This is a genomic window from Pantoea sp. SGAir0418 (genome assembly GCF_043529865.1).
On the sequence record NZ_CP027911.1, the window covers coordinates 2,914,730 to 3,027,769 of the forward strand.

Genomic DNA, 113,040 nt, shown 5'->3' on the forward strand with positions numbered 1-113,040 from the left:
ACGCGCCAGCAGGTGTCGATCCTGGTTCACGGCCACACCCATCGCCCGGCGATTCATCAGTTCGAGCTCGCCGGCACGCCAGCGCAACGCGCGGTGCTGGGCGCGTGGCATGAGCGCGGATCGATGATTCAGCTGGACGCACAGGGCGTGCAGTTGATCGAATTTCCTTTCTGATTGTTTGCGGCGGAAATGCCGGTTTTCCGCCCACGCAACCGTTTTCCTTGCCGCTGTCTCGTGCTATTCTCTGTGCCCTTCTTTACCTGCCCGCCCGGCCAGGTTCGTTTGATTATTCACAGGAGTTGACCGCATGTCATCCAACGCCGCCCCGGCCCGTATCGCCATCGTCATGGGTTCCAAAAGTGACTGGGCTACCATGCAGTTCGCCGAGGAAATCCTTAACAGCCTGGATGTCCCGTTCCACGTTGAAGTGGTCTCTGCGCACCGTACGCCAGATAAGCTGTTCAGCTTTGCAGAGCGCGCAGCCGACAACGGTTTTCAGGTGATCATCGCCGGTGCCGGCGGTGCGGCGCACCTGCCAGGCATGCTGGCGGCGAAAACCCTGCTGCCGGTGCTGGGCGTACCGGTACAGAGCGCAGCGCTGAGCGGCGTGGACAGCCTCTACTCCATCGTACAAATGCCGCGCGGGATTCCAGTCGGTACGCTGGCCATCGGTAAAGCCGGTGCCGCCAACGCCGCACTGCTGGCGGCGCAGATCCTGGCGATTCACGATCGCGATCTGGCTGCACGCCTGGCCGCCTGGCGTCAGAGCCAGACCGATGAGGTGCTGAATAATCCGGATCCGCGGGAGGACGCATGAAGCCAGTTTGCGTACTCGGCAACGGTCAGCTGGGCCGCATGCTGCGCCAGGCCGGCGAGCCGCTGGGCATCGCCGTGTATCCGGTCGGGCTGGACGCGGAGCCGTCGGCACTGCCGATCGCGCAAAGCGTAATCACCGCAGAAATCGAGCGCTGGCCGGAAACCGCGCTGACGCGCGAGCTGGCTAACCATCCGGCGTTCGTCAACCGCGATATTTTTCCGCGCCTCGCCGATCGCCTGACGCAAAAGCAGCTGCTCGACCAGCTCAACCTGGCAACCGCGCCGTGGCAGTTACTGGCTGATAAAAGCGAGTGGTCGGCGGTATTTAGCACGCTGGGCGAGCTGGCGATCGTCAAGCGCCGCACCGGCGGCTACGACGGCCGCGGCCAGTGGCGCCTGCGCGCCGACGAAACCGCAACGCTGCCGGATGAGTGCTACGGCGAGTGCATCGTTGAGCAGGGTATTAACTTCAGCGGTGAAGTCTCGCTGGTGGGCGCGCGCGGGCACGATGGCCGCACGGTTTTTTATCCGCTGACGCACAACCTGCATCAGGACGGCATTCTGCGTACCAGCGTTGCCTTCCCGCAGGCTGATGCCGCGCAACAGCAGCAGGCAGAAGCGATGCTGAGCGCGATCATGCATGAGCTGAAGTACGTGGGCGTGATGGCGATGGAGTGTTTCGTCACACCGCAGGGCTTGCTGATCAATGAGCTGGCACCGCGCGTGCACAACAGCGGCCACTGGACGCAGAATGGCGCCTCAATCAGCCAGTTTGAACTGCACCTGCGTGCGGTGCTCGGTCTGCCGCTGCCGCAGCCGGTGGTGTTTGCGCCGTCGGTGATGGTCAACCTGATTGGCACCGACCTCAATACCGACTGGCTGCAGCAGCCGCTGGTGCATCTGCACTGGTACGACAAAGAAGTCCGCGCCGGACGCAAGGTCGGGCACCTGAATCTGACCGACAGCGATCCGGCACGCCTCATCGCCGCACTCAATGCGCTGGTACCGCTGCTGCCTGATGCCTATGCGAGCGGCATCGCGTGGGCCGTGGCGAAGCTGTAGTTCCGCGGTGTTCCCCTCACCCTTGCCCTCTCCCACAGGGAGAGGGGATTATACGGTGCGATTTTTAAGTTTGACGCTCACCTTAACATCCTAAAGTTACAGGCTCGATCGGCTCCCTCTCCCGTGGGAGTGTACAGTCCGGGGACATCGTGAACACTTGTTCGGGGACATGGTAGACACTTACAACTAAGGCATAAGAACCCGTTTATGGAGTCGCTTATGCCCTGGGATGCGAGAGATACCATGTCATTACGTACTGAGTTTGTTCTGTTCGCCTCGCAAGACGGGGCGAACATCCGCGAGCTGTGCCGCCGCTACGGCATATCTCCCGCCACCGGCTACAAGTGGCTTCGCCGCTGGGAGGAGGAAGGACCGTCCGGCCTTCAGGACCGCTCCCGCGCGCCCCGTCACTCACCCAGCCGCTCATCTGACGACATCACTGACCTTCTGCGTATGGCGCACGAGCTTCATCAGCACTGGGGGGCCCGCAAGATTAAGCGCTGGCTCGAAGACCGCGGGCACGGCATGCCGGCCTTCAGCACCGTCCACAACCTGATGGCCCGCCACGGCCTGCTGCCGGGCGCAGCGCCGGGCGTCCCGGCCACCGGCCGGTTTGAGCATGCGGCCCCGAACCGGCTCTGGCAGATGGATTTTAAGGGCCACTTTCCCTTTGGCGGCGGCCGCTGCCACCCGCTTACCCTGCTGGACGACCACTCCCGGTTCTCGCTGTGCCTGGTGCACTGCGCTGACGAACGGCGTGAGACGGTACAGGAGCAGCTGGTCAGCGTCTTTGAGCGCTACGGCCTGCCGGACCGGATGACGATGGACAACGGCTCGCCGTGGGGCGACACCACCGGCACCTGGACGGCAGTGGAGCTGTGGCTGATGCGCCACGGCATCCGGGTGGGGCACTCGCGGCCGTATCATCCGCAGACGCAGGGGAAGCTGGAGCGCTTTCACCGCAGCCTGAAGGCGGAAGTGCTGCAGGGGAAGTGGTTCGCGGACAGCGGTGAGCTGCAGCGCGCCTTCGACCACTGGCGGACGGTCTACAATCTCGAGCGCCCGCATGAGGCGCTGGAGATGGCGGTGCCGGCGTCGCGCTATCAGCCCTCATCGCGGCAGTACAGCGTCCGCGTAGCGCCACCGGAATACGACGAGGGCGTGATGGTCAGGAAGGTGGATATCAGCGGGAAGCTGAGCGTAAAAGGACTCAGCCTGAAGGCGGGAAAGGCGTTCAGGGGAGAGCGTGTCGGGCTGAAGGAGACGGGGGAAGACGGTTATTACGAGGTGTGGTGGTACAGCACAAAAGTGGGGGTGATCGACCTGAAGAAAAAGTCGATCACCATGGGTAAAGGATGTTAAAAAGTGTTCACTATGTCCCCGAACACCTGTCTGCCATGTCCCCGGACTGTACAGGGAGAGGGCCGGGGTGAGGGCATCAGGCAGCATCAAACCGCCTGAACAGCGCTTTCCCCTTCAGTAAGCGGACACCCAGCCAGCCGCCGCACAGCGACAGCAATGCCGCGCCACACAGCGGCAGCGCCAGCCACAGCGTCCAGTCCGGCTGCCACGGGAAATCAAAAATCTTACGCTGAAGTCCCCACAGTGCCGCTTCCGCCCCCAGCGCCGCCGCGATTCCGGCGACCACGCCAAGCAGCGCAAACTCACACCACAGCGTGCCGCGCAGCAGGCGCTGGCTGGCACCGAGCGTGCGATACACCACCAGCTCCTGCCGGCGCTGGCGCATGCCGACCTGGATCTGCGCCAGCAGCAGCAATACACCGCAAACCGTCACCAGGATCACCATGATCTCCAGCGCCTGGCTCACCTGCGCCAGCACCTGTCCAATCTGCTTCAGCATGCTGCCGACATCCAGCAGGCTCAGCGTCGGGAACGCGCGGTTGAGCTGCGCCAGCAGCGCGGGATCGTTCGCCATACGGAAGCTGGTCAGCCAGGTTTGTGGCTGCTGATCGAGCGCGCCCGGCGGGAAGATAAAGAAGAAGTTTGGCCGCAGGCTCTCCCAGTCGACTTTGCGCAGACTGGTGATGGTCGCGCTGAACTGCTGCGTATCGCCGCTAAAGGTCAGCCTGTCGCCCAGTTTTACGCCCAGACGATCGGCCAGCTCGACCTCCATCGAGACTTCACCGGCTTTCGGCGGCCAGCTGCCGGCCACCAGCGGATTGTGATCCGGACGCTCAGCCTGCCACGTCAGATTCAGCTCACGATTCAGCGCATTATCCAGGTTAGGATCGGCCGGCTTGCCGTTCAGTTCCGTGAGTCGCGCCCGTACGATCGGATAGAACGTGCCAGCGTTGACCTGATGCTGATGCAGGAAATCGCGCACCTGCGGCACCTGCTGCTGGCTCAGATTGAGCAGAAAATAGTTAGGCGCATCCGCCGGCAACTGCTGCTGCCAGCGATCGAGCAGATCGCCGCGCATCACCAGCAATAACGCCAGCAGCATAAAGGAGAGCGAAAACGCCGCCAGCTGGCTGAGCGTCATGGCTGGCTGACGCAGCAGACGGTTGATCGCCAGGCGCAGCGCCAGATTACGCACCACCAGTCTGCGCAGCAGCAGGAGCGTGCCCCAGCCGAGCAGCGCCAGCAGCAGTGCCAGCATCACCACACCAGCCAGCAGCGCCCACAGCATTTTGCTGCCGCCCATCAGCAGCGCAAGGAGTGCCACTACCACCAGCGCCATCACCGGCAGATAAATGCGCAGCGGCCACAGCGTGGCTATCGCGTCACGACGCAGCACGCGCAGCGGCTGTGTGGCCATCAGCAGACGGTATGGACGCAACCCGACCAGCAGCGAGATTACCACCAGCGCGCCAATCGCCCACAGCCACGGCCAGACGCTGGCAGCCGGTAAAGCGGCGGGCAGCACCGGTTTGAGCATTATCAGCAGCGCGACTTCAATGCCCTGCCCCAGCGCACTGCCGGCGATGGCCGCCAGCAGCAGCACGGCCAGCCACTGACCGATAATCAGCCGCTGCAGCGATTTACGCGTGGCACCCAGCGTTTTCAGCACCGCCACCAGATCGTAACGGCTGCGGCAGTAATGACTCATGGCGACGGCCACTGCGGCAATCGCCAGCAGCAGGGTTAACAGCGCCGAGAGCAACAGAAACTGCTGCGCACGCTGCATTGAGCGGCCCAGCGCATCCTCGGAATTTTCCACGCTGATCCAGCGCTCGCCGGCCTGCAATTGCGGCTGAATCCAGCGATCATAGCGCGCCAGCGGTGCCGCCTCGCCGGAAAACTTATAGCGCCAGCTCAGCCGGCTACCGGGCTGGATGGCGCCGGTTTTCTCCACGTCAGCAAGGTTCATCAGCAAACGCGGCGCCGTCTGAAACGGATTAAATCCGCCGTCCGGCTCCTGAATCACTTCGCCGGCAATGCGCAGAGTGGTATCGCCCACGTCAATGCGGTCACCGACCTTCAGGTTAAGCAGCGCCAGCAGACGCGGCGCGGCCAGCACCGTTCCGGCCTCCGGACGCAGGCCGGGCGGATCCGTCTGCAGGGTGCCGAACATCGGGTAGGCATCATCGACCGCTTTGACATCGGCCAGCTGCGGTGTCTCCTGCGCAAAGGTCATGGTCATAAAGCTGAGCTGCCGGCTGACCGCCAGCCCCTCTTCGCGCGCTTTGTCCAGCCACGCATCCGGTGCCGGTTTACTGCTGCGCAGCGTGCGGTCGCCGGCCATAAAGTCACGGCTCTGCTGGCTCAGCCCTTTCTCCATGCGATCGCTGATGGAGCCCAGAGCCAGCACGCAGGCCACCGCCAGCGTCAGCGCCAGCCAGACAATCAGCAGCGAGGGCGAACGCCACTCGCGCCAGAACCAGCGCCAGATCATGCTTCCTCCCACAGCTTGCCGTCGCGCAGCCGCAGGCGACGATCGCAGCGTGCCGCCAGCTGCTCATCGTGCGTCACCAGAATCAGCGTGGTGGCGAAATCGCGGTTGAGCGAAAACAGCAGATCGGCGATGCGTTCGCCGGTTTTGCGATCGAGGTTACCGGTCGGCTCATCGGCAAACAGCAGGCCGGGACGGCTGCTGAAGGCGCGCGCCAGCGCCACGCGCTGCTGTTCGCCGCCGGAGAGCTGGGCCGGCAGATGGTGCAGACGATCTTTTAGTCCGAGCTGCGTCAGTAATTCAGTGGCCTGCGCGCGACTGTCGCGATCGCTGTCTCCGCGCAGCAGTGCCGGAAGCTGGACGTTCTCCAGCGCGTTGAGCGTGGGCACCAGCATAAAGGACTGAAACACAAAACCGACCTCACGCGCACGTAACGCGGCGCGCTGCTCTTCGTTCATCTGGTGCAGCGGCTGGCCCAGCAGATGCACTTCGCCGCTGCTGCCATCATCCAGTCCGGCGAGAATCCCCAGCAGGGTGGATTTCCCGGATCCCGACTCGCCGATCAGCGCCAGCGTCTCGGCTGGTTTGACAACCAGCTCAACTCCGGTAAGGATGGTCAGCTGATGCTCTCCCTGACCGACGGACTTAGTAAGATGATGAACTGCAACAATGTTTTCCGCTGGCATTATTCCTTCCTGTTGTTATTGCTGCTGCTGGTGTCGCGCATCGCCGCCGCCGATACCCTGCTGATTCTCGGCGATAGCCTGAGTGCCGGCTATCGCATGTCCGCCACCGCCGCCTGGCCGAGCCTGCTCGACAAAACCTGGCAACAGCAGCCCAAAGTGGTTAACGCCAGCATCAGCGGTGATACCGCCGGTCAGGGGCTGGTGCGGTTGCCGGGCCTATTAAAACAGCATCAGCCGCAGTGGGTGTTAATCGAATTGGGCGGTAACGATGGGCTGCGCGGCTTCCCGCCGCAAAACATCGCGCAGGATCTGAGTAAAATTATCGATCAGGTCAAAGCCGCTAACGCCCAGCCGCTGCTGATGCAAATTCGTCTGCCGGCTAATTATGGCCGACGCTACACCGACGCGTTCAGCGCGCTCTATCCGCGCCTCGCGCAGCAGTATCATATTCCGCTGGTACCGTTCTTTATGGAGCAGGTTTATCTGAAGCCGGAGTGGATGCAGCAGGACGGTATTCACCCCAATCCGGATGCGCAGCCGTTCATCGCCACCCTGATGGCTGAGCAACTGGCTCCGCTAGTTAAGCATGATTAACGCCGCGACGTGCCCAATGACAGGTAAAGATATGCAAAAGTCCGTATTAATTACCGGCTGCTCCAGCGGCATCGGTCTGGTGGCGGCCAACGATCTGCTGGCGCGCGGCTATCGCGTGCTAGCCGCCTGTCGCCGTGCTGACGATGTGGCGCGCATGGATGAGCTCGGCTTCACCGGCATCCTGCTGGATCTTGACGATCCGGCCAGCGTGGATGCCGCCGCCGATCGCGTGCTGGCCCTCACCGACCACTGCCTGCACGGGCTGTTCAATAACGGCGGCTTCGGCCAGTACGGTCCGCTGACCAGCGTGTCGCGTCAGCAGCTGGAGCAGCAATTCTCCACCAACTTTTTTGGCACCCACCAGCTGACGCTGCGCCTGTTGCCGGCGCTGCAAAATAGCGGTGACGGGCGGATTATCAACACCAGCTCGGTGCTCGGCCTGATTTCGACGCCGGGCCGCGGCGCTTATGCCGCCAGTAAATGGGCGCTGGAGGCGTGGAGCGATGCGCTGCGCATGGAAGTGCGCCACAGCGGCGTGCGCGTCAGCCTGATTGAGCCAGGCCCGATTACCACCCGGTTTACCGAAAACGTGCAGCAGGGCGAACGCGACAAGCCCGTGCGCAACCCCGGTATCGCCGCGCGCTTTAGCCTGCCGCCGGAGGCGATTCTGCCGAAACTGCGGCATGCGCTGGAGAGTAAACATCCGCGCCTGCGCTATCCGGTGACGCTGGTCGCCTGGGCGATGAGTCTGCTCAAGCGACTGCTGCCGGGCTGGATGCTGGATCGCATTTTACGCAGTAACTAAACTGCAAGCCGGAATTGAACTTGAAGCCGGGGCGTTTGCCCCCATATCCTCAACACACTTTCTGCCAAGAGACGTATTCATGTCACACGCTTTGATTATCGACATCAACGAATCCAACCTGCAGCAGACGCTGGAGCAATCGATGCAGCTGCCGGTACTGTTCTACTTCTGGTCGGAGCGCAGCCAGCACTGCCAGCAGCTGACGCCGGTGCTGGAGCGTCTGGCACAGGAGTACGCCGGCCAGTTTATTCTGGCGAAGCTGGATTGCGATAAAGAGCAGCTGGTGGCATCGCAGTTTGGTCTGCGCTCTCTGCCGACCGTCTACCTGTTCCAGAACGGCCAGCCGGTCGACGGCTTCCAGGGCCCGCAGCCGGAAGAGGCGATTCGCGCGCTGCTGGAGAAAGTCCTGCCGCGTGAAGAGGAGTTAAAGGCGCAGCAGGCGATGCAGCTAATGCAGGAAGGCAAGCCGCTGGATGCGCTACCGCTGCTGAAAGACGCCTGGCAGCTGAGCAACCAGAACAGTGAAATCGGTTTTCTGCTGGCAGAAGTCCTGATCACCCTGAACCGCAGCGAAGAAGCCGAAGCGGTGCTGGCTGTGGTGCCGTTGCAGGATCAGGATACGCGTTATCAGAGCCTGATTTCGCAAATCGACCTGCTGAAACAGGCCGCCGACACGCCGGAGATCCAGCAGCTGCAGGAGCAGATGGCAAGCGAACCGGACAACGCCGGTCTGGCTGCTAAACTTGCGTTACAGCTGCATCAGGTGGGCCGCAATGAAGAAGCGCTGGAGCTGTTGTTAGGTTTTCTGAAGCGCGATCTCAGCGCCGGTGACGGCGAAGTGCGCAAAATGTTCCAGGAGATTCTGGCGGCCCTCGGCACCGGCGATGCCCTCGCCTCGCGCTATCGTCGCCAGCTCTACTCGCTGCTGTACTGACCGGTACCGCGCGGTAAACGGGCCGAAGCGACTCGGCCCGACAATCTGACAGCCAGGAGGTTATATGTTAACAGTGATTCCCGTCATCATCGTGCTCGCGCTGGTTACCGTGTGGGCCGGTGTCAAAATTGTGCCACAGGGCTACCAGTGGACGGTGGAGCGCTTTGGCCGCTACACCAAAACCTTACCGCCCGGTCTGAATTTAGTCGTGCCGTTCATGGATCGTATTGGTCGCCGGATCAATATGATGGAGCAGGTCCTCGATATTCCGTCACAGGAGATCATCTCCAAAGATAACGCCAACGTCACCATTGATGCAGTGTGCTTTATTCAGGTGGTGGATTCGGCGCGCGCCGCTTATGAAGTCAGCAATCTTGAGCTGGCCATCATCAACCTCACCATGACCAATATCCGCACCGTGCTCGGCGGCATGGAGCTGGATGAGATGCTGTCACAGCGCGATAACATTAATACCCGCCTGCTGCACATTGTGGATGAAGCGACCAATCCGTGGGGGGTAAAAATCACCCGTATTGAAATCCGCGACGTGCGCCCGCCGCAGGAACTGATAGCGGCCATGAACGCGCAGATGAAGGCTGAGCGTACCAAACGCGCCGATATCCTCGCCGCCGAAGGCGTACGCCAGGCGGCCATCCTGCGCGCCGAGGGCGATAAGCAGTCGCAAATCCTTAAAGCGGAAGGCGAACGTACCTCCGCCTTTTTGCAGGCGGAAGCGCGCGAGCGTCAGGCCGAAGCCGAGGCCAACGCCACGCGGATGGTGTCAGAAGCTATCTCTGCCGGAGATATCCAGGCGATTAATTACTTTGTGGCGCAGAAATACACCGATGCCCTGCAAAAAATTGGCGAAGCGAATAACAGCAAAGTGGTGATGATGCCGCTCGACGCCAGTAGCCTGCTCGGCTCGGTGGCCGGTATCAGCGAGCTGCTGAAAGAGAGCCGTCAGGAGCGCAAACCGTGATGCTGATGGAGCTGATTGCGCATCCGCACTGGTTCTGGCTCACGCTGGGCGGTTTACTGCTGGCTGCGGAGATGCTCGGCACCAGCGGTTACCTGCTGTGGAGCGGCGTGGCGGCGGTGCTGGTCGGGATCATTGAGTGGCTATTTCCGTTCTCGTGGACCAGCCAGGGCATGTTGTTCGCCGCCCTGACGCTGCTGTGCGTGTTTTTCTGGTATCGCTGGATGCGCTTTCGCGAAAGTGCGCAGCAGCCCAATACACTCAATCAGCGCGGCAGCCAATTGATTGGCCAGCACCTGACGTTAGACAGTGCGTTAAAAGACGGCGTCGGTCATGTGCGCATTGGTGACAGCAGCTGGCGCGTGCAGGCGCAGGAAGATTTGCCGGCGGGCACGCCGGTGATCGTGACCGGCGTGTCAGGCATCACGCTGCTGATTCAGCCGCGTTTGCCGCCCTCCTGATGACCGCAGCCCGCCAGGTGATTGATGATGGGACATTCGGCACCGTCATCGCCCGGGCAGGCTGCAGCCAGTTCCAGCAGACGCGCGCGCATCGCGTGCAGCTCTTCAATATGCGCCGCGATCTCATCCGCCTTCTGCAGGGTGCGCGCTTTAACATCGGCACTGTGGCGCGCCGGGTTATTAAACAGCGCGACCAGTTCGCGACACTCCTCGAGCGTGAAGCCCACCTGACGCGCCTGGCGCAGAAAATTGAGCTCATCCAGGTGGTGCGCGCCATAACTGCGATAGCCGTTGTCACTGCGTAACGGCGGCGTAACCACCCCTTTCTGTTCGTAAAAACGAATCGCTTTGCTGGTCAGCCCGGTTTTTTTTGCTACATCGCTGATGTTCATCTCTGCCCCTTGACCTTCCCCTGAATGGAAGGTTTAGGCTTTATAACTAATGCAAACCTTGCAGCGAGTCAAACCTGATAAACGAGGAGTTGATGATGTCACACACACAATTACTGGCTCTGGACGGCTTGTCCTGTGGCCACTGTGTTAAACGCGTTAAAGAGGCGCTGGAACAGCGCAGCGATGTGGAACAGGCCGAGGTAACGCAGCAGGAAGCGCGCGTCACCGGCGCAGCCAGCGCCAGCGATCTGATTGCCACCGTTGAGCAGGCTGGTTATCACGCCACGCTGAAAAATGAGGCGTCCAGCCCAAAGCCTGATCCGTTGCCAGCTCAGGAGCCGCAGCCGGAGGCGCTGACAACGGAGTCGCAGCCGGCAGAAGAGAATCTTGCGGTGCACCATCTGCTGATAGGCGGGATGAGCTGCGCCAGCTGTGTCAGCCGCGTCGAGCAGGCGTTACAGAAAGTGCCCGGCGTGAGCCAGGCGCGCGTCAATCTGGGTGAGCGCAGCGCGCTGGTGCTGGGCGATGCCGTACCCTCAGCGCTGGTCAGCGCCGTAGACGAGGCAGGTTATTCTGCGGAAGTGATCGAAGATGAACAAACCCGGCGCGAGCGCCAGCAGGTCAGCGCACAGCAGGCGATGCGCCGCTTTAGCTGGCAGGCGGCGCTGGCGCTGATCGTCGGCGTGCCGATGATGGTCTGGGGCATGCTCGGTGATCACATGATGCTTAACGACAGCAATCAGACGCTCTGGCGCGTGCTCGGTGCCGTCACGCTGGCGGTGATGGTGCTTGCCGGCGGCCACTTCTATCGCAGCGCGTGGCGCAGCCTGCGTCATGCTACCGCCACCATGGACACGCTGGTGGCGCTCGGTACTGGTGCGGCCTGGATCTACTCGATGAGCGTCGCACTGTGGCCGGCATTTTTCCCGCCGCAGGCGCGCCACCTTTATTTTGAAGCCAGCGTGATGATCATCGGCCTGATTAACCTCGGCCATGCGCTGGAACAGCGCGCACGCCAGCGCGCCTCACAGGCGCTGGAGCGGCTGCTGGATTTAACCCCGGCGCAGGCCTGCGTGATCACCGCCGAAGGGGAAAAGCCGCTGCCGCTCAGTGAAATCACACCGGGCATGACGCTGAAGCTGGTCACCGGCGATCGCGTACCGGTGGACGGCGAAGTCAGCCGCGGCGAAGCCTGGCTTGACGAAGCAATGCTCACCGGCGAAGCGCTGCCGCAGTCGCGCCGTCCTGGCGATAAGATTTATGCCGGGACGCTGGTGCAGGACGGATCGCTACAGTTCACCGCCCGCGCCACCGGCAGCCATACCACGCTGGCCCGTATTATCAATCTGGTGCGTCAGGCGCAGAGCAGCAAGCCGGAAATGGGCCGGCTGGCCGATCGCATCTCGGCGGTGTTTGTGCCGGTGGTGGTGGCGATTGCCCTGCTCAGCGGAGCGGTCTGGTATGTTGTCGGACCGCAGCCGCAGCTGGCCTATACGCTGGTGATTGTCACCACGGTGCTGATTATCGCCTGTCCGTGTGCGCTGGGCTTAGCCACGCCGATGTCGGTGATCGCGGGCGTCGGCCGCGCTGCCGAGCTGGGCGTGCTGGTGCGCGATGCCGATGCGCTGCAGCGGGCCAGTGAAGTCGACACCATTGTTTTTGATAAAACCGGCACCCTGACCCGGGGCACGCCGCAGGTCAGCGAGGTGCTGCTGTACAGCGACTGGGATCGTCAGCAGGTATTGCAGGCCGCCGCCCAGCTGGAGCTGGGATCGGGGCATCCGCTGGCGAAGGCCATCGTCGCCGCCGCACCGACCGTCAGTGACGCCCGCGTTGCGCAATTTCGTACAATACGTGGCAAAGGCGTGAGTGCTACTGTCGCTGACAGAACGCTGCTGCTGGGCAATGCGGCGCTGCTGGAAGAGCAGCACATTGACCTGCGCGCCGCACAGCAGGATATCGCGCGACTTGCTGCGCAGGGCGCCACGCCGGTGCTGCTGGCGGATCAGCAGCAGCTGCTGGGCCTGATCGCCCTGCGTGACCAGCTGCGTCCGGAGAGCCGTGCGGCGCTACAGCGGCTGCATCAACTGGGCTACCGTCTGATCATGCTGACCGGTGACCATCAGACCACTGCCGAAGCCATCGCTGCCGAAGCGGGTATCGATGAGGTGATCGCCGGCGTGCTGCCGGACGGTAAAGCGCAGGCGATTGCGCAGCTGCAACAGCAGGGGCGCAGCGTGGTGATGGTGGGCGACGGCATCAACGACGCCCCGGCGCTGGCGCAGGCGGATGTGGGAATCGCCATGGGCGGCGGCAGCGATGTGGCGGTTGAAACCGCGGCGATGGCGCTAATGCGCAACGATCTGCACTGCGTGGCCGACGCGCTGGCGATGGCCAACGCCACGCTGCGCAATATGCGGCAGAATCTGCTGGGTGCCTTTGTCTATAACAGTCTGGGCATTCCGATTGCTGCCGGCATACTCTATCCGTTTACCGGTGTGCTGCTCAGCCCCATCGTCGCCGGTGCCGCCATGGCGCTGTCGTCGATCACCGTGGTGAGCAATGCTAACCGTTTGCTGCGCTTTAAACCGGCGCAGCGGCAATAGCAACCTCTGCCCTGTCTTTCGCTGAGCGAAATCGCTAGCATGGATTTTTGACTTAAAAAGGACACGGCATGAGACGCAGTGTGTGGCACCGCCTGCAACAGCTGGCCAGCAGCCTGTTCCCCGCCAGCTACAGCTGGCCCGCCATGGATATCAGACTCGGAGACCGCCGTCTGCATCTGGCTGGCAGTATTCATATGGGCACGCGCGATATGCAACCGCTGCCGGCCGGCTTGCTGCGCCAGCTGCAGAAAGCCGATGCGCTGGTGGTGGAAGCGGATATTACCCGCGGCAGTTCACCGTTTAGTGAGGGTGAAGCGTATCCGCCGCTGGCAACGCGGCTGACGCCAGAGACGCTGCAACAGCTGACGGCGCTGTGCGATGAGCTGTCACTGAACATCGCGCTGTTTGATAGCCTGCCGTTCTGGCAAATTGCGCTGATGCTGCAGGCGCAGCAGGCGCAGCGGCTGGGGCTGCGACCGCAGTACGGTATTGACTATCAGCTGCTGCAGGCAGCGCAGGCGGCAGGAAAACGCATCATTGAGCTGGAAGGGCCGGAAACGCAGATCGCGTTGCTGAAATCACTACCGCAGGATGGCCTGGCGCTGCTGCTGGATACGCTGGAACACTGGCACACCAACGCGCGACTGCTGCAAACCATGATCAGCTGGTGGCTGGATGCGCCGCCCGCCAGCCAGCCGGTGGCGCTGCCGACTACGTTCAGCAGTGAACTGAACGATACCCTGATGCGCAACCGTAATCAGCACTGGCGCGAGCTGCTGCTGGCGTTGCCGCGCGGGCGCTATGTGGTGGCGGTCGGTGCACTGCATCTGTACGGCGAAGACAATTTGCCGCAGCTGCTGAAGGCATAAAAAAAGAAGGCCAATATTGCTATCGGCCCGTCAAAGAGGAATTTGTTTATGATTTTGGTTATCGCCAGGGTGACTGGCGCCGGCCAATTTTCGCGCAAAGTTCAGATTTTCGCCAGTACTTTCACGCAAACCGAGATAAGAATTTACGTAGCAAGGATTGAATATGACACCCGCCGTAAAACTGCTGGAAAAACAACAGATCGCTTTTACCCTGCATCCCTACGAGCATGACAGCCATGAAACCCACTTCGGTGACGAGGCGGTGCGCAAGCTCAAGCTGGATGCGCGCCAGGTGTTTAAAACCCTGCTGGTGGCGCTTAACGGTGATGGCAAAGCGCTGGCAGTGGCGGTGACGCCGGTCTCCTCACAGCTGGATTTGAAAAAAGTCGCCAAAGCGCTCGGGGCAAAAAAAGCCGACATGGCCGATCCACAACTGGCGCAGCGCGTCACCGGCTATCTGGTGGGTGGCATCAGTCCGCTGGGGCAGAAAAAACGGCTGCCGACGGTGATCGATCAGCAGGCCAGCGAATTCCCGACCATCTTTATTTCCGGCGGCAAGCGCGGGCTGGATATCGAACTGGCCGCGCAGGATCTGGCACGGCTGCTGGATGCCACGCTGGCTGACGTGGCGCGCCGCGATTAATCAGGCTGCTGCGCGCACAGCTGGTCGATCATCCAGCGCCCGGCCGGGCCCGGCGGATTGCGCCGCGACCAGATAACATCCACCGCGATATGCTGCGGCCAGCCCGGCACCGGCAGCTCGCGCAAGACCTGATGACCAAACTGCTGCACCAGCCAGCGCGGCAGTACGCTCCAGCCAAACCCCTGCTCCGCCATCTCCAGCAACAACAGATAAGTTGGGGCCGACCAGGTGCGGCCCGCCGGCAGCGGCTGGCGGGTTTCCACCCAGGTATTGAGCCGCAGCTGACGCAATTCGCCCAGCTGCGCCTCGCTCACCTGCGAACGGGCTGCCAGCGGGTGATCCTGATGCAGGAAAATCGCCATTTGCGCTTCAACCTGCAGTCGCGCCACCGCCAGATCCGGCGGCAAACGCGGCTGGGCGCGCACCACGCCAAGATGTACGCGCCCGGCCTGCAGTAAATCCAGCACATCCTCATCTTCCGCAATCATGCATTCAAACTCGATATCCGGATAGCGTGCCTCAAAGCGCGTCAGCAGATTTTCATGGTGATCGGCCTGCCAGAAGTCGGAAATGGCCAGGCTGAGGCGCGGCTCAACGCCCTGCGACAGCCGCACCGCCAGTTCATCCAGCCGCTGGCTGGCAGCAAGAATTTGCTGCACCTGCGCCAGTGCGCGCTGCCCCTGAGCGGTCAGTACCGGCTGGCGACCGCTGCGATCAAACAGCGCAAAGCCTAAGTCATCTTCGAGATTGGCCACCGCGCTACTGATGGTGGATTGACTTTTTGCCAGCACACGCGCCGCTGCGGAAAACGAGCCGCTGGCGACGGTCTGGACAAATGCCTCAAGGGATTCTGGTGAGTACTTCATGCTGAACCATCGCTTTTATCGATAGGTAATCATTTTATCTTAGCATTGTGCAGTGAGAAAATGCGTGGCGTTACTCAAAAGGAGGTTTATATGCGTACCCGTTCACTGAAAGAACGTTTTTGTCATGCCGCAGGCTTTGAAGGGTTAGCGATCGTCACGGTTGCGCCGCTGGCCGCCTGGGTCATGGATAAACCGCTGTTTCAGATGGGCGCGCTGGCGATTATGCTGTCGACTGTCGCCATGCTGTGGAACATCATTTATAACAGCGGTTTTGACCGCCTCTGTCCGCCGCAGCGCCAGCGCGGTCTCGGCCTGCGCGCGCTGCATGCGCTCGGCTTTGAGGGCGGCTTTATCCTCATCGGCCTGCCGATTGCCGCGTGGATGTTGCACATTTCGCTGCTGGACGCTTTCCTGCTGGAAGTGGCGTTCTTTCTGTTCTTTCTGCCCTACACCATGGCTTACAACTGGGCATGGGATAAGCTGCGCCAGCGCTGGGTGAGCCAGAAATCCTGCCGCGCCTGAAAAACCACGGGCGGCTGAAGTGCCGCCCGTTTTGTCACTCGTGCGCCGCGCGTGGCCAGATCCACGCCAGGATCATCTGCGGATAGCTGCGCTTCTTTTGCTTCTCCAGCGCTTTGTCGCGCTCCTCAACCTGCTGCGGTGTCAGATGCACAATCTGCGGTGGCGCATAATCGGCGACGCGCAGCGGTGAGTGCTGACTGACATAGTTGCGCAGCACCTCGGCATCACGCAGGCCGCTGTTGCGGAAACCAGCATGGCCATCAATCACCGGGTAGCCGTCGCCGCCGCTGGCGTTAAAGCTGTTGGTGGCCATGCGATAGGTTTTATCCAGCTGCAGCGGCTCGCCATTGATTTTCACTGCGCTGACGCTTTTGCCATCGGCCACCAGGCTGATGTTGCTGAACTGCGCGAAACCGCCGGAATCGGCTTTGATATTCGCCACCATCGCCAGGTAGTTCAGCAGCTCTTTGCCCGTCAGCGTCACGGACACTACCTGATTGCCAAACGGCTGGATCTGCAACAGATCGCGCCAGCTGATCTCTCCTTGCGCCAGCGAGGTGCGAATACCGCCGCCGCTGATAACGGCAAAGTCGGCCTGAGTAGCCGCCATCTGCGCGCGCAGGATCAGCTGAGCCAGTGGCATTTGTTCAAAGCGCACCTTGCTGCGGTCGCCATCAAACACGCTGTCGCTGCGACCCACGTTGACCGCCAGCTGTTTGCCGGCGCGCAGCTGATACGGCGTCAGCAGCTTCATCATTGCGCCGTTCTGCGCTATCGCTTCCTGATACGGCAGCCAGGTTTCGCTGCCATCAAGGTTTTTCACCTTGTGCTTAAGGTTGACCGGAATCAGCTGATAGTTATCCAGCGTCAGCTCACCGTTGCGGAAGGTGAAATCGCCGCGACCGACAAATTTCCCCCACTCTTTTGCCTGCACGATCCACACGCCGTTCTGGCGATCCGGCTGGCACGGCTGTCCGGGCTGATAATCCGCTACGCTGACGTTCTCTTTTGCCATGCACACTGCATCGTGCGAATGGCCGCCGACGATCACGTTAACCGTGCCCGGCGGCAGGCTGCGCGCCAGCTCCACATCGCCCGGTGCGTTGCTGCCATGCTGCCCGTCGTCGTAGTGGCCCATGTGCGTCAGCGCGATAATTACATCCGGCTTGTCGCTGGCGCGCAGTTCCGCCACCGCTTTTTCCGTCTCTTTCACCGGATCGCGAATCTCTATCTGCGCTACGTTCTGCGGATTGGCGATGCGCAGCGTATCAGTGGTGGTCAGGCCGATCACCGCAATTTTCAGCCCCATACGATTGAATATCGCCCACGGCTTAAACAGGCGCTTATCGCTGCCTTTGGCATAAATGTTGGCGGCAAGAAACGGAAACTTCGCCCATTTCTGCTGCTTTTGCAGCACGCTGAGCGGTTTGTCGAATTCGTGGTTACCGAGCGCCATCGCATCATAGCCGATAAGGTTCATGCCACGAATGTCCGGCTCGGCGTTCAGCACATCCGATTCCGGCACGCCGGTGTTAACGTCGCCCGCCGACAGAATCAGCGCACCGCCGCCTTTGGCCTGTACATCATACCGCTGCTGATCCATCAGCGTTTTTTGCGCGGCCAGACCATATTCGCCCTGCGCGTTGGCCCAGAAATGGCCGTGATGATCGTTGGTGTGCAAAATGCTGAAGCGATAGCTGCGGTCCGGCTGCCACGCCTGCGCCAGCAGCGGCAACAGCAGCATAATCAGCGCCAGCCAGCGCCCTCTGTGCGGTGATAACAACAAAGCCGATCTCCTTATTCTGCGTTTTTTACCGGGCGGTGCGCCTGATGTGCTTTTTCGCCCTTCTGTGTCGCACAGTTCGCCCTTTAACTCAAGGCCAAAGGCGAATACAGTCATGCATGACGTAACAATCTGATAACGAAATTCCCACCCCTTCAGGATCTTTATGGCAAGTGAACAGACGTTAACCCCGACGCGGCGCACCGGGCGTACCGCTTTTGGCATTCTTGGTGCCATCAGTCTCGCGCATCTGCTGAACGATATGCTGCAATCGCTATTACTGGCGATCTATCCGCTGCTGCAGAAAGATTTCAGCCTCAGCTTTGTGCAAATTGGTTTGATTACGCTGACATATCAGGTTACGGCCTCATTATTACAACCGCTAATTGGCTATTACACCGACAAATATCCGAAACCCTGGTCACTGCCGGTCGGGATGGGGTTTACCCTGTTCGGTCTGGTGCTGCTGACCTTTGCCAGCACTTATCCGCAGGTGCTGCTGGCCGCAGCGCTGGTTGGCTGCGGCTCATCGGTGTTCCATCCGGAATCGTCGCGCGTGGCGCGTATGGCCTCCGGCGGCCGCCACGGGCTGGCTCAGTCGCTGTTTCAGGTCGGTGGTAATTTTGGCAGCGCGCTCGGGCCGCTGCTGGCCGCCATCATCGTCGCGCCCTATGGCAAAGGCCATCTCAGCTGGTTCATGCTGGCCGCGCTGCTCGGCATCATTGTGCTGCTGCAGGTGAGCCGCTGGTACAGCCACCAGCAGCGCGCCACGCAGGCCAGCGCTGCCAGCAGGCCGCGCAACCCTCTGCCGCGCAATAAAGTGGCGCTGGCCATCGGCATTCTGCTGCTGCTGATTTTCTCTAAGTACTTTTACCTCACCAGCCTGAGCAGTTATTACACCTTCTATCTGATGCACAAATTCGGGCTGTCCGTGCAGGCCTCGCAGTTCCATCTGTTTGCCTTTCTCGGCGCGGTCGCCGCCGGCACCATTATCGGTGGGCCGATAGGCGATAAAATCGGGCGGAAATATGTCATCTGGGGATCGATTCTCGGCGTGGCGCCGTTTACCCTGCTGTTACCGCACGCCAGCCTGATGTGGACCAGCGTGCTGAGCGTAATTATTGGCCTGATCCTGGCCTCGGCGTTTTCCGCCATTCTGGTCTATGCCCAGGAGCTGCTGCCCGGGCGTATCGGCATGGTTTCCGGGCTGTTTTTCGGTTTTGCTTTTGGCATGGGTGGCCTCGGCGCAGCGGTCCTGGGCGTAGTAGCCGACCACACCAGTATCGAGTGGGTGTATCAAATCTGCGCCTGGCTGCCACTTATTGGCCTGTTGACCGCTTTCTTACCTGATCAGCAGCAGCGCTGAGCCCTTTCGGGGGGCAACTATTTTTCTCTGCCCCCCTCCATTCTGCATAAATCCTGCCGATATGCTGAGATAACTGAGGAAAATAGCGCTTCGGCTGCGTTTTTGTCTCATTTTTTCAATTTTTTCGTCTTTCACCGCTCAAATGTTTAAACGCGGCGAACGATTGTGCATTACACTAGGTTGTTACAATCGGATACATTTGCACACAAGGAGACAGGCATGCATCACACTACCCCGTTGATCACCACCATTGTCGGAGGTCTGGTCCTCGCATTTCTCCTTGGTATGCTGGCGAATCGCCTGCGCATCTCGCCGCTGGTCGGCTATCTGCTGGCCGGCGTGCTGGCGGGTCCTTTTACCCCGGGCTTCGTCGCGGATACCAATCTGGCCCCCGAACTGGCTGAACTCGGCGTCATTCTGCTGATGTTCGGCGTCGGTCTGCACTTCTCGCTAAAGGATTTGATGTCGGTAAAGTCGATCGCCATTCCCGGTGCCATCGCGCAGATCGCGGTCGCCACGCTGCTGGGAATGGGTCTGTCATGGGCGATGGGCTGGTCATGGATGACCGGCCTGGTGTTTGGCCTGTGTCTTTCTACCGCCAGTACCGTGGTGCTGCTGCGCGCGCTGGAAGAGCGTCAACTTATTGATAGCCAGCGCGGGCAAATCGCCATCGGCTGGCTGATCGTCGAAGACCTGGTGATGGTGCTGACGCTGGTGCTGCTGCCAGCCATCGCCGGCATGCTGGAGCAGGGAAATGCCAGCCCGACGCTGCTGGCGTGGGACCTGTTACTGACCATCGGCAAAGTCGCTGCCTTTATGGTGCTGATGATGGTGGTCGGCCGCCGCGTAGTGCCGTGGATTCTGGCCAAAAGCGCCGCCACCGGTTCACGCGAGCTGTTTACGCTGTCGGTACTGGCGCTGGCGCTGGGTATCGCGTTCGGCGCGGTGGAATTCTTTGATGTTTCCTTTGCCCTCGGCGCCTTTTTTGCCGGCATGGTGCTGAATGAATCAGAGCTCAGCCACCGGGCGGCACACGACACGCTGCCGCTGCGCGATGCGTTTGCCGTGCTGTTTTTTGTCTCGGTCGGCATGCTGTTCGACCCGATGATCCTGCTGGAGCAGCCGCTGGCGGTGCTGGGTGCGCTGGCCATTATCGTGCTGGGCAAATCGATTGCCGCCTGGCTGCTGGTCACGCTGCTCGGCCACTCACGGCGCACCGCGCTGACCATCTCCGTCAGCCTGGCGCAGATTGGCGAATTCGCTTTTATCCTCGCCGGACTGGGGATTTCGCTCGGTATGCTGAGCGATGAAGGCCGCAACCTGGTGCTGGCGGCGGCGATTCTCTCCATCATGCTTAACCCGATTCTGTTTACCGTGCTGGAGCGTTATCTCGACAAAACCGAGACCATGGAAGAGCAGACGCTGGAAGAGGCAATTGAAGAAGAGAAGCAGATTCCGGTGGATATCTGCAATCATGCGGTGATCGTGGGTTACGGTCGCGTCGGCAGCCTGCTGGGACAGCAGCTGATGGAAGCTGATGTGCCGCTGGTGGTGGTGGAGAATTCGCGCCCACGCGTCGAAGCGCTGCGCGAACAGGGCATCAAAGCCGTGCTGGGCAACGCGGCGCGAGTCGATACCATGGATTTAGCGCGTCTTGACTGCGCGCGCTGGCTGCTGCTGACCATCCCCAACGGCTATGAAGCCGGGGAAATTGTTACCGCCGCGCGCGAAAAGCGGGCGGATATTGAGATTATCGCCCGGGCGCATTATGACGATGAAGTGGCCTATATCATGGAGCGTGGCGCCAATCGCGTGGTGATGGGCGAGCGAGAGATTGCCAACAGTATGTTGCATGTATTGCAGGAAGAGATCGCGCAAAACCCGATTGTGCGCGAGTGCCCGATTTAAGACGTTATTACACCGTAGCGGCGCAATTTATTGCGCATACTAAAGCCATATCACGGCTGAAGAATGCGCAATAAATTGCGCCGCTACGGGTTCGTTATTACCTGTCCCAGTAAGACTCTTCTAAACTGTCTTCCCGCTCCGGCAGCCCGCGCGTCAGACGCGGTGAGTGCTGGTTCAGCACCTGATAACTGACGCGGTTGGCATATTTACACACCTGCGCCAGCGACGAGTAGGTCAGGTATTCGCGGGCGTGTTTGCTGGAGTTCGGTACTTTCTGACGGTGGAAATTGTTGGCGGTAATATCGTGCAGCAGCGCCGCCAGCGCGCCATCACCGGCACCGTTGGTGTTCATGATCTTCTCCGGACCGCCCATGTAAGGCGCAATGTGCGAGAAGATCCGCAGCGGCTGCTGGCAATCCTGATGACGCATGGCGCGGCTGAACTCAAACTGGTTGAACTCGGCAATCGCCCCCGGCAACAGCGGATGATTGGTTTTGCGCTTAAAGGCGTCTTCGGTGAACCCGGCCATATACAGCCCGGTCGGTCCGGCGGTGCACAGCACCAGATCGACCCAGTCCAGCGCCATGTTGGAGGCCAGCAGCGGATCCGCTTCGCCGGTCAGCGCGAACGCTTCCTCTTCATTCATCGCCACAATCGAGACGTGTTCGCGCAGGAAATCGCGCCAGAACTGCGGGTTATCCTGAATCACATATTTGGTACCGAGCGTCAGCACCACCGGTACATTGTGCTTTTTGGCGAACTCAATGGCCCGCAGCGTCGCTTCCGGCATCGGTTCGCCCGGCTGACAGCGCACCAGGTAGGATGTCAGCACCAGCGCCGACGCACCGGCAATCACCTCTTCCGGAATACTGGCGGCCTGCAGCTGGTTCATCAGACCAGGGCTGATAGCAAAGGTGCGCTCGCCCTGCTCGCCGATCAGGGTAAAGCAGCGGCCAATGGCGCCATCGACGCCCTGCAGGAAGTTAAGGTCCATGCGGCTGGAGGTATTGCACAGGTAGCGATAGGCGTAACCGCCAATCTGGATGTTGTTACACATCACGCCGAGCAGCACCGAACGGTCATCAGCGAGCACCGAGTAGTTGTGCAGGGTATTACCGATGGTGCCGCCGGCAAACTGGTGACTGATCAGCTGCTCGCGCATCAGCTCGTTATACAGCGCTTCGGCGGTCGCATCGTCGATCACCAGCGAATGACCGGCGCTCAGACCATAGCGCTGCAGGAAGTCGTCATCGACTTTGGCTTCGATATCCACCAGCGTCTGGTCGATACCCACCACCCAGCTGCCCTCTTCCTGCTCCTGCTGGGAAGCCTGCAGCAGCGGATCGCGCGCGTTGACGGGAAAATAGTGTTTGGATTTGCGTTTGCCGGGAAATTTCATGAAAGCTGCCGTCAGGGAAAATCAGGCAGAGAATGATATCACATTCTCTGCCGCACCCTTAACGGCGCGCTTGTACCAGCTGCACCATCATCTCGATGTGCTCATCATCCGCATTAAGCGCCGGAATGTATTCAAATTTCTCGCCGCCAGCGTGCAGGAAGATTTCGCAGTTTTCGCCGCTGATCTCCTCCAGCGTCTCGAGGCAGTCCGCCGCAAAGCCTGGACTCATCACCTGCACATGTTTGATCCCTTTGGCCGGCAGGCTTTTCATGGTCTCATCCGTGTACGGCATCAGCCACGGCTCGCGGCCAAAGCGCGACTGGAAGGTCATCATGATTTTATGCGGCGCAATGCCGAGCGCGGCGGCCAGGGCATCGGTGGTGTCTTTACAGCGCAGCGGATAATCGTCGCCTTCATTGGCGAAGCGCTGCGGAATGCCGTGGTAAGAGAGCACCAGCAGATCCGGCTCGCCGTGTTGGGCAAACGAGCGCTCTACCGAGGCCTTCAGCGCGGCGATATAGGCCGGATGTTCGGCGTAATCGCGGATAAAAGCCACTTCCGGCAGGGAACGCAGCGGTTTAAAGCTGGCCGCCAGGCCATCCCACACTGCCGCCACCGTGGAGCAGGAGAACTGCGGATAGAGCGGCAGCACGATGAATTTGGTGACACCCTGCGCCAGCAGACGCTCAACCGCACCGTTGAGGCTCGGCTGGCCGTAACTCATGCCCAGCTCTACCGGCATATCGAGCCGCTGCGCCAGCGCGGCACGCTGCCGTTTGCTGAACACCATCAGCGGGGAACCTTCGTCCATCCACACCGATGCGTACAGCTTCGAGACGCGCGGCGAGCGGAACGGCAGAATGATGAAATTGAGAATCGGCCACCACAGCCAGCGCGGCGTATCCACCACGCGCGGATCGCCGAGGAACTGTTTCAGATAGCGTTTCACCGCCGCGGTGGTCGGTGCGTCTGGTGTACCTAAGTTAACCAGTAAAACCCCAGGCTTATCTTGCCTCATTGTATTTCCTTGATGTCGCAGACAATGGTTCTGAATCGGGGGAAATTGTAGCGGAAAAAGCGGAGGGGGAAAGCAATTGCTGCAAAAGGGCCGGACAACCGGCCCTGGTCACCACTTAGCCGAGGATATCGGCCAGCTGTGCACTCACTTCGGTCACCTGGCGGGTGCCGTCGATTTTGTGGTATTCGGTGTTACCGGCTTCGGCTTCTTTGCTGTAGTAAGCAATCAGCGGCGCGGTCAGCTGATGGTATTCCACCAGACGCTTACGCACGGTCTCTTCCTGGTCGTCTTTACGCGTGGTCAGCTCTTCGCCGGTCACGTCATCTTTACCTTCCACTTTTGGCGGATTGTATTTGATGTGGTAAACGCGGCCTGACGGCGCATGCACGCGGCGGCCGACAATGCGATCGACAATCAGTTCGTCCGGAACGGCGAACTCGAGCACGTAATCCACCTTGATGCCCGCCTCTTTCATGGCGTCAGCCTGCGGAATGGTGCGTGGGAAACCATCGAGCAGGAAGCCGTTTTTGCAGTCTTCCTGCGCGATACGCTCTTTAACCAGCGCAATCACCAGCTCGTCAGTTACCAGTTTACCGGCATCCATGATGGCTTTCGCCTGCTGGCCCAATTCGGTGCCGGCTTTGACAGCCGCACGCAACATGTCGCCCGTGGAGATCTGCGGAATACCGTATTTCTCCATGATGAATTGAGCCTGAGTGCCCTTACCTGCGCCCGGTGCCCCGAGCAGAATAATACGCATTGCGTAATTCCCCTTGCGAATCGCATTGATCAATCTGAGAAGGCCAAGAACATACCATTATGACCCGCACACCACAAGGCAACGGGCCCCCGGGCGCTGAAAGGCCTACTTTGACCTGCTTTAGCGCGGTGCGCCAGTAGCAGGCGCGTTTTTAAGAATTTCGGCTGTCTCTGAGCACCTCGCGCAGCCGTTTTTTTAGCGCAGCGGTGACGTTCTGCGGCTTATTGCCGTTGCCGCGTACGCTGACCGGCAAAAACAGGCGATGCGGCGCGGGCAGCAGCTGCATATCCGCGGGCAACGCTGGCAGCGCACTGCCGGGCGGCAAGGGCAGCAGCGCAAACGGCAGGCCGGGCTGGTGAATCGACTGCAGCGTGAACGGCGTATCCAGCGTCAGGCTGTCGACACTGGCAACGTTAAAGGGCTGCCAGTCGTCCTGCGCCATGCACTCCAGCGCGCGTTCCGGCGCGTCACCCAGCGCCAGTCCCTGTTCGAACAGCCGCAGTTCGCTGCGCACCAGCGTACTAAAATCATGGGTACGCAGCGCAATCAGCACCAGATCGTCGCTCAGCATCGCATGCTGATTCAGCTGGGTGACAAACAGTCGTGCCTCGCTGATGAGTCGTTTATGCAACACGCTGGCGAAGGAGCCGGACGCGTGCGTCACGCCCTGGCTCTGGCAGGCGTTCAGATTGCGCACCCGGCCCTGCTGCATATCGACGTGATCGACCAGCGCGATATTGCCCGCCATCATCGGCAGGGCTGGCAGCACGCTGAGTTCGCTGACCGGATATTGCGCGGCGTAGCGCGTCTGATTGCGCGCCTGCTCCTGGCGCAGAAACAGTTGCGAGAGCAGCACGCGCGCGATGTGCAGTGAAGGGGCAAAAAACAGATCGTAATTTTCCAGCCGATAGTGACGGGACAGCAAGCCGCGCAGCCGATCGCGCGCCGCCGCCCTGGCAGTAGCCTGTTGTGAAGTCATCACGTGACATTTCTCTTGGTTATTCTGCTGTGTGAAGCTGGCGCTGGCAGCGGACATCACCGCTGCTGTACACAGCGCAGCCGGTCCGTCAACCCGCCAGATTAAGCAGGAAAGGTTAGGTTAATGCGGCTGGACATTAAAATGATATAAACTGACAATCCCTGTTAGGTTTTTACACAGGGGATGAGTATGACCGCGCTTCCGTCGTTACGTGCACTGCACTATTTTCATCAGGCGGCGCTGCATTGCAGCTTTAGCGTCGCGGCCGAATGTCTCCATGTCACCCACAGCGCCATCAGCCATCAGATTCGCCAGCTGGAGAGCTGGATGGGCAAACCCCTGTTCATCCGCACTAACGGGCGCGTGCGCTTAACCTCTCACGGCGAACGTCTGCTGGTGAGCTGCCAGAAAGCCTTTAGCGAACTCTCTACCACCTGCGTAAGTATTCGCACCGGGATGCGCAATCATCTGAGCGTCGCCTGTACCCCAAGTTTTTTATCCCAGTGGCTGATTCCGCGCATCAGCAGCTTTTACCAGCGCTATCCGGATATTGAAGTGCAATTTCAGCCGCAGGGCGAGATTGCTCAGCTGCGCAGCGAGCACACCGATGTGCTGATCCTCAGTTATGAACAGGCGCCGGACGACGACATTGATGCCTCGCTCATCAGCGATGATTACGTTGGCCCGCTGTGCGCCCCACAGTACGCGGCGCGTTTTCACAGCGAGCAGGATCTGGCGTCGCTGCCGCTTTTGCACGCCGATACCCGCCTGCAGGCCTGGGCCGAATGGGCGAAGATCAGCGGCGTGCGCGGTAATTTTTGGCTGGGCAAACATTTCGATAATCTGACGCTGGCGATTCAGGCCGCGAGAAACGGGCTGGGCGTGATTGTGGCGCCGCGCCTGCTGGTGCGTCAGGAGCTGAACGACGGCACGCTGATTGCGCCGCTGGGGTTTGTGCGCGCCGACCGTGCCACCTGGATGATGACCAAGCGGTCACGCCAGCACGATGCGGAGATTACGTTGTTCCGGGATTGGCTGCGGGATGAAGCGCTGAAGTAAGCAAGGGCGGCATAAATAAAAAAGGTCGTCATTAATGACGACCCTACAGAGAGTGGACAGTTGTCGAATCGGTGACAGGTAACCTGTAGGGTCGGCATTTATGCCGACCGTTTCGATTACCGCACCGCGTTACGCCGTCAGCAACTGATTCATGCGGCGGATAAACTGGTTAGGATCGTCCAGCGTGCCGCGCTCAGCCAGCAGCGCCTGATCCAGCAACAGTTCAACCCACTCCGCAAAGCGCGCTTCATCCTGCGTATCAGCCACGCGTTTCACCAGCGTATGCTCCGGGTTGATCTCAAAGATGTACTTCACTTCCGGCACATCCTGACCGGCTGCAGCGAACAGCTTCGCCATCTGCGTGGTCATTTCGTTGGCGTCGGTGGTGACAATCGCCGGCGTGTCGGTGAGGCGATGGGTCAGGCGCACCTCTTTGACGCGCTCGCCCAGCAGGGTTTTCACGCGATCAACAAACGGCTCCAGCGCTTTTTCCGCTTCCTTCTGTGCTTCCGTCTCTTCGTCCGCCAGCTTGCTCAGCGACTCATCCGCTTTGCTCACCGACTGGAACGCTTTGCCATCGAACTCCGTCAGGTAGCTCATCATCCACTCGTCGATACGATCGGACAGCAGCAGGACCTCGATGCCTTTCTTACGGAACAGCTCCAGATGCGGGCTGCTTTTCGCGGCGGCATAGCTGTCGGCAGTGATGTAGTAAATCTTCTCCTGCCCTTCAACCATGCGGCTGACGTAATCGTCAAGCGAAACGGTCTGCGCCGCGCCTTCGCTCTGGGTGGTGGCGAAACGCAGCAGTTTAGCAATCGCCTCCTGGTTGGCATGATCTTCCGCCGGCCCCTCTTTCAGTACCAGACCGAACTCTTTCCAGAACTGCTGATATTTCTCTGCGTCGTCTTTGGCCAGTTTTTCCAGCATCTGCAGGCTGCGTTTGGTCAGCGCGGCGCGCAGGCTCTGCGTGACGCGGCTGTCCTGCAGGATCTCACGGGAAACGTTGAGCGGCAGATCGCTGGAATCAATCAGGCCACGCACAAAGCGCAGGTAGTTCGGCATGAACTGTTCCGCGTCATCCATGATAAAGACGCGCTGCACGTACAGTTTCAGACCGTGCTTGCTGTCGCGGTTCCACATGTCGAACGGCGCACGCGACGGGATGTACAGCAGGCTGGTGTACTCCTGCTTACCTTCGACGCGGTTGTGGCTCCAGATGGCCGGGTCGCTGAAATCATGGGCGATGTGTTTGTAGAACTCGTTGTACTCTTCGTCGCTGATTTCGCCTTTGTTGCGCGTCCACAGCGCCTGGGCTTTGTTGATCTTCTCCCAGGTGACGGTGTCGTTCTCTTCGTCTTTGGTCTCGATCTCCACCGGCAGCGCGATGTGATCGGAATATTTGCTGATCACGTTGCGCACGCGCCACGCGTCAAGGAAGTCATCTTCGCCTTCACGGAAGTGCAGCGTAATTTCGGTGCCGCGATCGGCTTTCTCAATCTCCGCCAGCGTATACTCGCCTTCGCCAGCGGATTCCCAGAACACGCCTTCGTCGGCTTTGGCGCCCGCGGCACGGGTGCGTACCGTCACTTTGTCAGCGACGATAAACGCCGAGTAGAAACCGACACCGAACTGGCCGATAAGCTGGCTGTCTTTTGCCTGATCGGAACCCATCGATTCCAGAAACGCTTTGGTACCGGATTTCGCGATGGTGCCGAGGTTTTCAATCACCTCATCACGGCGCATACCGATGCCGTTATCGCTCAGCGTCAGCGTGCGTTTTTCCTTGTCGACCGAGATACGCACGCGCAGGTCGCCATCGCCTTCGTACAGATCCGGCGTCGACAGTGCGCGGAAGCGCAGCTTGTCAGCCGCATCGGAGGCGTTGGAGATCAGTTCACGCAGGAAAATCTCTTTGTTTGAATAGAGGGAATGGATCATCAGGTGCAGAAGTTGTTTTACCTCTGACTGGAAGCCACGCGTCTCTTGTCCTTTCATGGTCATTGCTACCTCAACAGAATCGGGGTTGATCAATTGTTGAGAGTGAAATGGGGATGGTGGGAAGAATTTCAAGCCGGTATCGCAGCAGGATACCGGCAAGTGGTCAGAATTTAATCTTGTGCCGTCCGGCAAGCGAGTGCGACAGCGTTGTGCCGTCGACCATTTCCAGTTCACCGCCAACCGGAACCCCGTGCGCAATGCGGCTGGCGTCAACGCCATACTGGCCGCACAGCTCGGCGATATAGTTAGCCGTGGCTTCGCCTTCCACCGTGGGGTTGGTGGCGAGGATCACCTCCTGCAGCGTCTCACGTTCGAGGCGCTGCTCCAGCCGATCCAGGCCAATGTCCTGCGGGCCGATGCCGTCCAGCGGCGACAGATGGCCCATCAGCACAAAGTAACGACCGCCAAACTGGCCGGTCTGCTCGATGGCGTGGATATCCGCCGGGCTCTCCACTACGCAAATCTGGCCGTTTTGCTGACGGCGGGGATTGGCGCAGATGGTGCAGATCTCCTGCTCGGTGAAGGTGCGGCAGTCGGAACAGTGGCCGATTTCTGCCATGGCGCGGGTCAGCGCCTGCGCCAGACGCATGCCACCGCTGCGATCGCGCTGCAACAGATGAAACGCCATGCGCTGCGCCGATTTCGGGCCAACGCCCGGCAAACAGCGCAGCGACTCCATCAAAGCTTCAAGCAGTGGACTGGTTTGCATCAGAACGGCATCTTGAAGCCAGGCGGCAGCTGCATACCGGCAGAGACGGACGCCATCTTCTCTTTCTGCGTTTCATCAATACGGCGCGCCGCATCGTTGAACGCCGCAGCGATCAGATCTTCCAGCATCTCTTTGTCATCTTCCAGCAGGCTGGGATCGACTTCCACGCGGCGGCAGTTGTGCGCACCGTTGATGGTCACTTTGACCAGGCCAGCCCCTGATTCGCCGGTGACTTCCAGTGCGGCGATCTCTTCCTGAACTTTGGCCATTTTATCCTGCATCTGCTGGGCCTGTTTCATCAGGTTGCCCAATCCGCCTTTACCAAACATAGTTTTCTCTCTCTGCTGGGGCTGCGCGCAACGCTGCGCGACAGCGTGATCATACGGGTCGGATACTCTCTTCATCCAGGTCCGCATCAAAGAAGCGACGCAGCGTCTGAATGTGGGTATCGCTTTCGATCGACTGACGCGCCTGCGCCAGTTTCTCTTCATAAATAGCCTGACGCCACTCCAGCGGCGTCAATACCGCCGGATTATCGTCTTCCACGATGGTCAGTTCAACCGGCTGGCCGGCCGCCTGGCTCAGCGCCTCCTGAATCGCCTGGCGCGCCGGGGCAGAGTTGAGATGACGCTGGCTGCTGCGCAAATGCAGCGTCACGCCCTGCTCATTCACCTCTTTCCACGCGTTCAGCGCGACCTGCTGGACCAGCTTCGGCAGCGTCAGCGTGGCGATTTCCGCCGCCCAGGCATCGCGCTGCAGCGCCTCTTCCGCCAGTTTGAGCGCCAGCTCTGGCGTTTTCTCATGCTCCAGCGCAGAACGCAAGGCTTTTGGCGTCGCCACCGGCTCCGGCTTGATCTCCTCCTGCTGCTGAGCTTTCCAGCGATACGCTTCCGGTTTCGCCGGCGCTTTTACCGCCGGTTCAGACGCGCGCTGTTGCACGCGCTCGGTGACGCTTGCCAGACGTTCCAGCGCCGGGTTTGCCGGCCGCGCGGAACGCGCTGCCGGCTCACTCTTTTTTGCTTTGCCGGCTCCCTGACGCAGCAGCTGCGTCCGCGCCTGTAACAGCTGACTGGTGGCGTCGGGCAAGTTATCCGGGGCCGGTGCCATATCGGGATAATCATCGGCCGGCGGCGGCGACTCATCCATCGGCGGTGCCATCTGCGGCTGCGCGGCCACAGCGGGTGCGGCTTTGGTCTGAGGCGCTGGCGCGGCAACGGCCGGTGCGGCCTGCGGCGTCAGCGACGGGCGCGCCACCGGTTCAGCGATGGTGGCCTGCGGATGAAACGCCAGTGCACGCAGCAGCGTCATTTCCACGCCGAGCCGGCGATCCGGCGCCAGCGGCAAATCTTTGCGCCCCATCAGCAGCGTCTGATAATAGAGCTGAACGTCAGCAGGCGGCAGCACGCGCGCCAGTTCGCGCAGGCGCTGCGCCTGGCTGGCATCATCTTCGCCAAGCGAGCTGGGCAGCAGCTGGACCATCGCGATACGGTGCAGCAGACGCAGCATCTCCACCAGCAGCGCCTCCCACTCCACGCCGCGCGATGCGGCCTGATTCAGCAGCGCCATCACCTGTTCGCCGTTGCCTTCCACCAGCGCTTCAATCAGCGCCAGCGGCTGTTCATCATCCAGCGTGCCCAGCATTTGCGCCACGCTGTCGCGCGTGACGCTGCCCTGCCCCATGGCAATCGCCTGATCGGTGAGGCTGAGCGCATCGCGCATACTGCCGTCGGCGGCACGCGCCAGCAGATGCAGCGCGCGCGGCTCGGCGTCAATCTGCTCCTGCTGCAGCACGTGCGCCAGCTGCTGCTGAATTTGTTCGACGTCGAGGGCTTTCAGGTGGAACTGCAGGCAGCGCGACAGAATGGTTACCGGCAGCTTCTGCGGATCGGTGGTCGCCAGCAGGAATTTCACGTGTGACGGCGGCTCTTCCAGCGTTTTCAGCAGCGCATTAAAGCTGTGGCGCGACAGCATGTGCACTTCATCGATCAGATAGACCTTAAAGCGCCCGCGTGCGGGTGCATACTGGACGTTATCCAGCAGGTCGCGCGTGTCTTCCACTTTGGTGCGCGAGGCAGCATCGATTTCAATCAGATCGACAAAGCGCCCCTGTTCAATCTCGCGACAGTTATCGCACTGTCCACAGGGCGTGGCCGTAATACCGGTTTCGCAGTTGAGGCCTTTGGCCAGCAGACGCGCAATCGAGGTTTTCCCCACGCCGCGCGTGCCGGAAAACAGATAGGCATGATGGATGCGTCCCAGTGACAACCCGTTGGCCAGCGCCGTCAGCACATGTTCCTGACCGACTACGTCGGCGAAAGCCTGGGGACGCCATTTTCGCGCAAGTACCTGATAGCTCATGTGGATTCAATCACTGGAGTTGTTTAACCTGGCACAGCAGCACGCTCAGTTGCGCCGATTCTGCCGTGGGACTTAGGGGAAAAATGCGGTGACGCAAACCCTGTTTATTTTGACAGGAGTGTAACAGCCACAGCCGGATATGCCTATACCCGTGATACGTTGCGCGCTGCGCTTCAGGGCGGAATACGCCTGTCAGGGAGTGCGAAGAGAGGCGCCGCCGGGCATCAAGGCTGGCGGCGCGATGGCCTTAGTGGCCGGGGAAGTTGACCAGGCTGTAGCAGTCGATACCCAGCGCGTTCAGGCGCGCTTCGCCGCTTAAATCAAACAGGTTGATCACGAACGCGGCGTCTTTAACTTCACCGCCCGCACGACGAATCAGTTTCACCGTGGCTTCAAGGGTGCCGCCGGTAGCCAGCAGATCGTCCACCACCAGTACCACATCGCCGGGTTTGATGGCGTCTTTGTGCAGTTCCAGCGCGTCTGAACCGTACTCCAGTTCATAGCTTTCGCTGAAAGTTTCACGCGGCAGTTTGCCCGGCTTGCGCACCGGCACAAATCCCACGCCCAGACCCAGCGCAACAGGCGCCCCGAACAGGAAGCCACGCGCTTCGGTGCCCACCACTTTGGTGATGCCTTTATTACGATAACGCTCCACCAGAATGGCGATCGCTGCGGCATACGCCTGCGGATCTTCCATCAGACTGGTGACGTCACGGAACAGGATGCCCGGCTTCGGATAGTCAGGAATGCTTTTGATGCTGTTTTTGATCAGTTCAAGCTGCTGCGCAGTTGCGGTCATAAAGGTTACGCCTGGAAAAATATCTAAAACGCGCAGCTTCCACAGCGCCAATACCCGGAAACCGGGTTAAGCGAAGTCGTTTCTCAAAGGGAAGCCACGCACGAAGATGCCCAAATCTAAGCAAACAGCCGGCTAAATGCAACCCTGATGCTACGGTTCGTGCGGGTTCGCACTTTCTGCTACAACCGGGATGCGCCACAGCATGAGCAGCAGCAGCGCCAGCATCACACCGAGCAGGATGCGCAGCCACAGCAGCTTCACCAGCCAGATTGAAACCGCAAAGGTGATGACAATCAGCAACATGGCGCGGCTTTTGGCACCGGGCGGCATGGCGCGATGCTGCTGCCAGTGGCGCAGATAGCGGCCAAACGGCGAGCGCCACAGCAGCCAGTGGTGAAAGCGTGGCGACGAGCGGGCAAAACACCAGGCGGCCAGCAACACGAATGGCGTGGTCGGTAGTAAAGGTAATACAATGCCCAGCGTGCCCAGCACAATCGCCAGCCAGCCAAGGCTTAACAGTAAAATGCGCTGCATGCCAGATGCCTGAAAAATGTCACAACAGCGCTACGTTAACACAGACGGAATCGAAGTGATGCCTCAACTGCCCGCCCAACAGCGTCTGCACGCAATGATTGACACGCTGCGCCAGCAGATTGCGCAGCAGCCGGACGGTAGCTGCCGTCAGCCGCGCTTTGACGCGCAGCTGTTTCGCTGTAAAGGCACGCGGCTGGCTGACTATCTGCAAGAGCTGCAGCACAATGCGGCGCAGCTCGCGGCGTCCGACAGTGATGCGTCGCGCCGCCAGTGGCTGGCGCAGAAGGTGCTGGACCAGATTGCCGCGCTGCAGCGCGAGTGCAGTAGCCAGCAACTGCGCGTGGTGCGTGAACGGCCGCGGCGCGATCCGCTGCAGCCGAAGCGTGATGAGTACCGCGGCTACGAAACGCGATTGCTGGCCATGCTGCAGCAGCGCGAACAGCACCTGGCGCGCGCTGAAACGCTGAGCGTGCAGCAGCAGCTGATGCGCGAGGTGGAGATTCTGCAGGAGCGGCTGGCGCGCTGCCGCGCCGCGCTGCATAAACTGGAGATCGCGGCGCAGCCGTAAGCCGTTCGCTTTCCTCTATACTGGAAACAGCGCTGACGGGAGGAGAAGCATGACCCTTATCATCTGGATTATTATTGGCCTGGCTGCCGGCTGGCTGAAGCGGAGGGTGTTTCCCGGCCGTCCCGGCGGACTGGTGCCGACGCTGGTGCTGGCGGTGATCGGCGCGCTGATTGGCGGCTACATCGCCACGTATTTCACCACGGGCGACCTCGGTACGCTGCATCCGACGGGCTTTGCCGTGGCGCTGGCCGGTGCTCTGCTGATGCTGCTGGTCGCCGCTAAACTACGTATTTAGGAGACACTATGACGCTGGATACCGCGCCGGACGACATCAAGCTGGCGGTCGATTTAATTCAGCTGCTGGAGGAAAACCAGGTGCCCACGGCCACGGTGCTGGCTGCGCTGGCGATTGTCCAGCGCGATTATGAGCAGAAGCTGGCGGCCGAGCGCACCGCTTAGCGCGTGCCGGCGAGCGTCGGGCTCAGGCGCAGCATATCTATAAATGCCTCGACCACCTGCGGCGCTTCACTCACCAGATCAAAACTTTGCGGATTGAACAACCAGCTCTCCATCATGCCGCTGATGTAGCCGCGCATCAGCAGCGCCGCCTGACGGGTGTTGAGGCTGGCCGGGAGCTGCCCGGCCTCGATACAGCTGCGCAGCACCTCTTCGATGCGGTCATAACACGCCTGCAGCAGCCCCTGCTGCATCGCCATTAACGTCGACATTTCGCCAACGAACTCACATTTATGGAAGATAATCTCCATTAATGCGCGTCTTTGTGGATCCTTTGCTGTGGCTTCAAGGATATAGATCAGCATCGAACGCATTACAGAAAGTGGATCGCCAGGGTATTTTGTCTGATACTCAAGTTCCACATCGTCGAGCCCGGCGTCGCAGCGCAGCCAGATCTCCTGTAACAGATCGGCTTTATTTTTAAAATGCCAGTAGATAGCACCGCGCGTGACGCCAGCGGCCGCGGCGATATCCGCCAGTGAGGTGGCGGCCACACCGTGTTCAGAAAAGTGAGCTAAAGCGGCATCCAGAATTTGATGTCGCGTTTCAAGTGCTTGCGCTTTGGTTTTTCGTGCCATAGAGGACTGTTTTTACAAACTGGCAAGTTTACATACATTTGTGAATGTATGTACCATAGCACGACCCGTGTTTTAACGCAGCAATGGGTTTAACGGTTTGTGATCCATTGATCATTTGATATCGGACACTAGAGGTTTATTTATGAATAAAAACAGAGGATTAGCGCCTCTGGCGGCCGCCGTGATGCTTACAGGCAGCTTTTTGTTAACAGGATGTGATGATAATAAATCCCAGCAAGCCGCCCAGCAGCAGCCCCCGGAAGTGGGTGTTGTCACGTTAAAAAACGAGCCCCTGAAAATCACCACCGAACTGCCAGGCCGTACTTCGGCGTTCCGCGTGGCTGAAGTGCGTCCGCAGGTGTCAGGTATCATTCTCAAGCGTAATTTTGTTGAAGGCAGTGATGTTAAAGCCGGCGATTCGCTGTACCAGATCGATCCCGCCACCTATCAGGCCGCCTACGACAGCGCAAAAGGCGATTTAGCCCAGGCTCAGGCCAACGCGCGCGTTGCCCAGCTGACGGTGAATCGTTACAAGCCGCTGCTGGGTACCAAATATATCAGCCAGCAGGACTACGATAACGCCGCGGCCACCGCCGCGCAGACCGCCGCAGCCGTCCAGGCGGCGCAGGCCAATGTGGAAACCGCCCGCATTAACCTGGCGTATACCAAAGTGACCTCGCCAATCAGCGGCCGCATTGGTAAATCCTCGGTGACGGAAGGTGCGCTGGTGTCGAACGGCCAGACCACCGCGCTGGCGACCGTGCAGCAACTCGATCCGATGTACGTCGATGTGACCCAATCCAGCGATGATTTCCTGCGCCTGCGCGGCGAGCTGGAGTCTGGTCAGCTGAAACAGAACGACGGCAAAGCTAACGTTACCCTGCTGATGCAGAACGGTAGCGCATACAGCCAGCCGGGCACACTGGAATTTTCTGATGTTACCGTGGATGAAACCACTGGCTCGATTACCCTGCGCGCGATTTTCCCGAATCCGGATCATCGTTTGCTGCCGGGCATGTTCGTGCGTGCACGTCTGGATGAGGGCACTAACCCGACGGCGCTGCTGGTACCGCAGACCGGCGTAACCCGCACGCCAACCGGTGAAGCCACCGCGATGGTAGTGGGCGCGGATAATAAAGTCGAAGTGCGTAAGATTACCGCTAACCAGGCGTTTGGCGACAAATGGCTGGTGACCGATGGCCTGAAAGAGGGCGATCGCGTGATTACCGTCGGTATTCAGCGTGCTAAACCGGGTGCTCAGGTGACGCCGCAGGAAGTCAAAGATGATGCCAAAGCCGCACCGGAATCTCAGTCTGCTAAATCATCGTCATAAACAGGAGCCGTTGATACATGGCTAAGTTCTTTATCGATCGCCCCATTTTTGCCTGGGTGCTTGCCATCATTATTATGCTGGCGGGTGCGCTATCGATTATCAAACTGCCGATCGAGCAATATCCCAACGTTGCGCCGCCGGCAGTTGAAATCCAGGCATCTTATCCGGGTGCAGATGCGAAAACGCTACAGGATTCGGTAACGCAGGTTATCGAACAGAATATGAACGGCATCGACGGGCTGATGTATATGTCCTCGAGCAGTGACTCTTCTGGTACGCTGACGCTGACGCTGACCTTCCAGTCTGGTACTGACGCCGACATTGCTCAGGTGCAGGTGCAGAACAAACTGCAATTGGCGATGCCACTGCTGCCGCAGGAAGTACAGCAGCAGGGGATTCAGGTGAAAAAATCCTCCAGCAGCTTCCTGATGGTCGCCGGTTTCGTCAGCGAAGATGGCAGCATGACGCAGAACGACATCTCAGACTACGTAGCGTCGAACATCAAAGATCCGATCAGCCGTACGCCTGGCGTCGGTGACACTCAGGTGTTTGGTGCGCAGTATGCGATGCGTATCTGGCTCGATCCGCACAAGCTTAACAACTACCAGCTGACGCCGGTGGATGTGATCAGCGCGCTGCAAACCCAGAACACCCAGGTGGCCGCTGGTCAGCTGGGCGGTACCCCACCGGTGCCAGGTCAGCAGCTTAACGCTTCGATCATTGCCCAGACGCGTCTGACCTCGACCGAAGAGTTCGGCAACATCATGCTGAAGGTCAATCAGGACGGCTCACAGGTGCGCCTGCGCGATGTCGCGAAGATTGAACTCGGCGGTGAAAACTACGAGATCATTGCCCGCTATAACGGCAAACCAGCCTCCGGTATCGGTGTCAAACTGGCGACCGGCGCCAACGCACTGGATACCGCCGACGCGGTGAAAGCGGAACTGGCTAAGCTGGAACCGTTCTTCCCGGCCGGCATGAAAACCGTTTACCCGTACGACACCACGCCATTCGTTAAGATCTCCATTTTCGAAGTGGTGAAAACGCTGTTCGAAGCCATCGTGCTGGTGTTCCTGGTAATGTATCTGTTCCTGCAGAACTTCCGCGCGACGCTGATTCCTACTATCGCCGTGCCGGTGGTGCTGCTGGGCACCTTTGCCATCATCAGTGCCTTTGGCTACTCAATAAACACCCTGACGATGTTCGGCATGGTGCTGGCCATCGGCCTGCTGGTGGATGACGCCATCGTGGTGGTGGAAAACGTTGAGCGCGTCATGGCGGAAGAGGGATTACCGCCGAAAGAAGCCACCAAACGCTCGATGGAACAGATTCAGGGCGCGCTGGTTGGCATCGCGCTGGTGCTGTCAGCGGTATTTATCCCGATGGCGTTCTTCGGCGGCTCAACCGGGGTGATTTATCGTCAGTTCTCGATCACCATCGTTTCGGCGATGGCGCTGTCGGTGCTGGTGGCGTTGATTCTGACGCCAGCGCTGTGTGCCACCATGCTGAAGCCCATCAAAAAAGGCGAACACGGCAAAACCACCGGTTTCTTCGGCTGGTTTAACCGCCTGTTTGATAAGAGCACCAACCATTACGTCGACAGCGTCGGTCACATTGTGCGCAGCACCGGTCGCTATCTGCTGATTTATCTGCTGATTGTGGTCGGCATGGCTTACCTGTTCCTGAAACTGCCTACCTCGTTCCTGCCGGAAGAGGATCAGGGGCTGTTACTGGCGCAGGCGCAGCTGCCTGCCGGTGCGACTCAGGAACGGACGCAGAAAGTGCTGGATCAGGTTACGGATTACTTCCTGACCAAAGAGAAAGACAGCGTGAATTCGGTGTTTACCGTTAACGGCTTTGGCTTCGCCGGTCGTGGACAGAACACCGGTATCGCCTTCGTCAGCCTCAAGCCATGGGATGAGCGTGGTGATGCCAGCCTGAAAGTGCCGGCGATTGCCGGACGTGCGATGCAGGCGCTGGGTCAGATCAAAGATGCCATGGTGTTCCCGTTCAACCTGCCGGCCATTATCGAACTGGGTAACGCCACCGGTTTCGACTTCCAGCTGATCGATCAGGGTAACCTCGGCCATGAGAAGCTGACCGCCGCGCGTAACCAGCTGTTTGGCATGATCGCCCAGCATCCGGATACGCTGGTGGGCGTGCGTCCGAACGGGCTGGAAGATACGCCGCAGTACAAACTGATTATCGATCAGGAAAAAGCGCAGGCGCTTGGTGTGTCGCTGTCCGACATCAACACCACGCTGGGTGCGGCCTGGGGTGGTTCTTACGTCAACGACTTCATCGACCGTGGTCGCGTGAAGAAAGTGTACGTGATGGGTCAGGCCGACTCTCGCATGCTGCCGGATGACATCAGCAAATGGTACGTGCGCAATAGCGCCGGGACCATGGTGCCGTTCTCTGCCTTCTCTTCGGCGAAGTGGCAGTATGGTTCACCGCGTCTGGAGCGTTACAACGGTCTGCCATCAATGGAGATCCTGGGTCAGGCGGCACCGGGCAAGAGCTCGGGTGATGCCATGAACCTGATGGAGAGCCTCGCCTCGAAGCTGCCTGCGGGTATCGGCTACGACTGGACCGGCATGTCCTATCAGGAACGCCTGTCCGGCAACCAGGCGCCTGCACTGTACGCCATTTCGCTGATTGTAGTGTTCCTGTGTCTGGCCGCGCTGTATGAGAGCTGGTCGATTCCGTTCGCGGTCATGCTGGTGGTGCCGCTGGGTGTGATTGGCGCCCTGCTCTTCACCACGCTGCGCGGTCTGAGTAACGACGTGTACTTTGTGGTGGGTCTGTTGACCACCATTGGTCTCTCGGCGAAGAACGCCATCCTGATCGTCGAATTCGCCAAGGATTTGATGGAGAAAGAAGGCAAAGGGCTGGTCGAGTCGACGCTGGAAGCCTCACGTATGCGTCTGCGTCCGATTCTGATGACGTCGCTGGCGTTCATCCTCGGCGTACTGCCGCTGGCGATCAGCAGCGGTGCCGGCTCCGGCGCACAGAACGCCGTCGGTACCGGCGTAATGGGCGGGATGGTGACGGCCACCGCGCTGGCGATCTTCTTCGTGCCGGTGTTCTTCGTGGTGGTGCGCCGCCGTTTCAGCAAGAACAAGTCTGAGCTGGAACAGGGCCATCCGGTCGATCACCCTCACTGATAGATTTCTCTGTGCTAAAAGGCCGCGCAAGCGGCCTTTTTTATTGCGCACTCCCCTGCTCCGCACGTTCCATGACAAATCCGCACCGGAAGCGTGGTTGCAATCCTGCGGCGCGAGGTTCATAATATTGTTATATTATAACATTACACGAGAGCGCTATTATGAAACCAAACATTCATCCGTACTACCGTCCTGTGGTGTTCCATGACACCACCGTCGACGAATACTTCAAAGTCGGCTCGACGATTCAGACCGATCGTACCATCCAGTTTGAGGGCGAAGAGCTGCCGTACGTCACGCTCGATGTGTCGTCGAAGTCGCACGTTTACTACACCGGTAAACAGAAAGAGTTTGCCAAAGAGGGCAGCGCCGCGCGCTTCAACAAGCGTTTTGGCAGCTTCCTGACGCGCAGCAAATAACCGGAGTTCAGCCACATGCAAGTTGTCAGTTCATTGCGGTCTGCCAAGACCCGTCACAAAGATTGCAAAGTCGTGCGGCGTAAAGGTCGTATTTATGTGATTTGCAAAACCAACCCGCGCTTTAAGGCGGTGCAGGGAAGAAAGAAAAAACGTTAGGAAAGTGTCGTGATAATTGGCCGGGATGCTCCCCGGCCTTTTTTTTACTTCATGCTGTGCAGCAGAGTTTCCACGTTGTGCTTAAACGCCGCCTCATAGGTGGGCGCCGGCCCGCTGGCCGCTGACAGCGCTTCCGGATAGAGCTCGCCACCGGGTTGCGCACCGGTTTCACTGGCGATCTGTTTCACCAGACGCGGATCGGTCTGATTCTCCATAAAGTAGGTGGTGATATGCTCGGCCCGGAGCTGTTTGATGATAGCGGCGACATCGCTGGCGCTGGCTTCCGCTTCGGTTGAGAATCCCACCGGCGCGAGGAATGTCACGCCGTAGCGCTGGCCGAAATAGCCAAAGGCATCATGGCTGGTGAGTACCTTGCGTTTACTTTGCGCCACGCCGGCAAATTCACTTTTGGCCCAGCTATCCAGCTTCTGCAACTGCTGAATATAGCGTTCACCGCTGTGACGGATGTCGGCGGCATCGTCCGGATCGGCTTTGATCAGCGCGTTCATCACGTTGGTGGCGTAGATCACGCCGTTGTGCATGCTGTTCCACGCGTGTGGATCGGTGATGGTTTTGCCATCCTCCTCCATTTTGCGCGTATTGACGCCGTTCGAGGCGACCACCACCGTGCCCTTATAGCCGGACGCGCTAATCAGCCGGTCCATCCAGCCTTCCATGCCCAGCCCGCTGACGAACACCACATCGGCCTGCGCCAGCGCCTGGCTATCCTGCGGCGTCGGCTCAAAGGTGTGCGGATCGCCATCCGGCCCCACCAGCGATTTCACCTTAACGTGATCGCCACCGACCTGTTTAACGATGTCTGCCAGCACGGTAAAACTGGCTACGGCATCAACGGTTTTTGCCAGCGTCAGCGGGCTAATCAGCATCGCGCCAATCGCCAGACTCAACGGTAACTTCTTCATACCTATCCCCTTGTCATCTTATTATCGACGGCGCAGCAGGCCGCCACATGGTCCTGTCAACACAGACAGCAAAAACAGTACGGCCGCACTCAGTACCACCGCCGGTCCGGCAGGCAGGGCATAGTGCCAGGAGAGCAACAGGCCGATAAAGGCGGCGATCAGCGCCAGCAGCATGGCAATCGCCAGCATGCGCGTAAGGTGACGGCTCCAGAAGCGCGCGCTGGTGGCGGGCAGCATCATCAGCCCAACGGACATCAGCGTGCCGAGCACCTGAAAACCCGCCACCAGATTCAGCACCACCAGCGTGAGGAAAATGCCGTGCACCAGCGGTGCGCTCCATCTCCCCTGCGCACGCAGAAAATCAGGATCAAAGGCATCAATGACCAGCGGCCGGAAGATCACGGCCAGCATCAGCAGGGTGAACGCGGCGATGCTGCCAACGAGCACAATCGCGCCGTTATCCACCGCCAGCAGCGAGCCGAACAACACGTGCAGCAGATCGACACTGGAACCGCGCAGTGATACCAGCGTGACGCCGAGCGCCAGCGAACCCAGATAGAAGCCGGAAAAGCTGGCATCCTCCTTCAGGTGGGTGTAACGGCTGACCGCACCGGACAGCAGCGCCACCGCCAGCCCGGCAATCAGGCCGCCAATGCCCATCGCCACCAGCGACAGGCCGGACACCAGATAGCCGATGGCGGCGCCCGGCAGTACCGCATGGGACAGCGCATCGCCCACCAGGCTCATACGGCGCAGCGAGAGAAAGACGCCGAGCGGCGTTGCACTGATCGCCAGCGCCATGCAGGCCACCAGCGCCCGGCGCATAAAACCAAACTCAATAAACGGCTGGAGTAACGTCATGACGCCACCCGGCACAGCCGCGGTTGCTGCGCACTGTCACGCTCATCCAGCGACAGCACGTCACGAAAATGGCGCGCCACCAGCAGCTTGTCATGCAGCACCACCAGCAGCGTGGTGCCCGCCCGCTGCTGCTGTTCGAGAATCGACATCAGTAAGGTTATTGTCGGCGTATCAATGCCGTTAAAGGGTTCGTCCAGCAGCCAGAGCTGGCTGCGCTGGAGCATCAGGCGCGCAAACAGCACGCGCTGCAACTGCCCGCCGGAGAGCATCGCGGGCTGCGCAGTGGCGAAGTCGCGCATCTGCACCGCCTCCAGCGCGGCATCAATCTCCTGCCTCAGCGCACGCGTGATGCCACCGAACCAGCCGCAGCGCGGCCAGCAGCCCATTGCCACCAGCTCATAGACGGTGAGCGGGAAGCGGGTGTCCAGCTCGCTGCGCTGCGGCAACCAGCCCAGCGCTTTTCGCGGCAGCTGCAGTTCACAGCGTCCCGCCACTGGCGGCAGCAGTCCGGCGATAGTTTTGAGCAAGGTTGATTTGCCCGTTCCGTTGGCCCCGACCAGTGCCGTCATACTGCCGGCCGCCAGTTCGCCATTCACCACCGGCGTCACCGCCCTGCCCTGATAGCCGCCCTGCAGACGATGAAAACGCATCATTGGTGCAGGCCCCAGACGATGGCTAAAGCCAGCAGGCTACTCAGCAGTAGCGCTACCAGCAGGCGCCCGCCGAGCGAGAGAAGTAATCCACTGTGATTCATGATAGGCAACCAAAATGTTATAACATAACAATATACTACCTGATGGCATCATCGCGACGCGCGGACGAAAGTGTTTCAAAAATTGATCAGCGGCGATACGCCTGGGCGATTTGTGCCATCAAGCCAGCGCCCATCGCAGCAATCGCCCTTTCTGTTTACCAATGGCTTGCAATGTCCGGGCTGAAAGCCAATGATAGAACTCTCCTTGCTTTTTACGGGATGCAGAATGCAGTCTATTATTCATAGTGATATTGATGTGAATGAGGATGATTGCGGCAAGTTACGCCAGATTATCCAGGGGAATATTCTCAAAATAGCCCAGGACCTTGCCGGCGATTTACAGTGGTATTCTCAAAACGCGCAATTAGTTCCGGACAGTTTTACCATTATTTCCATTCAGCCCGTCGGCCACAAACGATTTAAAATGCTTTACGATTTCACGTGGGATTTATTTAATCCCTGCCTTGATTTAAATGAAACCTTTACCCAACGTGAAGAAGTTATGTTCCAGACAACGCCCGGTGCACTGGTGTTTGAGGTGATAGACAATACCCGCCCGTCACCGTGCGACGAATTGTAATATTTAGTAATTGGGTGAGCAAAACTAATGATTGTGGATTATATTTAAAAGGTCGCTGAATTCTTTTTATTCGTGATCGCTCCCTGGTAGCTTTTCCAAATCTCGCCGCGTCGCGGTAACTGTGCTCGCTATGGAGGGGAAAAAGATGGACGAATACTCACCGAAACGGCATGATATTGCCCAGCTTAAATTTCTGTGTGAGAACCTGTTTGACGAAAGTATGGCGACGCTAACCGACAGCCATCACGGCTGGGTTAATGATCCCACTTCGCCAGGCAATTTACAGCTCAACGATTTGATTGAGCATATCGCCTCTTTCACGATGAATTACAAAATTAAGCATGTTGAAGATGAAGCGCTGATTACGCAAATCGATGAATATCTTGATGATACCTTTATGCTGTTTAGCAGCTATGGAATCAATACCCAGGATCTTCAACGGTGGCAACGTTCAGCAAAACGCTTATTTAATCTGTTTGCCGAAGAGTGCGCTTATCTCCAGCAACCCAGCCATTCCTTTTAGCATCAGAGTGAGACCGGTTTATTTATGAGCAACCCAGCCTTAACCAAAACAGACTATTTGATGCGACTGCGTCGTTGTCGCTCAATTGACACCCTTGAACGGGTGATTGAAAAGAACAAGTATGAATTACCCGATGATGAGTTAGCGGTATTCTACTCCGCAGCCGATCACCGTCTGGCCGAGCTGACCATGAACAAGCTCTATGACAAAGTGCCCGGATCTGTCTGGAAGTACGTCCGCTAAGTTTTCTCCCCGCAGGTCGCTTCGTTACTCACCTTTATTTCCACGGATGACAGGCAGGCAAAGGAGTGCCGACAGGGTGCTGTGCCGCATTGCGCGCAGGGATTTTGCATGGGCAGAAATGGTGGAGGCCCTGCCAGCTACATCCCGGCACACGCGTCGCCTGCTGCGGCTGCTTCCTTCCGGACCTGACCGAGTTCACAAGTTAGCGTTGCGGGAGAACCAACAGGGCCCCCATTGACGAGCTCTCATGTTGAGAGCGCTGGCATTATCGGGGAAGCCCCTGGCAATTGCAAGCGCAGGCCGGGCAACCGTTGGTTTCTTGAACAGGCCGGCGGCAAAACCCTGCTGATAGCCGCAATCGCATGCTAAAGTGGCGCTTTTCCCGCAGACGAGGTGCGTCAGTGAGTGAACAGAGCAATTTTTCCGAGCGCGTCTGGCAAATTGTTGCCGCTATTCCTGCCGGTAAAGTGACGACCTACGGCGATGTCGCGCTGCTGGCCGGTTCACCGCGTGCCGCACGTCAGGTGGGCGGCGTGCTGCGGCGCCTGCCGCCAGGCAGCAAACTGCCGTGGTTCCGCGTGATTAATCGTCATGGTCGTATTTCGCTGCAGGGCGATGATCTTTTTCGTCAGCGCGATGCGCTGGAAGCTGAAGGTATTGAAGTGAGTGATGCGGGAGAAATTGAACTGGCGAAGTATCGCTGGGAGTATTAATGCTGACAGGCCGCACTCCCTTTAAAGCGCGGGAATGGCACTGCAGAAAGTAAAGCGTCACACGCCAGGGATGGCGTGTGCCGAGCGATCAGGGACGAGACAGCGCCTTTACTTTCTGCAGTGCCATTCTGGCGCAGCTTCCGTAACGCGCTGTCTCCCGTTTCAACTTACAGACTGGTTGGTGCCGGCACGGAGGCTGACGGCGTAACCTGGGTTGGCGACGTCGAAGGCACGGTGGTAGCAGCGCCCGGCTGGGTTGGCATCGCCATATTGGTCACCGGTACCAGCAGCAGTTCCGCTTTTGTTCCACCCTGATTAATCACCGGTTTCACCGTATCGGTGATAAACGCCAGCTTGCCGTCGATGGTGATCGCTGCGCTCAGCAAAATGCGCGCGTTCGGCTGGATATCAGCCGGGTTAAAGGGCAGCACAAACTGGAACGGTGCCTGTTTGCCCTCGGTGCGAACCACACGCTGTGACAGCACTTTGGACGGCGCATCCGCCAGTGACGCATCGGCCAGCGTCACGGTCAGCACCGCATCCGGCGGCAGCGCAATACGCTGGCGAATATAGACGGAACCGCTTACGTTCGGCTGGGCAATCGCCGACGGCTGCCCGGCCACGCTGGCGCCTAAAGTTGGCGTCGGCACGGGTTTACTGTGATCGGCACAGCCTGTGATTGCCACCGCCAGTGTCATACCGCTAATTACATGCCAGAGTTTCATCGATGTCGTCTCCTTATGAACACTATGATTGTCGGCGGTAAATTTATTGGCTGGGTTTTCCACCGCCGATTGCTGTTAATTCTGGCACAAAAATCCGCTTTGCGCCTGAAGCCCCGCCATGCTGCTGAAAACCGGGTAAAAGCGTTGCGCAAACTGGTCGGATCTTTCACACTGACGCCATTGGCATCACTGAGGAATCCGTTATGAGCCAGGCACTGCACAACCTGCTTAATTTATTGAATCTGGAAAAACTGGAAGAAGGCCTGTTTCGCGGCCAGAGTGAAGATCTCGGCCTGCGCCAGGTGTTTGGCGGCCAGGTGGTGGGACAGGCGCTGTATGCGGCAAAACAAACCGTGCCGGAAGCCCGTATCATTCACTCCTTCCACAGCTACTTTCTGCGCCCGGGCGACAGCCAGAAAGCCATTATTTACGATGTGGAAACCCTGCGCGACGGCAAAAGCTTCAGCGCCCGCCGCGTCAGCGCCGTACAAAACGGTCAGCCGATCTTCTACATGACCGCCTCCTTTCAGGCACCGGAAAATGGCTTCGAGCATCAGAACAGCATGCCGCAGGTGCCGGGACCCGATAACCTGCCCTCCGAGCAGGATCTCGCCCACCGACTGGCTGCGCACCTGCCGCTCAAGCTGAAAGAAAAATTCCTCGCCGAGCGCCCGCTGGATATCCGTCCGGTGCAGATCCACAATCCGCTGAAAGGCCACGTTGATGAGCCGCTGCGCCAGGTCTGGGTGCGTGCCAATGGCCAGCTGCCGGACGATCGCCGCATTCACCAATATCTGCTGGGCTACGCTTCCGATCTCAACTTTCTGCCGGTCGCGCTGCAGCCGCATGGCAAAGGCTTCCTTGAGCCGGATATGCAGGTGGCGACGATTGACCACTCCATGTGGTTCCACCGTCCATTCGATCTCTCGGAGTGGCTCCTGTACAGCGTGGTAAGCACTTCAGCGTCCGGCGCGCGCGGCTTCGTGCGCGGTGAGTTCTTCAGCCAGGACGGCACGCTGGTGGCGACGACGGTGCAGGAAGGGGTGATGCGTCAGCGCGAAGCATAAAAAAAGGGGCGATTATCTCGCCCCTTTCTCATCATTATAGTTATAGCGCACTGCTCTTCTGCCAGCCGGCACTTACTGGTTGTAAGCGTTCTCGCCGTGGCTGTTCACATCCAGACCTTCACGTTCCTGTTCTTCCGGTACGCGCAGGCCAACAATCATATCTGCCAGCTTGAAGCCCACGAAGGCTACTACGCCAGACCAGACGATGGTCAGGCCACAGCTGAACAGCTGCACCCAAACCTGATGGCCCATGGTCACGCCTTCCGCGTAGCCTACGCCGCCCAGTGAAGAGGAGGCAAACACGCCGGTCAGGATACAGCCGAGGATACCGCACACGCCGTGCACACCGAACACATCACACGGGTCATCAACGCGCAGCCATTTCTTCAGCGTGGTCACACCCCAGATACCTGCCAGGCCACCGGCCAGACCGATAATCAGTGCGCCGCCGACGCCGACATAACCACAGGCTGGCGTGATGGCAACCAGACCGGCGATGAAGCCAGAAGACGCACCCAGCAGTGAAGGCTTACCGCGCAGCGCCCACTCACCGAACACCCACGACAGCACGGCACCCGCAGTGGCCACCACGGTATTCAGGAAGGCCAGCGCCGCGATTTCGTTAGCGGAAGACGCAGAACCGGCGTTGAAGCCGAACCAGCCAACGTACAGAATCGCGGTACCGGTAAACACCATTGGCAGGTTATGCGGTTTGAACGCTTCTTTACCGAAGCCAGCACGCTTGCCTACCAGGTAAGCACCAACCAGACCCGCAACGGCGGCGTTGATGTGCACCACGGTACCGCCAGCGAAGTCCAGCGCGCCATCCTGTGCCAGGAAGCCGCCAGCCCACACCATATGTGCGATAGGCAGATAGGCCAGCGTCAGCCACACCAGCACGAAAATCAGTACCGCCGAGAAGCGAATACGCTCAGCCAGCGAACCAACAATCAGCCCCACGGTGATACAGGCGAAGGAAGCCTGGAACGCCACGTGAATGTACTGATAGAAGCTGCCCATCACCGCTTTCAGCTCGATATTTTTCAGCATTGCCCACTGGAAGTTACCGAAGAAGGCGTTGCCTTCGCTGAACGCCAGCGAGTAGCCGTAGACGATCCACAGTACGCACACTAACGCGAACGTCACCGCGACCTGCGTCAGCATCGACAGCACGTTTTTGCCGCGAATCAGGCCGCCGTAAAACAGGGCAATGCCGGGAATTGTCATGAACAGTACCAGCGCGGTACAAATCATCATAAACGCGTTATCGGCTTTATCCGCTACAGCAGGCGCAGCTGCCATCGCAAGAGACGGTAACAGCGCCAGGCTGGTGAGGCCCAACTTAGTCATTACTTTATTCATTTCTTTCCATCCCATCACAATTCAGAGCCCCAGTTACAGTGCTGCTTCGTCGGTCTCGCCGGTACGAATACGAATCACGCGCTGCAGTTCCGCGACGAAAATTTTGCCGTCGCCAATTTTGCCGGTGTACGCGGCTTTGCTGATCACATCCACCACTTCATCCAGCTGATCGTCCGCAATCGCAATATCGATTTTTACTTTTGGCAGGAAGTTAACGCTGTACTCGGCACCGCGGTACAGTTCTGCATGGCCTTTCTGACGACCGAAGCCTTTCACTTCGGTCACGGTCAGGCCCTGAATGCCAATGGAGGATAAGGCTTCACGCACGTCCTCCAGCTTAAATGGTTTGATTACCACGGTAACCAGCTTCATACGTTCCCCTCCGGATATAAAAATAGGTGAGTCTTCGCGGACACGCAGAGAGTTAAGCAAAGGCTGTGCCACAAATGGCAAAAGTGGGCGCTAAGGCTGCCGGGCGCAGAGTATCGCGCTCCGGTATGGCGTAACGGGCAAGGTTTTCATTCGGAAAAACAGAAAGGTGGGACTTTACTGCACTCCTTTGGTGCTTGCAGCCTCAAAGGAGTGCATCAATACAGAACATTCCGATAAATCTGCGCAAAAAAGGTGCAAATCACCCCTCTGCCGTTGCGGGTATGCCCGCCGCGAGTTCATCGCCAGCCTGCTGCAGCTGGTACATCTGCCAGTAACGGCCCTGCTGCGCCAGCAGTTCGGTGTGCGTACCGCGTTCGACTACCTGACCACGGTGCAGCACCAGAATCTGATCCGCTTCGGTGATGGTGGAAAGACGGTGAGCAATCACCACCAGCGTGCTGTGCTGGCGCAGCGTGCGCAGCGCCTGCTGAATCGCCTGCTCGGTGCCTGAGTCGATATTGGCAGTGGCCTCATCGAGGATCAGAATCTGCGGCAGCGACACCAGCACGCGCGCCAGCGCCAGCAGCTGTTTCTGCCCGACCGACAGCGTGTTCCCCTGCTCACCGAGCCGGGTATGAATGCCGTCGCGCATCGCGCGGGCCAGCGGTGCCAGCTGCACCTTCTCCAGCGCACGCCACACGTCCTCTTCGCTGATATCGCGTCCCAAACGCACGTTGGCCAATAGCGTATCGGCCAGTACCACCGGATCCTGTTGCACCATCGCCACGCTGCCGCGCAGCGCATCGTGCGTCAGCTGGCGCAGCGGGCGACCATCCAGTTCTATGCTGCCGCGCGTCACCGGATAGTAGCCCATCAGCAGATTGGCTAAGGTGCTTTTGCCGCTGCCGGTGTGGCCGACCAGTGCCAGGAAGCCGCGCGCCGGCACTTCGAGGTTGATATGGCTGAGCACGTCGCGGTTGTCGCGGTAGGCAAAGCTGACATCGCGCAGGGTGATACGCCCGGAAGCCAGCGGCTGAGCGTCACTGCCGTAGCCCTGCTGCGCCGCATCCATCAGTTCAAAAATACGCTCGCCCGACACCACCGCCTGCTGCAGCATTGACTGCTGCGTGGTGAGCTCGATCAGTGGCTCGTTAAGGCGGCCAAGATAAGTGATAAAGGCGTAAAGCACGCCAACCTCAAACACACCAGGCGTGGCAAAGCTGAAAAGCATCAGCAGACCGCACAATATCAGTGCAGAAAACAGGCTGAGCAGCGGACGCAGCAGGAAGCCGTCCAGCCGCAGCGTCTCCATCCGCGCCAGATAGTGCGATCGGCTGGCTTCGCCCATGCGCTCGCCAAAGCGCGCCTGCTGGCGAAACTGCTGGATCACACTCATGCCGTTAATCACTTCGTTGAAGCCATTATTGATTTCGGCCAGATAGCTACGTACGCGGCGCGCAATCGGTGTGCTGTAGCGCTGATAGATCAGCATCACCGTTAACACCAGCGGGAAAATCACCAGCGCCACCAGCGCCATACGCCAGTCGAGTGCAAACATCGCCACCAGCATCGCACCAATCAGCGCAGCGCTGCGCAGCACAGTGGCCACCACCGTGACGTAAAGATCTTTGATCACTTCGGTGTCGTTGGTGACGCGCGAAATAATCTGCCCCACCGGCTGGGTATCGAAGGCACTGAGCGGCTGGCGCAGCGCCGCATTCATCACGTCGACGCGCAGCTGCTGCACGACACCTATCGCCGCGCGGTTAAACAGCAGCGCCTGGAAATAGTGCAGACCCGCTGCCAGCAGCTGCAGCAGCACAAAGCCCACCAGCAGCCCGGCCACAATGCCCCACGGCATCTGGTGTTTTGCCACCAGATTATCGATAAAATAGCTGACCAGCACCGGACCGGTGACTTCGGCAGCAGCAGCGATCCACAGCATGCCGACGGCCAGCCACAGCGATTTGCGCCACGGTTTACCGTAGGCCAGCAGGCGTTTCAGCGTTGGCCATAAGCGTTGCGATTTAGCCATGGTCGGCTCCCTGTTCTGACTCGTCCTCATCCAGCGCGGCTTCCAGCTGCTGATAGCGATACATATCGCGATACCAGCCCGGCTGCGCCGCCAGCGTATCGTGATCGCCGCGCTGTGCCACTGCGCCCTGCTGCAATACCAGAATCTCGCTGGCTTCGGTCAGCGCCGACAGCCGATGCGCGCTGATGATCAGCGTGCGCCCTTTGCCCCACAGGCGCAGGTTATGCAGGATTTCATGTTCGGTACGGCCATCAACCGCCGACAGCGCATCGTCGAGGATCAGAATCTCCGCGTTGAGCAACAGCGCACGCGCAATGGCGATGCGCTGTTTCTGCCCGCCAGAGAGCATGACGCCGCGCTCGCCCACTTCGGTAGCGTACCCCTGCGGCAGACGCAGTATGTCATCGTGCACGCAGGCCATCTGCGCCACGCGCTCGATCTCTTCCTGCGTTGCCTCCGGGCGGCCTAGCGCCAGGTTATTCGCAACGGTATCGGAAAACAGGAACGGCGTCTGACTGACCACCGCCAGCCGGCTGCGCCAGCTGTCCAGCCGCAGTTGCGGTAGCGGAATGGCGTGATAGCAAATCTCGCCCTGATCGATATCAAAATGGCGCTGAATCAGGCTCAGCAGCGTGCTTTTGCCGCAGCCGGTAGGCCCGCACAGCCCAAGCATCTGCCCGGGCTGTAACTGGAAATGCACGTCGCTCAGCACCGGCGCGCTGCTCGCCGGATAGTGGAAGGCGCGGATCGCCACCTGCAGCACGCCCGCTTCCGCCGGCAGTGGCTGCTGACCATCCTCAACCGCAGGCGCTTCCGCCAGCAGCGCACCAATACGGCTCCACGCCGCGCTGCCGCGCTCGACGATGTTAATCATCCACGCCAGCGCCAGCATCGGCCAAATCATCAGCCCTAAGTACATGACGAAGCTGGTGAGCTGCCCGAGCGTCAGTGAGCCGTGCCACACCATCCAGCCGCCACCGCCAATCGCCAGCAAATTCGAAAAGCCCACGGCGATATAAATGATGGGATCGAAGCGCGCATCGACGCGCGCCACGTGCAGATTTTTGCGGCCGGTGTCGCTGGCGATCCCGGCAAACTGGCTCGACTGATGATCTTCCAGGCCAAAGGCTTTGATCATGCGGATGCTGGTCAGACTCTCCTGCGTTTGATCGTTCAGGCTGGAGAACGCCGCCTGCGCCACTTTGAAGCGCTGATGCAGGCGCGCGCCGTCTTTCTGGATCACCAGCGCCATAATCGGCATAGGAATCAGCGCCAGCAGCGTCAGCTCCCAGCTGATCTGCACGCTCATTACCGCCAGCACGACCAGCCCCATCACCAGCGAATCCACCAGCGTCAGCACCCCTTCACCCGCGGCAAACACCACGCGATCGACATCGTTGGTCGCGCGCGCGATCAGATCGCCGGTACGGTGGCGCAGGTAAAACGCCGGATGCTGGCGGCTAAGCTGGCGGTAAAAGTCTTCGCGCAGCTCCACCGCCAGCTGGTAAGAGGCGCCGAACAGCAGCACGCGCCAGACGTAGCGCAGCAAATAGACAATCACTGCGGTCACCAGCATCACGCCGATCCACAGAAAAATTTCGCCGCGCGTCAGGCTGTGCTGGGTCACGCCGTCGACAATCACGCCGACCAGATGCGGAGGCAGCAGTTGCAGCAGCGCAATGATAATCAGCAAGCTGATGGCGCCCAGATAGCGCCGCCACTCGCGCAAAAAATACCAACTTAACTGGCTGAATAATCGCACAAAACAATCTCTTGTGATGCCCGTTCAGGGCGCTACCGGCAAGGCGGTGGTGTATTTAATCTCTTCCATAGCGAAGCTGGAGGTGACGTCAATCAGTCCCGGCACGCCGTTAACCAGACGCTTGTAAAACGCGTCGTAGCTCTTCATATCGGCCACCTGAATGCGCAGCAGGTAGTCGTACTCGCCCGCCATGCGGTAGAAGGCCATCACTTCCGGCATCTGCTGTACCACCGCGACAAACTGCTGAAACCAGTCGCTGCTGTGCTGCTGGGTTTTGATCAGCATAAAGGCGGTGAGCGACAGGCCGAGCTTTTCACCATCCAGCAACGCGACGCGCGCCCGAATAATGCCATCATCTTCCAGCTTTTTCAGGCGTTTCCAGCACGGCGTGGTGGTGAGATTCACCGCATCGGCCAGCGCCTGCAGCGACAGCGTGCAGTCTTTTTGCAGCAGCGCCAGCAGTGTGCGGTCAGTTTTATCTAGCATTCGCCACCTCAGGAGAAAAATTTTCTCTTATTTGCCAATTATAACCAAATTTTAGCAACCTCTTTTTCCTGCCAGTGCCTTACACTGAGCGCAATCTCGCTGCCGGAATCGCACCATGCAAACGCCCTGGGTTCGCCACGCTATCAATGAAATTAACGCCGACTTTCAGCGCTCCGCTGATACGCACCTGATCCGTTTTACGCTGGACGATTTCCCCGGCATTCGCTTTTATCTTAAGGATGAAAGCACCCATCCAAGCGGCAGCCTGAAACATCGCCTGGCGCGTTCGCTGTTTCTCTATGGTCTGGCCAATGGCTGGATTGGAGAAAACACGCCGATCATCGAAGCCTCCTCCGGCAGCACCGCGGTGTCGGAAGCCTATTTTGCCCGTCTGCTCGGCCTGCCGTTTATCGCCGTGATGCCAGCCAGCACTGCGCGGCGCAAAATCGAGCTGATCCGCTTTTACGGCGGGGAGTGCCACTTCGTCGCCGATCCGTGCCAGCTGTACAGCGAATCCGAGCGTCTGGCGCGTGAACTTAACGGCCATTTTATGGATCAGTTTACCTACGCCGAACGCGCCACCGACTGGCGCGGCAACAATAATATTGCCGAAAGCATTTTCCGCCAGATGGCGCATGAACCTTTCCCGGTGCCACACACCCTGATCATGAGCGCCGGCACCGGCGGCACCTCGGCTACGCTGGGGCGCTACATCCGCTATCAGGGCCACGACACGCGCCTGCTGGTGGTCGATCCGCAACACTCGGTATTTTTCGATTACTGGCACAGCCGCGATCGCATGCTGCGCAGCGAGCGTGGCAGCCTGATTGAGGGGATTGGTCGCCCGCGCGTTGAGCCGTCGTTTTTACCGGATGTGATTGACGAAATGATGAAAGTGCCCGACGGCGCCACCGTGGCGGCCATGTTAAGGCTGGAGCAGATACTCGGCCGACGTCCGGGTGCCTCTACCGGCACCAATTTCTGGGGCATGCTGCAGGTGGCAAAACGGCTGCGCGCGCAGGGGCAATCCGCCGCGCTGGTCACGCTGCTGTGTGACAGCGGCGAGCGCTATCCGGATACCTATTACAATTCACAGTGGGTCGCTGAGCAGATCGGCGATATTCAGGCGTGGCAGCGCGAGCTGCAATAAAAAACCGGACATCCTGTCCGGTTCACTGTAAGCCTCAGCATTCGGGGGAATAATCGAGGTGTGGTGTGGTCATCCAGTGATTTAAGTAGTGAGACACCGCCTGTGTCTCGCAATGGCCAATGATCGGTAAATGGGGCAGCGAGGTTTTCAGCTGATGCATGGCGTTGCCCATGATAAAACCACGCCCGACGCGCTCCAGCATTTCGCGGTCGTTCATCGCATCGCCAAATGCCATGCAATCCGCCAGCGACAGAGACAGATGCTGGCACAGCCGCGCCAGCGCGGCGCCTTTGTGGCAATCCAACGGTAAAACTTCCAGACACTCCCTGGCGGAGAAGCACAGGCTGGCGCGATCGCCGAGCGCCTGTTGCAGTTCAATCTTAAGCGCCAGCAGCATCTCATACGGCGCGATAAAGCAGATCTTGGTGACTTCATGTGCCGGCATGCGGCGTAAATCACGCAGCTGATAGTGAAACCCGCTCATCGCGTGCGCTTCCAGCAATCCCGGGAGCGGTTTATCGGTAAACCAGCCTTCGTCATTAAAGATGTGGATCGATGCGGGAGTTTGCCAGTGACTGTGCAATACCTCTTCCGCCACCGACGGCGCTAAATCACAGCCGTACAGCTGCCTGCCCTCGACATCGTGAATGCGCGTGCCGTTACCGGTGATCAGCCAGGCGGGCAAGGTGATCTGCTGGCGTACTGCCTGCATATCCAGCAGGTGACGCCCCGTGGCAAACGCCAGTGTAACGCCACGCTGGTGTAGGGCGTTGAGGCTCTGCAGCGTCTCCGCACCTAAACGGTGGGTAGGCAGCAGCAGTGTACCGTCCATATCAAATGCCGCGAGGCGGGCCATAGCAACTCTCCGGTCTGAATGAGGGGTTTACTATCGCCTGGTAATTACGGAACTAATAGTGAATACTTTCAAAAAACTGTTCCGGGTTTAATCATGCGACAGCTTCATCGGGTTAATCAGTTTCAGCGCCTGTGGCAGCTTAGCCAGGGCGAAGCGCAGCGCATCAGCGTTGCGGCCATGGCGCAGCACTGCTATTGCAGCGAGCGCCACGTGCGTACCCTGCTGCGGCAGTGGCAGCATGCGGGCTGGCTGCAGTGGCACGGTGCGGCGGGACGCGGTAAACAGGGCGAACTGCGCTTTCTGCTCTCTCCCGAACAGCTGCGTCAGCAATTGCTCAGCCAGCAGCTGGCAGCCGGTGAAGCGGTACAGGCACTGCAGGTACTGGATGTCGCGCCTGAACGGCTGGTGAAAATGCTGCGCCCACTGATGGGCGGCCAGTGGCAGAATCAGGCGCCGGTGCTGCGCATTCCCTATTATCGCGCGATGGAGGCGCTGGATCCGCTGCAGCTCACCGGACGCGCCGAGCAGCATCTGGTACGCCAGATTTTTTCCGGCCTGACGCGCTTTAACGCGGATGATGTCGAGGGCGATCTGGCACATCACTGGCAGTACGATGCGCAGGGCCGCGAATGGTATTTCTGGCTGCGGCCACTGCTCAGCTGGCACAACGACGAACCGGTGCAGGCGGCACAGCTGGTCCAGCAGTTGCAACGTATCATGCAGACGCCGCAGGGCGGCCGTCTGCTGGCGGCGGTGGAACACATCGATGCGCCACATCCGCTGGCGCTGCGTATCCGGCTGCGCACCAGCGATTACTGGCTGCCGCAGCGGCTGGCGCATCAGTTTTGCCTGCTGCCGCATCCGGAGCATGCCGATACCGGCAGCGGACCGTGGCGCCTGACGCACTTTACCCGCGAGCTGGTGCGGCTGGAGAGCCATGCGCGCTGGCACCATCAGCGTCCGCTGATTCAGGTGGTGGAATACTGGATTACGCCGCAGCTGTTCGATCGCGGGCTGGGCACCAGCTGTCGCCATCCGGTGCAGATCGCCATTGGCGATCCCGACGAGCTGGACACGCTGCGGCCGGTGGATCGCAGCATCAGTCTCGGTTTCTGTTACCTGGCGCCGCGTTTCTCGGCTCGCTTCAGCCAGGCGCAGGCCAAAACGCTGCTCGCGCTGATTCAGCACAGCGGCGTCATTCAGCAGTTGCCGCTGGATGAAGGCTTAATTACGCCAACCGCAGAGCTGCTGCCCGGCTGGCCGCTGCCCGCCCCACACCGCCCGGAAGGCACATTGCCCGCAACGCTGACGCTGCATTATCACCTGCCCATCGAACTGCACGTCATGGCGCAGGCGCTGGTGCCGCTGCTGGCGGCACAGGACTGTACCCTCACCTGCGTATTTCACGACGTCAAAAGCTGGCGCGACGACATCGATCTAAGTGACGCCGACATCATCATGGGCGACCGTCTGATTGGTGATGCGCCGCAGTTTACCCTGGTGAACTGGCTGGAAAATGATGCGGCCTGGCAACCGCTGCGTCCGGCGGTGCTGCAGGCACCGCTGCACGCTATCGCCCGTCAGGCCAGCCCGGCACTGCGCAGCGCCGCGATTCATCAGCTGTTTCAGCAGTTAATGCGCGACGGCCATCTGCTGCCGCTGTTTAACTATCGCTACCAGGTGTTTGCTCCGCCAGGCGTCGAAGGTATTCAGCTTAACAGCATGGGCTGGTTCGATTTCACCCGCGCCTGGATCCCGCCGCCTGCCGCAAGCGGTGCTGTTCAGCCCGCGCCGGAGCCAGTACCATAGGCGCACTGATTTATGGGGAAGAAAACATGAAACGAGCCGTTGTCGTATTCAGTGGCGGACAAGACTCCACCACCTGTCTGATTCAGGCGCTGCAGCAGTATGATGAAGTGCACTGCGTGACCTTTGATTATGGTCAGCGCCATCGCGAAGAGATCAGCGTCGCCGCAGAGCTGGCGCACCAGCTGGGCGCGCGGGCGCACAAAGTGCTGGACGTCACGCTGCTCAATGAACTGGCGGTCAGCAGCCTGACGCGCGATAACATCCCGGTGCCAGCCTACAATCCACAGGCCAGCGGCCTGCCCAGCACCTTTGTCCCGGGGCGTAACATCCTGTTTCTGACGCTGGCCTCAATTTATGCTTATCAGGTGGAAGCCGAAGCGGTGATCACCGGCGTATGTGAAACCGATTTTTCCGGCTACCCGGATTGCCGCAACGAGTTTGTCAAAGCGCTGAACAACGCCGTCACTCTCGGCATGGCGCGCGACGTGCGTTTTGAAACGCCGCTGATGTGGCTGAATAAAGCGGAAACCTGGGCGCTGGCGGACTACTGGCAGCAGCTGCCGCTGGTCCGTTCGGAGACGCTAACCTGCTACAACGGCGTTAAAGGCGACGGCTGTGGTGAGTGCGCGGCCTGCCACCTGCGCGCGCGCGGTCTGGCCGATTACCAGGCCAATGCGGCCAGCGTGATGGCGGCGATGAAACAGAAAAGCGGCCTGCGCTGATTGCGGCCGCGCTGCGGGCTGGCGTGCTTTCTGGGCATGCCAGCTCAGGAAGTCGCGGTCATCAATGCCGCCAGGCGTTCACGTAACTCACCTTCCAGCGGCACGGTTTTTTGCGTGCGCAAATCGATGCAGACGAAAGTCAGCGCCGCATCCGCCACCAGCGTGTTATCAACCGCCAGCACCACCCGCTGTAAAATAATGCCGCTTTTGCCGTTGAGCTGCGAGACCTCGCTCTCAATGTGCAGCACGTCGCCCAGCACCGCCGGACGACGATAGTTAATGTTGATATTCACCACCACAAACGCCAGCTGCTGCTCCAGCAGCCAGTGAAAGGCATCGGCATCTTCCAGCCACTGCCAGCGCGCCTCTTCCAGAAATTCCAGGTAGCGCGCATTGTTCACATGCTGATAGACGTCAAGATGATAGCCGCGCACTTTGATGATAGTTTGCATGATTGCTCCTGTTCAGGCTGTGAATGACAACTGGTTGGACCTGTTGAGCATAGCACAGCCTGATGGGCCGCTTTAGCAATCCTTCAGAGTCGCGAGCCGCTTCACAATTTCAGCCGCGCGCTGTTCCGCTCCACCAGCGCACTGCCAATACCCGGTACTTCTTTCAGCTGCTCGATGGCGCTGAAGGGCCCGTACTGCTCACGATAGCTGACAATCGCCTGCGCTTTTTTCAGTCCAATACCGTTCATGGCGGCGGCCAGCTGCTCGGCCGTGGCCTGATTGATGCTGACCTGTTCCTGCTGCGGCGTGGACACCTGCGTCGCCTGCGTTTCACTGGGGCTTTCCGCCGCCGCCAGTCCGCTGGTCCAGAGCGCGCCGCCCAGCGCCAGCGTGATGCAAAAGGCACGAAATGTTGATTTAACCATGCTGTGTTTCTCCTTGTGTTTGACAGCCACTGCAGAGTGGCACAAGCGAGAAACCCACTCAAAAGGCGATGATCAGAAATGGAAAAGGCCGCAGAAGCGGCCTTTCGGTATTGCAGCAGTTTACCTTTTTTTTGTGAGGCTTACTGGTTTTGTGCGGCGGCGCCGTACTTAATCTTCGCCTCTTTACGCAGGTTTTCCAGCAGCGCTTCAAAGGCAATCTGCGCGTTGTTTTGCGTCACGCCTTTCACCATTTCGTCGATCTGCGCCTGCGGCATGTTGCCCGCGCTGACCTTATCCAGCGCGACCAGCACCACGTTGCCCTGCATATCTTCGCTGACACCCCACGATGGCTGGTTATCCGCTGGCTGTGGCAGGTTGAATGCGGCCTGTGCCACCGGATCCTGCGCGTTGCGATCAACGGTTTTGCTGGCGCTCAGCGTCATGCCAGCCGCCTGCAGCGCGTCCTGTTTGCCCGCTTTCAGCTCGGTCAGCAGTTTGTCTGCCTGCGCTTTGGCCTGCTGCGTCGCTTTGTCATGCTTCAGACTGTCGGCAATCTGCGCTTTAACCTGATCCAGCGGTTTAACCGCTTCCGGTTTGTGCTCGCTGATGCGCAACACAAACGCCCGATCGCCATCGACGCTGATGATGTCAGAATTGTTGCCCGGCGCGCCGTTCTGACCGGTCAGGCCACCGTTGAAGATCGCCTGTTTAACCGCATCGAAATCGAGATCGGCCGGCACGTTATCGCGGGTGATCCAGCCCGTTTCCACCACTTTCAGGCCAGATGCCTGTGCGGCGCCCGCCAGGGATTCGTTGTCGTTGCTGGCGGCTTCGCTCACCTTCTGCTGCATCTTATAGAAGGCGTCGACGGCTTTTTCCTGCTTCACTTTATCCGCCACCGCATCGTGCACATCCGCCAGCGGTTTAACCTGCTCTGGCTGGATATCGTCCAGACGCACCACCAGGAAACCGACTGAGGACTTGATCACGCCAGACAGCTGACCTTTCTGCGTCAGGTTGGCGTTTTTCAGTTCGTCCGGCGTGGTGTTCGGCTCCAGCCAGCCCATGTCGCCGCCTTTACGCGCAGAGATTGGGTCGATGGATTTGCTCTTCGCCAGCGTGGCGAAATCCTCGCCCTTTTTCAGCGCATCCAGCACCGCGTTGGCATCGGCTTCGGTTTTGGTCTGAATGATGCTGTAACGGTTGCGCTGCGGCTGTGAATAGTCGGCTTTGTGCTGATCGTACCAGCTCTGAATATCCGCTTCGCTGGCGTTCTCCTGCAGGCTGGCCGCATCCATTTTGATGTAGCTGACGCGGAACTGCTCAGGTGCCATAAAGCTGCTCTGATGCTGCTGGTAGTACTGATTGATTTCGTCGTCGCTGGCGGTTTGTTTCGCGGCCAGCGCATTAACGTCAATCACCGCCTGACGAATCTCGCGCTGCTGCGAGACCAGATCCACCAGCTTGCTGGTTTCACCCTTCAGCATGAAGTCGGTATTGGCGATGGCGTTGATCAGCTGCTGCGTCGCCAGCTGCTTGCGCAGCGCTTCGGCGTACTGATCGGCACTAAAGCCCATGCTGGCGATCAGGCCGTTGTATTTCGCGTTGTCGAACTTACCGTTGGTCTGGAAAGCCTGCTGATTGAAAATAGCCTGCTTCACCTGATCGTCGCTGATGCCAATGTGCAGATCTTTGATGTACTGATCGAGCAGCGCCTGATCGATCAGCTGTGACAGCGCCTGCTGGCGCATCTGCTGCATGTAGCCGTCGTTGCTGGCCAGCTGCGAGAACTGGTCGCCCAGCATCTGCTGCTGACGGTTGCGCTCGTTGTTAAACGCCTGTTCCAGCTCACCGCGGCTAATTTCATGGCCGTTCACTTTGGCAGCGTAATCGCTGTTACCGCCAATCAGGTAGTTGCCCACCCCGGTCAGTACGAATGACAGGATGATCAATCCCAGAATGATCTTGAGCACGACATGGTTCGACGCCGCGCGTAAATTGTCCATCATGGTATGACAACACTCCGCTGTAGTGTGGATGTAAAGCTCTGACACGATGTCATCATCGTGCAGCTGCGGTTCAGGCTGGCAGCTGGCAACCATGCGGAGACTGAAGCCAGCGGCTAAAGTCGCGCATCAAGATAAAAAAAGGCACATCAAAAATGATGTGCCCGTATGTTACATGAGAACGCCTTTTTCGTCCTCAATCCATGGAAGAAAATGCTTCGATGGACAGGTCAGCGGTCATTAATTGACGGCGTCTTTCAGTGCTTTACCTGCACGGAAGCCCGGTACTTTACCAGCCGGGATGGTGATTTCTTTACCGGTTTGTGGGTTACGGCCGGTGCGGGCAGCACGCTCGCGTACAGAGAAGGTACCGAAACCGACCAGTGCCACTTCGTCACCGCCTTTCAGCGCGTCAGAAACGGAGCCCATGAATGCATCTAACACACGTCCCGCTGCCGCTTTAGAAATGTCAGCGTCTGCAGCAATTTTGTCGATCAACTGTGACTTATTCACTCTCTTCATCCCCTCTTTTATTATTCACTCGCACCCGCGCTTCCCGCCCGGTGCGAACGCGCAGCCAGTTATATCAAGCCTGTTGAGCTGAAACAACGGTATTCATCTTAATCGTTGATCCAGCAGCCCCCTAAATTAGCGGCACAAAAAAAAGCTGGCAAGCCCGATTTGGCCTGCCAGCTTCGCTTTTTAGCGCTTTTTGTCGCTAATCACTATTTTGCCGTGGCAACCTGCATCCCGTACGGGGCATTTTCCAGCGCCAGGCTCAGCACTTCTTCAATACGCTTCACCGGATGGATCGACAGATCGGCAATCACGTTCTGTGGAATCTCTTCCAGATCGCGCTTGTTTTCGTCCGGGATCAGCACGGTTTTGATGCCGCCGCGATGCGCCGCCAGCAGTTTCTCTTTCAGGCCACCAATCGGCAGTACCTGACCGCGCAGTGTGATCTCGCCGGTCATCGCCACGTCCGAACGCACCGGGTTACCGGTCAGACAGGAGACCAGTGCGGTACACATCGCGATACCGGCGCTTGGACCATCTTTCGGCGTCGCCCCTTCCGGTACGTGTACGTGGATATCACGCTTCTCGTAGAAGTCGCCGTTGATGCCGAGTTTCTCCGCACGGGCGCGTACTACCGTCAGCGCCGCCTGGATGGACTCCTGCATCACCTCACCGAGTGAACCGGTGTAGGTCAGCTTGCCTTTGCCCGGCACGCAGGCGGTTTCGATGGTGAGCAGATCGCCGCCCACTTCGGTCCACGCCAGGCCGGTGACCTGACCAACACGGTTTTCGCTGTCAGCGCGGCCGTAATCAAAGCGCTGCACGCCCAGGAAATCCTTGAGGTTTTCGCCGTTGATTTTGATGCTCTTTTTCGCTTTGTCCATCAGCAGCGCTTTTACCGCTTTACGGCACAGCTTGGAGAGTTCGCGCTCCAGGCTACGCACGCCCGCTTCACGGGTGTAATAGCGGATAATGCCGATAATGGCGCTGTCGTCAACGCTGATCTCTTTCTCTTTCAGCGCATTACGCTCGATCTGCTTCGGCAGCAGGTGCTGTTTAGCGATGTTGAGCTTCTCATCTTCGGTGTAGCCGGAGAGACGAATCACTTCCATACGATCCAGCAGCGGAGCCGGAATGTTCATGGAGTTAGAGGTAGCCACAAACATCACATCTGACAGATCGTAATCCACTTCCAGATAGTGATCGTTGAACGCAATGTTCTGCTCCGGATCCAGTACCTCCAGCAGCGCTGAAGCCGGATCGCCGCGCATATCGGATGACATTTTGTCGATCTCATCCAACAGGAACAGCGGGTTTTTCACGCCGACTTTGGCCATTTTCTGGATCAGTTTGCCCGGCATCGACCCGATATAGGTACGACGGTGGCCGCGGATTTCCGCTTCGTCACGCACGCCGCCCAGCGCCATACGCACATATTTACGGCCAGTGGCTTTGGCGATTGACTGTCCCAGCGAGGTTTTACCCACGCCCGGCGGTCCGACCAGGCACAGAATCGGCCCTTTGATTTTGCTGACGCGACTCTGCACCGCAAGATACTCAAGGATGCGGTCTTTCACGCGCTCCAGACCGTAATGGTCGGTATCCAGCGTCTCCTGCGCTTTCCGCAGGTCTTTTTTCACCTTGCTGCGCGCGTTCCACGGTACCTGCACCATCCAGTCGATGTAGCCGCGCACCACGGTGGCTTCCGCTGACATCGGTGACATCATCTTCAGCTTCTGCAGTTCGGCTTCGGCCTTCTCGCGCGCCTCGGCCGGCATTTTCGCCGCGTCGATTTTGCGTTTCAGCGCTTCGTATTCATCCGGCGCATCGTCCATCTCGCCCAGCTCTTTCTGAATCGCTTTCATTTGCTCATTCAGATAGTACTCGCGCTGGCTTTTCTCCATCTGCTTTTTAACGCGGTTGCGAATACGCTTCTCAACCTGCAGCAGATCGATTTCCGATTCCATCATCGCCATGAGATATTCCAGACGCTCATTGATGTCGGACATCTCCAGCACTGACTGTTTGTCAGCCAGCTTAAGCGGCATGTGCGCCGCTACGGTGTCGGCGAGACGCGCCGCGTCGTCGATGCTGTTGAGTGAAGTCAGCACCTCCGGCGGGATTTTTTTGTTCAGCTTGATGTAGCCTTCAAACTGATTGATGGCGGTACGCACCAGCACTTCCTGCTCGCGCTCTTCAATTTCCGGCGAGATCAGGTATTCGGCCTGGGCAACAAAGTGGTCGCCATTGTCCGCTAAAGTGGTGATGTGTGCGCGCTGAAGACCTTCCACCAGCACCTTAACGGTGCCGTCTGGCAGTTTCAGCATCTGCAGTACGGAAGCAACGGTCCCTACCGCGAAGAGATCGTTAATACCAGGTTCATCCGTTGAAGCCTCTTTCTGGGCAACCAGCATGATCTTCTTGTCATGATCCATCGCCGCTTCGAGGCAACGAATCGATTTTTCCCGACCAACAAACAACGGAATTACCATGTGCGGATAAACCACCACGTCGCGCAACGGCAACACGGGGATTTCAATGCGTTCAGAACGCTCAGGATTCATAGAGCTCTCTCTTAGTTTAATGTCCGCCAGGTGATGGGAACCGCGTGATACAGGCTGTATGCAGTTAGACCCACAGGATTATGAGTATATGGGGATGCTTGCACGACATTCAATGTCACAGAGGTGAGAAAAATAAAAGGGGAAACATTTTCCCCTTTTTTAAGATAACAACGTGGTGTGATTGATTATTTATTCGCCAGAAGCCTGGGCTTCATGCTTACCGTAAATCAGCATCGGGTCAGATTGCCCCTCGATCACTGACTCATCGATCACCACTTTCTCTACGCCTTCCATTGATGGCAGGTCGTACATGGTTTCGAGCAGCGCCGCTTCTACGATAGAACGCAGACCACGTGCCCCGGTTTTACGCGAGTTCGCTTTCTTCGCAATCGCCGTCAGCGCTTCGTCACGGAACTCCAGCTCCACGCCTTCCAGGTTAAACAGCGCCTGATACTGCTTGGTCAGCGCGTTTTTCGGTTCACGCAGGATCTGGATCAGCGCTTCTTCGCTCAGCTCGTTGAGCGTCGCCACCACCGGCAGACGACCAATGAACTCCGGAATCAGACCAAATTTGATCAGATCTTCCGGCTCAACCTGTGACAGCAACTCGCCTTCGCTGGCTTTCTGCGATTTACCTTTAACGGTCGCGCCAAAGCCAATACCGGAGCCGGTTTCAACACGCTGTGAAATCACTTTATCGAGGCCGGCAAACGCACCGCCACAGATAAACAGGATTTTCGAGGTGTCGACCTGCAGAAACTCCTGCTGCGGATGCTTACGTCCACCCTGCGGCGGCACGGCAGCCACTGTGCCTTCAATCAGTTTCAGCAGCGCCTGCTGCACGCCTTCACCTGACACATCACGGGTGATAGACGGGTTGTCTGATTTACGGGAAATCTTATCGATTTCATCGATGTACACGATGCCGCGCTGCGCTTTTTGTACGTCGTAGTCGCACTTCTGCAGCAGTTTCTGGATGATGTTTTCCACATCCTCGCCCACATAACCGGCTTCGGTCAGCGTGGTGGCATCCGCCATGGTGAAAGGCACATCCAGCAGGCGCGCCAGCGTTTCCGCCAGCAGGGTCTTACCGCTACCGGTTGGACCGATCAGCAGAATGTTACTTTTGCCCAGTTCAATCCCGTTGCTGGTGTCGCCGTTACGCAGACGTTTGTAGTGGTTGTACACCGCCACCGCCAGCACTTTTTTCGCCTTCTCCTGACCGATAACATAATCGTCAAGGTGATGGCGGATCTCATGCGGCGTCGGGAGCGCGCTGCGCTCGCGGTGCGGGGCCACTTCTTTAATCTCTTCGCGAATGATGTCGTTACACAGATCGACACACTCGTCGCAAATATACACTGACGGCCCGGCAATCAGCTTACGGACTTCATGCTGGCTTTTGCCGCAGAAAGAGCAGTACAGCAACTTACCTGAACCGTCTTTGCGCTTATCTGTCATCAGCTAACCTCTTTTCGTTCTCAGACCTAATTGGTGTACGGCAATGGCCGCACAGCAACGGCCGATATGCATGCAACTCACCTGTCTGCACCCGTTAACTATAGCGTAAGGGGCAGACAGATGTGTCTTATTGGCGATGCGTCAGGATGGAGTCGACCAGGCCATACTCTACCGCTTCGCTGGCAGAGAGGAAACGATCGCGCTCGGTGTCGCGTTCAATCTGCTCCAGCGATTTGCCGGTATGTTCCGCCATAAGCTCATTCATACGCTGCTTCACTTTCAGGATTTCACGCGCGTGGATCTCAATGTCCGTCGCCTGGCCCTGATAGCCGCCCAGCGGCTGGTGAATCATCACGCGTGAGTTTGGCAGACAGAAGCGCTTGCCTTTAGTCCCCGCCGTCAGCAGGAATGCGCCCATCGAACAAGCCTGGCCCATACAGATGGTGCTCACGTCCGGCTTGATGAACTTCATTGTGTCATAAATCGACATACCGGCGGTAATCACACCACCTGGCGAGTTAATGTAGAGGTAAATGTCTTTTTCAGGATTCTCAGCTTCCAGAAACAGCATCTGCGCCACAATCAGGTTCGCCATGTGATCCTCAACCTGACCGGTCAGGAAGATCACGCGCTCTTTAAGCAGGCGGGAGTAGATGTCGTAAGAACGCTCGCCGCGCGAGGTTTGTTCGACCACCATTGGCACCAGCGCATTGGTTGGTGCAGTAAATTCACGATCGCCACTGTATGACATTACCGTCTCCTGATAAATTTCATTGGCAACATTCTGTACCGATTTTACGCGAGGCGCGCGGCGAAAACTATGCGCAGCGGTCTCGTTCCGACATAACAGGACGGTTAATCAGCCAGTCTTACTGTTTTCACGCATTCTCCCTGTATCTGGGGATGCAGCCCAGTTGCTTCAAGCATAACAACCTTTTCCCCATTCGCTAACACGGAAAAACAGCTTAGCGAAGAATTTGCCGATTAATTAGTCAAATAGCGCACAAATGTGGTTGGTTTCCGCCAGAAACGAAAAAGCCCGCGACATAGCGGTCGCGGGCTTTAGCACTCAGGGTTAACTCACGAATCAGGCCGCAGAGGTCTGGTTCATCAGCTCCTGGAAGTTAGTGGCTTTGTCAGTCACTTTGGCTTTCGCCAGTACCGCTTCAACCGCCTGCTCTTCCAGCGCAACGTTGCGCATGTTGTTCATCAGCTCGCTGTTTTTGCTGTAGAACTCGATCACTTCCTGCGGATCTTCGTACGCAGAAGCCATCTCTTCAATCAGCGCTTTAACGCGATCTTCATCGGCTTTCAGCTCGTTGATGCGAATCACTTCGCCCAGCAGCAGACCGACCACAACGCGACGTTTTGCCTGCTCTTCGAACAGTTCACGTGGCAGTTCCAGCGCCTGCTTCTCGTTGCCGCCGAAACGCTGTGCAGCCTGACGACGCAGAACGTCGATTTCGCTGTCGATCAGTGCCACTGGCACGTCGATTTCGTTCGCGTTAACCAGACCGTCAATCGCCTGCGTCTTCACGCGGTTACGGATAGCGCCTTTCAGTTCGCGCTCCATGTTCTTACGCACTTCAGCGCGCAGACCTTCGATGGAGCCATCTTCCACGCCGAAACGCTTGATGAATTCAGCGGTCAGCTCCGGCAGTTCGCGGGTTTCCACTTTCTTCAGCACGATGTCGAACTTCGCGTCTTTGCCTTTCAGGTTTTCCGCGTGGTAGTCATCCGGGAATTTCACGTCGATGGTGAAGGTGTCGCCGGCTTTCTTGCCAGTGATGCCTTCTTCGAAGCCTGGGATCATACGACCCTGCCCCATTGCCAGCACGAAGTCAGACGCTTTGCCGCCTTCGAACTCTTCGCCGTCTACAGAGCCGGTGAAATCGATGGTCGCGCGATCTTCTGCTGACGCCGCTGCATCGGTCTCTTTCCAGGTCGCCTGCTGCTTCTGCAGGGTTTCCAGCATGGTGTCGACGTCAGCGTCGGTCACTTCAACCACCGGTTTTTCAACTTCGATTGCATCCAGGCCTTTCAGCTCAACTTCCGGATACACTTCGAACTCAACCGCGTAGGTGAAATCTTCACCTTCTTTATACTCACCCGGCACGTAGTTCGGTGCGCCAGCTGGGTTGATCTTCTCTTTGATGATGGCGTCAACGAAGTTACGCGTCATCAGCTCGCTCAGGACGTCCTGACGAACAGAGGCACCGTAGCGCTGATTAATGATGGTAGCCGGCACTTTGCCTTTACGGAAACCGTCGATACGGACTTTCTTAGCCACTTCCACCAGTTCTTTCTTCACTGCGCTTTCGATGCTGTCCTTAGGAACAGTAATCGAAATGCGACGGCCCAGACCCTGAGTGGTTTCTACTGAAACTGTCATCTTGTTACCTCAAAAAATCACGTGCTCGGTCAACTTCAGACACCACACAATTAATGCGCCGTATCCAACAACCGGGACGGCCTCTGCAGGCAGAACCTAATCCCTGTCACCAGAAGCGTCCCGAAGACATTCCGGAAAAATAGACGCCGCATTATAGCGGCATCCCCGGAATGAGTCGAGGCTGCAAACTCACCACTTTTTAACGGTTTTGCTGCTTTTTTGCGCCGCAGATCGCGTTTGTGCATCATTGAGGTAAGAAAAAACGGCCCGCAGGCCGTTTTGGAGGAAGCTGGAGAGGAAAACTCAGGCCAGCGTACCGGCACCGCGACAGTTCGGTGAGGCGAGTACGGTATCCTGCAGCCCATCCCACTCTTTGCGCGTGTAGGTATGCAGCGCCAGCGCATGGACGCTGCCTGCCAGCTCGGTCGCCAGCTCGCCATAAATGGCGCGGTGACGCTGCAGGAAGCGCTGTCCGGTGAAAAGGTCGCTGACGATCACCACTTTGAAGTGACTTTCAGAACCGGCAGGCACGTTATGACGATAGCTTTCGTCATGCACTTCGAGATGTGCAGGCTCAAAAGCGTTACGCAGCTTTTCTTCTATTTGTTCGCGAATCATTGTTAACACTCCTCTACGGCGAGCGCTGTGCCCCATCTGTTTAAATATTAGTAGGTTTTTTACCTTTCCCGCAGTCTGGCAGGAAATAAATCCTGCTGCGCTGCGCATCTTAGCCTGCTGAGGCTGTCGGTCAATCGGTTACCGCGTACGGCTGTCCGAAAAAATCCTTTACAATCAATTTCCCCTGGTGCGGGGCTTTTTTCGCCGTGCCGCAATGCTATGATGACCGCAGTTTTGCAAACCAACCCATATGCTAACGAGAATGAGTATGTTGAAAAAACTGTTATTCCCTCTGCTGGCTGCCTTTATTTTGGCCGGCTGCGCCAGCAATAACACCACGCTGAACATCCAGCCAAAAATCCAGCTGCCACAGCAGGATCCGAGCCTGATGGGCGTTACCGTCAGCGTTAACGGTGCCGATCAGCGCAGCGATCAGGCGCTGGCCAAAGTGAACCGCGATGGCCAGCTGATCACCCTGACCCCATCACGTGACCTGCGTTTCCTGCTGCAGGAAGTGCTGGAGAAGCAGATGACCTCGCGCGGCTACATGATTGGCCCGAACGGCGCGGTAGACCTGCAGATCGTGGTTAATGGCCTGTACGCCGATGTCACGCAGGGCAACGTGCGTTACAGCATCACCACCAAAGCGGATATCTCTATTATCGCTACCGCGAAAAACGGCAACAAGCAGGTGAAAAACTACCGTCAGACTTACAGCGTAGAGGGTGCCTTCAGCGCCACTAACGATAAGATCACCAACGCGGTTAACTCGACCCTGAGCGACGTGATTGCCGATATGGCGCAGGACACCAGCGTCAATAACTTCATCAAGCAAAACGCGCGTTAATTTTCCGCAGTAACCTGCCCGGTCCCCGCTGACCGGGCTTCATTTCAGGCTGGCTATGACATCTCATTATCTGCGTATTTTTACCCAACGTAACGCTGCGGTCCTGCTGCTGCTCGGTTTCGCTTCCGGTCTGCCGCTGGCGCTGACCGCCGGTACGCTCCAGGCGTGGATGACGGTAGAGAATGTCGACCTGAAAACCATTGGTTTCTTCTCCCTCGTCGGTCAGGCTTACGTGTTTAAGTTCCTGTGGTCGCCGATGATGGATCGCTATACCCCGCCCTTTCTTGGCCGGCGGCGCGGCTGGCTGCTGGTCACGCAATTAGCGCTGATTGCCGGTATTGTGGCGATGGGCTTGATGCAGCCATCACGCGACCTTACCCTGCTGGCGGCGCTGGCGGTGCTGGTGGCGTTCTGCTCAGCCTCGCAGGATATTGTGTTTGATGCGTGGAAAACCGATGTGCTGCCGCCGGAAGAGCGCGGCAGCGGCGCGGCGATTACCGTGCTCGGTTACCGGCTGGCGATGCTGATTTCCGGCGGCCTGGCGTTGTGGCTGGCGGATCGCTATCTCGGCTGGCAGGCCACCTACTGGCTGATGGCGCTGCTGATGGTGCCCGGACTGATCGCCACGCTGCTGGCGCGTGAACCTGAGGCGCCGGTGCGCGAGCCGCACTCGCTGCGTCAGGCCGTCGCGTTTCCGCTGAAGGATTTCTTTCAGCGCAACAACGCCTGGCTGCTGATCACCTTAATCATTCTCTACAAGCTGGGCGACGCGTTCGCCGCTTCGCTCACCACCACCTTTCTGATTCGCGGCGTGGGCTTCAGCGCCGGCGATGTCGGTCTGGTGAATAAAACGCTTGGCCTGCTGGCGACCATTATTGGTGCGCTGTACGGCGGCGTGCTGATGCAACGCCTGAGCCTGTTCCGCGCGCTGATGATCTTCGGCGTGCTGCAGGCAGTATCTAATTTCGCTTACTGGCTGCTGGCGGTAACGCCACCGCATCTGTGGAGCATGGCCAGCGCGGTATTTATCGAAAACCTGTGCGGCGGCATGGGCACCGCCGCCTTTGTGGCGTTGCTGATGACGCTGTGCAACAAATCGTTCTCGGCCACGCAGTTCGCGCTGCTGTCAGCGCTGTCAGCGGTTGGACGCGTGTATGTCGGTCCGGCGGCTGGCTGGCTGGTCGAACTGTGGGGCTGGCCGGTATTTTACGCCTTTACCGTGGTGGCCGCCGTACCGGGCCTGCTGCTGCTGTGGGCATGTCGCGGCACGCTGCAGGCAATGCAGCACAGCGGTGAATTCATGAAGCGCAGCCTGTGGCCACAGGGTTATCGCTGGACGGTACGCCTGTTCGCGGCGGGCTGTACGCTGCTGGCGCTCTGGCTGCTGACGCTGGCACTGCGTGCGGCGGATATCTGGCACAGCGCGACGCTGCCAACCCATCTGTTTGAGGCAGGGATGGCGCTGGCGCTGCTGGCGGTACTGCTCGGCGTGATGCTGGACTGGCTGGCATTAAGAAAAACAGCGTCAAATCGTGCACATTAACGCTGCGCTATTTGCCAGACGGGGATAAATCGCTTAAAAATAGCTCCCGGCGAATTTTAAGCGATAGCATTTTTTTTAACGCGAAATAGAAACATTAAATTAACAATCCTGCGTAATATTTAAATCCGGTGAGCAATTAATTTGTAGAAATTTCATCGCTAAAATGATGCAGAATTGTTAAATAAATGAGTATTAAAACTCCGGTTTATGCTTTCCCTGTTTTCTCTGCGGTTAATGTCATTGGTTTTTGTTATATTGCCGCCAACTGCTTGTCGCAGTTAATAATTTGTCACCCTGCGCAACATCTGTGACACCCTTAGCAAAAGGTGTCAACAGCCTTCTGACACATCCTTAAGCTGGTTTACACTGCATAAACCTTCCCGTAAAATGCGCGCACACTTAAACGACAATAGAGCCCTTTGTCATTGAGGTCGTTAAATGAGACTCAGGAAATACAATAAAAGTTTGGGGATTTTGTCATTAATTGCAGGCGCTGTATTACTCAGCGGCTGCGATAGTGCGTTGTTAAATCCCAAGGGACAGATTGCACTGGAGCAACGTTCACTGATTCTGACAGCTTTCGGCTTGATGATGATCGTCGTTATTCCGGCAGTCTTAATGGCTGTTGTGTTCGCCTGGAAATATCGGGCAACCAATACCAACGCGAAGTATAGCCCTAACTGGTCACACTCTAACAAAGTGGAAGCCGTGGTCTGGACCATTCCGATCCTGATCATTCTCTTCCTCGGCGTGCTGACCTGGAAATCAACCCACGCGCTGGAGCCGAGCAAACCGCTGGCCTCTGACGTGAAACCGGTTGAGATCGACGTAGTGGCACTGGACTGGAAATGGCTGTTCATCTACCCGGAACAGGGTATTGCAACCGTCAACCAGATTGCCTTCCCGGCAAATACTCCGGTGAACTTCAAGATCACCTCGAACTCCGTCATGAACTCCTTCTTTATTCCTACGCTCGGCAGCCAGATCTACGCCATGGCGGGTATGCAGACCAAACTGCACCTGATCGCCAACGAGCCAGGTACGTTCGACGGTATCTCTGCTAACTTCAGCGGTCGCGGTTTCTCTGGCATGAAGTTCAAAGCCATTGCCACCAAAGACGATGCGGAATTCCAGCAGTGGGTTGCCAAAGTTAAAGCGGCACCTAACACGCTGACCACCATGGATGATTTCGAAAAACTGGCTGCGCCAAGCGAAAATCACCCGGTGGAATATTTCTCAACTGCGAATCCGGAACTGTTCAAGCAGGTTATTGATAAGTTCATGATGAGCCACGGGAAAATGGACATGTCGCACGAAGGCATGGACATGAATCACGCCGCAGCTGCGGGAGCCGAGGAATAATACGATGTTCGGAAAATTAACACTGGATGCAGTGCCCTACCATGAACCCATTATCATGGTTACGGTCGCCGGTATCATCATTGGTGGTCTGGCGCTGATCGCTGCTATTACCTATTTCGGTAAATGGCAGTATCTGTGGTCTGAATGGTTAACCTCCATCGACCACAAAAAACTGGGTATCATGTACATCATCATGGCCTTTGTCATGCTGCTGCGCGGCTTTGCCGATGCGGTAATGATGCGTACCCAACAGGTTATGGCTTCCGCCGGGGAAGCAGGCATACTGCCACCGCACCACTACGACCAGATCTTTACCGCTCACGGCGTGATCATGATCTTCTTCGTGGCGATGCCTTTCGTGGTGGGTCTGATGAACATCGCGGTTCCGCTGCAAATCGGTGCCCGTGACGTTGCCTTCCCGTTCCTGAACAACCTGAGCTTCTGGTTTACCGCTATCGGTGTGATCCTGGTTAACCTGTCACTGGGTGTGGGCGAATTCGCACAGACCGGCTGGCTGGCTTATCCACCGCTCTCGGGGGCAGAATACAGTCCTGGCGTCGGGGTCGATTACTGGATCTGGAGTCTCCAGCTCTCCGGTATTGGTACCACGCTGACCGGTATCAACTTCTTCGTGACCATTCTGAAGATGCGTGCACCGGGCATGGACCTGTTCAAGATGCCGGTATTCACCTGGGCAGCACTGTGTACTAACGTCCTGATTATCGCTGCGTTCCCGGTTCTGACCGTGACGCTGGCACTGTTGACGCTTGATCGTTACCTCGACTTCCATTTCTTTACCAATGATATGGGCGGTAACATGATGATGTACGTCAACCTGATCTGGGTCTGGGGTCACCCGGAGGTGTACATCCTCGTTCTGCCGGTGTTTGGTGTCTTCTCTGAAGTCACGGCCACCTTCTCGAAAAAGCGTCTGTTTGGTTACACCTCGCTGGTGTGGGCAACCATCGCCATTACCGTTCTGTCGTTCATCGTTTGGCTGCACCACTTCTTCACCATGGGTGCCGGTGCGAACGTTAACGCCTTCTTCGGTATCATGACGATGATCATCGCGATTCCGACCGGGGTGAAAATCTTTAACTGGCTGTTCACCATGTATCAGGGTCGTATCGAGTTCAACTCGGCGATGCTGTGGACCATCGGCTTCCTGGTCACCTTCTCCGTTGGTGGGATGACCGGCGTACTGCTGGCGGTACCAGGCGCAGACTTCGTGCTGCACAACAGCCTGTTCCTGATTGCACACTTCCACAACGTTATCATCGGTGGTGTGGTGTTCGGTTGTATGGCTGGCGTGACCTACTGGTTCCCGAAAGCCTTCGGCTTCACCCTGAACGAAACCTGGGGCAAACGTGCTTTCTGGTTCTGGATCATCGGCTTCTTCGTTGCCTTTATGCCGCTGTACGCGCTGGGCTTCATGGGGATGACCCGTCGTCTGAGCCAGGACATCGATCCGCAGTTCCACTCTCTGCTGGTAGTTGCAGCAGGCGGTGCAGCGCTGATCGCCTGCGGTATCCTGTGCCAGCTTATCCAGTTCTGGGTATCGGTACGTGACCGTGAGCAGAACCGCGATCTGACCGGTGACCCGTGGGGCGGCCGTACGCTGGAGTGGGCAACCTCTTCACCTCCGCCGTTCTACAACTTTGCTGTGATCCCACATATCCACGAGCGTGATGCGTTCTGGGAAATGAAAGAGAAAGGCGAAGCGTACAAGCAGCCAGAAAAATATGAAGAAATTCATATGCCGAAAAACAGCGGCGCGGCCATTGTTATCGCTGCCTTCATGACAGTCTTCGGTTTTGCCCTGATCTGGCACATCTGGTGGCTGGCAGGTCTTACTTTCCTTGGCACCATCGTGACCTGGATTGTGAAGAGCTTCGATGAAGACGTGGATTACTACGTACCGGTTGCTGAAATCGAGCAGATCGAGAAGAAGCACTTTGATGACATCAGCAAAGCAGGTCTGAAATAATGTCAACTGAAACCGTTAAACACCACCACGACGCCCATGCGGAGCATGGGCATCACGATGCGGGAGCCAATAAAGTCTTTGGCTTCTGGATCTACCTGATGAGTGACTGCATTATCTTCGCAACCCTGTTTGCGACCTATGCGGTCATGGTTAACAACACTGCCGGTGGCCCGGCAGGTAAAGATATCTTCGAACTGCCGTTTGTGCTGGTTGAAACCGCGCTGCTGCTGCTGAGCTCCATTACGTATGGTATGGCAGTAATTGCGATGAATAACCAGAACAAAGGTTCGGTCATCAGCTGGCTGGCGTTGACCTTCCTGTTCGGTGCCGGATTTATCGGGATGGAAATCTATGAATTCCATCACCTGATCAAGGAAGGTTTCGGTCCTGACCGCAGCGGCTTCCTGTCTGGCTTCTTTACGCTGGTCGGTACGCACGGTCTGCACGTGACCTCTGGTCTGATCTGGATGGCCGTGCTGATGTTCCAGATCGCTAAACGCGGTCTGAGCGCCACCAACCGCACCCGTATCATGTGTCTGAGCCTGTTCTGGCACTTCCTGGATGTGGTGTGGATCTGCGTATTCACCGTTGTCTATCTGATGGGGGCCATGTAATGAGTCATTCTGTAAACGAACATGGTGCATCTCACGGTAGCGTGAAGTCTTACATGATCGGCTTCATCCTCTCGATCATCCTGACGGCGATCCCGTTCTGGATGGTGATGGATGGCAGTGCTTCTCACGGCACCATTCTGGGTGTGGTTCTGGTGTGTGCAGTGGTTCAGGTGCTGGTGCACCTGGTCTACTTCCTGCATCTGGACAGCAAATCCGAGGGTGGCTGGAACATGGTGGCCATTGTCTTCTCCGCAGTCATTATCCTGATTGTGGTGATTGGCTCACTGTGGATTATGTGGAACCTCAACTACAACATGATGGCCCACTAAAGAGTCACGCGTAATGATTAAGCAATACCTGCAAGTAACAAAACCAGGAATTATTTTCGGCAATTTAATTTCTGTGATCGGTGGATTCCTGCTGGCTTCAAAAGGCAGCATTGATTACCCCCTGTTTCTCGTCGCTTTGGTGGGCGTTTCGCTGGTGGTCGCATCCGGTTGTGTATTCAACAATGTGATTGACCGCGACATCGACATCAAAATGGAGAGAACGCGGAACCGTGTTCTGGTCAAAGGCCTGATCTCGGCGAAAGTAAGCCTGGTTTATGCAACCGCATTGGGTATTGCTGGCTTTGCGTTGCTGTATTTTGGCGCTAACCCGCTGGCCATGTGGCTGGCGGTGATGGGCTTCGTCGTCTATGTCGGCATTTACAGCCTCTACATGAAGCGTCATTCGGTCTATGGCACGCTGATTGGCAGCCTCTCTGGCGCCGCGCCGCCAGTGATTGGCTACTGCGCGGTGACCAACCAGTTTGATGCCGGCGCGTTAATCTTACTGGCTATCTTTAGCCTGTGGCAGATGCCGCACTCCTACGCGATTGCCATCTTCCGCTTCAAAGATTATCAGGCCGCCAATATTCCGGTTCTGCCGGTGGTGAAAGGCATCTCCGTGGCGAAAAATCATATTACGCTGTACATCCTGGCGTTCATGATTGCCACGCTGATGCTGTCGCTGGGCGGTTATGCTGGCTACAAATATCTGGTGGTGGCTGCCGCCGTCAGCGTGTGGTGGCTGGGTATGGCACTGTCAGGTTACAAAACCTCAAACGATAAGGTTTGGGCGCGTAAACTGTTCGTGTTCTCCATTGTCGCCATCACTGCGCTGAGCGTGATGATGTCGGTGGACTTTATGGCCCCGGCCTCTAAGGACCTGCTGACTTACGTCTGGTAAGTCAGACCGTTACTCCGGACAAGGGCGCGAATTTCGCGCCCTTTCTTTTTGTTACCACTGCTTAAAAACAATTGTTTTACCCGCCCTGCCCTGCTTCCTAAAATAAGCGCTGCATGTCCCGGTGAGCCGGGTCGCAGATAAGGGCGCGCAACCTGTGCCGCTGCAACCTGAAGTCCCAGGGGCATAAACTTACAGAGGTTGGAATGAACGATAATAGAATGACACCAGTTGAGCTTCGGGCAACATGGGGTTTAGGCACAGTTTTTTCCCTGCGCATGCTGGGAATGTTTATGGTCCTGCCGGTACTGACCACTTACGGTATGGCTTTACAGGGCGCCAGCGAAACGTTGATCGGTCTGGCAATTGGTATTTATGGTCTGGCGCAGGCCGTGTTTCAGATCCCCTTTGGTCTGCTGTCCGACCGTATCGGCCGCAAGCCGCTGATTGTCGGTGGCCTGCTGCTGTTTGTGCTCGGTAGCCTTATTGCCGCCACCAGCACCTCCATCTGGGGCATTATCCTTGGTCGCGCGCTGCAGGGCTCCGGTGCCATTGCCGCGGCGGTGATGGCGCTGCTGTCAGACCTGACCCGTGAACAGAACCGCACCAAAGCGATGGCGTTTATCGGCATCAGCTTCGGCGTCACCTTTGCGATTGCCATGGTGGTCGGCCCGATTGTCACGCACGCGCTGGGTCTGCACGCGCTGTTCTGGATGATTGCCCTGCTCGCCAGCCTGGGTATCGTGATCACCCTGCTGGTAGTGCCCAATGCGCCGGGCCACGTATTGAACCGCGAATCCGGCATGGTCAAAGGCAGCATTCGCGCAGTGCTGGCCAATCCCAAATTGCTGAAGCTGAATATCGGCATTCTCTGTCTGCACATTTTACTGATGTCGAGCTTCGTCGCGCTGCCGGGCCAGTTTGAACAGGCGGGCTTCCCGGCGGCTGAACACTGGAAAGTGTATCTGGTGACCATGCTGGTGGCGTTTGTCGCCGTGGTGCCGTTTATTATCTATGCCGAGGTAAAACGCCGCATGAAGCGGGTGTTTGTCGGCTGCGTGGCGCTGATCATCATCGCGGAAATTGTGCTGTGGGGCGCCGCAGGCCACTTCTGGACGCTGGTGATTGGCGTGCAGCTGTTTTTCCTTGCCTTTAACCTGATGGAAGCGATTCTGCCGTCGCTGATCAGCAAAGAGTCGCCGGCGGGCTACAAAGGCACGGCCATGGGGATTTATTCCACCAGCCAGTTTATTGGCGTCGCGATTGGCGGTAGCCTGGGCGGCTGGATTTTCGGCCACTTCGATGCGCAAACGGTGTTTCTGGTCGGCGCGATAGTGGCTGCTGCATGGCTGTTTGTCGCCATGTCGATGCAGGAGCCGCCGTACGTCAGCAGCCTGCGCCTGGTGCTGAGTGATGCGGTGCTGGCAGTACCGAATCTGGAGAAGCGGCTGCGCGCGCAGCCCGGCGTGGCGTCAGTGTTTATCGTGCCGGAAGAGAAAAGTGCCTACATTAAAATTGACAGCAAAGTGACGAGCCGCGTGGAGCTGGAGGCGCTGCTCGCCAGCAGTTAATGACTTAGCCACAGCGGACCGCGATGATCTGGCTCCACGCGGTCCGCTCAGCGTCACTACAGCGACATATCCACCACAATACGCCCTTCAATTTTGCCGGCGTGCATGCGCGCAAAGATATCGTTGATATTAGTCAGCGGCTCAACCGCGACATTCGCTTTCACCTTATGGCGACCGGCAAAATCCAGCGCCTCCTGCAGATCTTTACGCGTACCGACAATCGAGCCGCGCACCGTAATGCCATCCAGTACCATGTCGAAGATCGAGAGATCGAATTTCCCCGGCGGCAGGCCGTTAAGCACCATGGTACCGCCGCGACGCAGCGCGCCGATCGCCTGTTCAAACGCTTTTGGCGAGACCGCCGTTACCAGCACGCCGTGCGCACCGCCAAAGCTCTCCTGAAACACCTTCGCCGGATCGACCTGCTTCGCATTGGCAACCACGCTGGCACCGAGCCGTTTGGCAAATGCCAGCTTATCGTCGTCGATATCGACCGCCGCCACGTTGAGCCCCATCGCCACCGCATACTGAATAGCCATGTGCCCCAGCCCGCCGATGCCGGAAACCACCACCCAGTCACCCGGTTTGGTATCGGTCATCTTCAGGCCTTTGTAAACCGTTACGCCAGCACATAAAATCGGTGCCACTTCATTAAACTCAACGTTATCCGGAATGATGCCGACGTAGTTGGCATCCGCCAGGCAGTACTCGGCAAAGCTGCCGTTGACCGAATAGCCGGCATTCTGCTGCGACAGACACAGCGTCTCCCAGCTGTCGAGGCAGTGCTCGCAGTGGCCACACGCCGAATAGAGCCAAGGCACCCCGACGCGATCGCCCAGTTTGAGATGCTTCACCCCTTCACCAATGGCCACCACCTGCCCGACACCTTCATGGCCGGGAATGAACGGCGGATTGGGCTTGATCGGCCAGTCGCCTTCGGCGGCGTGCAGGTCGGTGTGGCACACGCCGGTGGCGGCGATTTTCACCAGAATCTGTCCTGGCCCAACGGACGGCACCGGCACCTGCTCAATCACCAGCGGTTCACCAAACGCCTTCACAATCGCGGCTTTCATGGTGGTTTTGATTTGCATATTCATCTTTCACTCTCCATTTGAACGGATGCGGACTCAGAACAGCCCCAGTGGCGCTGTGCCATAGCTGACCAGCAGATTTTTGGTTTGCTGATAGGCGCTGAGCGCCATTTTGTGGGTTTCACGCCCGACGCCCGACTGCTTGTAGCCACCGAATGCCGCATGAGCGGGATAGATGTGATAGCAGTTGGTCCAGACGCGACCGGCTTTAATGCCGCGGCCCATGCGATACGCCAGATTGGTATCGCGCGTCCACACGCCCGCGCCCAGACCAAACTGGGTTTCATTGGCGATAGCGAGCGCCTCTGCCTCATCGTGGAATGTGGTGACGCCAATCACTGGCCCAAAAATCTCCTCCTGGAAACAGCGCATCTGGTTGCTGCCCTTGATCAGGGTGGGCTGGATGTAGAATCCGTTATCCAGCTCCGCGGCGATATGCGCACGCTCGCCCCCTGTCAGAATCTGACCGCCTTCTTCACGGGCGATGTTGATATAGGACAGGATTTTGTCGAATTGCTGGCGGGAAGCCTGAGCACCGATCATGGTGTCGGTATCGAGCGGATCGCCACGGCGAATGGTGGCAACCTTCGCCAGCACCCGCTCCATAAAGGGTTGGTAGATCGATTCATGAATCAACGCGCGCGATGGACAGGTACAGACTTCGCCCTGATTAAAGAAGCCCAGCACCAGCCCCTCGACCGCTTTCTCGATGAACGCCTCTTCACCCGACATCACATCCGCGAAGTAGATGTTAGGTGATTTGCCGCCCAGCTCGACGGTGCAGGGAATGATGTTCTCCGCCGCGCAGGCCATGATATGCCGCCCGACCGGCGTGGATCCGGTAAAGGCAATTTTAGCGATGCGCTTGCTGGTGGCCAGCGCTTCGCCGGCTTCGCGGCCAAAGCCCTGCACCACATTCAGCACGCCCGGTGGGAACAGATCGCCAATCAGCTCCATCAGCAGCGTAATACCAAGCGGCGTCTGCTCAGCCGGTTTCAGCACCACGCAGTTACCGGCGGCCAGCGCCGGTGCCAGCTTCCACGCCGCCATGAGCAGCGGGAAATTCCACGGGATGATCTGTCCGACTACGCCGAGCGGCTCGTGGAAGTGATAGGCCACCGTGGTTTCGTCGATCTCGGCGGTGCTGCCCTCCTGCGCGCGCAGGCAGCCGGCAAAGTAGCGAAAATGGTCGACCGCCAGCGGCAGATCGGCGTTGAGCGTCTCGCGAATCGGTTTACCGTTATCCCAGCTCTCCGCTACCGCCAGCTTCTCAAGACTGGCTTCCATGCGATCGGCCACCTGCAGCAGCAGGTTGGCGCGCTGCTGTACGCTGGTTTTGCCCCACTCATCGGCGGCCTGATGCGCCGCATCCAGCGCCAGATCGATATCGCGCGCGTCGGATCGCGGGAACCGGGCAATATCGCTGCCGTCTACCGGCGAGGTGTTCATAAAGTACTGGCCGCTCAGCGGATCGGTGAAGTTGCCGGCGATATAGTTGCCGTAGGTCGCCTGGAAAGAGACCAGCGCGCCGGGCGTGCCGGGATGTGCATAACGCATCGCAAACTCCTTATTATCAGGTCAGAGGGTCTGAACAGGCAGCGCAACTGCCTGTGTTGGTGATTGCAGCACGCGTGCCAGTTTTTTCTCATCAGGCGAAAAAGCGATAAATGATTTATTTATCAATAAAATAAAATCATGCCCCGCCAGCAAACCCGTCAGTCCTCCAGGACAAACGCGGTATCTGTGTTGCGTATCGCAACAGTGCAGAAACCCGAACGCTACAATGTTGCAACACTTACACGCCGTTCTGAGGTCACTCATGCAGGGAAATTCAGCCGCGTCTGCCGTGCACGCCAACCCGCTGTTAAGCGACTCCTGGTTCCGCAGCCAGCTGTATGGATTAGAGCGCAGCGCCGACGATTTCCCGCGCGTGCGTCAGGGCGAGCTGGCCGATGTGCTGGCCAGCAACGCCGGGCTGCAGCAGTTTGCGCAGCCGGTCATCCGCCAGCTGGCGCAGCAGATGGCGGAGACGCAGTCGGTGGTGATCCTGTCCGATGCCAGCGGGCTGGTGCTGAACACCTTTGGCGATATGCAGGCGCTGGAGAAAGCCCAGCGCTTTGCCCTGGCACCCGGTAATCTGTGGAGTGAATGCGGACGCGGCACCAATGCGATTGGCACCGCGCTGGCGATTGATGACGGCTGTGAAATTGATGGCCAGCAGCATTTCCTGACGCGCAATCAGGGTCTGTACTGCGCCGCGATGCCGTTGCAGATGCCCAACGGCCAGATAGCCGGCGTGCTGGATATCTCGGGTCCGGCACACTTTCCGCATCCGCATACCCTGAACCGGGTGAAAGCAGCGGCAAAGCAGATCGAGTACCTGTGGGTGAAGCAGAGCCTGCATCCGCAGCAGTGGCTGCTCAGTCTGCATCCGCAGCCGCAGGGCATCGACACCAGTGATGAACTGCTGCTGGTATTCTCTGACAATGTGCTGACCGCAGCCAACCGGCTGGCGATGCGCGAACTGGCTCTCAGCGCCGACCGCTTTGCCAGCCTGACGTTTCAGCAGCTGTTTCCGCAACTGCAGCAGCAGGCCAACAGCGTTCCCGCCGCGGTCGACATTGGCACGCAGCGCTACTGGTTCCGCCTGCGCGCGCCGCAGCGCAGCCACGTCAGCGTGCCGGACAGTCGCACGCATGACCTGCCGCGCGTGCTGGGAGCTGACGGCGCAAAAATGCTGCGGTTGCTGGATGCCGGCGTTTCGCTGTGCATTTATGGTGAAACCGGCAGCGGCAAGGAGTATGTCAGCCGCGCGCTGCACCAGCAAAGCCGCTGGCGCACGGGCAAGTTTGTCGCCATCAACTGTGCCGCCATCCCCGAAGCACTGATTGAATCCGAACTGTTTGGCTACCAGCCCGGCGCATTTACCGGCGCCAGTAAAAATGGCTACATCGGCAAAATTCGCGAAGCGGATGGCGGCGTGCTGTTTCTGGATGAAATCGGTGATATGCCGCTGACGCTGCAGACCCGTTTGCTGCGCGTGCTGCAGGAAAAAGAGGTGGCGCCACTCGGCTCCAGTCGCAGCTGGCCGGTGAATTTTGCCGTGATTTGCGCCACGCATCGCGATCTGGCCCAGCGCGTGGCCGCCGGCGAATTTCGTGAAGATTTGCTCTATCGTCTGCAGGAGTTCGCCCTGACCCTTCCGCCACTGCGCGCCTGGCCGAACGTCGCCGGGTTTATCCGCGATTTATGGCAGGAGCTGGGGGCCGCGCAGCGTGGCGTACAGCTGTCTCCGACACTGCTGACGGCGCTGGCGCAGCAGCCGTGGCCGGGCAATGTGCGCCAGCTACGCAGTCTGCTGCGCGTGCTGCTGGCGCTCGCCGATGAGGGCGAAACGCTGACGGAAAGTCACTTGCCGGCAGAGTATCGCCACCCACCAGCCCCGCCGCTGCGCGAACGCCACGATGAACAGCTGATCAGTGAAACGCTGCAGCGCTATGACGGCAATATCAGTAAAGCGGCGCAGGCGCTGGGGGTCGCGCGCAGCACGCTGTATCGTCGTGCGGCGCGCGACAGAGGGGATTAATCGCGGAAGTTTTTGAACTGGAACGGCTGACCCAGGTTGCCACCGCGCACCAGCGCCATCGCCCCCTGCAGATCGTCGCGGGATTTACCGGTGACGCGCAGCTCTTCACCCTGAATCTGCGTCTGCACTTTCAGTTTGCTGTCTTTGATCAGCTTAACGATTTTCTTCGCGACATCGCTTTCGATGCCTTTTTTCAGCTTCGCTTCAACGCTCCAGCTTTTACCGCTGTGCACAATCTCTTCCGGTACTTCAATCGCCGCGCCTTCAATGCCGCGCTTCAGCAGCTTTTCACGCAGAATATCCACCAGCTGCTTCACCTGAAAATCCGATTCGCTGGTGACTTTGATGGTCTCATTCTTTTCGTTGAGCTCAAAGCTGGCGCTCACGTTGCGGAAATCGAAACGGGTTGAGATCTCACGGTTGGCATTCTCCACCGCATTACGCACTTCCGGCAGTTCGACTTCGGAAACGATATCGAAAGATGGCATCTTTTCTTCTCCTGATACTAAAGTGACATGCATAATACGCGTCTTGTCGCGCTAATAAAACACGCGACGCGGAAAGCTATAATTAAGGGTGTGACACCCATTCACCCACCCGCCAGCGGGAGGCATAATGAAAATTACCGTGTTGGGTTGCGGCGCCCTGGGGCAAATCTGGCTCGCGGCCCTTGCACGCCAGGGACATGACGTTCAGGGCTGGCTGCGCGTACCGCAGCCGTACTGTTCGGTCAACGTGGTCGATCCGCAGGGCCACGTCAGCAATCACACCTTCATCGCTAACGATCCGCTGTTTCTGGCCGAAAGCCAGCTGCTACTGGTGACACTGAAAGCGCCACAGGTTTCACCTGCGGTGAAAAACCTGCAAAGCGTGCTGCCGCGCCACGCGCCGATCCTGCTGCTGCACAACGGCATGGGTACCATCGAAGAGCTCAAAGAAGTGCAGCAGCCGCTGCTGCGCGGCATCACCACGCACGCGGCGATGCGCGACGGCACGGTGATCAAGCATGTCGCGCAGGGCATCACCCACATCGGACCTGCCAGCCGCGAAAGCGCGGCGCTGAGCGATATCGCCGATATTCTGCATCAGGCGCTGCCGGACGTGGCGTGGCACGATAACATCGCGTCCGCCAGCTGGCGCAAGCTGGCAGTTAACTGCGTGATCAACACGCTGACGGTTGAGCACAACTGCCAGAACGGCGCGCTGCGCGCCTGGCCGGAACAGATTAACCGGCTGTGCGAGGAGCTGGCCTGGGTGATGGAGCGCGAGGGCCAGCACATTGCGCTGGATAACCTGCGCGACATTATCTACGACGTCATCGACAGCACCGCCGCCAACGTCTCCTCAATGCTGCAGGATGTGCGTGCGCAGCGTCAGACTGAAATTGATTACATTACCGGCTACCTGCTGCGCCGCGCCCGCGCGCAGGGGATTGCGCTGCCGGAAAACACCCGCCTGTACGACCTGATTAAACGCAAGGAGTCCCAATATGAGCGCGAACGCATCAGTGCTGGTTTGCCTGGCCCATGGCAGTGAAGAGACCGAAGCAGTCACCACCATTGACCTGCTGGTCCGCGCCGGCCTGAAGGTGACCACCGCCAGCGTGGAGAGCGACGGCACGCGCGAGATTGTCTGCTCCCGCGGCGTACGCCTGCTGGCTGACGCACCGCTGGTTGAAGTGGCGGATAACGATTTTGCCGCCATCGTCCTGCCGGGCGGCCTCAAAGGCGCTGAAACCTTCCGCGACAGCCCGCTGCTGGTGGAGACGGTACGCCAGTGTCATCTGTCAGGCAAAATTGTCGCGGCGATCTGTGCCGCGCCGGGCACGGTACTGGTACCGCATGACCTGTTTCCGGTGGGCAATATGACCGGTTTTCCCGGCCTGAAGCACACCATTCCGGAGGAGAAATGGATGGAGCGCCGCGTGGTGTGGGATCCGCGCGTTAATCTGCTGACCAGCCAGGGGCCGGGCACGGCGATCGATTTTGCCCTGAAGCTGATTGATCTGCTGGTGGATAAAGAGCAAGCGCGTGAAGTCGCGTCACAGCTGGTGCTGGCGGCAGGGATTTATAATTATCAGGAATTTGAAGAGCGCGCGTAAAAAAGGTCGCCATCAATGGCGACCCCACGAGATCAGCGCACATTTTTATTCGTCGCGGTGGTTGCAGGATGCGCATTCCTGCGTACCGGGTTTTGCCCCTGCACCCGAAATCAGGCGCGCCAGGCTTAACACCCGCCGCGGTTACGGACGATACACCTTCACGTTCTTAAAGCCCTGCTCATGCAGATACAACGCCTGCAACCGGCTCATCACGCCGCGATCGCAGTACAGCAACCAGGTTCTGCTCTGATCGAGATCGCCGAACTGGGTGCTCAGCTTATAGAACGGCAGCGATTTCACTTCCACCCCGGTCAGCGCCAGCGGCTTGTCGTCCTGTTCATCAATCGAACGGATATCCAGCACCACATCGTTGCCGCTGAAGGACGCCACGGTTTCCACTTCCACCACTTCTTCTTCCGTCTGCTCCGCAATTTCACGGATATCGACGTTGCTGGCTTCCTGCACCACGCGCTGCAGAATGTCGAAATCGAAGTTCTGCTCTTCGGCTTCGATCTTCGCCTTCACCGCTTTCACCGTGGGGCTTTTCGAAATCACGCCGCAATACTCCGGCATGGTGCGGGCAAAGTCTTCGGTGCCGATCTGACGCGCAATATTGATGATGTGCTCTTTATCGTGCGAGATCAGCGGGCGCAGAATCAGCGTGTCGGACGCGTTATCAATCAAACGCAGGTTAGTCAGCGTCTGGCTGGAGACCTGGCCCAGCGCCTCACCGGTCACCAGCGCCTGCACGCCATAACGCTCAGCCACCATCGATGCCGCACGTACCATCATGCGCTTCAGCACCACGCCCATCTGGCCGTCATCAACTTTTTCCAGAATCTCGCCCACCACCGGCTCAAAATTGATGGCGACAAAACGCACGCGATGTGAACGGCCAAAACGCTGCCACAGATAGTGCGCCACCTGACGCACGCCGATTTCATGCGCCGCGCCGCCGAGGTTAAAGAAGCAGTAGTGCACGCGACAGCCGCGGCGCATCAGCATATAGCTGGAGACGCCGGAGTCAAAGCCGCCGGAAATCAGCGACAGCACATCTTCCTGGGTGCCGATCGGGAAGCCGCCCAGGCCTTCATAGCGGCCGGTAATCAGCAGCAGACGATCGTCTTCAATCTCCAGATTCACCGTCACATCCGGGTGATTCAGCTGCACGCGCGCGCTTTCAATGTGCTGATTGAGACCGCCGCCGACGTAGCGCTCCACATCCTGCGAGCTAAAGCTGTGCTTGCCGCGACGCTTTACGCGCACGCAGAAGCTCTTGCCTTCCAGCCGCTCGCGGTTGAGCGCCAGCGTCTGCTCGAAGATATCGTGCATGTCGGTATAGGCGCGGTCTTCGACCGCCAGCACATGGTGGATACCGGGAATGCGCGTCAGCTCTTCCGTGACGGTGGCACGCAGCGCTTCCTTCTTCGCGCGCACTTCGATGTGATCCCAGTGGCGCACCACGGCGATCTCTTCGTCGAGGGTGCGCAGGGTATTACGGATGTTACCGGTCAGAATTTTGATAAAGCGCAGGCGCACCGACTGACTTTTGATGGTGATTTCAGGGAAGAGCTTGATGATAAACTTCATGGCGACACAGCTTCGTTGGGCAAATAAGTGCTAAAATCATCAACACTTAGCTGGTAAAATCATATAATTGCGGGTTGGCATCAGCCACCGCATCCGAGGCGCGCAAGTATATCACCTTTGTCGGGTGACTGCTGTAAGCAACCTTCGCCGCATTGATTATTTTGCTAATCAATGCCCGTCGGCTACCATGACCGATTGCAACATAATGTCCCAACCTGTGAGTCGACACTGATTATGCCGAAAAAAGCCGAAGCGCCCGTGAGTTTTGAAAACGCACTGCAGCAGCTGGAACAGATTGTCAGCCGTCTGGAGAGTGGCGAACTGCCGCTGGAAGAGGCGCTGAATGAATTCGAGCGCGGCGTACAGCTGGCACGCAGCGGCCAGCAAACCCTGCAGGCGGCGGAACAGCGCGTGCAGATTCTGCTGAGCGACGACAAAGACGCCCCGCTCGCCCCTTTCACGCCGGAAAATGAGTAATGGATTTCGTGCAACTGCAGCGTGCCTACCATGAGCGCGTGAACCAGGCGTTGACGCGCTTAATAGATCCACTTCCTTTTCAGAGTTCTCCTCTGGTGAACGCCATGCAATATGGGGCACTATTGGGCGGTAAGCGCCTGCGCCCGTTTCTGGTGTATGCCACTGGCGAGATGCTGCGCGCCGAGGCGGCCAGCCTGGATGCCCCCGCCGCAGCGGTGGAGTGCATTCACGCTTACTCATTGATTCATGATGACCTGCCGGCGATGGACGACGATGCGTTACGTCGCGGGCAGCCAACCTGCCATATCAAATATGGCGAAGACACGGCGATTCTGGCCGGCGATGCCCTGCAAACTCTGGCGTTTACCATTCTTGCGGACCAGCCGATGCCCGGCGTAAGCCCGCAGGATCGCATTGCCATGATTTCCGAACTGGCGCAGGCCAGCGGCGTGGCCGGGATGTGCGGTGGCCAGGCGCTGGATTTAGCCGCCGAAGGCCAATCCGTGGACCTGAACCAGCTGGAGCAGATCCATCGCCACAAAACCGGCGCGCTGATCCGCGCCGCCGTGCGTCTCGGCGCCCTCACTGCGGGTGCAGCGGGCCGCGATGCGCTGCCGCAGCTGGATATCTACGCCAACGCCATCGGACTGGCGTTTCAGGTGCAGGATGACATCCTCGATGTGGTCGGCGATACCGCCGTTCTGGGCAAAACCCAGGGAGCCGATCAGGCGCTGGGGAAAAGCACTTACCCGGCGCTGCTGGGACTGGATAACGCGCGGGCCAAAGCGCAGGATCTCTATCGCGAAGCACTGGGCGCGCTGGAGGTGCTGGCGGCACAGTCGTATGACACGTCCGCTCTGCAGGCGCTGGCCAGCTTTATAATTGAACGCGATAAATAACTTATATAATGAGTCTCTGATGAGTTTTGATATTGCAAAATACCCGACACTGGCGTTAGCAGGCACGGTTCAGGAATTACGTTTACTGCCTAAAGAAAAACTTCCGGACCTGTGCGACGAGCTGCGTCAGTATCTGCTGGACAGCGTGAGCCGCTCGTCCGGCCACTTTGCTTCGGGTCTGGGCGTCGTCGAGCTGACCGTCGCGTTGCATTATGTGTACAACACCCCGTTTGATCATCTGGTGTGGGACGTCGGCCATCAGGCCTATCCGCACAAGATTCTGACCGGCCGCCGCGACCGTATCGGCACTATCCGCCAGAAAAATGGCCTGCACCCGTTCCCGTGGCGCGGCGAAAGCGAATATGACGTGCTGAGCGTGGGCCACTCGTCGACGTCCATCAGCGCCGGTCTCGGCATGGCCGTGGCCGCCGAACGCGAAGGCAAAGGTCGCCGTACCGCCTGTATCATTGGCGACGGCGCGATTACCGCGGGCATGGCGTTTGAAGCCATGAACCACGCCGGTGATATCAAGCCGGACATGCTGGTGATCCTCAACGACAACGAGATGTCGATCTCTGAGAACGTGGGCGCGCTGAACAATCGCCTGGCGCAGATTCTCTCGGGGAAAACCTATTCACGCCTGCGCGAAGGCGGCAAGCGCGTGCTGGGCGGCCTGCCGCCGATCAAAGAGCTGGTGAAGCGCACCGAAGAGCACCTGAAAGGCATGGTGGTGCCGGGCACGCTGTTTGAGGAGCTGGGCTTTAACTATATCGGTCCGGTCGATGGTCACGATGTACTGACGCTGGTCAGCACGCTGAAGAATATGCGCGATCTGAAAGGGCCGCAGTTCCTGCACATCATGACCAAAAAGGGCAAGGGCTACGCGCCGGCGGAAGAAGATCCGATAACCTGGCACGCGGTGCCAAAATTCGATCCGGCCAGCGGCTCGCTGCCGAAAAGCGCGCCGGGCCTGCCGAGCTACTCGAAAATTTTTGGTAACTGGCTGAGCGAGATGGCCGCCGACGATGCGCGGCTAATGGCCGTGACGCCGGCCATGCGCGAAGGCTCCGGCATGGTGAGCTACTCGCGTGATTATCCGCAGCAGTATTTTGACGTGGCGATCGCCGAGCAGCATGCGGTGACATTCGCCGCGGGCATGGCCATCGGCGGTTATAAGCCGGTGGTGGCGATTTACTCCACCTTCCTGCAGCGCGCCTACGATCAGGTGATTCACGACGTGGCAATTCAGCAATTGCCGGTACTGTTTGCTATCGATCGCGGCGGTATCGTGGGTGCCGACGGCCAGACGCACCAGGGGGCGTTTGATATCGCCTATCTGCGCTGCGTGCCGGGCATGGTGATCATGACGCCAAGCGATGAAAACGAGTGCCGGCAGATGCTTTACACCGGCTACCACTATCAGGATGGCCCGAGCGCGGTGCGCTATCCGCGCGGCACCGGCACCGGCGCCACGCTGGAACCGCTGGCCAGCCTGCCGCTTGGCAAAGGGGTCATCCGGCGTCGCGGCGAGCAGCTGGCCATCCTCAACTTTGGTACTCTGCTGCCGGAAGCGCAGGCCGCCGCCGAGGCGCTCAACGCCACGCTGGTCGACATGCGCTTTGTTAAGCCGCTGGATGAAGCCCTGATTAGCGAGCTGGCGGCCAGCCACGACGCACTGATTACGCTGGAAGAAGGCGCGATCAAAGGCGGTGCCGGCAGCGGCGTCAACGAATACGTGATGGCGAAACGCCTGCGCGTGCCGGTGCTTAACCTCGGCCTGCCGGATGAGTTTATTCCGCAGGGGACGCAGGAAGAAGTGCGTCAGGATTATCAGCTGGACGCCGCAGGCATCCAGCAGCAAATCGCCGCCTGGCTGGCGCAGTAACCGCCCTTCCCTGCTCCTGCTGCTATGCTTGAGGGTAAAACCCCACGCATAAGAGCAGGAGCCCTTCATGAAAACCGTTCGTTTAGGCCAGACCGATCTGCAGGTTTCACGTCTCTGTTTAGGCTGTATGACCTATGGCGATCCGCTGCGCGGTAATCACGCCTGGACGCTGCCGGAAGAGAGCAGCCGACCGCTGATTAAGCAGGCGCTGGACGTGGGCATCAACTTCTTCGACACCGCTAACAGCTACTCCGATGGCAGCAGTGAGGAGATCCTCGGCCGCGCGCTCAAAGATTATGCGCAGCGCGATCGGGTGGTGGTGGCGACCAAAGTCTACTTTCCGCTGAGCAACCTGTCGCAGGGGCTGTCGCGCACCAATATTCTGCAGTCGATTGATGACAGCCTGACGCGGCTTGGTATGGAGTATGTCGATCTGCTGCAGATTCATCGCTGGGATTACGCCACGCCGATTGAAGAGACGCTGGAAGCGCTCGATCAGGTAGTGCGGTCAGGCAAAGCGCGTTACATCGGGGCTTCCTCGATGCATGCCACACAGTTTGCGCAGGCGCTGCAGTTACAGCAGCAGCATGGCTGGGCGCGTTTTGTCAGTATGCAGGATCAGTACAACCTGATTCAGCGCGAAGAAGAGAAGGAGATGCATCCGCTGTGCCAGCGCGAAGGCATCGCGGTGCTGCCGTGGAGCCCGCTGGCGCGCGGTAAGCTGACGCGTCCGTGGGGAGAAACCACTGCGCGTTCGGTGTCGGATAACGTAATGGAAAAACTCTATACCGGCACCGAAGAGAATGACGCGGCCATTGCGCAACGACTGGCAACGGTGGCTGCGGACAAAGGCGTGACGCGCGCGCAGGTGGCGCTGGCATGGCTGCTGCATAAGCCGGTGGTTACCGCGCCGATTATTGGTGCCTCGCGCGAGCAGCAGTTTGCCGAGCTGGTGAAAGCCGTCGACGTGGAGCTGAGTTCAACCGATATCGCCGAGCTGGAGAGCGTCTACCAACCGCATCCGGTGGTGGGATTCGAGTAACGGTCCAGTCAGGTCGCCTTCAGGGCGACCTGATGTCACAGGCAGCGCATGCATGGCGACCTGCCTGTGGTCTACGTATTCATACGACCTGCCTGAGGGCTACGCATTCCTGGCGACCTGCTGTGGGCTACGCATTCATGGCAACGCTTTCTGTAGGGTGCGCATTCATGCGCACCTGGCGCATTAAAGCACCAGCCCCAACCCATACAAAATCGCCGCTGAAATGACCCCGGCGATAATGTCATCGACCATAATGCCCATGCCGCCGTGCACATTACGGTCGAACCAGCGAATCGGCCACGGCTTCCACATGTCGAAAATACGGAAAATCACAAAGCCGGCCAGCACCCATTGCCAGCTCATCGCCGGAATCGCCATCAGCGTAATCCACATGCCGATGAACTCATCCCACACGATGCTGCCATGGTCGTGCACGCCCATATCACGCGCGGTGCGGTGACACAGGTAGACACCCACGCTGATGCCAATCAGCACCAGCAGCGAATACAGCTGCAGCGGCAGCAACGTCATCAGCCACCAGAAGGGAATGGCGGCAATTGAACCGGCGGTGCCGGGCATAATCGGGCTCAGGCCGCTGCCAAAACCGGTCGCCAGCAGGTGCCACGGATTGGCCATGCGCAGACGGCTTTTAGCCACATCTTTATTTAGCGTCAAAGTGATCAAATCCCTTGTGATGGAAACTGCGCGGCTTGCCGTTCTCCAGCAGCGTCAGCCCTTCTGCTTCCGGCGCGATCTGGCCGATGCAGGTATACGCCACGCCAAGATGGCCCAGCGCCACATCCAGCGCACCACGATTGACTTCCGGCACGGTAAAGCACAGCTCATAATCTTCACCCCCGCTCAGCGCCCAGCGCAGCACCTGTTCCGGCTCGAAGTGATCGCGCAACGCAGCCGACAGCGGCAGCGCATCCAGATTGATGCGGGCACCGACGCGGCTGGCGGTGAGAATGTGGCCGAGATCGGAGATCAGGCCATCGGACAGATCGATGGCTGATGTCGCCAGATTGCGCAGCGCCTGGCCCTGCAGCACGCGCGGCATCGGGCGCAGATGACGCTTGATCAGCACTTCATGCACCGCCGGATCGTTCAGGCGATGATGGTGCTGCAGCAGCGACAGGCCGGCAGCGCTGTCGCCCAGCGTGCCGGTGACAAAAATCCAGTCACCCGGTTTGGCCCCGGCGCGCTTCAGCGCACGGCCGGCCGGCACCAGGCCATGAATGCCCAGCGTCAGGCTGAGCGGCCCGCGCGTGGTATCGCCGCCTATCAGCTGCATATCGTAATAATCCAGCAGCTCAAACAGGCTGTCGCTGAACGCCGCCAGCCACGGCTCATCCACTTCGGGCAGGGTTAACGCCAGCGTTAACCATGCCGGATCGGCGCCCATCGCCGCCAGGTCGCTCAGGTTAACCGCCAGCGCTTTGTAGCCGAGATCGGCCGGATGGATATCACGTAAGAAATGCACGCCCGCCACCAGCGTATCGGTGCTGATGGCCAGCGTCTGTTTTTCCGGCACGTTAAGTAACGCGCAGTCGTCACCAATTCCCTTCTCCACATCGCGGCGGGAGCTGGTGACGCGGTTAAAATAACGTGCGATCAGTTCGAATTCACCACAGGACATAAGTCAGGTCTCAATGAAAAAAGGCCGGTGAGCCGGCCTTTTGCACTTATTTTTTGTTCGGTCGAATTTGCGGAGCGGCTTTATCCAGCACGCCGTTAACAAATTTATGGCTGTCTTCAGCACCAAACACTTTAGCCAGTTCGATACCTTCGTTGATCGCCACTTTGTACGGCACATCGTCACGCTTGCTCAGTTCATAGAGCGAAATGCGCAGGATGGCTTTTTCTACCTGGCCCAGCTCTTCCAGCTGGCGCGACAGGTAAGGCTTCATCAGGCCGTCCAGGAACGCGCTGTTGGTCGCCACACCGGCCAGCAGTTCGCGGAAATAGCTAATATCGACGTCTTTGACGTCTTGTTCCGCCAGAAACTGGTATTCCACATCGGCAATGTCGTTGTTAGACAACTGCCAGGAGTAAAGCGCCTGGACAGCGCACTCACGGGCGCGACGACGAGCAGCAGGTTTCACAAAATTCCCCTTACAAAAATCAGGCTTTGATGGCTTTCAATACGTTAATCATTTCAAGTGCGGTCAGGGCCGCTTCGGCGCCTTTGTTACCCGCTTTGGTGCCGGCGCGTTCAATCGCCTGCTCGATGTTTTCGGTGGTCAGGACGCCGAAGGTCACCGGAATTTCGCTGTTCATCGCTACGTGAGCGATGCCGGAGCTGGCTTCACCCGCCACGTATTCGAAGTGTGCGGTACCGCCACGGATCACCGTGCCCAGTGCAACGATCGCGTCGTGCTTGCCGGTTTTCGCCAGGGCGCGTGCCGCCAGCGGCAGCTCGTAAGCGCCCGGTACCCAGACCACGGTGATGTTTTCCGCTTTGACCTGGCCAATACGCTTCAGCGCGTCAACCGCACCGTCCAGCAGGCTGTCATTGATGAAATTGTTAAAACGCGCAATAACGATGGCAATCTTGGCATCAGGCGTGGCAACAGCAGCTTCGATAACTTTCATACATATCCTTTGGGTGTTTGTTTTATGGCCCCGCAGAAGGGGGCGGATTCTATCATACTCTTCGGCAACGCGCTCAGGCTTTTCCGTGCATGCTCAGCGCGGTGTCAGGGTCAGCCGTAAATCGTCGCCGACCTGACGCACATCGCTAAAATTCAGCGCTGGCGCATCGGCCAGCGTTTCCAGTCCCGGCAGCGCACACAGGCCGCGCGCGGCATTACCCAGCAGTTTCGGGGCCAGATAAACGATCAGTTCATCCACCAGTCCGGCCTGCAGCAGCGCACCGGCCAGACCGGCACCGGCCTCGACCCACACGCTGTTGATCTGACGCTGACCGAGCAGCATCATCATCGCCACCAGATCGAGCTGCTCACCGCGCGGCGGCACCTCAATCTGACTCACGCCCGGCGGCCAGCTTTGTGCATCAGCCTCCGTGCGCATCAGCCAGGTTTCGCCGGGCTGGGCGATCAAACGGTGCTGCGGCGTCACGCGCTGCTGGCTGTCGATCACCACCCGCACCGGCTGACGCAGCTGGCTCTCATCCAGCTGCTGGCGCACGGTCTCGCTCAGTTCATCCCAGCGCACCGTCAGCGACGGATTGTCCGCCAGCACGGTGGCGCTGGTGGTAAGGATAGCTGAACTGCGGGCACGTAAACGTTGCACATCGCGCCTTGCCGCTGCGGAAGTGATCCACTGGCTTTCGCCGCTGGCCATAGCGGTACGGCCATCCAGCGAGGCACCCAGTTTGAGCTGAATCCACGGAAAACCGGTACGCATGCGTTTGAGAAAACCGCGATTAAGCGCTTCCGCTTCATTCATCATCAGGCCGTGACTCACGTCGATGCCGGCCTGCTGTAAACGATACAAGCCGCGCCCGGCCACCTGCGGATTAGGATCCTGCATCGCCGCGACCACCCGGCTGACGCCGGCGGCAATCAGCGCATCGCAGCACGGCGGCGTCCGACCGTGATGGCTGCAGGGTTCCAGTGTGACATACGCGGTCGCACCGCGTGCGTGGTCACCCGCCATGCGCAGCGCGTGCACTTCCGCGTGCGGTTCACCGGCGCGCTGATGCCAGCCTTCGCCCACGATCTCACCATCGCGCACGATAACGCAGCCGACGTTAGGATTCGGGGTGGTGGTATATTGTCCGCGCCGCGCCAGTTCCAGCGCGCGCGCCATGTAGTGCGCATCGGTCATGGATTAATCCTGTAAGCGGGCGATCTCTTCGCCAAAGTCACGAATATCTTCAAAACTGCGGTACACCGATGCGAAGCGAATATAAGCAACTTTATCCAGCTTCTTCAGCTCTTCCATCACCAGGTTACCAATCAGCTTGCTGGGAATTTCACGTTCGCCGGTGGCGCGCAACTGGGTTTTGATGTGATTGACCGCGTTGTCGACGGCATCTGCGCTTACCGGACGCTTCTCCAGCGCCTTCATCATGCCGCTGGCCAGCTTATCTTCGTTAAAGGGTTCGCGCACGTCGTTGCTTTTCACCACGCGCGGCATTACCAGCTCGGCCACTTCAAAGGTGGTAAAACGCTCATGGCATACCAGGCACTGGCGGCGGCGGCGCACTGAGGAGCCTTCACTAACCAGACGTGAATCAATCACTTTGGTGTCCACAGCGGAGCAGAATGGGCAATGCATGACGTTTCCTGTCGCGAGAATTGGGGGCAGATAGTGTAGCGCGTTCCCGGTTGCAACAAAATACAGGGCGCAGAATCGCCACCTGGCTCACAGCGACGCCTGACGGTTACAGCAAACCGTGAAAAGTTACTAAGCTTAGAGAGCCAATCCGGCTTAATGACAGGAGGATGTATGGGTTTATTCAATTTCGTCAAAGAAGCGGGTGAAAAACTGTGGGATGCGGTGTCAGGCGGCGATGACCAGAGCAAAAAGCTGCAGGAGCACATTAATCAACTCGGCCTGCCCGACAGCGATAAAGTGAAAGTCGATGTCCAGGGCGATACCGTGAAGGTCAGCGGTGACGGTATCTCGCAGGAGCTGAAAGAGAAGATTCTGGTGGCGGCGGGTAACGTGGCCGGCATCACCAAAGTGGAAGATAACGTGACCACCAGTGACAGTGCTGCGCAGGCCGAATTCTACACGGTGAAAAAAGGCGATACCCTGAGCGCTATCTCGAAGCAGGTGTACGGCACGCCGAACGAATACAACAAGATCTTTGAAGCGAACAAGCCAATGCTGACGCATCCTGATAAGATCTATCCCGGCCAGGTTTTACGTATCCCTAAATAACCGGAAGGACATTGCATGACGTTCAGGATGATTTGGGTGCCGGCAGCGCTTGCTGCGCTGGTGCTCAGTGGTTGCAGCTCCACCCCCGCTTCACCTCAGGTCAAAGCGCTGCATCAGGAAGTGAGCCAGCTCAACCAGCAGATGCGCAAACTGACCAGTCAGGCCAGCGCGCTGGAGATTCAGGGGCAGCTCAACAGCCAGTCGACGCAGGGCGCATGGTTACTCCCGCAGGCGAATACGCCGGTAGAGCTGCAGACGCAGCTGGGTAAACTGCGCCTGTCGCTGTCGCACGTTGAGGGGGAAGCCAGCGGCAGCCGCGCTAACCTGAATATCCGTTCAACCGATGATAAGCCAGTGCCGGCACTCAGCGCCCGCGTGGTATGGGGCGAAATGGATCCCGCCAGCGGCAAGCCGCTGAACGCCGACAGCCTGAGTCAGACCATTACCGTGCCCGCCAGTCTGATGCCGCGCAGTTCGGTCAGCGTACCGCTGCGGCTCAGCGGGCTGGCACCGGGTCAGCCCGGCTACGTGCGCGTGCATGATGTGCAGGCGGTGGCGGACGCCAGCACGGTCGTTGCAGGCCAGTAATTCTGGCGTCAGGCATAAAAAAAACGGGCTGCACTCAGGCAGCCCGTTTCATTTCTCCGGCACAATTACGGCAGAATCGAAGGCTGATCGGCGCCCTCTTTCTCCACTTTCTGCACCAGCATGTGTTCACGCTTCATGCCCAGCTTCAGCGCCAGCGCGGACGACACGTAGATCGACGAAATGGTACCGATGGTGACACCGATCAGCATGGTCAGCGAGAAGCCTTTCAGCAGCGCGCCACCAAAGATGAACAGGATCAGGATCATCGCCAGCGTGGTGATCGAGGTGATCAACGTACGGCTCAGCGTCTGGGTCAGCGACACGTTAGTGATGTCGTAAGAAGAACCGCGACGGATTTTGCGGAAGTTCTCACGAATACGGTCGGAAACCACGATCTTATCGTTGAGCGAGTAACCAATCACCGACATCAGCGACGCCACAATCGTCAGATCGATCTCGATGTGGAACAGCGACAGAATGCCGCAGGTGATGATCACGTCGTGCGCCAGCGCCAGCACGGTGCCCAGCGCCAGACGCCACTCAAAGCGGAAGCCGATGTAGATCAGAATCGCAATCAGCGCCGACAGCAGCGCCATCGCCCCGGCCTGCGCCAGATCGCTGCCCACGCTCGGGCCCACGAACTCAATTCGCTTCACGGTCGCGTTCTGCTGCGTCGTCTGGTTGATCGAGGCGACCACTTTGTTGCCCAGCTCCTGGCCTGCATTGCCGGTGGTCGGTGGCATACGCACCATCACATCACGGCTGCTGCCAAAGTTCTGTACCAGCGGCTCCTCAAAGCCTGCCTTCACCAGCCCGTCACGCAGCGCATCCAGATCCGCCGGCTTCTCGAGGTTGATCTCAATCACCGTCCCGCCGGTGAAATCGAGCCCCCAGTTAAAGCCGCGCACACCGATAATGGCGATGGACGCCACAATCAGCAGGCCGGAGATGATAAAGGCCAGCGTGTCCCAGCGCATAAAGTCGACGACTTTACGCCCATGGTTCAGCTGTTCAATACTATATTCCTGTGCCACAACGCACTCCTCAGATAGACAGCTTATTGATGCGTTTGCCGCCGTACACCAGGTTAACGATGGCACGGGTGCCGACGATAGCGGTGAACATGGAAGTCGCGATACCGATAGCCGTGGTAATCGCAAACCCTTTGATCGAGCCGGTACCGACCGCATAAAGAATGATAACTTTAATCAGCGTGGTGACGTTGGCGTCGACGATACTGGAGAAGGCGCCTTTATAGCCTTCATGAATCGCCTGCTGTACCGAGCGTCCGTTACGCAGTTCTTCTTTAATACGTTCGTTAATCAATACGTTAGCATCCACCGCCACCGCCAGCGTCAGTACGATACCGGCAATGCCCGGCATGGTGAGCGTGGCGCCCGGTAACAGTGACATGATGCCGACAATCAACACCAGGTTGCACAGCAGTGCGCTGGTCGCAATCAGACCAAACTTCTTGTAGAACACCACCATAAAGATGATGGAGGCAATCAGACCCCACAGACAGGCTTCGAGCCCCTGCGTGATGTTCTGCTGGCCCATGGTAGGACCGATGGTCCGCTCTTCCACAATCTGGATTGGCGCAATCAGCGCACCGGCACGCAGCAGCAGCGACAGCTGACGCGCTTCGTTCGGGTTGCTGATACCGGTAATTCGGAAGCTGTTGCCGAGGCGCGACTGAATGTTCGCCACGTTAATCACTTCTTCCTGCTTCACCAGAATCGCACGACCGTTCGCATCTTTCTTACCGCTGTCCTTGTACTCCACAAACAGGGTCGCCATCGGCTTGCCGATGTTGTCCTTGGTGAAGTTGGACATGATGTTACCGCCGGCGCCATCAAGCGAGATATTCACCTGCGGCTGGTTGTACTCATCCATGCTGGACGTCGAGTCGGTGATGTGATCACCGGTGAGAATCACGCGCTTGTACAGCACCACCGGCTGACCTTCACGCGTCTTTTTCACTTCCGAGTCACCCGGCACGCGGCCGCTGGCGGCTGCGCTCGGATCCACCGAGGTGTTGACCAGGCGGAACTCCAGCGTTGCGGTAGCACCCAGAATCTCTTTAGCACGCGCGGTATCCTGGATACCCGGCAGCTCAACCACGATGCGGTCAGCGCCCTGACGCTGTACCAGCGGCTCAGCAACACCCAGCTGGTTCACACGGTTACGCAGGATGTTAATGTTCTGCTGCACCGCATATTCGCGCGCTTCACTCAGACGCGCATCGGTCATCACCGCACGCAGCGTGTCGCTGCCAGCGCTGGTGATCACCAGGTCGCGATGGCGCGGCGTCAGATAGCTGATGGCCGCATCACGGCTGGCGCCGTCGCGGAAGCGTATTTCGGTGCCGTAGTTAGCGATTTTGCTAACGTTGGTGTAAGGGATATTTTTTTCGCGCAGATCGCTGCGCAGGCCATCAGCATTCTGCTCCTGCAGCTTGCCGAGGGCAGTATCCATGTCGACTTCCATCAGGAAGTGCACGCCGCCGCGCAGATCGAGGCCGAGTTTCATCGGTTCAGCGGCCAGCATGGTCAGCCAGCGCGGTGTGGCAGGGGCCAGGTTAAGGGCCACAACGAAATCTTCGCCCAGCGCATTGGTGATGGCTTCACGCGCGCGCAGCTGAATATCCGTGTTAGCGAAACGGGCCAGAATGGCACCATTTTCCAGCGCGAGGGATTTGCTCTGGATATTGTCTTGTTTTAATACGGTCTGGATCTGATCCAACGTTTGCTCACTGGCGGCGCCACCGCGCGCACCAGTGATCTGAACGGCCGGATCCTCACCATAAAGGTTAGGAAGCGCATACAGCAGGCCGACGAGAATCACGACGACCAGCATGATGTACTTCCACAAAGGATAACGGTTTAACACGGCAGTTCCCTTCGGGAAGAATAAATTACAGCGCCTTCATTGTACCTTTCGGCAGAACGGCGGCCACGAAATCACGTTTAATCACTACTTCAGTGGTGTCGTTCAGGGCGATAGCGATGTAGCCGGTTTCAGCCACTTTCGTTACGCGGCCCACCAGGCCACCGTTGGTCAGCACTTCATCACCTTTGGAGATGGAATCCATCAGCTTTTTGTGATCTTTGGCGCGCTTCTGCTGTGGACGCAGGATCATGAAGTAGAAAATCAGACCAAAAACCACCAGCATGATCACCAGAGAATACGGACTTCCCTGAGACGGAGCGCCAGCTGCGGCCACGGCGTCAGAAATGAAAAAGCTCATTAAATTTCCCTCATTGATAGAATTATCAGACGTTTAACGGTGGAACCGCTTTGCCCGTCCGTTGGTAGAACTCGCTAACAAAGTGCTCTAATTTACCCTCTTCGATGGCCTGGCGTAAACCCGCCATCAGACGCTGGTAATAGCGCAGATTGTGGATGGTGTTCAGACGTGCGCCCAGTATTTCGTTACAGCGATCAAGATGATGCAAGTAGGCACGCGTGTAATTGCGACAGGTGTAACAATCACACTCCGCATCCAGCGGCGCGGTGTCATCTTTGTATTTCGCATTGCGGATTTTCACCACGCCATCGGTGACGAACAGATGGCCGTTGCGCGCGTTACGCGTTGGCATAACACAGTCAAACATATCGATACCGCGGCGAACGCCTTCCACCAGATCTTCCGGTTTGCCGACGCCCATCAAATAACGCGGTTTGTCTTGCGGAATTTGCGGACAGACGTGTTCCAGGATGCGGTGCATGTCCTCTTTCGGTTCACCCACCGCCAGGCCGCCCACAGCGTACCCATCAAAGCCAATCTCTACCAGACCTTTAACCGAGACATCACGTAAATCTTCGTAAACCCCGCCCTGAATAATGCCAAACAGCGCATTTTTGTTACCGAGCGCGTCAAAGCGGTCGCGGCTGCGCTGCGCCCAGCGCAGTGACATCTCCATCGAGCGTTTAGCGTAATCCCAGTCCGCCGGATACGGCGTACATTCGTCGAAGATCATCACAATGTCGGAGCCGAGATCGTACTGAATCTCCATCGATTTTTCCGGGTCGAGGAAAATCGGGTCGCCGTTGATCGGGTTGCGGAAATGCACGCCGGCTTCGGTGATCTTACGGATATCGCCGAGGCTGAATACCTGGAAGCCGCCGGAGTCGGTCAGGATTGGGCCCTGCCAGTGCATGAAATCGTGCAGGTCGCCGTGCAGTTTCATGATCTCCTGCCCCGGACGCAGCCACAGGTGGAAGGTGTTACCCAGCAGGATCTGCGCGCCGGTCTCTTTCACTTCTTCCGGCGTCATGCCTTTGACCGTGCCGTAGGTGCCGACCGGCATAAACGCCGGGGTTTCCACGACGCCGCGATCAAAGACCAGACGGCCACGGCGCGCGCGCCCGTCGGTGGTATCTAATTCAAATTTCACATTGACCTCTTTCGATAATCAGAGAAACAGTCTGATTACTCAGCCACCAACGATTTCGTCGGGAGCCTGTGGATTACGGGTGATGTACATCGCATCCCCGTAGCTAAAGAAACGGTACTGCTCCGCCACCGCGCTCTGATAAGCCGCCATGGTGTGTTGATAACCGGCAAACGCCGAGACCAGCATAATCAGCGTCGATTCCGGCAGGTGGAAGTTGGTGATCAGCGCATCAATCACCTGGTAGCGATAGCCCGGATAGATAAAGATCTGCGTGTCATCGAAAAACGGCGCGATCAGCCCATCCTGGCAGGCCTGCGCTGCGCTCTCCAGCGAACGCACCGAGGTGGTGCCCACCGCCACCACTTTGTTACCGCGCGCTTTGCACGCCAGCACTGCGTCCACCACGTCCTGCGGCACTTCGGCATATTCAGAGTGCATGATGTGATCGTTGATGTTTTCTACGCGCACCGGCTGGAAGGTGCCAGCGCCGACGTGCAGCGTCACAAACGCCATCTCCACGCCTTTCGCCTTCAGCGCCGCCAGCAGCGGCTCATCGAAGTGCAGACCGGCGGTCGGCGCTGCCACCGCGCCGGGGCGCGCGCTGTACACCGTCTGGTACAGCTCGCGGTCAGCTTCCTCATCCGGACGATCGATGTACGGCGGCAGTGGCATATGGCCGACGCTGTTCAGGATATCCAGCACCGCGCGCTCGTCCGCAAACTCGATTTCGAACAGCGCATCGTGGCGCGCCACCATGGTGGCTTTGACGCTTTCGTCGTCGCCCAGCAGTAATTCGGCACCCGGCTTCGGCGCTTTGGAGGCGCGCACGTGCGCCAGCACGCGTTTGTCATCCAGCATGCGCTCAACCAGCATCTCAATTTTGCCGCCGCTGGCTTTACGGCCATAGACGCGCGCCGGAATCACCCGGGTATTATTGAACACCAGCAGATCGCCCGGATTGAGCTTATCCAGCACATCAGTAAACACGCCATGGTTCAGCGCCCCGCTCGGGCCATCCAGCGACAGCAGACGACATCCGCTGCGCTGCGCCTGCGGATAATGGGCGATCAAAGATTCCGGTAATTCAAAGGCAAAATCGGCTACACGCATGCATCACTTCTTCAGGACTCAAAAAACAGGCGGCATAGTTTAGCGGAAAAGTGGGCAATTCTGAACAACTGGCTGCGCCGGTGTGATTCTGCCTATAATGCGCCATGAACTTTCTTGCTCACCTTCACCTCGCAACCCTGGCCGACAGCTCACTGCTGGGTAATCTGCTGGCCGACTTTGTGCGCGGCAACGTTGAGGCGCAGTGGCCGCAGCCAGTGGTGGCCGGTATTGCCCTGCACCGGCGCATTGACGTGCTGACCGATAACCTGCCGGAAGTGCGCAGCGCGCGTCAGCTGTTCCGCGCCGAAACGCGCCGCGTGGCGCCAATCACCCTCGACGTGATCTGGGACCACTTCCTGGCGCGCCACTGGGATCAGCTACATCCGGCGCAGTCGCTGTCTGATTTTAGCGCCGCCGCCGAGCGCGATATTGTGCCGCAGCTGCCCGGCACGCCGACCGATTTTATCGAGCTCAACGCGGTAATGTGGCGCGAACGCTGGTTTGAACACTATGCTGACCCGGCGCGGCTGGCGCGCGTGCTAAGCGGCATGGCGCATCGCCGGCCGCGGCTGGCGGCGCTGCGCGACTCCTATCAGGATTTTGTCGACCACTACACCCAGCTCGAACCGCTGTTTTTCCAGTTCTATCCACGCCTGATGGCCGCCGCGCGCGCCCGGCAGCTGTGAAGCACAATTTGCCGCTGCCCCGCATTGCCTCCCCTTGCCAGCCGCAGCCATCTGCGGCTTAATGAAGCCTTGCTTAACTTTTGTTAAGCCAGTCACACAGCCATGGCGCTTTATCCGGCGTGGTTCGCCACGTCGATTGCCAGTGAATGATAAGAGGGAAAAATGTCATCAGCTACGCTAACCGAATTAGATGCCCGTTATCACTATGCCTGTGAGGTGGCGAAAACCGCCGCCAGCCGCGCGCTGGCGTGGTATCAGCAGCGCCATCAGCTGGTGGTGGAGCACAAGAAGGATTTGCAGGATGTAGTCAGCGAGGCGGATCGCAACGTTGAGCTGCTGGTAAAACACCTGATTCATGAGCGTTTTCCTGACGATGCGGTGCTGGGTGAAGAGAGCGGCGGTGACGTCAGCGGCGCGCGCTTTATCTGGGTCATCGATCCGATTGACGGCACCAGCAGCTTTCTTAATGGCCTGCACAACTGGTGCGTCTCGCTGGCGATTGTCTGTGACGATCAGCCGGTGATTGGCGTAGTCAGCGATCCTAATCATCAGGAAACCTTCCACGCCTGCCGCGGCAAAGGTGCCTGGGTGAATGACAAGCGCATTCAGGCACACAGCGCGCAGCGGCTCGACCAGGGGCTGCTGGGCCTTAGCAGCTCGAACAGCCAGCCGATTGAACCGCTGACCACCTTTATCAGCCAGCTGCTGGCGCAGGGCGGCATGTTTATCCGCAACGGTTCCGGTGCGCTGATGAGCGCCTGGGCGGCCGCCGGCCGGCTGATTGGCTATTACGAAGCGCATATGAATCCGTGGGATGGCCTGCCCGGCATTGTGCTGATGCGCGAAGCGGGCGGCGTCACCAACGATTATCTCAGCCACCACGGCCTGCAACAGGGTAATCCGGTGCTGCTGGCCAACGCGGTGCTCTATCCGCAGCTCAAAGCGCTGCTGCCGGCACAGCCAACGCTATGACACGTCTGCTGCTGAGCGCGCTGCTGGCTTTGCTGGCGCTCACCGCGCAGGCGCAGTCGCGCTACCAGCTGGAAAAAGTGGTAGAGATCAGTCGTCACGGCGTGCGTCCTCCCACCGCAGGTAACCGTACGGAAATCGAAGCCGCCACCCAGCGCGCCTGGCCGCGCTGGCGCAGCGCCGACGGCGAACTCACCGCACACGGTTATGCAGCGGTCGTGAATAAAGGTCGCTGGCAGGGTGAACACTATCGCCAGCTCGGCCTGCTGCGTGCCGGCTGTCCCGATGCCGGGCAAATCTACGTGCGCGCCAGTCCGCTGCAGCGCACCCGCGCCACGGCGCAGGCACTGCTGCAGGGTGCCTTTCCTGACTGCGATGTGGCAGTTCATCACGTCGCGGGGGCGGTCGATCCGCTATTTCAGAGCGAAAAACTGCCGTTCGGCCAAACGGATGCTGCCACGGAGCGGGCAGCGGTCGCGGCGCGCGCCGGCGATCTCACCGCACTGCAACAGCGTTTACAGCCCGCCGTGCAGCAGCTCAGGCAGGCGGTGTGTGCGGCAGATTGCCCGTTCTTCGATCGCCCCTGGCAGCTGAAGCAGAGTAAAAGCGGCCATACCTACGTGCAGGGTCTCAGCGTGCTGGCCAGCATGGCCGAAACCTTACGGCTCGGCTGGAGCGAAAATCTGCCGTTCAGCCAGCTGGCGTGGGGCAACATCACCCGGGCGCAGCAGATCAGCGCCCTGCTGCCGCTGCTGACCGCCAATTACGATCTGAGTAATGATGTGCCATATATCGCGCAAAAGCGTGCGTCGATGCTGCTGGACGCGGTGGTGCGCAACCTGCAGGACGATGCGGCGACGCCCTCCACCCGCTGGCTGCTGCTGGTGGCACACGACACCAATATCGCCATGTTACGCACGCTGATCGGCTTCAGCTGGCAACTGCCCGGCTACGCGCGCGGTAATATTCCGCCCGGCAGCAGCCTGGTGTTTGAGCGCTGGCGCGATAACCAGACGCAGACGCTGCTGTTGCGCGTCTATTTTCAGGCGCAAAGTCTGGATGCGCTACGCCAGCTAACGCCGATCGATCGGCAGCACCCGCTGCTGCGCCAGGAGTGGCATCAGCAAAACTGTCGCCAGACGGCGGTGGGTACGCTGTGTCCTTATCAATCGACACTTGAGCACTGGCGCACCGCCATTGATCAGCGCGCGGTAATCCCCGTGGACTATCCCTGACGCCAGCCGCCGGGTTAAGCCAGACAGATTACGCCGGCTTATTCCTGCAGCGAAATTACAGCAATAAACTGCAAGCTGATGGGCACGGTTATCTGAGACTTTTCTTTTTTTTCCCTTAAAAGCGTTAGCGCTGAAAAACTGCGATATGCTGCACGGGTCAATCATCCCTTAGTAATACCTTTCTCTTTTTACATTTTTCGGCGACAGGATGCGCCGAGCTATTTTTACCCGCAGTAATAAAATCGCAAATTAACATTGAATAACTGGGATCCTGTTATGTCTGTACCTGTCTCGCTGCGCTATCGTCCGGATATCGATGGTCTGCGCGCTGTCGCCATTATATTGGTTGTGCTGTTCCACTGCGGCGTCAGCGCCGTGCCGGGTGGCTTTATTGGCGTCGATATATTTTTCGTTATTTCCGGCTTTTTAATTGGTGGTATTATCAGTAAAGAAATTACCGCCGGCACCTTCTCGTTTTATCAGTTTTATTTACGCCGCATCCGGCGTATTGCGCCCGCACTGTTTTTTATGCTGATGGTATTGCTGCTGCTCGGTTATCTGCTGTTATCACCGCTGGAATTAAGCCAGCTGGCAAAATACAGCATGGCGGTGTTTCTCTCGGTGCCCAATATGCTGTTACTGAAGAGTGGCGACTATTTCAGTGCGGATGCCGATCTCAATCCGCTCCTGATGACCTGGTCGCTGGGCATTGAGGAGCAGTTCTATATCGTGCTGCCGTTTGTTCTGCTGCTGGCCGTGCGGCTGCGGCGCACAATGACCGGCGTGGTGCTACTGCTCAGCCTGCTGTCGCTGGCCGGCTGCCTGTGGTTAACGCCCCTCTCCAGCACTCAGGCGTTTTATCTGCTGCCAACCCGCGCCTGGGAGCTGGGTGCCGGCGTGCTGCTGGCGCTGTGGCAACCCCGCCCCGTCACCGGCCGGCTGGCCTGCCTCTGTCATCTCGCTGGCTGGCTGCTGATCATCGGTGCCACGCTGTTACTCAGCCATAGCGATCGCTTTCCCGGCTGGCTGGCACTGCTGCCGGTGCTGGCGGCCTGTCTGATGATCGGTGCACGCAGCCCGCTCAATCAGCGGCTGCTGGAGAACGCGCCGATGCGCTTCATCGGTAAAATTTCCTACTCGTGGTATCTGTGGCACTGGCCGCTGCTCAGTCTGGCACGCATCTGCAGCGATCGACCGCTCAGTATCTGGCAGGCGTTGAGCATCTGTGCCGTGGCGCTGGTCATCGCCTGGCTCTCCTGGCGCTTCGTCGAACAGCCATTCCGTCGGGCGCGCAGCGGTACGCGCTGGCTGATCCCCGGCTACTGCGCCTCGTCGCTGCTGGCAGCCGGTGCCATGGTGCTGCTGTGGCAGAGCGGTGGCCTGAAATCGCGCGTCAGTGAAGCGGTGATGCTCGGCGACGAATGGAAAGTCGCCGCCCAGCGCGATCCCTGCCTGCTGGATTACGGCGCCACGCGGCCCGCCCGTGATGCGCAGTGCCAGCCGCAGAGTGACACACCGGCGATAGCGCTGATTGGCGACAGCCATGCCGCGGCGCTGGCGGCCAACGTCGCCGATTACGCCCGGCGGCAGCAGAAACCGCTGTTTCAGCTGACCAAAGCCTCCTGCCCTTTCCTGCTTGAGGCCACGCGCGCGATGCCGCAAAAACCGCAGCATGCACAGCAGTGCCTCGATTTTAATCAGCGGGTTCTGCCGATCATCCTGAGCGATAAAATAGACGAAGTGGTGATCAGCGCGTTCTGGGCGGCGGGCCTCAGTGCGCAGCCGGGCAGCGGATTCCGCAGTCTCCGCGATCCGGCGCAGGACAATCTGCAGGCGCTGAAAAGCGGGCTGGATACCGTGGTGGCGCAGCTGCTGGCGGCAGGGAAAAAGATCACCCTGATAGACGATGTGCCGACCATCACGCTCGATCCGCTGCGCTACAGCCATAACCGCAATATGCCGCTGCGCCGCAGCCTGAATAGCTGGCTCAGCGCGCAGGATGGCGCGGCGCTGGCGGCGGAACGCACGCAGCAGATGCAGATGCCAAACGCATCGGTGGCAAATCTGTTAAAGGATTATCAGCAGCGCGGCGTGCGCGTGTTGTCACTGCAGGAGACGTTGTGTAATGCGCAGGGGTGTCTGGTCACTCATCAGGGCATGCCGCTCTGGTATGACAACAATCACCTGAATCCGTACGGCGGAGAGATGGCGCTGGGGAAAAACTGGTAATGCAACGCGGGCGAAGTCTCGCTTCGCCCGCAGTAAAGCTTCTTACGCTTTACGTTTCTTCGCCAGCGGCCACGCCAGCAGCAGCAGGACAATCCACGCAAACCCGACGTACAGCGAGATACGCGTATCCGGGAAGTAGCCAATCAGCGCGATGATAAAGGCAAGGAACAGCACTCCCACCCACGCCGTAGCGCTGCCGCCCGGCAGAGCAAACTGCAGCTTACCGGCCTGCTCTTTGCCGATTTTGTGGCGGAACGCGATCTGCGACAGCAGAATCATAATCCACACCCACACGGTGGCAAACGTCGCCAGCGAGGCAATCACCAGGAACACTTTTTCCGGCATCAGATAGTTGAGGTACACCGCCACCAGCATGGCAAGCATCATCACCAGCACCGTGACCCACGGAATGCCGCGATTCGACACCTTCATAAACATCTTCGGCGCATGACCCTGCTGCGCCATACCGTGCAGCATGCGGCCGACGCCAAACACATCGCTGTTAATCGCCGACAGCGAGGCCGTCAGCACCACAAAGTTCAGAATGGAGGCGGCGGCGGCGATGCCGAGGTGCTGGAAAGTCAGTACGAACGGGCTGCCTGCGGTACCGACCTGGTTCCAGGGATAGATCGACATGATCACAAACAGCGTGCCGACATAGAACACCAGAATGCGCAGCGGTACGGAGTTGATGGCGCGCGGGATCGATTTCGCCGGATCTTTAGCTTCGCCGGCGGTGATACCAATGATCTCAATGCCGCCGTAGGCGAACATCACCATCTGCAGCGACAGCAGCATGCCGACGATACCGTGAGCAAAGAAGCCGCCGTTGGTCCACAGGTTATGGATGCCGGTCGGCTGACCGCCGTTGCCGATGCCCCAGAAAATCATGCCGAAACCGGCCACGATCATGATGATGATGGTGGCAACTTTGAAGAAGGAGAACCAGAACTCCACTTCGCCAAACACCTTCACGCTCATCAGGTTGATGGCGCCGATGATCAGCACCACCGACAGCACCCAAATCCAGTGCGGCACCTCCGGGAACCACACGCCCATGTAGATACCAAAAGCCGTGACGTCGGCGATCGCCACAATCAGGATTTCAAAGCAGTACGTCCAGCCGGTGATATAGCCCGCCAGCGGTCCGAGGTAATCCTGCGCGTAGCGTGAAAACGAGCTGGCCTGCGGATTGTTAACCGACATCTCGCCCAGCGCGCGCATGATGATATACGCCACGGCGCCGCCGATGATGTAGGCCAGCAGTACGCTGGGGCCTGCCATTTTGATGGCATCTGCCGAGCCGTAAAACAGCCCGGTGCCGATCGCCGATCCCAGCGCCATAAAACGGATGTGGCGCGTGCTCAGTCCGCGTTTGAGCTTATTGGTTTCTTGCATAACAAACAGTACCTGTGGAAATGAAAAAACCACGGGCAAGCCCGTGGTCGGAATTAACAGCGATGTCGTTTACTGGTGAACGGCAACCTGCTCACGCCCTTTCACCCGGTCAACCACCGCAGCAATCACCAGCATCGCCAGCGACGGCGGCAACCAGGAGAGTCCCTGATCGGCCAGCGGCAGATGCTGGCTAAACAACGGCAGCGCATCTTTAAAGCTGGTGGTTTTGATGGCATCGACGATACCAAACAGCAGGCTGATCAGCATGGTTGGCGCAATGATGCGCGTGCTGCGATTCCACCAGCTCAGGGTAAAGCTCAGTACCACCAGTACGATGCACGGCGGATAGATAGCCGTCAGTACCGGAATCGAAATCTGAATCAGGTGGCTGAGACCGAGGTTCGACACCAGCATGGCGAACAGGCCGAGAATAAACACCAGCGCTTTATACGACAACGGCAGATATTGCGCAAAGAATTCTGCGCAGGCGCAGGTCAGGCCCACCGCCGTAACCATACAGGCGACGAAAATCAGCGCCGCGAGGAAGACGCTGCCCATGCCGCCGAAGGTCTGCTGCACGTAAGCATGCAGAATCGAGGCGCCGTTAGCGTTCTGATCGACAATCGCGCCGCTGCCGGAGCCCAGCTTGAACAGGCTGAGGTACACCAGCGTCAGGCCAACACCGGCGATCACGCCGGCCAGCATGGTATAGCGCGTCAGCAGTTTGCTGTCTTCCACGCCACGTGAACGCGCCGCATTAACGATGACGATACCGAACACCAGCGCGCCGAGCGTATCCATGGTCAGATAGCCGTTCACGAAACCGCTGGAGAAGGCCGCACGCTGGTAGTCGGCGGTGGCCGGCGAAATGCCGCCAGCCGGCCAAAGCAGCGCCGCGACGCCCAGAATGGTCAGCGCAACAATTTTCAGCGGCGCGAGGAAGTGGCCGACGGTGTCCAGCAGCTTGCCCGGATAGAGCGAAATGCCGATCACCAGCGCGAAGTACACCAGGCTATAGATAAACAGCGGCAGCGGGCCGTCGCCGGTCAGCGGTGCAATCCCGACTTCAAATGAAACGGTCGCGGTGCGCGGCGTGGCAAACAGCGGGCCGACGGCGAGATAGCACACGGTGGCGAGCAGCAGACCGGCCGCTTTACCAATCGGTGAGCTGAGCGCATCAATACCGCCGCCGACGCGCGCCAGCGCGATCACGGTCATCACCGGTAAACCAACCGCGGTGATCAGGAAGCCGAAGGCGGCAATCCAGACATGTTCACCAGACTGAATACCGACCATAGGCGGGAAAATGATGTTTCCTGCGCCAACGAACAGGGCAAAGGTCATGAAGCCCAGCGCCAGGATGTCCCTGGAGGTTAAACGATGTGTCATAAACTTCTGTACTGCCTGTAGCTGATGTTGCGGTGGAAGTTGGGTTTGTGTTGTCCCCTGGATGCGCGAAAACAATGGCTTAACTGGCTTGACCAGTGCGTTATGCGGGCCGAATCGGTACAGCGCAGGTGATTTAAACTGCTTTTCTTCTGTTCACAGAGGGATGAATCGACAACGGCGCAAATTAAAACGTTTATAGCGAAGAAAGGCAATACGGGATCGGAAAACCAGAAGGATATAACAGGAAAGCGTTAGAACGTAGTGGATAAGCAGGAAATAGTCGGAAAACACCTGAGATGATTTGCTTAAAGTTTCTGCAAAGCGGGCGATCTCCTTGCAGAAACCGCCGCAGGGATGCACAAAAGGCGCGCTTTACGCGCCTGTTTGCACAACTTTACAGCATCACCACACCTGTTGTGCGATGTCGACAACCAGACGAATCTTCTGCCACTGCTGCGCTTCGGTCAGGCTGTTGCCCTCTTCCGTTGACGCAAAGCCACACTGCGGGCTGAGGCAAATCTGGTCGAGGCTGACAAACTGCGCCGCTTCCTGCAGGCGCGCCTTCACCTGTGCAGCGTCTTCCAGCTCGCCGGTTTTGGTGGTGATCAGCCCTAATACCACCTGCTGATGACCCGGTTTGATGAAACGCAGCGGCTCAAAGCCACCGGAGCGCTCATTATCGTACTCGAGGAAAAACGCGTCGATGTTCACGCTGCCAAACAGAATTTCCGCCACCGGCTCGTAGCCGCCTTCCGAGATCCAGGTCGAGCGGAAGTTACCACGACACACGTGCAGGCCGACGGTGAGATCCGCCGGTTTATCTTCCAGCGCGCGATTCAGTACCTGCGCATAAATGTGCGCCAGCTGTTGCGGATCTTCACCGCGCTCGCGAATTTGCTGCTGCTGATCGCCTGAACACAGGTACGCCCACACGGTGTCATCCAGCTGCAGATAGCGGCAGCCAGCGTCGTAAAATGCCTTGATCGCATCCTTGTAAGTCTGTGCCAGATCGGCGAAGTACTGCTCCAGATCCGGATACACCGTGGCATCAATCACTTTACGGCCGCCGCGGAAGTGCAGCACGCTCGGGCTGGGAATGGTCATTTTCGCCACCGCATCGCCGGCCACGCTTTGCAGGAAGCGGAAATGGTCCAGCATCGGATGCTGCGGGTTAAAAGCGACTTTGCCGGTGACCTTCACGCCGTGCGCTTTGGTCTGCACGCCGTTGAACTGAATGCCCTGATCGGCCTCGAACAGCTCGACGCCGTGCAGATGGCCAAAGAAATCAAAGTGCCACCAGGCGCGGCGGAATTCACCGTCGGTCACTACCTGCAGACCGCTGGCGCGCTGCTGCTCCACCACCTGGCGAATCGCATCGTCTTCTACCTGACGCAGCTGGTCGGCGCTGAGGGTGCCACTGGCGAACTGCTCGCGTGCCTGCTTAATGGCAGCGGGACGCAGAAAACTGCCGACGGTATCGGCGCGGAACGGGGCGGTGTTGCGTTGCATATTCACTCCTGCACTGGCGCATAATTGCGTCAGGGTATAATTGCGTATGGTTATTTTTGGCCATCTGGATGGCTATATGTCCATAAGAGTGACATGCCGCCCTGCCGGCGGCAATAGAAGAAAATTCAGGGGACGTGAAAAAAATTCATGATCGGTCAGCGTGAATTAGTTTTGCGCAATCGCCGCGCGCGCCTGCGCGATCTGGCTATCGGACAGCGGCAGGTAGCCGGCCTCCGTTACGCGGCGCTGACCCTGCGCAGAGAGCACCTGCTGCAGAAAGGCGGCGACCAGCGGCGGCAGCGGTTTGCCGGGTGCCTTGTTAACGTAGATATACAGCGGGCGCGACCACGGATAACGGCCGCTGCGGATCGATTCGGCATCTGGCATAACGCTGTCGCCGCTGGCGGTGACGATCGGCAGGGTTTTCACGCCGCTCAGGTGAAAGCCAAAGCTAGCGTAGCCGATGCTGTTCGGCGTGCTGGCGACCGCCTGCACCACCGCCGCCGAGCCGGGAAACTCCGCGACGTCAGCGCGGAAATCGCCGCGACACAGCGCCTGCTGCTTGAAAAAGCCCCAGGTGCCGGAAGCGGAGTTACGGCCAAAGCGCTGAATACTGCGCGTTGCCCAGTTCGCCGTATACAGGCCAACATCGCCCCAGCGCTGTGGCACCTGCTGTGCGCCGCACAGCCGGGTCACGGAGAACAGCGCATCCAGCTGCGGCTGACTGATGGACGGCAGCGGATTGTCCTGATTAACCACCACCACCAGCGCATCCATCGCCACCGGCACCGCCAGCGGTGCATAACCATAGCGCGCGATAAACAGCTGACGCTCATCCACCTGCATCGGCCGGCTCATGGCGCCAAGCTGAGCGGCCCCTGCGGCCAGCGCGGTCGGCGCCGTCGACGATCCCGCCGCCTGCACCTGCACGTTAACGCCCGGCGACTGACGGCTGAAATCTTCGCCCCACAGCGTCATCAGATAGCCCAGCGTGTCCGAGCCCACGCTGCTCAGGTTGCCGGTCAGCATGCTTTGCTGAGCCGTCGCCAGCAGCGGGCACAGTAATAAAAGAGAGAGCAGCAGCGATTTCATCACAGAGTCCGGTGGCGTTTACTGCGCCACATTCTCGCGGATTCCGTTCGCCACAATCAAGCGCGGTGGCAGCACGAAGCGGAAGCAGGTTTCCTGATGCGGCACGCTGCTGATCTCCAGCCGCGTGGTGTGGTGGCCGAGCGCGTGCTTAACAATGGCCAGCCCCAGCCCGCTGCCGCCGGTGGCGCGCGAGCGCGCTTTATCCACGCGGTAGAAGCGTTCGGTCAGGCGCGGCAGATGCTCCTCGCTGATGCCGGGCCCGTTGTCGCACACTTTAAATTCGGCGCCCTGTTTGGTGCGCAGCCAGCTGATGTCGATGCGCGTGCCATCCGGCGTGTGGTTCACCGCGTTATACACCAGATTGGAAATCGCGCTGCGCAGCTGTTCATCATTGCCGAACACCTTCAGGTGTGGATCGGTATGGAAATGGATGCTGTGACGGCCCTGGCTGAGGGTTTCCGCCTCGCGCTGTAACAGCAGCAGCATGGTCGGCACATCCACCGTCTCTTTCAGATCAATGGCGGGAGCCGCTTCGATGCGTGACAGCGTCAGCAGCTGCTTCACCAGGCTGTCCATGCGTCGCGTCTGCTCCTGCATGGTATTGAGCGCCTTGCTGCGGGTGCGCTCGTTCATCCCGGCATCGTCCATCATCTCCAGATAGCCCTGCAGCACTGTCAGCGGGGTACGCAGTTCATGGCTGACGTTGGCGAAGAAGTTACGCCGCGCCCCTTCCAGCTGGTGCATCTGGGTGACGTCACGCGCCACCATCAGCCACTGCCCTTCGCTGTAAGGCATGACGCGGAACTCCATGTGATGCTGATTATTCAGCACCAGCGTCAGCGGCTTGTTGAAGTCGCGCTGGCGGATATAGCGGGAGAATTCAGGGTAGCGCAGCAGGTTGAGGATATTCTGGCCATTATCTTCCGGCCAGCGCAGCCCGAGATGCTGCTGGGCCAGACCGTTACACCAGAAAATGGTGCCCTCTTCGGTGGTGAGCACCACCGCGTCCGGCAGCGACTCGGCCCCGCTGCGAAAGCGTTTGATCAGATTGCCCAGCTCGCGCCGGCGGCGGCGATTGCGCAACTGCATTTGATACAGGCCGTAAAACAGCGGTTCCCAGCTGCCGCGCCCGGTGGGAGGCGTCATTGAACGATCAATCCACAGCCAGTGCGACAGCCGCATCAGATTTTTGAAGTGCCAGAACAGCACGCCGCACACGGCCAGTAACAGCCACCACGGCAGATAGCCAACCAGCAGACCCAGCACCAGCGCAGGCAGACACACCAGCGCCAGCTCGGTCAGTAATCTCTTCCAGGAGAGTCGTTCCAGCACGGTAAAAGACTCCGTTTAGTAGCGGGCAGAGAAACGATACCCTGTTCCGCGAACGGTTTGTACCATGCGATCGTGGCCGGAAACTTCCAGTGCTTTACGTAAACGACGGATATGCACATCCACGGTGCGGTCTTCCACATACACGTTAGTGCCCCACACGTGATTCAGCAGTTGTTCGCGGCTGTATACGCGCTCCGGATGCGTCATAAAGAAGTGCAGCAGTTTGTATTCGGTCGGTCCCATTTCCAGCGGCGTGGTTTCGGACATCACGCGATGCGAGGAGGGATCGAGGCTCAGCCCCTGCATCTCAATCACCTCTTCCACCGCCATCGGTGAGATGCGGCGCATCACGGCTTTAATGCGCGCCATCAGCTCTTTGGGCGAGAACGGCTTGGTGATGTAATCATCGGCGCCCACTTCCAGCCCGCGCACGCGATCTTCCTCTTCGCCGCGCGCCGTCAGCATCATCACCGGAATATCACGCGTCATGGCTTCACGCTTTAAATGTTTGATGAACTGAATGCCGCTGCCGCCGGGTAACATCCAGTCCAGCAGAATCAGATCGGGCCAGGGTTCGATCAGCTTGCCAATCGCGCTGTCATAGTCCTCAGCCTCAATCGGCTGATAATCGTTTTGTTCCAGCACGAAACATAACATTTCACGGATGGGAGCTTCGTCTTCCACAACCAAAATGCGCTTAGCCATTATTACTCCTGCGATTGTGACGGCATGTCACGGGGGTTTGCGGCGCCATTATGCGTCAGTTTTGTGACACTTTTATGAAAAACCCACCTCATGATAATCAGATAAAAAGCGCAATTGTGACAACCGGTTTCGCTTTTTTTTCATTGCGTTGTTAAGCGGTTATACTGCCGCTTTGCGATAGCAGGCACGGAGCATTCATGCGCATTATTCACACCGCTGACTGGCATATCGGTCAGTTCTTTTACAGCAAAAGCCGCGCCGCCGAGCACCAGCAATTCCTCGACTGGCTGCTGGCCGCGATTGTGCAGCATCAGGTGGATGCACTGATCGTCGCTGGCGACCTGTTTGATACCGGTTCGCCGCCCAGCTACGCACGCGAACTGTTTAACCGTTTCGTGGTGGCGCTGCAGCCCAGCGGCTGCCAGCTGATTGTGCTGGCCGGCAACCATGATTCGGTCGCCACGCTGAATGAATCGCGCGAGCTGCTGGCCTGCCTCAATACCCGCGTCATTACCAGCGCCACGCCCGGCGGCGAGCAGCAGGTGCTGACGCTGCAACAGCGCGACGGCACGCCGGGCGCGCTGCTGTGCGCCATTCCCTATCTGCGTCCGCGCGACATTCTGCGCAGCCAGGCGGGTCAGTCCGGTCGCGATAAGCAGCTGTCGCTGCTGCAGGCGATTGAGCAGCACTATCAGCACTGTTATGCCGCCGCTGTGGCGCAGCGCGAAGCCATGGGCAGTACGCTGCCGATCATCGCCACCGGGCATCTCACCACCGTGGGCGTCAGCAAGAGCGATTCGGTGCGTGATATCTACATCGGCACGCTGGACGCCTTTCCGGCGCAGGCCTT

111 protein-coding genes, 1 other RNA gene and 1 other annotated feature (2 of these 113 only partly in view) are annotated in these 113,040 nt (G+C 58.6%); of the genes, 54 read left to right on the forward strand and 58 right to left on the reverse strand.

Annotated elements, in window-relative coordinates:
* From C1N84_RS13675 to C1N84_RS13690, 4 genes are all read left to right on the forward strand, one after another.
* Positions 1–174: the end of a UDP-2,3-diacylglucosamine diphosphatase gene (locus C1N84_RS13675; protein ID WP_058781235.1), read on the forward strand. The gene continues 543 nt to the left of window position 1, outside the view; only the last 174 of its 717 coding nucleotides appear in the window; the start codon falls outside the window, past its left edge; its stop codon occupies positions 172–174.
* Between the two features lie 133 nt (positions 175–307).
* Positions 308–817, forward strand: coding sequence for a 5-(carboxyamino)imidazole ribonucleotide mutase (gene purE / locus C1N84_RS13680; RefSeq protein WP_021508633.1), 510 nt, complete (start codon positions 308–310; stop codon positions 815–817).
* The gene (purK, locus tag C1N84_RS13685; protein ID WP_264441560.1) at positions 814–1,878 is read left to right on the forward strand and encodes a 5-(carboxyamino)imidazole ribonucleotide synthase; all 1,065 of its coding nucleotides are present in this window, start codon (positions 814–816) and stop codon (positions 1,876–1,878) included. Before purE ends, purK begins: the two co-directional genes overlap by 4 nt.
* Before the next feature lie 207 nt (positions 1,879–2,085).
* Positions 2,086–3,240 (forward strand): IS481 family transposase, encoded by a 1,155-nt coding sequence (locus tag C1N84_RS13690; protein ID WP_238561055.1) that lies wholly within the window; start codon positions 2,086–2,088, stop codon positions 3,238–3,240.
* A 76-nt stretch (positions 3,241–3,316) separates the two neighbouring features.
* Here the strand turns inward: C1N84_RS13690 and ybbP are convergent, their stop codons facing one another.
* Positions 3,317–5,734 (reverse strand): putative ABC transporter permease subunit YbbP, encoded by a 2,418-nt coding sequence (gene ybbP, locus C1N84_RS13695; protein WP_264441562.1) that lies wholly within the window; start codon positions 5,732–5,734, stop codon positions 3,317–3,319.
* On the reverse strand, positions 5,731–6,417 hold the full coding sequence (gene ybbA / locus C1N84_RS13700; RefSeq protein WP_394541641.1) for a putative ABC transporter ATP-binding protein YbbA: 687 nt from the start codon (positions 6,415–6,417) through the stop codon (positions 5,731–5,733). The genes ybbP and ybbA overlap by 4 nt, the downstream gene beginning before the upstream one ends.
* Here ybbA and tesA point away from each other — a divergent pair.
* The 5 genes from tesA to C1N84_RS13725 all read left to right on the forward strand — a co-directional run bounded on the left by tesA (position 6,385) and on the right by C1N84_RS13725 (position 10,187).
* Positions 6,385–7,011: a multifunctional acyl-CoA thioesterase I/protease I/lysophospholipase L1 gene (gene tesA, locus C1N84_RS13705; RefSeq protein WP_394541642.1), complete on the forward strand. Its 627-nt coding sequence runs from the start codon at positions 6,385–6,387 to the stop codon at positions 7,009–7,011. The two genes, ybbA and tesA, sit on opposite strands and share 33 nt — an antisense overlap.
* A 31-nt stretch (positions 7,012–7,042) precedes the next feature.
* A complete protein-coding gene (locus C1N84_RS13710; RefSeq protein ID WP_021508638.1) occupies positions 7,043–7,816 on the forward strand; it encodes an SDR family oxidoreductase in 774 nt (257 codons plus the stop codon).
* Between the two features lie 79 nt (positions 7,817–7,895).
* Positions 7,896–8,750, forward strand: coding sequence for a thioredoxin family protein (locus tag C1N84_RS13715; RefSeq protein ID WP_021508639.1), 855 nt, complete (start codon positions 7,896–7,898; stop codon positions 8,748–8,750).
* 64 nt (positions 8,751–8,814) lie between these two features.
* A complete protein-coding gene (locus C1N84_RS13720) occupies positions 8,815–9,729 on the forward strand; it encodes an SPFH domain-containing protein (RefSeq protein WP_021508640.1) in 915 nt (304 codons plus the stop codon).
* Entirely contained in the window at positions 9,729–10,187 is a 459-nt protein-coding gene (locus tag C1N84_RS13725) for an NfeD family protein (RefSeq protein WP_021508641.1), read from the forward strand. The genes C1N84_RS13720 and C1N84_RS13725 overlap by 1 nt, the downstream gene beginning before the upstream one ends.
* Here C1N84_RS13725 and cueR read toward each other — a convergent pair.
* A complete protein-coding gene (gene cueR, locus C1N84_RS13730; protein WP_021508642.1) occupies positions 10,163–10,579 on the reverse strand; it encodes a Cu(I)-responsive transcriptional regulator in 417 nt (138 codons plus the stop codon). The genes C1N84_RS13725 and cueR overlap by 25 nt on opposite strands.
* Before the next feature lie 95 nt (positions 10,580–10,674).
* On the opposite strand from cueR, the gene copA reads away from it, so the two are divergent.
* The 3 genes from copA to ybaK all read left to right on the forward strand — a co-directional run bounded on the left by copA (position 10,675) and on the right by ybaK (position 14,697).
* Positions 10,675–13,185, forward strand: coding sequence for a copper-exporting P-type ATPase CopA (gene copA, locus C1N84_RS13735; protein WP_150360931.1), 2,511 nt, complete (start codon positions 10,675–10,677; stop codon positions 13,183–13,185).
* A 68-nt stretch (positions 13,186–13,253) separates the two neighbouring features.
* Positions 13,254–14,054, forward strand: coding sequence for a TraB/GumN family protein (locus tag C1N84_RS13740; protein ID WP_021508644.1), 801 nt, complete (start codon positions 13,254–13,256; stop codon positions 14,052–14,054).
* 163 nt (positions 14,055–14,217) lie between these two features.
* Positions 14,218–14,697 carry a Cys-tRNA(Pro)/Cys-tRNA(Cys) deacylase YbaK gene (gene ybaK / locus C1N84_RS13745; RefSeq protein ID WP_150360899.1) on the forward strand — a complete coding sequence of 160 codons (480 nt, stop codon included), beginning with the start codon at positions 14,218–14,220 and terminating at the stop codon, positions 14,695–14,697.
* On the opposite strand, the gene C1N84_RS13750 is transcribed toward ybaK, so the two are convergent.
* The gene (locus C1N84_RS13750; protein WP_264441564.1) at positions 14,694–15,563 is read right to left on the reverse strand and encodes a LysR family transcriptional regulator; all 870 of its coding nucleotides are present in this window, start codon (positions 15,561–15,563) and stop codon (positions 14,694–14,696) included. The two genes, ybaK and C1N84_RS13750, sit on opposite strands and share 4 nt — an antisense overlap.
* A gap of 90 nt (positions 15,564–15,653) precedes the next feature.
* Between C1N84_RS13750 and C1N84_RS13755 the strand changes: the two genes are divergently transcribed.
* A complete protein-coding gene (locus C1N84_RS13755; RefSeq protein ID WP_021508647.1) occupies positions 15,654–16,085 on the forward strand; it encodes a multidrug/biocide efflux PACE transporter in 432 nt (143 codons plus the stop codon).
* A 34-nt stretch (positions 16,086–16,119) separates the two neighbouring features.
* Here C1N84_RS13755 and ushA read toward each other — a convergent pair whose 3' ends face one another.
* Complete coding sequence (ushA, locus tag C1N84_RS13760; RefSeq protein ID WP_150360898.1) at positions 16,120–17,871, reverse strand: bifunctional UDP-sugar hydrolase/5'-nucleotidase UshA; 1,752 nt, start codon at positions 17,869–17,871, stop codon at positions 16,120–16,122.
* A gap of 163 nt (positions 17,872–18,034) precedes the next feature.
* Between ushA and C1N84_RS13765 the strand changes: the two genes are divergently transcribed.
* Entirely contained in the window at positions 18,035–19,234 is a 1,200-nt protein-coding gene (locus tag C1N84_RS13765; protein WP_058769404.1) for an MFS transporter, read from the forward strand.
* Positions 19,235–19,453: 219 nt separating this feature from the next.
* The gene (gene ybaL, locus C1N84_RS13770; protein WP_021508650.1) at positions 19,454–21,142 is read left to right on the forward strand and encodes a YbaL family putative K(+) efflux transporter; all 1,689 of its coding nucleotides are present in this window, start codon (positions 19,454–19,456) and stop codon (positions 21,140–21,142) included.
* A gap of 97 nt (positions 21,143–21,239) precedes the next feature.
* On the opposite strand, the gene C1N84_RS13775 is transcribed toward ybaL, so the two are convergent.
* The 4 genes from C1N84_RS13775 to C1N84_RS13790 form a co-directional block, all read right to left on the reverse strand.
* Positions 21,240–22,541: an inosine/guanosine kinase gene (locus tag C1N84_RS13775; protein ID WP_260641438.1), complete on the reverse strand. Its 1,302-nt coding sequence runs from the start codon at positions 22,539–22,541 to the stop codon at positions 21,240–21,242.
* 58 nt (positions 22,542–22,599) lie between these two features.
* Positions 22,600–23,559: a ferrochelatase gene (gene hemH, locus C1N84_RS13780; protein ID WP_021507223.1), complete on the reverse strand. Its 960-nt coding sequence runs from the start codon at positions 23,557–23,559 to the stop codon at positions 22,600–22,602.
* Positions 23,560–23,674: 115 nt separating this feature from the next.
* The gene (gene adk, locus C1N84_RS13785) at positions 23,675–24,319 is read right to left on the reverse strand and encodes an adenylate kinase (RefSeq protein WP_021507222.1); all 645 of its coding nucleotides are present in this window, start codon (positions 24,317–24,319) and stop codon (positions 23,675–23,677) included.
* Between the two features lie 151 nt (positions 24,320–24,470).
* Complete coding sequence (locus tag C1N84_RS13790; RefSeq protein ID WP_058769403.1) at positions 24,471–25,298, reverse strand: DUF6024 family protein; 828 nt, start codon at positions 25,296–25,298, stop codon at positions 24,471–24,473.
* A gap of 189 nt (positions 25,299–25,487) precedes the next feature.
* Between C1N84_RS13790 and C1N84_RS13795 the strand changes: the two genes are divergently transcribed.
* Positions 25,488–26,357 (forward strand): LysR substrate-binding domain-containing protein, encoded by an 870-nt coding sequence (locus C1N84_RS13795; protein ID WP_058769402.1) that lies wholly within the window; start codon positions 25,488–25,490, stop codon positions 26,355–26,357.
* 129 nt (positions 26,358–26,486) lie between these two features.
* On the opposite strand, the gene htpG is transcribed toward C1N84_RS13795, so the two are convergent.
* The 6 genes from htpG to C1N84_RS13825 form a co-directional block, all read right to left on the reverse strand.
* Complete coding sequence (htpG, locus tag C1N84_RS13800; protein ID WP_059012363.1) at positions 26,487–28,361, reverse strand: molecular chaperone HtpG; 1,875 nt, start codon at positions 28,359–28,361, stop codon at positions 26,487–26,489.
* Between the two features lie 100 nt (positions 28,362–28,461).
* Positions 28,462–29,067, reverse strand: a complete 606-nt coding sequence (gene recR, locus C1N84_RS13805; protein WP_031279660.1) for a recombination mediator RecR — start codon at positions 29,065–29,067, stop codon at positions 28,462–28,464.
* Positions 29,067–29,396, reverse strand: coding sequence for a YbaB/EbfC family nucleoid-associated protein (locus C1N84_RS13810; RefSeq protein ID WP_010616869.1), 330 nt, complete (start codon positions 29,394–29,396; stop codon positions 29,067–29,069). Before C1N84_RS13810 ends, recR begins: the two co-directional genes overlap by 1 nt.
* Positions 29,397–29,445: 49 nt before the next feature.
* Positions 29,446–31,425 carry a DNA polymerase III subunit gamma/tau gene (gene dnaX / locus C1N84_RS13815; RefSeq protein WP_132466464.1) on the reverse strand — a complete coding sequence of 660 codons (1,980 nt, stop codon included), beginning with the start codon at positions 31,423–31,425 and terminating at the stop codon, positions 29,446–29,448.
* Positions 30,043–30,104, reverse strand: a sequence feature (DnaX frameshifting element). (Overlaps the previous gene by 62 nt.)
* Before the next feature lie 247 nt (positions 31,426–31,672).
* On the reverse strand, positions 31,673–32,224 hold the full coding sequence (apt, locus tag C1N84_RS13820; RefSeq protein WP_031279659.1) for an adenine phosphoribosyltransferase: 552 nt from the start codon (positions 32,222–32,224) through the stop codon (positions 31,673–31,675).
* Between the two features lie 150 nt (positions 32,225–32,374).
* The gene (locus C1N84_RS13825) at positions 32,375–32,758 is read right to left on the reverse strand and encodes a DUF454 family protein (protein WP_058775241.1); all 384 of its coding nucleotides are present in this window, start codon (positions 32,756–32,758) and stop codon (positions 32,375–32,377) included.
* A 58-nt stretch (positions 32,759–32,816) separates the two neighbouring features.
* On the opposite strand from C1N84_RS13825, the gene priC reads away from it, so the two are divergent.
* The 3 genes from priC to rsmS are packed head-to-tail and all read left to right on the forward strand — an operon-like array spanning position 32,817 to position 33,785.
* A complete protein-coding gene (gene priC, locus C1N84_RS13830; protein ID WP_021507214.1) occupies positions 32,817–33,326 on the forward strand; it encodes a primosomal replication protein PriC in 510 nt (169 codons plus the stop codon).
* A gap of 49 nt (positions 33,327–33,375) precedes the next feature.
* The gene (locus C1N84_RS13835) at positions 33,376–33,621 is read left to right on the forward strand and encodes a GlsB/YeaQ/YmgE family stress response membrane protein (protein ID WP_010616865.1); all 246 of its coding nucleotides are present in this window, start codon (positions 33,376–33,378) and stop codon (positions 33,619–33,621) included.
* An 8-nt stretch (positions 33,622–33,629) separates the two neighbouring features.
* Positions 33,630–33,785, forward strand: a complete 156-nt coding sequence (rsmS, locus tag C1N84_RS13840; RefSeq protein ID WP_021507212.1) for a pleiotropic regulatory protein RsmS — start codon at positions 33,630–33,632, stop codon at positions 33,783–33,785.
* Here rsmS and acrR read toward each other — a convergent pair.
* A complete protein-coding gene (gene acrR, locus C1N84_RS13845; RefSeq protein ID WP_031279658.1) occupies positions 33,782–34,420 on the reverse strand; it encodes a multidrug efflux transporter transcriptional repressor AcrR in 639 nt (212 codons plus the stop codon). The genes rsmS and acrR overlap by 4 nt on opposite strands.
* A gap of 142 nt (positions 34,421–34,562) precedes the next feature.
* Between acrR and C1N84_RS13850 the strand changes: the two genes are divergently transcribed.
* From C1N84_RS13850 to ykgO, 4 genes are all read left to right on the forward strand, one after another.
* Positions 34,563–35,753: an efflux RND transporter periplasmic adaptor subunit gene (locus tag C1N84_RS13850; protein WP_058757947.1), complete on the forward strand. Its 1,191-nt coding sequence runs from the start codon at positions 34,563–34,565 to the stop codon at positions 35,751–35,753.
* 17 nt (positions 35,754–35,770) lie between these two features.
* Positions 35,771–38,920, forward strand: a complete 3,150-nt coding sequence (locus C1N84_RS13855) for a multidrug efflux RND transporter permease subunit AcrB (protein WP_021507209.1) — start codon at positions 35,771–35,773, stop codon at positions 38,918–38,920.
* A gap of 161 nt (positions 38,921–39,081) precedes the next feature.
* Positions 39,082–39,339 carry a type B 50S ribosomal protein L31 gene (locus tag C1N84_RS13860; protein WP_264441566.1) on the forward strand — a complete coding sequence of 86 codons (258 nt, stop codon included), beginning with the start codon at positions 39,082–39,084 and terminating at the stop codon, positions 39,337–39,339.
* A gap of 15 nt (positions 39,340–39,354) precedes the next feature.
* Positions 39,355–39,495, forward strand: a complete 141-nt coding sequence (gene ykgO / locus C1N84_RS13865; protein ID WP_010616859.1) for a type B 50S ribosomal protein L36 — start codon at positions 39,355–39,357, stop codon at positions 39,493–39,495.
* A gap of 44 nt (positions 39,496–39,539) precedes the next feature.
* On the opposite strand, the gene C1N84_RS13870 is transcribed toward ykgO, so the two are convergent.
* The 3 genes from C1N84_RS13870 to C1N84_RS13880 are packed head-to-tail and all read right to left on the reverse strand — an operon-like array spanning position 39,540 to position 41,932.
* Complete coding sequence (locus C1N84_RS13870; RefSeq protein ID WP_058769397.1) at positions 39,540–40,418, reverse strand: metal ABC transporter substrate-binding protein; 879 nt, start codon at positions 40,416–40,418, stop codon at positions 39,540–39,542.
* Positions 40,419–40,439: 21 nt separating this feature from the next.
* Positions 40,440–41,279 (reverse strand): metal ABC transporter permease, encoded by an 840-nt coding sequence (locus C1N84_RS13875; RefSeq protein ID WP_058775239.1) that lies wholly within the window; start codon positions 41,277–41,279, stop codon positions 40,440–40,442.
* Positions 41,276–41,932 (reverse strand): metal ABC transporter ATP-binding protein, encoded by a 657-nt coding sequence (locus C1N84_RS13880; RefSeq protein WP_021507205.1) that lies wholly within the window; start codon positions 41,930–41,932, stop codon positions 41,276–41,278. Before C1N84_RS13880 ends, C1N84_RS13875 begins: the two co-directional genes overlap by 4 nt.
* A gap of 327 nt (positions 41,933–42,259) precedes the next feature.
* Here C1N84_RS13880 and C1N84_RS13885 point away from each other — a divergent pair, with 327 nt between their 5' ends.
* The 3 genes from C1N84_RS13885 to C1N84_RS13895 all read left to right on the forward strand — a co-directional run bounded on the left by C1N84_RS13885 (position 42,260) and on the right by C1N84_RS13895 (position 43,379).
* Positions 42,260–42,613: a hypothetical protein gene (locus C1N84_RS13885; RefSeq protein WP_031279656.1), complete on the forward strand. Its 354-nt coding sequence runs from the start codon at positions 42,260–42,262 to the stop codon at positions 42,611–42,613.
* A 145-nt stretch (positions 42,614–42,758) separates the two neighbouring features.
* A complete protein-coding gene (gene tomB, locus C1N84_RS13890) occupies positions 42,759–43,136 on the forward strand; it encodes an Hha toxicity modulator TomB (protein ID WP_021313568.1) in 378 nt (125 codons plus the stop codon).
* A 24-nt stretch (positions 43,137–43,160) separates the two neighbouring features.
* Positions 43,161–43,379: an HHA domain-containing protein gene (locus C1N84_RS13895; RefSeq protein WP_021507203.1), complete on the forward strand. Its 219-nt coding sequence runs from the start codon at positions 43,161–43,163 to the stop codon at positions 43,377–43,379.
* Positions 43,380–43,507: 128 nt separating this feature from the next.
* On the opposite strand, the gene ffs is transcribed toward C1N84_RS13895, so the two are convergent.
* An RNA gene (gene ffs, locus C1N84_RS13900) (signal recognition particle sRNA small type) lies at positions 43,508–43,604 on the reverse strand.
* Between the two features lie 176 nt (positions 43,605–43,780).
* Here ffs and C1N84_RS13905 point away from each other — a divergent pair.
* A complete protein-coding gene (locus C1N84_RS13905; protein ID WP_021507202.1) occupies positions 43,781–44,092 on the forward strand; it encodes an MGMT family protein in 312 nt (103 codons plus the stop codon).
* Positions 44,093–44,259: 167 nt separating this feature from the next.
* Here C1N84_RS13905 and C1N84_RS13910 read toward each other — a convergent pair whose 3' ends face one another.
* A complete protein-coding gene (locus C1N84_RS13910; RefSeq protein ID WP_021507201.1) occupies positions 44,260–44,817 on the reverse strand; it encodes a YbaY family lipoprotein in 558 nt (185 codons plus the stop codon).
* A 15-nt stretch (positions 44,818–44,832) separates the two neighbouring features.
* On the opposite strand from C1N84_RS13910, the gene C1N84_RS13915 reads away from it, so the two are divergent.
* Positions 44,833–45,024, forward strand: a complete 192-nt coding sequence (locus C1N84_RS13915) for a hypothetical protein (RefSeq protein ID WP_146068777.1) — start codon at positions 44,833–44,835, stop codon at positions 45,022–45,024.
* Positions 45,021–45,884, forward strand: coding sequence for an acyl-CoA thioesterase II (tesB, locus tag C1N84_RS13920; protein ID WP_058757950.1), 864 nt, complete (start codon positions 45,021–45,023; stop codon positions 45,882–45,884). The genes C1N84_RS13915 and tesB overlap by 4 nt, the downstream gene beginning before the upstream one ends.
* A gap of 72 nt (positions 45,885–45,956) precedes the next feature.
* On the opposite strand, the gene amtB is transcribed toward tesB, so the two are convergent.
* The 5 genes from amtB to C1N84_RS13945 form a co-directional block, all read right to left on the reverse strand.
* Positions 45,957–47,246, reverse strand: a complete 1,290-nt coding sequence (amtB, locus tag C1N84_RS13925) for an ammonium transporter AmtB (RefSeq protein ID WP_021507199.1) — start codon at positions 47,244–47,246, stop codon at positions 45,957–45,959.
* A gap of 33 nt (positions 47,247–47,279) precedes the next feature.
* A complete protein-coding gene (glnK, locus tag C1N84_RS13930; protein WP_007886947.1) occupies positions 47,280–47,618 on the reverse strand; it encodes a P-II family nitrogen regulator in 339 nt (112 codons plus the stop codon).
* Between the two features lie 259 nt (positions 47,619–47,877).
* Positions 47,878–49,653: a SmdB family multidrug efflux ABC transporter permease/ATP-binding protein gene (locus C1N84_RS13935; protein WP_394541643.1), complete on the reverse strand. Its 1,776-nt coding sequence runs from the start codon at positions 49,651–49,653 to the stop codon at positions 47,878–47,880.
* The gene (locus tag C1N84_RS13940) at positions 49,646–51,415 is read right to left on the reverse strand and encodes a SmdA family multidrug ABC transporter permease/ATP-binding protein (protein ID WP_264441568.1); all 1,770 of its coding nucleotides are present in this window, start codon (positions 51,413–51,415) and stop codon (positions 49,646–49,648) included. Before C1N84_RS13940 ends, C1N84_RS13935 begins: the two co-directional genes overlap by 8 nt.
* Before the next feature lie 24 nt (positions 51,416–51,439).
* Positions 51,440–51,901, reverse strand: a complete 462-nt coding sequence (locus C1N84_RS13945) for an Lrp/AsnC family transcriptional regulator (RefSeq protein ID WP_021507196.1) — start codon at positions 51,899–51,901, stop codon at positions 51,440–51,442.
* A 115-nt stretch (positions 51,902–52,016) separates the two neighbouring features.
* Here C1N84_RS13945 and C1N84_RS13950 point away from each other — a divergent pair, with 115 nt between their 5' ends.
* Positions 52,017–53,051, forward strand: coding sequence for a PLP-dependent cysteine synthase family protein (locus tag C1N84_RS13950; protein ID WP_264441569.1), 1,035 nt, complete (start codon positions 52,017–52,019; stop codon positions 53,049–53,051).
* A 34-nt stretch (positions 53,052–53,085) separates the two neighbouring features.
* Here C1N84_RS13950 and cof read toward each other — a convergent pair whose 3' ends face one another.
* Positions 53,086–53,907 (reverse strand): HMP-PP phosphatase, encoded by an 822-nt coding sequence (gene cof, locus C1N84_RS13955; protein ID WP_058775233.1) that lies wholly within the window; start codon positions 53,905–53,907, stop codon positions 53,086–53,088.
* Between the two features lie 93 nt (positions 53,908–54,000).
* Between cof and C1N84_RS13960 the strand changes: the two genes are divergently transcribed.
* On the forward strand, positions 54,001–55,716 hold the full coding sequence (locus C1N84_RS13960) for an SgrR family transcriptional regulator (protein WP_394541644.1): 1,716 nt from the start codon (positions 54,001–54,003) through the stop codon (positions 55,714–55,716).
* Between the two features lie 26 nt (positions 55,717–55,742).
* Positions 55,743–56,438, forward strand: coding sequence for a 7-cyano-7-deazaguanine synthase QueC (gene queC, locus C1N84_RS13965; RefSeq protein WP_264441571.1), 696 nt, complete (start codon positions 55,743–55,745; stop codon positions 56,436–56,438).
* A 44-nt stretch (positions 56,439–56,482) separates the two neighbouring features.
* Here queC and C1N84_RS13970 read toward each other — a convergent pair whose 3' ends face one another.
* The 9 genes from C1N84_RS13970 to bolA form a co-directional block, all read right to left on the reverse strand.
* A complete protein-coding gene (locus C1N84_RS13970; protein ID WP_264441572.1) occupies positions 56,483–56,890 on the reverse strand; it encodes an acyl-CoA thioesterase in 408 nt (135 codons plus the stop codon).
* Between the two features lie 101 nt (positions 56,891–56,991).
* A complete protein-coding gene (locus C1N84_RS13975) occupies positions 56,992–57,315 on the reverse strand; it encodes a ComEA family DNA-binding protein (RefSeq protein ID WP_058775229.1) in 324 nt (107 codons plus the stop codon).
* A 140-nt stretch (positions 57,316–57,455) separates the two neighbouring features.
* The gene (ppiD, locus tag C1N84_RS13980) at positions 57,456–59,324 is read right to left on the reverse strand and encodes a peptidylprolyl isomerase (RefSeq protein WP_136547762.1); all 1,869 of its coding nucleotides are present in this window, start codon (positions 59,322–59,324) and stop codon (positions 57,456–57,458) included.
* A gap of 237 nt (positions 59,325–59,561) precedes the next feature.
* Positions 59,562–59,834, reverse strand: a complete 273-nt coding sequence (gene hupB, locus C1N84_RS13985) for a nucleoid-associated protein HU-beta (RefSeq protein ID WP_014606441.1) — start codon at positions 59,832–59,834, stop codon at positions 59,562–59,564.
* A gap of 212 nt (positions 59,835–60,046) precedes the next feature.
* A complete protein-coding gene (gene lon / locus C1N84_RS13990; protein WP_021507187.1) occupies positions 60,047–62,401 on the reverse strand; it encodes an endopeptidase La in 2,355 nt (784 codons plus the stop codon).
* 189 nt (positions 62,402–62,590) lie between these two features.
* Positions 62,591–63,862 (reverse strand): ATP-dependent protease ATP-binding subunit ClpX, encoded by a 1,272-nt coding sequence (clpX, locus tag C1N84_RS13995; RefSeq protein WP_021507186.1) that lies wholly within the window; start codon positions 63,860–63,862, stop codon positions 62,591–62,593.
* A gap of 127 nt (positions 63,863–63,989) precedes the next feature.
* Positions 63,990–64,613: an ATP-dependent Clp endopeptidase proteolytic subunit ClpP gene (gene clpP, locus C1N84_RS14000; RefSeq protein WP_010616837.1), complete on the reverse strand. Its 624-nt coding sequence runs from the start codon at positions 64,611–64,613 to the stop codon at positions 63,990–63,992.
* 336 nt (positions 64,614–64,949) lie between these two features.
* The gene (gene tig, locus C1N84_RS14005) at positions 64,950–66,254 is read right to left on the reverse strand and encodes a trigger factor (protein WP_021507185.1); all 1,305 of its coding nucleotides are present in this window, start codon (positions 66,252–66,254) and stop codon (positions 64,950–64,952) included.
* A gap of 303 nt (positions 66,255–66,557) precedes the next feature.
* On the reverse strand, positions 66,558–66,872 hold the full coding sequence (gene bolA, locus C1N84_RS14010; protein WP_058757958.1) for a transcriptional regulator BolA: 315 nt from the start codon (positions 66,870–66,872) through the stop codon (positions 66,558–66,560).
* Positions 66,873–67,140: 268 nt separating this feature from the next.
* On the opposite strand from bolA, the gene C1N84_RS14015 reads away from it, so the two are divergent.
* The 8 genes from C1N84_RS14015 (at position 67,141) to C1N84_RS14050 (ending at position 76,023) form a co-directional block, all read left to right on the forward strand.
* Positions 67,141–67,719, forward strand: a complete 579-nt coding sequence (locus C1N84_RS14015) for a lipoprotein (RefSeq protein WP_021507183.1) — start codon at positions 67,141–67,143, stop codon at positions 67,717–67,719.
* A gap of 55 nt (positions 67,720–67,774) precedes the next feature.
* A complete protein-coding gene (ampG, locus tag C1N84_RS14020) occupies positions 67,775–69,262 on the forward strand; it encodes a muropeptide MFS transporter AmpG (protein WP_264441573.1) in 1,488 nt (495 codons plus the stop codon).
* A gap of 438 nt (positions 69,263–69,700) precedes the next feature.
* The gene (gene cyoA, locus C1N84_RS14025) at positions 69,701–70,624 is read left to right on the forward strand and encodes a cytochrome o ubiquinol oxidase subunit II (protein ID WP_031279652.1); all 924 of its coding nucleotides are present in this window, start codon (positions 69,701–69,703) and stop codon (positions 70,622–70,624) included.
* A gap of 4 nt (positions 70,625–70,628) precedes the next feature.
* Positions 70,629–72,611 carry a cytochrome o ubiquinol oxidase subunit I gene (gene cyoB, locus C1N84_RS14030; protein WP_021507180.1) on the forward strand — a complete coding sequence of 661 codons (1,983 nt, stop codon included), beginning with the start codon at positions 70,629–70,631 and terminating at the stop codon, positions 72,609–72,611.
* Positions 72,611–73,225, forward strand: a complete 615-nt coding sequence (locus tag C1N84_RS14035) for a cytochrome o ubiquinol oxidase subunit III (RefSeq protein ID WP_021507179.1) — start codon at positions 72,611–72,613, stop codon at positions 73,223–73,225. The genes cyoB and C1N84_RS14035 overlap by 1 nt, the downstream gene beginning before the upstream one ends.
* Positions 73,225–73,554 (forward strand): cytochrome o ubiquinol oxidase subunit IV, encoded by a 330-nt coding sequence (locus C1N84_RS14040; protein ID WP_022549333.1) that lies wholly within the window; start codon positions 73,225–73,227, stop codon positions 73,552–73,554. Before C1N84_RS14035 ends, C1N84_RS14040 begins: the two co-directional genes overlap by 1 nt.
* Positions 73,555–73,567: 13 nt before the next feature.
* Entirely contained in the window at positions 73,568–74,455 is an 888-nt protein-coding gene (cyoE, locus tag C1N84_RS14045; RefSeq protein ID WP_021507178.1) for a heme o synthase, read from the forward strand.
* Between the two features lie 203 nt (positions 74,456–74,658).
* Positions 74,659–76,023: an MFS transporter gene (locus C1N84_RS14050; RefSeq protein ID WP_031279651.1), complete on the forward strand. Its 1,365-nt coding sequence runs from the start codon at positions 74,659–74,661 to the stop codon at positions 76,021–76,023.
* A 56-nt stretch (positions 76,024–76,079) separates the two neighbouring features.
* Here C1N84_RS14050 and adhP read toward each other — a convergent pair whose 3' ends face one another.
* Genes adhP through C1N84_RS14065 form a run of 3 tightly spaced genes read right to left on the reverse strand, consistent with a single transcriptional unit; the run spans position 76,080 to position 78,824 of the window.
* Positions 76,080–77,120 (reverse strand): alcohol dehydrogenase AdhP, encoded by a 1,041-nt coding sequence (gene adhP, locus C1N84_RS14055; protein ID WP_394541645.1) that lies wholly within the window; start codon positions 77,118–77,120, stop codon positions 76,080–76,082.
* A gap of 30 nt (positions 77,121–77,150) precedes the next feature.
* A complete protein-coding gene (locus tag C1N84_RS14060) occupies positions 77,151–78,671 on the reverse strand; it encodes an acetaldehyde dehydrogenase ExaC (protein ID WP_264441574.1) in 1,521 nt (506 codons plus the stop codon).
* Between the two features lie 21 nt (positions 78,672–78,692).
* A complete protein-coding gene (locus tag C1N84_RS14065) occupies positions 78,693–78,824 on the reverse strand; it encodes a hypothetical protein (protein WP_394541646.1) in 132 nt (43 codons plus the stop codon).
* Between the two features lie 109 nt (positions 78,825–78,933).
* Between C1N84_RS14065 and C1N84_RS14070 the strand changes: the two genes are divergently transcribed.
* Complete coding sequence (locus C1N84_RS14070) at positions 78,934–80,700, forward strand: sigma-54-dependent Fis family transcriptional regulator (RefSeq protein WP_264441575.1); 1,767 nt, start codon at positions 78,934–78,936, stop codon at positions 80,698–80,700.
* Here C1N84_RS14070 and C1N84_RS14075 read toward each other — a convergent pair.
* Positions 80,697–81,188 carry a YajQ family cyclic di-GMP-binding protein gene (locus C1N84_RS14075; RefSeq protein ID WP_021507173.1) on the reverse strand — a complete coding sequence of 164 codons (492 nt, stop codon included), beginning with the start codon at positions 81,186–81,188 and terminating at the stop codon, positions 80,697–80,699. The genes C1N84_RS14070 and C1N84_RS14075 overlap by 4 nt on opposite strands.
* A 127-nt stretch (positions 81,189–81,315) precedes the next feature.
* Here C1N84_RS14075 and panE point away from each other — a divergent pair, with 127 nt between their 5' ends.
* Together panE and yajL are read left to right on the forward strand one after the other, a co-directional pair.
* On the forward strand, positions 81,316–82,236 hold the full coding sequence (gene panE / locus C1N84_RS14080) for a 2-dehydropantoate 2-reductase (protein ID WP_127833751.1): 921 nt from the start codon (positions 81,316–81,318) through the stop codon (positions 82,234–82,236).
* Positions 82,190–82,801 (forward strand): protein deglycase YajL, encoded by a 612-nt coding sequence (gene yajL, locus C1N84_RS14085; RefSeq protein ID WP_058781215.1) that lies wholly within the window; start codon positions 82,190–82,192, stop codon positions 82,799–82,801. The genes panE and yajL overlap by 47 nt, the downstream gene beginning before the upstream one ends.
* A 141-nt stretch (positions 82,802–82,942) precedes the next feature.
* Here the strand turns inward: yajL and thiI are convergent, their stop codons facing one another.
* Entirely contained in the window at positions 82,943–84,391 is a 1,449-nt protein-coding gene (gene thiI / locus C1N84_RS14090) for a tRNA uracil 4-sulfurtransferase ThiI (RefSeq protein ID WP_021507170.1), read from the reverse strand.
* A 234-nt stretch (positions 84,392–84,625) separates the two neighbouring features.
* On the opposite strand from thiI, the gene xseB reads away from it, so the two are divergent.
* From xseB to C1N84_RS14110, 4 genes are all read left to right on the forward strand, one after another.
* On the forward strand, positions 84,626–84,868 hold the full coding sequence (xseB, locus tag C1N84_RS14095) for an exodeoxyribonuclease VII small subunit (RefSeq protein WP_058757966.1): 243 nt from the start codon (positions 84,626–84,628) through the stop codon (positions 84,866–84,868).
* Positions 84,868–85,767, forward strand: coding sequence for a (2E,6E)-farnesyl diphosphate synthase (ispA, locus tag C1N84_RS14100; RefSeq protein ID WP_021507168.1), 900 nt, complete (start codon positions 84,868–84,870; stop codon positions 85,765–85,767). The genes xseB and ispA overlap by 1 nt, the downstream gene beginning before the upstream one ends.
* 19 nt (positions 85,768–85,786) lie before the next feature.
* The gene (dxs, locus tag C1N84_RS14105; RefSeq protein ID WP_058775224.1) at positions 85,787–87,652 is read left to right on the forward strand and encodes a 1-deoxy-D-xylulose-5-phosphate synthase; all 1,866 of its coding nucleotides are present in this window, start codon (positions 85,787–85,789) and stop codon (positions 87,650–87,652) included.
* 67 nt (positions 87,653–87,719) lie between these two features.
* Entirely contained in the window at positions 87,720–88,694 is a 975-nt protein-coding gene (locus C1N84_RS14110) for an aldo/keto reductase (protein ID WP_264441576.1), read from the forward strand.
* Between the two features lie 183 nt (positions 88,695–88,877).
* On the opposite strand, the gene pgpA is transcribed toward C1N84_RS14110, so the two are convergent.
* The 6 genes from pgpA to nrdR form a co-directional block, all read right to left on the reverse strand.
* Entirely contained in the window at positions 88,878–89,330 is a 453-nt protein-coding gene (gene pgpA / locus C1N84_RS14115; protein WP_370586268.1) for a phosphatidylglycerophosphatase A, read from the reverse strand.
* Positions 89,331–89,355: 25 nt separating this feature from the next.
* Positions 89,356–90,333 carry a thiamine-phosphate kinase gene (gene thiL, locus C1N84_RS14120; RefSeq protein ID WP_021507164.1) on the reverse strand — a complete coding sequence of 326 codons (978 nt, stop codon included), beginning with the start codon at positions 90,331–90,333 and terminating at the stop codon, positions 89,356–89,358.
* A 46-nt stretch (positions 90,334–90,379) separates the two neighbouring features.
* Positions 90,380–90,799 (reverse strand): transcription antitermination factor NusB, encoded by a 420-nt coding sequence (gene nusB / locus C1N84_RS14125; RefSeq protein ID WP_031279648.1) that lies wholly within the window; start codon positions 90,797–90,799, stop codon positions 90,380–90,382.
* A 19-nt stretch (positions 90,800–90,818) separates the two neighbouring features.
* Positions 90,819–91,289: a 6,7-dimethyl-8-ribityllumazine synthase gene (gene ribE, locus C1N84_RS14130; protein ID WP_058769383.1), complete on the reverse strand. Its 471-nt coding sequence runs from the start codon at positions 91,287–91,289 to the stop codon at positions 90,819–90,821.
* Between the two features lie 93 nt (positions 91,290–91,382).
* Entirely contained in the window at positions 91,383–92,486 is a 1,104-nt protein-coding gene (gene ribD, locus C1N84_RS14135; protein WP_058769382.1) for a bifunctional diaminohydroxyphosphoribosylaminopyrimidine deaminase/5-amino-6-(5-phosphoribosylamino)uracil reductase RibD, read from the reverse strand.
* Between the two features lie 3 nt (positions 92,487–92,489).
* Positions 92,490–92,939 carry a transcriptional regulator NrdR gene (gene nrdR / locus C1N84_RS14140; RefSeq protein WP_031279647.1) on the reverse strand — a complete coding sequence of 150 codons (450 nt, stop codon included), beginning with the start codon at positions 92,937–92,939 and terminating at the stop codon, positions 92,490–92,492.
* Between the two features lie 171 nt (positions 92,940–93,110).
* Here nrdR and lysM point away from each other — a divergent pair, with 171 nt between their 5' ends.
* Both lysM and C1N84_RS14150 read left to right on the forward strand, forming a co-directional pair.
* The gene (lysM, locus tag C1N84_RS14145) at positions 93,111–93,548 is read left to right on the forward strand and encodes a peptidoglycan-binding protein LysM (protein ID WP_058769381.1); all 438 of its coding nucleotides are present in this window, start codon (positions 93,111–93,113) and stop codon (positions 93,546–93,548) included.
* A gap of 15 nt (positions 93,549–93,563) precedes the next feature.
* Positions 93,564–94,136 carry a SadB/YajI family lipoprotein gene (locus C1N84_RS14150; protein WP_058775221.1) on the forward strand — a complete coding sequence of 191 codons (573 nt, stop codon included), beginning with the start codon at positions 93,564–93,566 and terminating at the stop codon, positions 94,134–94,136.
* A gap of 65 nt (positions 94,137–94,201) precedes the next feature.
* Here the strand turns inward: C1N84_RS14150 and secF are convergent, their stop codons facing one another.
* From secF to queA, 5 genes are read right to left on the reverse strand one after another with little or no spacing between them, the layout of a single operon-like run.
* Positions 94,202–95,170 carry a protein translocase subunit SecF gene (secF, locus tag C1N84_RS14155; protein ID WP_058769379.1) on the reverse strand — a complete coding sequence of 323 codons (969 nt, stop codon included), beginning with the start codon at positions 95,168–95,170 and terminating at the stop codon, positions 94,202–94,204.
* A gap of 10 nt (positions 95,171–95,180) precedes the next feature.
* Positions 95,181–97,028 carry a protein translocase subunit SecD gene (gene secD / locus C1N84_RS14160; protein WP_071813591.1) on the reverse strand — a complete coding sequence of 616 codons (1,848 nt, stop codon included), beginning with the start codon at positions 97,026–97,028 and terminating at the stop codon, positions 95,181–95,183.
* A gap of 25 nt (positions 97,029–97,053) precedes the next feature.
* Positions 97,054–97,386 carry a preprotein translocase subunit YajC gene (yajC, locus tag C1N84_RS14165; RefSeq protein WP_021507155.1) on the reverse strand — a complete coding sequence of 111 codons (333 nt, stop codon included), beginning with the start codon at positions 97,384–97,386 and terminating at the stop codon, positions 97,054–97,056.
* A 25-nt stretch (positions 97,387–97,411) separates the two neighbouring features.
* Positions 97,412–98,536: a tRNA guanosine(34) transglycosylase Tgt gene (gene tgt, locus C1N84_RS14170; RefSeq protein ID WP_021507154.1), complete on the reverse strand. Its 1,125-nt coding sequence runs from the start codon at positions 98,534–98,536 to the stop codon at positions 97,412–97,414.
* 39 nt (positions 98,537–98,575) lie between these two features.
* Complete coding sequence (gene queA / locus C1N84_RS14175) at positions 98,576–99,646, reverse strand: tRNA preQ1(34) S-adenosylmethionine ribosyltransferase-isomerase QueA (protein ID WP_211725163.1); 1,071 nt, start codon at positions 99,644–99,646, stop codon at positions 98,576–98,578.
* Positions 99,647–99,750: 104 nt separating this feature from the next.
* On the opposite strand from queA, the gene C1N84_RS14180 reads away from it, so the two are divergent.
* The 4 genes from C1N84_RS14180 to C1N84_RS14195 all read left to right on the forward strand — a co-directional run bounded on the left by C1N84_RS14180 (position 99,751) and on the right by C1N84_RS14195 (position 104,765).
* Entirely contained in the window at positions 99,751–100,332 is a 582-nt protein-coding gene (locus C1N84_RS14180) for an ACP phosphodiesterase (RefSeq protein ID WP_021507152.1), read from the forward strand.
* Between the two features lie 162 nt (positions 100,333–100,494).
* A complete protein-coding gene (locus C1N84_RS14185; RefSeq protein WP_021507151.1) occupies positions 100,495–101,304 on the forward strand; it encodes an inositol monophosphatase family protein in 810 nt (269 codons plus the stop codon).
* Positions 101,301–102,536, forward strand: a complete 1,236-nt coding sequence (locus C1N84_RS14190) for a histidine-type phosphatase (RefSeq protein WP_264441577.1) — start codon at positions 101,301–101,303, stop codon at positions 102,534–102,536. The genes C1N84_RS14185 and C1N84_RS14190 overlap by 4 nt, the downstream gene beginning before the upstream one ends.
* 276 nt (positions 102,537–102,812) lie before the next feature.
* Entirely contained in the window at positions 102,813–104,765 is a 1,953-nt protein-coding gene (locus C1N84_RS14195) for an acyltransferase family protein (protein ID WP_264441578.1), read from the forward strand.
* A 42-nt stretch (positions 104,766–104,807) separates the two neighbouring features.
* Here C1N84_RS14195 and proY read toward each other — a convergent pair whose 3' ends face one another.
* The 6 genes from proY to phoB form a co-directional block, all read right to left on the reverse strand.
* Positions 104,808–106,163 (reverse strand): proline-specific permease ProY, encoded by a 1,356-nt coding sequence (gene proY / locus C1N84_RS14200; RefSeq protein WP_058775216.1) that lies wholly within the window; start codon positions 106,161–106,163, stop codon positions 104,808–104,810.
* A gap of 69 nt (positions 106,164–106,232) precedes the next feature.
* Entirely contained in the window at positions 106,233–107,552 is a 1,320-nt protein-coding gene (gene brnQ / locus C1N84_RS14205) for a branched-chain amino acid transport system II carrier protein (RefSeq protein WP_088516226.1), read from the reverse strand.
* 402 nt (positions 107,553–107,954) lie between these two features.
* On the reverse strand, positions 107,955–109,061 hold the full coding sequence (locus C1N84_RS14210; protein WP_222985680.1) for a cobalamin-independent methionine synthase II family protein: 1,107 nt from the start codon (positions 109,059–109,061) through the stop codon (positions 107,955–107,957).
* A 165-nt stretch (positions 109,062–109,226) separates the two neighbouring features.
* Entirely contained in the window at positions 109,227–110,153 is a 927-nt protein-coding gene (locus C1N84_RS14215) for a PstS family phosphate ABC transporter substrate-binding protein (RefSeq protein ID WP_264441579.1), read from the reverse strand.
* 18 nt (positions 110,154–110,171) lie between these two features.
* On the reverse strand, positions 110,172–111,485 hold the full coding sequence (phoR, locus tag C1N84_RS14220; protein WP_058757977.1) for a phosphate regulon sensor histidine kinase PhoR: 1,314 nt from the start codon (positions 111,483–111,485) through the stop codon (positions 110,172–110,174).
* A 15-nt stretch (positions 111,486–111,500) separates the two neighbouring features.
* Complete coding sequence (phoB, locus tag C1N84_RS14225; protein WP_021507143.1) at positions 111,501–112,190, reverse strand: phosphate response regulator transcription factor PhoB; 690 nt, start codon at positions 112,188–112,190, stop codon at positions 111,501–111,503.
* A 197-nt stretch (positions 112,191–112,387) separates the two neighbouring features.
* Between phoB and sbcD the strand changes: the two genes are divergently transcribed.
* Positions 112,388–113,040, forward strand: the 5' portion of a protein-coding gene (sbcD, locus tag C1N84_RS14230; protein ID WP_264441580.1) for an exonuclease subunit SbcD. It continues 565 nt past the right edge of the window; the window shows 653 of its 1,218 coding nt (coding positions 1–653); the start codon lies at positions 112,388–112,390; the stop codon falls past the right edge of the window.

Excerpts from the sequence above, each read along its gene's own strand:
- dnaX (WP_132466464.1), bottom strand. The coding sequence starts at position 31,425 with ATGAGCTATCAGGTACTTGCGCGAAAATGGCGTCCCCAGGCTTTCGCC.
- C1N84_RS14110 (WP_264441576.1), top strand. The coding sequence starts at position 87,720 with ATGAAAACCGTTCGTTTAGGCCAGACCGATCTGCAGGTTTCACGTCTC.
- ybbP (WP_264441562.1), bottom strand. The coding sequence starts at position 5,734 with ATGATCTGGCGCTGGTTCTGGCGCGAGTGGCGTTCGCCCTCGCTGCTG.
- cyoB (WP_021507180.1), top strand. The coding sequence starts at position 70,629 with ATGTTCGGAAAATTAACACTGGATGCAGTGCCCTACCATGAACCCATT.
- C1N84_RS13855 (WP_021507209.1), top strand. The coding sequence starts at position 35,771 with ATGGCTAAGTTCTTTATCGATCGCCCCATTTTTGCCTGGGTGCTTGCC.
- cueR (WP_021508642.1), bottom strand. The coding sequence starts at position 10,579 with ATGAACATCAGCGATGTAGCAAAAAAAACCGGGCTGACCAGCAAAGCG.
- pgpA (WP_370586268.1), bottom strand. The coding sequence starts at position 89,330 with ATGGCCAATCCGTGGCACCTGCTGGCGACCGGTTTTGGCAGCGGCCTG.
- yajC (WP_021507155.1), bottom strand. The coding sequence starts at position 97,386 with ATGAGCTTTTTCATTTCTGACGCCGTGGCCGCAGCTGGCGCTCCGTCT.
- C1N84_RS14185 (WP_021507151.1), top strand. The coding sequence starts at position 100,495 with ATGTCATCAGCTACGCTAACCGAATTAGATGCCCGTTATCACTATGCC.
- C1N84_RS14150 (WP_058775221.1), top strand. The coding sequence starts at position 93,564 with ATGACGTTCAGGATGATTTGGGTGCCGGCAGCGCTTGCTGCGCTGGTG.
- C1N84_RS13810 (WP_010616869.1), bottom strand. The coding sequence starts at position 29,396 with ATGTTTGGTAAAGGCGGATTGGGCAACCTGATGAAACAGGCCCAGCAG.
- C1N84_RS14215 (WP_264441579.1), bottom strand. The coding sequence starts at position 110,153 with ATGAAATCGCTGCTGCTCTCTCTTTTATTACTGTGCCCGCTGCTGGCG.
- yajL (WP_058781215.1), top strand. The coding sequence starts at position 82,190 with ATGAGCGCGAACGCATCAGTGCTGGTTTGCCTGGCCCATGGCAGTGAA.
- lysM (WP_058769381.1), top strand. The coding sequence starts at position 93,111 with ATGGGTTTATTCAATTTCGTCAAAGAAGCGGGTGAAAAACTGTGGGAT.
- C1N84_RS14195 (WP_264441578.1), top strand. The coding sequence starts at position 102,813 with ATGTCTGTACCTGTCTCGCTGCGCTATCGTCCGGATATCGATGGTCTG.
- C1N84_RS13970 (WP_264441572.1), bottom strand. The coding sequence starts at position 56,890 with ATGCAAACTATCATCAAAGTGCGCGGCTATCATCTTGACGTCTATCAG.
- C1N84_RS14035 (WP_021507179.1), top strand. The coding sequence starts at position 72,611 with ATGTCAACTGAAACCGTTAAACACCACCACGACGCCCATGCGGAGCAT.
- C1N84_RS13710 (WP_021508638.1), top strand. The coding sequence starts at position 7,043 with ATGCAAAAGTCCGTATTAATTACCGGCTGCTCCAGCGGCATCGGTCTG.
- apt (WP_031279659.1), bottom strand. The coding sequence starts at position 32,224 with ATGACCGCAACTGCGCAGCAGCTTGAACTGATCAAAAACAGCATCAAA.
- ybaK (WP_150360899.1), top strand. The coding sequence starts at position 14,218 with ATGACACCCGCCGTAAAACTGCTGGAAAAACAACAGATCGCTTTTACC.
- phoB (WP_021507143.1), bottom strand. The coding sequence starts at position 112,190 with ATGGCTAAGCGCATTTTGGTTGTGGAAGACGAAGCTCCCATCCGTGAA.
- C1N84_RS13750 (WP_264441564.1), bottom strand. The coding sequence starts at position 15,563 with ATGAAGTACTCACCAGAATCCCTTGAGGCATTTGTCCAGACCGTCGCC.
- C1N84_RS14060 (WP_264441574.1), bottom strand. The coding sequence starts at position 78,671 with ATGCGTTATGCACATCCCGGCACGCCCGGCGCGCTGGTCTCTTTCCAG.
- cof (WP_058775233.1), bottom strand. The coding sequence starts at position 53,907 with ATGGCCCGCCTCGCGGCATTTGATATGGACGGTACACTGCTGCTGCCT.
- ispA (WP_021507168.1), top strand. The coding sequence starts at position 84,868 with ATGGATTTCGTGCAACTGCAGCGTGCCTACCATGAGCGCGTGAACCAG.
- acrR (WP_031279658.1), bottom strand. The coding sequence starts at position 34,420 with ATGGCACGAAAAACCAAAGCGCAAGCACTTGAAACGCGACATCAAATT.
- tesB (WP_058757950.1), top strand. The coding sequence starts at position 45,021 with ATGAGCCAGGCACTGCACAACCTGCTTAATTTATTGAATCTGGAAAAA.
- recR (WP_031279660.1), bottom strand. The coding sequence starts at position 29,067 with ATGCAAACCAGTCCACTGCTTGAAGCTTTGATGGAGTCGCTGCGCTGT.
- C1N84_RS13915 (WP_146068777.1), top strand. The coding sequence starts at position 44,833 with ATGAACACTATGATTGTCGGCGGTAAATTTATTGGCTGGGTTTTCCAC.
- C1N84_RS13765 (WP_058769404.1), top strand. The coding sequence starts at position 18,035 with ATGGCAAGTGAACAGACGTTAACCCCGACGCGGCGCACCGGGCGTACC.
- adk (WP_021507222.1), bottom strand. The coding sequence starts at position 24,319 with ATGCGTATTATTCTGCTCGGGGCACCGGGCGCAGGTAAGGGCACTCAG.
- htpG (WP_059012363.1), bottom strand. The coding sequence starts at position 28,361 with ATGACCATGAAAGGACAAGAGACGCGTGGCTTCCAGTCAGAGGTAAAA.
- hemH (WP_021507223.1), bottom strand. The coding sequence starts at position 23,559 with ATGAGGCAAGATAAGCCTGGGGTTTTACTGGTTAACTTAGGTACACCA.
- C1N84_RS13880 (WP_021507205.1), bottom strand. The coding sequence starts at position 41,932 with ATGATGCGTTTTCATCGTCTGCAGGGCGGCTATCAGGGCAGGGCGGTG.
- xseB (WP_058757966.1), top strand. The coding sequence starts at position 84,626 with ATGCCGAAAAAAGCCGAAGCGCCCGTGAGTTTTGAAAACGCACTGCAG.
- purE (WP_021508633.1), top strand. The coding sequence starts at position 308 with ATGTCATCCAACGCCGCCCCGGCCCGTATCGCCATCGTCATGGGTTCC.
- C1N84_RS13725 (WP_021508641.1), top strand. The coding sequence starts at position 9,729 with ATGCTGATGGAGCTGATTGCGCATCCGCACTGGTTCTGGCTCACGCTG.
- bolA (WP_058757958.1), bottom strand. The coding sequence starts at position 66,872 with ATGATTCGCGAACAAATAGAAGAAAAGCTGCGTAACGCTTTTGAGCCT.
- C1N84_RS13850 (WP_058757947.1), top strand. The coding sequence starts at position 34,563 with ATGAATAAAAACAGAGGATTAGCGCCTCTGGCGGCCGCCGTGATGCTT.
- C1N84_RS13825 (WP_058775241.1), bottom strand. The coding sequence starts at position 32,758 with ATGCAGCGCATTTTACTGTTAAGCCTTGGCTGGCTGGCGATTGTGCTG.
- thiL (WP_021507164.1), bottom strand. The coding sequence starts at position 90,333 with ATGTCCTGTGGTGAATTCGAACTGATCGCACGTTATTTTAACCGCGTC.
- C1N84_RS14070 (WP_264441575.1), top strand. The coding sequence starts at position 78,934 with ATGCAGGGAAATTCAGCCGCGTCTGCCGTGCACGCCAACCCGCTGTTA.
- clpX (WP_021507186.1), bottom strand. The coding sequence starts at position 63,862 with ATGACAGATAAGCGCAAAGACGGTTCAGGTAAGTTGCTGTACTGCTCT.
- cyoA (WP_031279652.1), top strand. The coding sequence starts at position 69,701 with ATGAGACTCAGGAAATACAATAAAAGTTTGGGGATTTTGTCATTAATT.
- amtB (WP_021507199.1), bottom strand. The coding sequence starts at position 47,246 with ATGAATAAAGTAATGACTAAGTTGGGCCTCACCAGCCTGGCGCTGTTA.
- rsmS (WP_021507212.1), top strand. The coding sequence starts at position 33,630 with ATGACGCTGGATACCGCGCCGGACGACATCAAGCTGGCGGTCGATTTA.
- ykgO (WP_010616859.1), top strand. The coding sequence starts at position 39,355 with ATGCAAGTTGTCAGTTCATTGCGGTCTGCCAAGACCCGTCACAAAGAT.
- C1N84_RS13885 (WP_031279656.1), top strand. The coding sequence starts at position 42,260 with ATGCAGTCTATTATTCATAGTGATATTGATGTGAATGAGGATGATTGC.
- C1N84_RS14040 (WP_022549333.1), top strand. The coding sequence starts at position 73,225 with ATGAGTCATTCTGTAAACGAACATGGTGCATCTCACGGTAGCGTGAAG.
- panE (WP_127833751.1), top strand. The coding sequence starts at position 81,316 with ATGAAAATTACCGTGTTGGGTTGCGGCGCCCTGGGGCAAATCTGGCTC.
- C1N84_RS13795 (WP_058769402.1), top strand. The coding sequence starts at position 25,488 with ATGACCGCGCTTCCGTCGTTACGTGCACTGCACTATTTTCATCAGGCG.
- tig (WP_021507185.1), bottom strand. The coding sequence starts at position 66,254 with ATGACAGTTTCAGTAGAAACCACTCAGGGTCTGGGCCGTCGCATTTCG.
- C1N84_RS13720 (WP_021508640.1), top strand. The coding sequence starts at position 8,815 with ATGTTAACAGTGATTCCCGTCATCATCGTGCTCGCGCTGGTTACCGTG.
- proY (WP_058775216.1), bottom strand. The coding sequence starts at position 106,163 with ATGCAAGAAACCAATAAGCTCAAACGCGGACTGAGCACGCGCCACATC.
- ybbA (WP_394541641.1), bottom strand. The coding sequence starts at position 6,417 with ATGCCAGCGGAAAACATTGTTGCAGTTCATCATCTTACTAAGTCCGTC.
- C1N84_RS13975 (WP_058775229.1), bottom strand. The coding sequence starts at position 57,315 with ATGGTTAAATCAACATTTCGTGCCTTTTGCATCACGCTGGCGCTGGGC.
- priC (WP_021507214.1), top strand. The coding sequence starts at position 32,817 with ATGCCTCAACTGCCCGCCCAACAGCGTCTGCACGCAATGATTGACACG.
- C1N84_RS14015 (WP_021507183.1), top strand. The coding sequence starts at position 67,141 with ATGTTGAAAAAACTGTTATTCCCTCTGCTGGCTGCCTTTATTTTGGCC.
- C1N84_RS14050 (WP_031279651.1), top strand. The coding sequence starts at position 74,659 with ATGAACGATAATAGAATGACACCAGTTGAGCTTCGGGCAACATGGGGT.
- C1N84_RS13715 (WP_021508639.1), top strand. The coding sequence starts at position 7,896 with ATGTCACACGCTTTGATTATCGACATCAACGAATCCAACCTGCAGCAG.
- queC (WP_264441571.1), top strand. The coding sequence starts at position 55,743 with ATGAAACGAGCCGTTGTCGTATTCAGTGGCGGACAAGACTCCACCACC.
- tesA (WP_394541642.1), top strand. The coding sequence starts at position 6,385 with ATGATGAACTGCAACAATGTTTTCCGCTGGCATTATTCCTTCCTGTTG.
- C1N84_RS13860 (WP_264441566.1), top strand. The coding sequence starts at position 39,082 with ATGAAACCAAACATTCATCCGTACTACCGTCCTGTGGTGTTCCATGAC.
- C1N84_RS13950 (WP_264441569.1), top strand. The coding sequence starts at position 52,017 with ATGCAAACGCCCTGGGTTCGCCACGCTATCAATGAAATTAACGCCGAC.
- adhP (WP_394541645.1), bottom strand. The coding sequence starts at position 77,120 with ATGAATATGCAAATCAAAACCACCATGAAAGCCGCGATTGTGAAGGCG.
- ribD (WP_058769382.1), bottom strand. The coding sequence starts at position 92,486 with ATGACCGATGCGCACTACATGGCGCGCGCGCTGGAACTGGCGCGGCGC.
- C1N84_RS13835 (WP_010616865.1), top strand. The coding sequence starts at position 33,376 with ATGACCCTTATCATCTGGATTATTATTGGCCTGGCTGCCGGCTGGCTG.
- nrdR (WP_031279647.1), bottom strand. The coding sequence starts at position 92,939 with ATGCATTGCCCATTCTGCTCCGCTGTGGACACCAAAGTGATTGATTCA.
- C1N84_RS13895 (WP_021507203.1), top strand. The coding sequence starts at position 43,161 with ATGAGCAACCCAGCCTTAACCAAAACAGACTATTTGATGCGACTGCGT.
- C1N84_RS13875 (WP_058775239.1), bottom strand. The coding sequence starts at position 41,279 with ATGACGTTACTCCAGCCGTTTATTGAGTTTGGTTTTATGCGCCGGGCG.
- ampG (WP_264441573.1), top strand. The coding sequence starts at position 67,775 with ATGACATCTCATTATCTGCGTATTTTTACCCAACGTAACGCTGCGGTC.
- ribE (WP_058769383.1), bottom strand. The coding sequence starts at position 91,289 with ATGAAAGTTATCGAAGCTGCTGTTGCCACGCCTGATGCCAAGATTGCC.
- C1N84_RS14210 (WP_222985680.1), bottom strand. The coding sequence starts at position 109,061 with ATGCAACGCAACACCGCCCCGTTCCGCGCCGATACCGTCGGCAGTTTT.
- C1N84_RS13910 (WP_021507201.1), bottom strand. The coding sequence starts at position 44,817 with ATGAAACTCTGGCATGTAATTAGCGGTATGACACTGGCGGTGGCAATC.
- glnK (WP_007886947.1), bottom strand. The coding sequence starts at position 47,618 with ATGAAGCTGGTTACCGTGGTAATCAAACCATTTAAGCTGGAGGACGTG.
- brnQ (WP_088516226.1), bottom strand. The coding sequence starts at position 107,552 with ATGACACATCGTTTAACCTCCAGGGACATCCTGGCGCTGGGCTTCATG.
- lon (WP_021507187.1), bottom strand. The coding sequence starts at position 62,401 with ATGAATCCTGAGCGTTCTGAACGCATTGAAATCCCCGTGTTGCCGTTG.
- copA (WP_150360931.1), top strand. The coding sequence starts at position 10,675 with ATGTCACACACACAATTACTGGCTCTGGACGGCTTGTCCTGTGGCCAC.
- thiI (WP_021507170.1), bottom strand. The coding sequence starts at position 84,391 with ATGAAGTTTATCATCAAGCTCTTCCCTGAAATCACCATCAAAAGTCAG.
- C1N84_RS14075 (WP_021507173.1), bottom strand. The coding sequence starts at position 81,188 with ATGCCATCTTTCGATATCGTTTCCGAAGTCGAACTGCCGGAAGTGCGT.
- C1N84_RS13935 (WP_394541643.1), bottom strand. The coding sequence starts at position 49,653 with ATGGCTAAATCGCAACGCTTATGGCCAACGCTGAAACGCCTGCTGGCC.
- C1N84_RS14190 (WP_264441577.1), top strand. The coding sequence starts at position 101,301 with ATGACACGTCTGCTGCTGAGCGCGCTGCTGGCTTTGCTGGCGCTCACC.
- C1N84_RS13740 (WP_021508644.1), top strand. The coding sequence starts at position 13,254 with ATGAGACGCAGTGTGTGGCACCGCCTGCAACAGCTGGCCAGCAGCCTG.
- C1N84_RS13775 (WP_260641438.1), bottom strand. The coding sequence starts at position 22,541 with ATGAAATTTCCCGGCAAACGCAAATCCAAACACTATTTTCCCGTCAAC.
- C1N84_RS13960 (WP_394541644.1), top strand. The coding sequence starts at position 54,001 with ATGCGACAGCTTCATCGGGTTAATCAGTTTCAGCGCCTGTGGCAGCTT.
- cyoE (WP_021507178.1), top strand. The coding sequence starts at position 73,568 with ATGATTAAGCAATACCTGCAAGTAACAAAACCAGGAATTATTTTCGGC.
- C1N84_RS13755 (WP_021508647.1), top strand. The coding sequence starts at position 15,654 with ATGCGTACCCGTTCACTGAAAGAACGTTTTTGTCATGCCGCAGGCTTT.
- C1N84_RS13870 (WP_058769397.1), bottom strand. The coding sequence starts at position 40,418 with ATGAAGAAGTTACCGTTGAGTCTGGCGATTGGCGCGATGCTGATTAGC.
- C1N84_RS14180 (WP_021507152.1), top strand. The coding sequence starts at position 99,751 with ATGAACTTTCTTGCTCACCTTCACCTCGCAACCCTGGCCGACAGCTCA.
- purK (WP_264441560.1), top strand. The coding sequence starts at position 814 with ATGAAGCCAGTTTGCGTACTCGGCAACGGTCAGCTGGGCCGCATGCTG.
- C1N84_RS13690 (WP_238561055.1), top strand. The coding sequence starts at position 2,086 with ATGGAGTCGCTTATGCCCTGGGATGCGAGAGATACCATGTCATTACGT.
- C1N84_RS13945 (WP_021507196.1), bottom strand. The coding sequence starts at position 51,901 with ATGCTAGATAAAACTGACCGCACACTGCTGGCGCTGCTGCAAAAAGAC.
- ppiD (WP_136547762.1), bottom strand. The coding sequence starts at position 59,324 with ATGATGGACAATTTACGCGCGGCGTCGAACCATGTCGTGCTCAAGATC.
- ybaL (WP_021508650.1), top strand. The coding sequence starts at position 19,454 with ATGCATCACACTACCCCGTTGATCACCACCATTGTCGGAGGTCTGGTC.
- tomB (WP_021313568.1), top strand. The coding sequence starts at position 42,759 with ATGGACGAATACTCACCGAAACGGCATGATATTGCCCAGCTTAAATTT.
- C1N84_RS13790 (WP_058769403.1), bottom strand. The coding sequence starts at position 25,298 with ATGACTTCACAACAGGCTACTGCCAGGGCGGCGGCGCGCGATCGGCTG.
- queA (WP_211725163.1), bottom strand. The coding sequence starts at position 99,646 with ATGCGTGTAGCCGATTTTGCCTTTGAATTACCGGAATCTTTGATCGCC.
- clpP (WP_010616837.1), bottom strand. The coding sequence starts at position 64,613 with ATGTCATACAGTGGCGATCGTGAATTTACTGCACCAACCAATGCGCTG.
- dxs (WP_058775224.1), top strand. The coding sequence starts at position 85,787 with ATGAGTTTTGATATTGCAAAATACCCGACACTGGCGTTAGCAGGCACG.